Source organism: Kitasatospora sp. NEAU-CNBT7 (assembly GCF_057220535.1).
The window spans coordinates 57341-170816 of record NZ_JBXQQB010000009.1 but is presented as its reverse complement, the minus strand read 5'-3'; the positions used below and the strand labels follow the sequence as shown (position 1 = coordinate 170816).

Below are 113476 nucleotides of genomic sequence, written 5' to 3'. Positions count from 1 at the left end.
GCATGTTGTGCAGCCGGTCGGCCAGCTTGATCACCAGGACCCGCGGGTCCTTGGCCATCGCGACGACCATCTTGCGCACCGTCTCGGCCTGCGCGGCCTCGCCGAACTTGACCCGGTCCAGCTTGGTCACGCCGTCGACCAGCAGCGCGACCGAGTCGCCGAAGTCGCGGCGCAGGGTCTCCAGGCCGTAGTCGGTGTCCTCGACGGTGTCGTGCAGCAGCCCGGCCATCAGCGTCGGGGCGTCCATGCCCAGCTCGGCCAGGATGGTGGCGACGGCGAGCGGATGGGTGATGTACGGGTCGCCGCTCTTGCGCTTCTGGCCGCGGTGCCACTTCTCGGCCACCGCGTAGGCGTTCTCGATGTCCTTGAGCAGCGCCGGGTCGGCCTTCGGGTCCTGCGCCCGGATGGTGCGGAACAGCGGCTCCAGCACCGGGTTGACCGTGGAGCTGCGCTGGCCGCCGAGCCGGGCCAGGCGGGCGCGCATGCCGCCGGAGGACGGCCGGGGCGCGGCGGGCGGCCCGGGGCGGACCGGGGCCGTACCGGAGGGCGCGGTCCTGGTCTGGTCAGCCGTGGGCACAACCTCGTCGGGCAAGGACACTCCTCGGGGGCGCGGGGCCTGCCCCTTCGCACAACTGGGCAGGGGTGAACCTTCATGGTACCGAGAGTGCAGGCCGGGCGTTCCGCCGCCCGGCCGGGAACGCCCGAGGGGGCGTACGGCCGTGGCCGTACGCCCCCTCGGGGGATGACTAGACGGTGACCAGGGTCTCCAGCGGAGCACCGCCCAGGTGCGGCTCCAGCCGCTCCCGGCCGGGCAGGAAGCCCAGCTCCATCAGGACCACCACGCCCACCAGCTCGGCGCCGGCCTCCCGGACCAGGTCCACCGAGGCGCCGATGGTGCCGCCGGTGGCCAGCACGTCGTCCACCACCAGGACCTTCTCGCCCGGGGTGAAGGCGTCGCACTGCACCTCCAGGGTGGCGGTGCCGTACTCCAGCTCGTACGAGCGGGCGAAGACCTCGCCGGGCAGCTTGCCCTTCTTGCGGATCGGCACGAAGCCGAGGCCCGCCGCGAAGGCCGCCGGGGCCGCCAGCACGAACCCCCGCGCCTCCAGCCCGACCACCTTGGTGGCGCCGAGCTCCCGGGCCCGGTCGGCCAGCGCCCGGGTGAGGGCCGCGAAGGCCTCGGCGTCGGCCAGCAGCGGCGCGATGTCCTTGAACAGCACGCCGGGCTTCGGGTAGTCCGGTACGTCCCTGATCCGGCTGTTGAGCAGCTCGGCCAGGACGGGGTCAGCGGAGGTCACGGGGGTCCTTACGGAGTACGGGCTCAGTGCTTGCCGGAGGGGCGGCCCTTGCCGCGGGCGCGGCCGACCGGCTGGTTGCGCTGACCAACCATACCCGCCGGCTGGCCGGACTCGTCCTCGCCGTGCTCACCCTGCTCGGCGGCCTGCTCGGCCGCCTTGGCGTCCGAGGCCCGGCGGGCGGCGACCCGCTTGGCCAGGTCCTTCATCTCCGGCGTCATCTCCTTGAGCTGCGCGAGCAGCGGGGTGGCGACGCAGATGGAGGAGTACGCACCGGCCGCGAGGCCGATGAACAGGGCCAGCGAGATGTCGTTCAGGGTGCCGGCGCCCAGCAGGCCGCCGCCGATGAACAGCAGCGCGGCGACCGGGAGCAGCGCGACCACGGTGGTGTTGATGGAGCGCACCAGGGTCTGGTTGAGGCCCAGGTTGGCGGCCTCGCTGTAGGTGCGCTTGTTCTGCTTGGTGATCCCCCGGGTGTTCTCCTTCACCGTGTCGAAGACGACGACGGTGTCGTAGAGCGAGTAGCCGAGGATGGTCAGGAAGCCGATCACGGTGCCCGGGGTGACCTCGAAGCCCACCAGCGCGTACACGCCGATGGTGATCAGGAGGTCGTGGATCAGGGCGACCAGGGCGGCCGCCGCCATCCGCCACTCGAACGCGACGGCCAGGTAGATGGTGACCAGCACCATGAAGATCACCAGGCCGAGCAGCGCCTTCTGGGAGATCTCGTGGCCCCAGCTGGGGCCGATCACCTGGGCGTCGACCTCGTTGGCCGGCACCGACAGCTCCTTGGAGAGCTGCTCGGTGAAGGTCGAGGCGTCCACGTCGGAGGCGGAGCTGACCTGGATCCGGACGTCACCCTTGTCGGTCGACTGCACCAGGGCGGTCGAGTCGTGGGTGATCTTGTTGGCGACGTCCTGGGCCTGCGAGACCGACAGGCCGGGCTTGTGCACGGTGTAGACCGAGCCGCCCTTGAACTCGATGCCCAGGTGCAGGCCCATGGCCAGACCGACGGCCGCGACCAGGACGATCACGCCGGAGATCGAGTACCAGAGCTTGCGGCGGCCGACGAAGTCGAAGCTGATCTCGCCCTGGTAGAGGCGGTGGCCGATGTTGCCGAAGCGCGACATGGCGTCAGGCCTCCTTGGGGGCGCTGGGGGCGGAACCGCGGCGGCGGCTGCTCCGGATCGGCGGGCGCGCGCCCAGCCGCTTCGGGTCCAGGCCGGACCACTTGTGGCCGCTGGAGAAGAACTTGGTGCGCGCCAGCAGGGTGATCAGCGGCTTGGTGAACAGGAAGATCACCACGACGTCCAGCAGCGTGGTCAGGCCCAGCGTGAAGGCGAAGCCCTGGACCTTGCCGACCGACACCAGGTACAGCACCGCGGCACAGAGGAACGAGACGAAGTCCGAGACCAGGATGGTGCGCCGGGCCCGGGGCCAGGCGCGCTGAACGGCCGGGCGCAGCGGGGCGCCGTCGCGGACCTCGTCGCGGATGCGCTCGAAGTACACGATGAAGGAGTCCGCCGTGATGCCGATCGCGACGATGGCGCCGCAGACCGCCGGGAGGTTCAGCGCGAAGCCGATGGTGGCGCCGAGCAGCGACATGATCGCGTAGGTCAGGGAGGCCGAGACCACCAGACCGGCGATCGACACCAGGCCGAGGCCGCGGTAGTAGACCAGCGAGTAGATGACCACCAGGATCATGCCGATCAGACCGGCGAGCAGGCCGGCCTTCAGCTGCTCTCCGCCGAGCTGCGGGGAGACGGTGGTGACGTCGCTCTTGGTGAAGTCGAGCGGCAGGGCGCCGAAGCTCAGCACGTTGGCGAGGCCCTTGGCCTCCTCCTGGCCGAAGTTGCCGGAGATGACCGCGTTGCCGCCGGTGATCGACTGCTGGACGTAGGGGTGGGAGACCACCTTGCCGTCCAGGACGATGGCGAACTCGTTGGCGGGCTGCTGCTGGGTGGCGAGCTGGCCGGTGACCGCGGCGAAGGACTTCGAGCCGGCGTCGGTGAAGGACAGCTGGACCTGCCAGCCGGCCGCCTGCTGGGTGTCGAAGCCGGCCTGGGCCTTGGCCACGTCACCGCCGTTGAGGGCGACCGGGCCGAGGATGAACTTGTTCCAGACCTTCTGGCCCTTGACCGCGGTGTCCTCCTGCTGGAAGGAGCAGGCGAGCGCGGGCTTGGTCGGGTCGGTCTGCAGGTCCTTGCGCTGGGCCGGGTCCGAGCAGTCCAGCGCGGCGAACTGCTGCTGCAGCGCGGCGATGGCCGGGTCGGTGGCCGGGGCCGGGGTGGCGGCCGGGTCGGCGGGGGTTCCCGGCGAGGCAGCGGCGCTCGGGGTGGCGGCGGTGCTCGCGCCGGCCGAGGCCGTCGGGTCGGCCTGCAGGGCGCCGCTGACCGCGCGGCCGGCCTTGCTGGCGCTGGCCGAGGCACTCGCGCTCGGGGAGGCCTGGGTGGCCGCCGAGCCGGTGGCGGAGCTGCTCGGGGAGGCACCGGGCGAGGCGCCGCCGGTGGCCGAGGCGCTCGGGGAGGCCGACGGGTCCACGGCGGGCTGGCCGCTCGGGGCATAGGTGAGGACGGGGCGGAAGTAGAGCTTCGCGGTGTCGCCGACCTGCTTGATCGCGGTCTGCTGGTCACCACCGTCGGGGATGTTGACGATGATGTTGTTGTTGCCCTGGGTCTGCACCTCCGCCTCGGAGACGCCCAAGCCGTTGACGCGCTGCTGAATGATCCCGACCGCGATGTCCATGTTGGACTTGTTGATCGCGGCGGGGTCCTTCGACGTAGCGGTCAGCGTGATGCTGGTGCCACCGGCGAGGTCGATTCCGAGACGCGGGGTCTTGTGACCCGTCCCGAACATGAGGGCGACCAGTCCGACGGTCGCCACCAGGATGAGGGCCAGCGCCCGTCCGGGGTAACCGTCGCGCGGACGCGACTTTGGTGTTGCCACCTTGCTCGTTTCTCCCTGTCCTTGCCGTCGCGCGGACCGGTCCGGTCCGGCTCGTGGCGGACGGGATCGGCGGCGGACGGCCCTGAGGTCCTGTTGGCCAGCGGCGGGTGCCGCTCGGCCGGGCAAGGCCCGACCGTACTACTTGCTCTCGGGAGCCCCACCGTCGGCGCTGCTGTTGCCCGACTTGTCCTTGTCAAGGCTGAGCGGCGCGTCCTCGGCGTCGTGCGCGTCGGCGTCCTCGACCGGCTCGCCGAGCTCGTCCGCGTCGTCCTCGGCCGGGCGGCCGTTGATGATCGCGTCGTACTCCAGCGGGTCCAGCACGGCGGCGACGGCGCCCTTGGTGAAGTGGGTGACCACACCCGGCGCGATCTCCAGCTCGACGGTCTCCTCGTTGACCGACTTCACCAGCGCGTAGAGGCCGCCGATGGTGCGCACGCCCGCGCCCGGCTCCAGGGCCTGCTGCATCGTCTGCATCTGGGACTGGCGCTTCTTCTGCGAACGGAACAGCAGGAAGATCGCCAGGAGCGGGAGGAGGAGGATGATGAAGTTCACAGCCAGGGTCCTTTACAGGCCGCCCGCCCGGGCGGCCAGGGTATGCGTCGGCCCATCGGGTGAGAGGGGCGGTCCGGCGGAGTCTAGGCGACCCTTATCGATCGGACAACGCCAAGCATCGCATCCTGCCGCCGAAAGTGGCGACCCTCTGCCTGCACAGTTTCTGTGCGCTTCGCTCACGACCCCGTCGCCGGGCCCGCTCAGACCTGACCCTTTCCGTGCCACAGGCCGGGCTGGACCGCGCCCGCCCCGCCGGGCTGCTGGAGCGGCGGGGTCATCCCCAGGTGGTGCCAGGCCGCGGCGGTGGCGACCCGGCCGCGGGGGGTGCGGGCCAGCAGGCCCTCGCGGACCAGGAACGGCTCGGCGACCTCCTCGACCGTCTCCGACTCCTCACCGACCGCGACCGCGAGGGTGGACAGGCCGACCGGGCCGCCGCCGAACAGCCGCAGCAGGGCGTCCAGCACCGCCCGGTCCAGCCGGTCGAGGCCGCGGGCGTCGACCTCGTACACCTCCAGGGCCTGGGCGGCGATCTCCCTGGTGACCACGCCGTCATGCCTGACCTGCGCGAAGTCCCGGACCCGGCGCAGCAGCCGGTTGGCGATCCGGGGGGTGCCGCGGGAGCGCCCGGCGATCTCGGCGGCGCCGGCCGGGTCGATCTCCACGTCGAGCAGGGTGGCCGAGCGGTGCACCACCCGCTGGAGCTCGGCGCGCGCGTAGAACTCCATGTGGCCGGTGAAGCCGAAGCGGTCGCGCAGCGGGGGCGGCAGCAGGCCGGCCCGGGTGGTGGCGCCGACCAGGGTGAACGGCGGCAGCTCCAGGGGGATGGCGGTGGCGCCGGGGCCCTTCCCGATGATCACGTCGACCCGGAAGTCCTCCATCGCCAGGTAGAGCATCTCCTCGGCGGGCCGGGACATCCGGTGGATCTCGTCCAGGAAGAGCACCTCGCCCTCGGTCAGCGAGGAGAGGATCGCGGCCAGGTCGCCGGCGTGCTGGATGGCCGGGCCCGAGGTGATCCGGATCGGCGCGTTGAGCTCGGCCGCGATGATCATCGACAGGGTGGTCTTGCCGAGCCCGGGCGGGCCGGAGAGCAGCACGTGGTCCGGGGCGCTGCCACGCCGCCGGGCGGCCTGGAGCACCAGCGAGAGCTGCTCGCGGACCCGCTCCTGGCCGATGAACTCGTCCAGCAGCTTCGGCCGCAGCGCCGCCTCGACCGCCTGGTCCTCGCCGTCGGCGGCCGCCTGCACCAGCCGGTCGGCGGCCGGGCGGTCGGCGGGCTCGGGATCGTACGGGCTCATCGGGACGGGCTCCAAAGTCGACAAAGTAACAGGTCGTCAGATCGGTACGGCGTCAGCGGGCGCGGTTCAGGCCGCGCAGGGCGGCCTTGAGCAGCACCCCGATGTCGGGAACGCCCTGCGCCTCGGCCTCCGGGGTGACGGCGGCGACCGCGTCGTCCGCCTCGCGCGGGGCGTAGCCGAGCCCGACCAGGGCGGCGTGCAACTGCTCGTGCCAGGGGGCGGGCCCGGTGGCGACCGGCTTCTGGGCGGGCACCGTACCGTGCGGGGCGCCCAGCTTGTCCTTGTACTCCAGCAGCAGCTTGGCCGCCTTGGCCTTGCCGATGCCGGGCACCGCGATCAGCGCCTTCTCGTCCCCGCCGGCCACCGCGACGCGCAGCGCCTCGGGGCTGTGCACGCCGAGCATGGCCTGGGCGAGCCGGGGACCGACACCGGGCGCGGCCTGCAGCACCTCGAAGGTGGCCCGCTCGTCGTCGTCGGCGAAGCCGTACAGGGTGAGCGAGTCCTCCCTGACGACCAGTGAGGTGGCGAGCCGGACGTGCTCGCCGAGCCGCAGCCGGGCCAGCGTGGCCGGGGTGCACTGGACGGCCATCCCGACGCCGCCGACCTCGACGACGGCGGCGGTGGCGGCGACGGCCGCCACCGGACCCTGGACGAAGGCGATCATCGGCGGCGCTCCTGGTGGACGGCGGGGGCCCGGCGGGCTCGGGGGGAGGGGGCGGCCGCGGACGCCCTGGCGATGGCGGCGGTGAGCCGGTTGGTGGTGCCGCCGCGCCAGATGTGACAGATGGCCAGCGCCAGCGCGTCGGCGGCGTCGGCCGGCTTCGGCGGGGCGTCCAGCCGCAGCAGCCGGGTGACCATGGCCGTGACCTGCGCCTTGTCGGCCCGGCCGGAGCCGGTGACGGCGGCCTTGACCTCGCTCGGGGTGTGCAGGGTGACCGGGATGCCGCGCCGGGTGGCGCAGAGCATCGCCACCGCGCTGGCCTGCGCGGTGCCCATCACGGTACGGACGTTGTGCTGGGCGAAGACCCGCTCGACGGCGACCAGGTCCGGCCGGTGCTCGTCGAGCCACTGCTCGATGCCCTGCTCGACCAGCAGCAGCCGCGGGCCGATCTCGGCCTCGGCGGGGGTGCGGACCACCCCGACCCCGACCATGGTGAGCGGCCGCCCGGGCGCACCGTCGACCACGCCGACGCCGCACCTGGTCAGCCCGGGGTCCACCCCTAGTACGCGCAATGCCGTGCCGCCTTTCCGTGACCCGTGCAGGCTACCGCCCGCCACCGACAGCCGGGGAGGACGACACCGGCCCGGCGGTCCTGGCGGACCACCGGGCCGGGGAGGTGCTGTTCGGTCACTCGGCGTCGAGCTCGGCACCGACCTCGTCGCTGATGTCGAAGTTGGCGAAGACGTTCTGGACGTCGTCGCTGTCCTCGAGGGCGTCGATCAGCTTGAAGATCTTGCGGGCGCCGTCGGCGTCCAGCTCGACCTGCATGCTGGGGACGAAGTTGGCGTCGGCCGAGTCGTAGTCGATCCCGGCGTCCACCAGCGCGGTGCGGACCGCGACCATGTCGGTGGCCTCGGAGATCACCTCGAAGGTCTCGCCGAGGTCGTTGACCTCCTCGGCGCCCGCGTCCAGGACGACCTCGAAGACCTTGTCCTCGTCGACGCCGTCCGACTTCGGGACGATCACCACGCCCTTGCGGTTGAACAGGTACGACACCGAGCCCGGGTCGGCCATCGAGCCGCCGTTGCGGGTCATCGCCACGCGCACGTCGGAGGCGGCGCGGTTGCGGTTGTCGGTGAGGCACTCGATCAGCACCGCGACGCCGTTGGGGCCGTAGCCCTCGTACATGATCGTCGAGTAGTCGGCCCCGCCGGCCTCGGCACCCGAACCGCGCTTGACGGCGCGGTTGATGTTGTCGATCGGGACGGAGCTCTTCTTCGCCTTCTGGATGGCGTCGTACAGCGTCGGGTTACCCGCCGGGTCGCCGCCGCCGGTGCGCGCCGCCACCTCGATGTTCTTGATCATCTTGGCGAAGAGCTTGCCGCGCTTGGCGTCGATCACGGCCTTCTTGTGCTTGGTGGTAGCCCACTTAGAGTGGCCGGACATCGCCAGCTCCTTTACGTCGCCAGATGGAAATGAACAGAGGAGATCTTACCGGTGTCGTCACCGACACCTCGCACACGGTCAGTGCGCGTTCTCGACCATCGCCACGAAGTACGCGTGCACCCGGTGATCGCCGGTCAGTTCGGGGTGGAACGAGGTGGCCAGCAGGTTGCCCTGGCGGACCGCGACGATCCGGCTGTCCGGGCCGTCCGCGGCGGGTACCTCGGCCAGCACCTGGACGCCCTCGCCGACCGACTCCACCCAGGGGGCCCGGATGAACACGCCGTTGACCGGCTCGTCGCCCAGCCCCTGGAACGGGATCGCGCTCTCGAAGGACTCGTTCTGCCGGCCGAAGGCGTTGCGGCGCACCGTCATGTCGATGCCGCCGACCGTCTCCTGGTCGTCCCGGCCGTCCAGGATCTTGTCCGCCAGCATGATCATGCCGGCGCAGGTGCCGTAGACCGGCATCCCGGCCGCCACCCGCTCGCGCAGCGGGTCCATCACGCCGAACAGCAGCGCCAGCTTGGACATGGTGGTGGACTCGCCGCCGGGGATCACCAGCGCGTCGACCTCGGCCAGCTCCTCGGCCCGGCGCACCGGCCGGGCCAGCGCGTCCGCGGCGGCGAGCGCGATCAGGTGCTCGCGGACGTCTCCCTGGAGGGCCAGGACGCCGATGACTGGGTTGTTGGTGGACACGGTTGCTACCCCTTGGGAAATCGGTGCGGATGCGTGGCGCGGCCCGCCGCGCGGTGGAGCCGCGGCGGGCCGGCGGGCGAGGAGGGAGGCTTACCAGCCGCGGTTGGCGTAGCGCTCGGTCTCCGGCAGGGTGTCGCAGTTGATGCCGACCATGGCCTCGCCCAGGTTGCGGGAGGCGTCCGCGATGATCTTCGGGTCGTCGTAGAAGGTGGTGGCCTTCACGATGGCGGCGGCGCGCTTGGCCGGGTCGCCCGACTTGAAGATGCCGGAGCCGACGAAGACGCCCTCGGCGCCGAGCTGGCGCATCAGCGCGGCGTCGGCCGGGGTGGCCACACCGCCGGCGGAGAACAGCACGACCGGCAGCTTGCCGAGCTCGGCGACCTCCTTGACCAGCTCGTAGGGGGCGCGCAGCTCCTTGGCGGCGGCGTACAGCTCGTTGTTGTCGAAGCCGCGCAGCTTGGCGATCTCGTTCTTGATCTGGCGCAGGTGGCGGACGGCCTCGACCACGTTGCCGGTGCCGGCCTCGCCCTTGGAGCGGATCATGGCCGCGCCCTCGGCGATGCGGCGCAGGGCCTCGCCCAGGTTGGTGGCGCCGCAGACGAAGGGGGTGGTGAAGGCCCACTTGTCGGAGTGGTTGACCTCGTCGGCCGGGGTCAGCACCTCGGACTCGTCGATGTAGTCGACACCGAGCGACTGCAGGACCTGGGCCTCGACGAAGTGGCCGATCCGGGACTTGGCCATGACCGGGATGGAGACGGCCGCGATGATCTCCTCGATCATGTTGGGGTCCGACATCCGGGCGACGCCGCCGTCCTTGCGGATGTCCGCGGGGACGCGCTCCAGGGCCATGACGGCCACCGCACCGGCGTCCTCGGCGATCTTCGCCTGCTCGGCGTTGACCACATCCATGATCACACCGCCCTTGAGCTGCTCGGCCATGCCGCGCTTGACGCGGGCGGTGCCGATCTGCGGCTGGTCTGCGGTGATGGGGGTGGTGGACACGTGAGACCTCACTCGAAGATGAACCAGTGCTATCGCCCTATCGTAGGCCCGAACGGCCTCTGATCCACGCGCCATCCGGTCCACTGGGACCTTCGGCATACGACAAAGAGGCTGGATCCGGACCAAAGCTCCGTACGAGAAGCTGTGCCGTTCCCCGGGCCCGGTGAGCCCCGGGTCGGGCCCGGCCTAGGCCGGGGCGCCTTCCGGGGTCAGCGCCGCCGGAGGCTCGTCGTCCATCTCGAACGCGAGCGGGAACGGCGCCCGGCCGGCCAGCCGGAAGTACCGAACCAGACGGTGCTCGCGTACCGCTCGGGCCGCCCGCACCGCGTCGTTGTGGAACCGCCGCGCCATCGGCACCCGGCGCACCGCCGCCGTCAGCTCCTTCAGCGCCTCGGCCCCGCCGGGCGCCGCCAGCAGCGCCCGCACCTGCTCGGGCTCGGCCAGCACCGCGCGCAGCGCGAGGCTCAGCTCGCTCTCGGCCACCTCGCGGTGCTCGTCCTCGCTCTGCCGGGCCGCGTGCGAGGCCTCGTACAGCAGGATCGAGGCGGCCGGGTCCAGCAGCGAGGAGGTGGCCAGCTCCAGCGCCACCGAGGCCCGCCGGACCAGCTGGGCGTCGAGCGAGGCCCGCGCCGCGTCGATCCGCGCGTGCAGCCGGTCGAGCCGGCCCGCCGTCCAGCTGAGGTAGACGGCGAACAGCACGACCGCGGCGGCGGCCCAGATCCAGGTAGTCACAGGCCGTTACGCTACCCCGCCGCCGAAACCGACTTCCGGTAGGTCCGCCGGTCCATCTCCACCACATCGACCGCCAGGTGCAGTTCGACCCCCTCGGCGGCCACCGCGGACCGCTCCAGCAGCCCCAGCAGCGCCTCCGCCAGCGCGGTCCGCTGCTCGACGGTGCGGCCGTCCAGGATCCGGATCTCCAGCAGCACCACCTCGCGGGCGGCGGCGCCGTCGCCGACGTAGCTCTCCTCGACCCGCCGGAACCGCGTCTTGCACTCCGCCACCGCCGCGCCGATCACCTCGGCGACCAGCGGGTGCAGTTCGGCGGCGAACGCCCGCCGGTCGAGCTTCACGTCCACGGAGTGGTCGACGGTGATCTGCGGCATGGGGCCCTCCCCTGGGCTCGGTGTCGGTACCGCGCCATCCTCCCCCACCGGCGCCGCCCGCGGGTCCGCCGGGCCGGACCCGGCTCAGTCCCGGGCCAGCCCGAACCGCTCGCGCCAGCCGGAGCGCTCGTCCTCGGCGACCGGCGGCATGCCGTCCGTCACCGTCTCGTAGACGGACAGGATGTCCGCGCCGACCGTCTCCCAGTCGAACCGCCGCACGTGCCGCGAGGCCGCCTCCCGCAGCTCGGCCAGCCGCTGCGGGTTGCCCAGCAGCTTCACCGCGGCGCCCGCCAGCGCCTCGGCGTCCTCCACCGGGAACAGCTCGCCGGCCGCGCCGCCGTCCAGCACCTGCCGGAACGCGTCCAGGTCGCTGGCCAGCACCGGCGCACCCGCCGACATCGCCTCGACCAGGATGATCCCGAAGCTCTCGCCACCGGTGTTGGGCGCCACGTACAGGTCCACGCTGCGCAGCAGCCGGGCCTTCTCGGCGTCGCTGACCATGCCGAGGAACTCCACCTGGGCCCGCACCTCGGGCGCCAGCCCGGCCACGGCCTCCTCCTCGTCGCCCTTGCCGGCCACCAGCAGCCGCACCCCCGGGCGCTCCGCGAGGATCCGCGGCAGCGCGGCCAGCAGGGTGGGCAGGCCCTTGCGCGGCTCGTTGATCCGGCCGATGAAGCCGATCGTGCCGGCCCCGCCGTCGGGGGCCGCGCCCTGCCAGCGCGGATCCGGCTCGGCGTCCGCGAAGAACCGCACGTCGACGCCGTTGGGGATGACCACCGCGTCGCCGCCCAGGTGCTCGACCAGGGTGCGCCGGGCGTACTCGCTGACCGCGATCCGGGCGCTCATCTTCTCCAGGCCCGGCTGCAGGATCGGCGAGGCCGCGATCATCGCCCGGGAGCGCGGGTTGGAGGTGTGGAAGGTGCCGACCATCGGCCCGGAGGCCGACCAGGCGGCCAGCATCGACAGGCTCGGCGAGTTCGGCTCGTGCACGTGCAGGATGTCGAACCGCCCGTCGTGCAGCCACCGCCGCACCCGCGCCGCCGACAGGATGCCGAAGCTCAGCCGCGCCACCGACCCGTTGTAGGGCACCGCGACCGCGCGGCCCGCCGAGACCACGTACGGCGGCAGCGCCTCGTCGTCCTCGGCCGGGGCCAGCACCGACACCTGGTGGCCCAGCCCGATCAGGTGCTCGGCCAGGTCGCGGATGTGGAACTGCACCCCGCCGGGGACGTCCCAGTCGTACGGGCAGACGATGCCGATCTTCACTGGCTCCCCCTCGGGGCCCGCGGACCGGTGAGGTCCGCCAGCCACAGCTTCTGCAGCATGTGCCAGTCCACCGAGTGCTCCCGGATGCCCTCGGCCCACACGTCGGCCAGCTCCTGGACCATCGCGGCCGTCCGCGAGCGCCGGTCGCCCCCGGCCGGCACCGCGATCTCCGGGTGGATCTCGGCCCGCAGCACCGGGCCGTCGTACCAGAGCGTCACCGGGAACAGCGCCGCGCCGGTCTGCTGGGCCAGCGCCGCCGGGCCGGCCGGCATCCGGGTCGCCTCGCCGAAGAAGTCCACCTGGATCCCGGCCTCGGACAGGTCCCGGTCGCCGACCAGGCAGACCAGGCCGCCGGCCCGCAGCCGCCGGGCCAGGGTGCCGATCACCGAGACCCCGCCGCCGGTGAGCGCCAGCACCTCCATGCCCAGGCCCTCGCGGTAGGCCACGAACCGGTCGAACAGCGACTCCGGCTTCAGCCGCTCGGCGACCGTGGTGAACGGGTAGCCGCCGGCCGAGGCGATCCACGCCCCGGCCAGGTCCCAGTTGGCCATGTGCGGCAGCGCCAGTATCGCGCCGCGCCCGGCCGACATCGCCTCGTTCAGCGGCTCGATGTTCTTCACCGTTATGGCGTCGGCGATCCGGGCCAGGCTCCAGGCCGGCAGCCGGAACGACTCCATCCAGTACCGCAGGTAGGACCGCATGCCCGCGCGCGACAGCTCGCGCAGCCGGGCCCGGTCCGCCTCCGGGTGCACCCGGGCGAGGTTGGCCTCCAGCTGCCGCACGCCCTTGCCCTGCTTGCGCCAGGCGGCGTCCGCGATCCGGTTGAACAGGCCGCGGGCCACCGGCTCCGGCAGCCGCTTCACGGCCGCCCAGCCCAGCGCGTAGGCCGAGTCGGCCAACCGCTCCTTCACTCCGCCCCCTCGGCCGCGGCCGCCACCGCGGCGGCCCGGTCCAGCTCGATCGACTCCCGGCGGACCGTCAGGATCCGCTGCAGCATGGTCACCAGGCTGCCCGCCGCCACCACCCACAGCGCGAACGGCAGCAGCCACTCCACGTACGGCAGCCCGAAGGTGTGCAGCCCCGCGACCCCGGCCGCGACCAGCGTGATCACCAGCCGCTCGGCCCGCTCGACCAGACCGGAGACGTCCACCGGGAAGCCCAGGCTCTCGCCGCGCGCCTTGGTGTACGACACCACCTGGCCGCTGGCCAGGCAGAAGATCGCGACCACGCAGAGCAGGTTGTTGTCGCCCTTCCCGGCGTACCACATGGCCAGGCCGCCGAAGATCGCCGCGTCCGCGACCCGGTCCAGCGTGGAGTCCAGGAACGCCCCCCACTTGCTGGACCTGCCCGCCTGGCGGGCCATGTTGCCGTCGACCAGGTCGGAGAAGATGAACAGGGTGATCGTGATGGTGCCCCAGAAGAACTCGCCCCGGGGGAAGAACACCAGCGCCCCGGCGACCGAGCCGGCGGTACCGATCAGCGTCACCGCGTCCGGGCTCACACCCCAGCGGAGCAGCAGGGCGGCGAACGGCGTCAGGACACGTGTGAAGAAGGCACGCGCGTATTTGTTGAGCATGGCCTTCCGGACCGCTCCGATTCTCGGGATCACGCTCCGGACCCTTGGCGGCACCGGGCGGCCGAGCGGATCGTCCCACCCGGCTGGACAATGGTATCCACGCTGCTCGCGCGCTCCGTCGCCCCACGCCCGCGAGCGGGTTCCCGGGCCAACTGGCCACCACCGAGGGCAGTTCGGCACCAACGGGACGTGATCACCCCGTCCCCGACAGTAGCGGACCAGCGGGGCGTACGGAGGTGAGAAGAGCATGCCGGACCGGACAGTCACCCACAGCCCCGCCCCCACCGTCGAGCGCCCCGACCAGCTGCGCAACGTCGTTCTGGTCGGCGCCAGCGGGGCCGGCAAGACCACGCTGGCGGAGTCCCTCGCGCTCACCGCCGGCGCCCTCACCAGGGCCGGGACCGTCCCCGACGGGACCACCGTCGGCGACCACGAGGAGATCGAGCACCAGCAGCAGCGCTCCGTCCAGCTCTCGCTGATCCCGCTCGCCTGGCGCGACACCAAGATCAACCTGCTGGACGCGCCCGGCTACGCCGACTTCGCGGGCGAGCTGCAGGCCGGCCTGCGCGCCGCCGAGGCCGCCCTGTTCGTGATCTCCGCCACCGAACCCGTCGGACCTGCCGTGCTCGCGCTGTGGCGCCAGTGCGCCGACGCGGGCCTGCCGCGGGCCGTCGTGCTCACCCACCTCAACGCGGCCCGGGTCCGCCTCGACGAGACCCTCACCGCCCTGCGGGCCGACCTCGCCGACGGCCGCACCGACACCCTGCTGCCGCTGCACCACTACACCCTCACCGACGGGCACCTGACCGGCTCGGTCGAACTGCTCACCGGCACCCGCCGCGGCGACCCGGGCGACAGCGGCGACCTGACCGCCGAGCGCAGCCTGCTGGCCGAGGCCATCGCCGGCGAGGACGACACCCTGCTCGAGCGCTACCTGGCCGGCGAGGAGCTCGACACCGAGGCGCTGACCGCGGCGCTGCGCCGCGAACTGCGCCAGGACACCCTGCACCCCGTGCTCGCCACCGCGCCGCCCGCCGAACCCGGCGGGCCCGCCCCCGGCGCCGAGGAGCTGCTCGACCTGATCGCCGCCGCCTTCCCGTCCCCGCTGGAACGGGCCGACGACCTCCCCGCCTGCGACGCCGACGCCCCGCTCGCCGCCCAGGTGATCCACACCGGCGAGGACCCGTACGTGGGCCGGCTCAGCCTCACCCGGGTGTTCTCCGGGACCCTGCGGCCCGACACCGCGGTCGGGCTGCCGGGCCGCCCCGACGAGCGGATCACCGGCCTGAGCTGCCCGTTCGGCCGCCAGCAGCGCCCGATCGGACAGGGCACGGCCGGCGACATCGTCTGCGTCGCCAAGCTCGCCGGCGCCCGCACCGGCGACACCCTGACCACCGGGTCCGACGTGCTGCCGCCCTGGCCGCTGCCGGAGTCCCTGCTGCCGGTCGCGGTCGAGGCGCACAGCAAGGCCGACGAGGACCGGCTCTCCCAGAGCCTCGCCAAGCTCGCCGCCCAGGACCCGGCGCTGCTGGTCGAGCAGAACCCCGACACCCACCAACTGGTGCTCTGGTGCACCGGCGAGGCCCACCAGGCGGTCGCCCTGGACCGGCTGCGCTCGCGCTACGGCGTGCACGTGGACGCGGTCCCGTACCGGGTGGCGCTGCGGGAGACCTTCGGCAGCCGGGCCGAGGGCCACGGCCGGCACGTCAAGCAGTCCGGCGGGCACGGCCAGTACGCGATCTGCGACCTGACCGTGGAGCCGCTGCCGGGCGGCGGCTTCGAGTTCGTCGACCACGTGGTCGGCGGTTCGGTGCCGCGCAACTTCATCCCGTCCGTGGAGAAGGGGGTCCGGGCGCAGCTCGCCCACGGCGTGCTGGCCGGCTATCCGGTGACCGACATCCGGGTCACCCTGACCGACGGCAAGGCGCACTCGGTGGACTCCTCCGACGCGGCGTTCCAGACCGCGGCCGCGCTCGCCCTCAAGGAGGCCGCCGGCCAGGCCAAGGTGCAGCTGCTGGAGCCCGTCGACGAGGTCCAGGTGATGCTGCCCGACGAGTACCAGGGCGCGGTGCTGAGCGACCTGTCCGCCCGGCGCGGGCACGTGCTGGGCACCGAGCCCTGCGGCCCCGGTCTCAGCCTGGTCCGGGCCGAGGTGCCGGAGATCGAGCTGACCCACTACCCGGTGGACCTGCGCTCGCTCTCGCACGGCACCGGCAGCTTCTCCCGCAGCTACCTGCGGCACGCGCCGATGCCGGCGGCGGTCGCGGCCCGCTACGAGAAGGCCTCCTGACCGCCGCGTCCGGCGAGGAGGCCTCCCGGACCCGGACGGGTGCCGGCCGGGTCAGCGCCGCGGCAGCGCGCAGGCCGCGGTGCCGCCCGGGAAGCGGTGGCGGTGGCGGGCCGTGAAGCGGTAGACCGCCGCCGCCACCGGCCGTACCGGCGCCAGCGCGAGGAACCCGCCCAGGTACGCCCAGGCGCCGCCGGAGCGCAGCAGCAGCCGGGCGGCCGCCTGTGCGCCCCCGTACACCTCGCCGGTCGGCGTCACCCACAGCACCTCCTGCCCGGCCCGCTGCTCGGTGACCAGTCCGCGCCCGCCGGCCTGCCGGTCCAGCGCCGCCAGGTCGGCGAACTGGTACGGCACGGCGCTCCAGCCGCCCGAGGCGAGGGTCGCCCGCAGGTAGCGCTCCGCGAAGTTGACGCAGGTGGTGCAGAAACCGCAGTCGCCGTCGAAGACGAGTACCGGATCCCGCCGCATGTCCTCAGCCATGCCCCGATCCTGCCTCATCCGCGCGCCCCCGGAAGACAACCGGTCGGCGGAGGATCGAAGCGCGCCGTGAACGGGCACCATCAGGGACGGGACCGGTGGTGGCCGAGATGTGACAGCGGTTCAGACGATCATCCACGCGACGGGGCGGCGGCACGGTAACCTGCCGCTGACAAGGGGAGGAGGGCCTGCCACAGTGAGCCAGCTCGACATGACCCCGGGTGCGCAGATACCCCGGACGGACGTCGGCAACCAGACCGCGGTCACCCAGGCGCTCTCCTCGGCGGCCTACCGCGACGGCGACTACAAGGTGCTCGGCGACCTCGCCGGGGTCAAGGTCAAGGAGGGCAAGTTCGCCCTCTTCCGGCCGAGCGCCGGCGAGGCCTTCAGCCGTGCCCTGCTCGACCGCACCCTGCCGCCCAAGCGCAATCCGCTGGTGCCCTCCTTCGGCACCGACGTCCGGATGGTGGTCGAGCACTGCCTGGCCGCCCAGGACCTGCGGGACGCCCGGGACCGTCAGCTCAGCACCGTCACCGTGCTCTGCGGCGGGGTCTTCCTGCCCGGCACCCTGATCTGGCTGGCCGCCTACCAGGTGCGCGCGTACTTCGCCAAGGCCGGTTCGGCCCGCGACGGCTTCTTCGGCACCCTGGCCCTGCTGGCCGCCGCCGCGCTGGCGGTGCTGTTCGCCGTCCGGCCGCCGGTCGGCGGGATCTGGGGGCTGTACTTCCGGGTGATGATGCTGGGCCCGGTGGCCGGCTGGTTCCTGGCCAAGCGGATCGCGCTGCGCTCCACGGTCGAACTCCGGTCGCGCTGGAGCGGTCTGGTCGAGGGCAGTGCGGTCGCCGCCACCGTGCCCAAGGCGGTCCCCCGGGACCACCTCGACAAGAAGGCCACCGAACTCAAGGGCTCGCTCGACCGTCTGACGGCCGAGCAGGAGACCAACGTCCACCACTACGCCGGCACCAAGGGCATCCTGGGGGTCGGCGCCCGCTGGGCGAACTGGGACCTGTCCGAGGACCTGCGGCCCGCCGACGGCCACGAGGACTTCCGCACCTTCCACATCTACGACCTGGCCCGCAAGATCGCCGACCGGCTCGGCTCGCTGGCCACCAGCGAGATCCCGAACGGCGCGATGCCCCGGCCCGCCGTCCACCAGTGGGTGGTCCAGGACATCCCGGAGGGCGCGGACGAGATCGGCCGGCCCGGCGGCAGCGAGATGGACGGCTTCCGGATGCGCGACTTCGCCGTCGGCGAGGTGGCCAACCGGCAGACCTACGGCACCGACCTGCGGCACCGGGTCGCGGTGCAGTTCGTGCTGCACAAGGGCCAGCTGGTGGCGACCCTGCTGGTGGACATCTCGGTGCTGCACAACAACCTGCGGGTCAGCGTGGCCGGCCACGCGCTCGGGCCGATCGCCGGCTACTTCACGGGCAAACCCAAGCCCAAGGAGAAGAACGTCGCCAAGCCGGTCCGGTTCTGGGAGGAGCAGACCGTCCAGCTCTCCCTGGTGGACAACGACGAGGTGGTCCGGCAGGCGGTGCGGGCGCCGTTCATGCGCATCCCGACCCTGCTCACCTGGCTGGGCGGCTCGGTCGGGCTGCCGGAGCCGTTCAGCCTGCGCGCCTCCTGGGCGGACAAGACCTGGCCGAGCCGGTTCAAGTCCGACGACGTGATCCAGGGGGCGACCCCGGTGGTCAACGTCATCCTGGCCGCGACGATGGACTTCCTGGACGAGCACGACGTCTCCACCGACCGCTTCACCAACCGCTCGAACATCATGAAGTCCGAGATGCAGGGCGCCCGTCCGTACCACGCGGACCGCTACGACGCGGGCTGAGCCGGCACCGTACGACGCCGCAGGGCCGGCCCCGATCCCCGGGGCCGGCCCTGTGCCGTACCGCGTCGCGCCGGCCCGCGTCTCAGTCCTGCGGCCAGAGCTCGGCCAGCATCTTGCGGGTGTCGGCGAGCAGTTGCGGCAGCACCTTGGTGTGGCCGACCACCGGCATGAAGTTGGTGTCCCCGCCCCAGCGCGGCACCACGTGCTGGTGCAGGTGGGCGGCGATCCCGGCACCGGCCGCGGCGCCCTGGTTCATCCCGATGTTGAAGCCGTGCGCGCCGGCGGCGGCCCGCAGCGCGGTCATCGCGCGCTTGGTGTAGTCGGCCAGCTCGGCGGTCTCCGCCGGGTCGAGGTCGGTGTAGTCGGCGACGTGCCGGTAGGGGACCACCATCAGGTGGCCGCCGTTGTACGGGTACAGGTTGAGCACCGCGAAGACCGAGCCGCCGCGCGCGATGATCAACCCGTCCTCGTCGCTGAGGGCGGGGATCGAGCAGAACGGGCAGCCGTCGCCGGGGGCCGGCCCGGTGGGCTTGTTCTCACCCTGGATGTACGCCATCCGGTGGGGGGTCCACAGGCGCTGGAAGCCGTCCGGCTCCCCCACGCCCTGCTGCAGTTCCGGCTCGCTCGTCATGCTGATCAGCATAGGCGCCGGAGCCCGCCGGGAAACCAGTGCGGGGCAGACTCGTTCGAGCCTGCCCCGCACCGTGCCACCGCCGCCGGATCACACCTGGATGCGGCGCTCCACGGCGTCGACGATCTCGGCGACCGCGTCGGCCACCGGGACGCCGTTCTTCTGCTCGCCGCTGCGGTAGCGGAAGGAGACCGCACCCGCCTCGACGTCGTCGTTGCCCGCGATCAGCATGAAGGGGACCTTCTGCTTCTGCGCGTTGCGGATCTTCTTCTGCATCCGGTCGTCCGAGGCGTCCACCTCGACCCGGATGCCGTGCTTCTTCAGCTCGGCCGCGACCTCGCGCAGGTACGGGATGTGCTCGTCGGTGATCGGGATGCCGACCACGGTGACCGGGGCCAGCCACGGCGGCATGGCGCCGGCGTAGTGCTCCAGCAGCACCGCGAAGAAGCGCTCGATCGAGCCGAACAGCGCCCGGTGGATCATGACCGGCCGCTGCCGGTTGCCGTCCGAGCCCTGGAACTCCAGCTCGAAGCGCTGCGGCAGCTGGAAGTCGACCTGGATGGTCGACATCTGCCAGGTCCGGCCGATCGCGTCCTTGGCCTGCACCGAGATCTTCGGGCCGTAGAACGCCGCACCGGCCGGGTCGAGGACGAGCTCCAGGCCCTGCTTCTCGGCGGCCGCCCGCAGGGTCTCGGTGGCCTCCTCCCAGTCCTCGTCCGACCCGATGAACTTCTCCGGGTCCTTGGTCGAGAGCTCCAGGTAGAAGTCGTTCAGGCCGTAGTCGCGCAGCAGGTTCAGCACGAAGGTGAGCAGCGAGTCCAGCTCGTCCGCCATCTGCTCACGGGTGCAGTAGATGTGCGCGTCGTCCTGGGTGAAGCCGCGGGCCCGGGTCAGGCCGTGCACCACGCCCGACTTCTCGTACCGGTACACGGTGCCGAACTCGAAGAGCCGCAGGGGCAGTTCGCGGTACGACCGGCCGCGCGAGCGGTAGATCAGGTTGTGCATCGGGCAGTTCATCGGCTTGAGGTAGTAGTCCGTCTCGCCGTCGAGCTTCATGGGCGGGTACATGCCGTCGGCGTACCAGTCCAGGTGGCCGGAGAGCTCGAACAGGGTGCCCTTGGTGGCGTGCGGCGAGTAGACGAACTCGTAGCCGGACTCCTCGTGGCGCTTGCGCGAGTAGTCCTCCATCACCCGGCGCATCACACCGCCCTTGGGGTGGAAGACCGCGAGGCCGGAGCCGATCTCCTCCGGGATGGAGAACAGGTCGAGCTCGCTGCCGAGCTTGCGGTGGTCGCGCTTGGCGGCCTCCTCCAGGAACTCCAGGTGCGCCTTCAGCTCGTCCTTGGTCGGCCAGGCGGTCCCGTACAGGCGCTGGAGCTGCGGGTTCTTCTCGCTGCCGCGCCAGTACGCGGCGGCCGAGCGCATCAGCTTGAAGGCCGGGATGTTGCGGGTGGAGGGCAGGTGCGGGCCGCGGCACAGGTCGCCCCAGCACACGTCGCCGGTCTTGGCGTCCAGGTTGTCGTAGATGGTCAGCTCGCCGGCGCCGACCTCGACCGAGGCGCCGTCCTCCACCGAGGCGCTGCCCTTGAGGCCGATCAGCTCGAGCTTGAACGGCTCGGCGGCCAGCTCCTCGCGGGCGGCCTCGTCGGTGACCACCCGGCGGGAGAACTTCTGCCCGCGCTTGATGATCTCCTGCATCTTCTTCTCGATGGCCTTGAGGTCATCGGGGTGGAACGGCTTCTCGACGTCGAAGTCGTAGTAGAAGCCGTCCTTGATCGGCGGGCCGATGCCGAGCTTGGCCTCCGGGAAGAGCTCCTGCACGGCCTGCGCCATCACGTGCGCGGTCGAGTGCCGCAGGATGTCCAGGCCGTCCTTGCTGCCGATCGCGACCGGCTCGACCTCGTCACCGTCCTGCACCTGGTACGCGAGGTCCTTCAGCGCGCCCGCCACCCGCGCCGCGATGATCGAGCGGTCGTCGGCGAAGAGATCGGCGGCGGTAGTGCCCGTGGTCACCACGCGCTCTTCCCGATCGGGTTCGCGGTTGATGATGATCCGGACGTCGGTCACCGGTCTCTCCTGACATCTGTGTGCCGCAGCACTCTGCTGCGCAACCCGATGGTAACGGGACGGGGCCGTCCACCGTGCACCGATACCACCCCGGCGCACCAGTGACCACGCCCTCACGGTCCGTGACACCGCCCCGGTGGGCGGACGGTCCGCACCGGGGATTGAGCGGTCGTCAACTGCGGTATCACCACTGCGTAACGCCGCTGGGCGCGGCGCGCCGCTGGTCCTCGGCGGAGCGCCGCGCCCCGCCCGGTGGCACCGTGAGGGGCAGTCATGCAGCAGTCTCGGCACTGGTACGAAGGTCCGCTCGCCTCATTCGACACCGAGACCACCGGCGTGGACGTCGAGTCCGACCGGATCGTCTCCGCCGCCCTGGTCCTGCAACACGCCCCCGGCCTGCCCGCCCGCACCACCAGCTGGCTCGCCGACCCCGGGGTGCCGATCCCGGACGGCGCCCGCGCCGTGCACGGCATCAGCGACGAGCAGGTCCGCGCCCACGGCCGCCCGGCCCGCGCGGTGGTCGGCGAGATCGCCCGCGCACTGGCCGAACAGGCCCTGGCCGGCGTCCCGGTGGTGGTGATGAACGCCCCGTACGACCTCACCCTGCTCGACCGCGAGCTGCGCCGGCACGCCGGCACCTCACTGGCCGCCGGCCTGGCCGGCACCGAACTCCTGGTGCTGGACCCGTGGGTGCTGGACAAGCACGTGGACCGCTACCGCAAGGGCCGGCGCACCCTGACCGACCTGTGCGCGCACTACGACATCAGCCTGGTCGGCGCCCACGACGCCGCCGCGGACGCCACCGCGGCGCTCAACCTGGTGCGGGCCCTCGGCTCCCGCTTCCCGGACCGGCTCGGCACGCTGACCCCGCCCGAGCTCCACCTGCGCCAGGCCGTCTGGCACGCGGCCCAGGCCCGCGGCCTGCAGCGGTGGTTCGAGCGGTCGGGCAGCGAGGAGCGGGTGGACTTCGCCTGGCCGCTGCGGCCGGCCCGGTGCGGCTGCGGCCTCGCCCTGACCGCCGACCACCGGTGCGAGCTGGCGGCCTGAGCGCCCGGGCGCCCGAAGGTCCCCGAACAGCAGTCAGGCCCCGACCAACTGGTGGTCGGGGCCTGACGGTTGTGCTCGGTGGGCGATACTGGGATCGAACCAGTGACCCCTTCGGTGTGAACGAAGTGCTCTCCCGCTGAGCTAATCGCCCGGGCAACGAGAAGAAGACTAGCACTACTTGGCCCCGGGTCCGCAATCCGCTTCCACCGGCCCGGGCCGACGCCCCCACAGATCCCGCTGCGCACCCCACTGGTGAATAGGCATCAGGAGTTACGGCCGCCGATATAAAAAGCAAGGGCCCCGGCCAATGAATGGCCGGGGCCCTACGCCTTACTCTGCATTCCGGTGGGCGATACTGGGATCGAACCAGTGACCCCTTCGGTGTGAACGAAGTGCTCTCCCGCTGAGCTAATCGCCCGGGTGCAGGGAAAACATTACCCCATCTGCGGGGGTGCTCCGAACACTCCCCGGCCGGGCCCCGGCTACCAGGGCAGCGCCACCCCGTAACGCCACAGGTACCAGCCGGCGCCCGCGGCGAGCACCGCCACCACCAGCGCGGTGATCACCAGGTTGCGGCGGCGGACCTTCGGGTCCATCGCCCGGTGGGCCGCCTCGGCCACCTTCTGCCTGGTCCAGCGCAGCACCCGGCGGGCCCACTCGAACTCGGTCGCCCAGATCCCCATGCCCAGGAAGATGACCACCCAGCCGGGGCCGGGCAGCGGCAGCATCGCCACACCCAGCACGACCACCGCCAGCCCCGCCACGAAGACGATCACCCGCCAGCTCTGGTGCAAGGCGGGCGAGCGCCGGACGAACCGCGGCGCCCGGGAGCCGGTCCCCCGGTCCCCCGCCTCGCCGCCACCGCCGACGGGGCCGTCGTCGCCTGCCGTCACAGCCTGTTCCTTGTCACTTCGTACAGCCATGCCGCGAAAAGTACCCGAGTTCCGGGCGGGACGGGGGCGAGCGGGGTGGCCGCGGCGATTCCGCAATGCGCCGGAAGGGGTACGACTCGCACCTGAATCGGGACAGACGGGTTTACAGCGGGCTTAGAGGTGGGATGGTCCGTTCGCCGACGTGCGATTCCCCGAGCGCACACTGAGCGAAAGGCCCTGGCGCTTATGAACACCACGGTCAGCTGCGAGCTGCACCTGCGCCTCATCGTGTCCAGCGAGTCCTCACTGCCCGTCCCCGCGGGCCTGCGCTACGACACCGCCGACCCCTATGCCGTGCACGCGACGTTCCACACCGGTGCCGACGAGACCGTTGAGTGGGTGTTCGCCCGTGACCTCCTCGCGGAGGGGCTGCACCGACCCACCGGCACCGGCGACGTGCGGGTGTGGCCCTCGCGCAGCCATGGACAGGGGGTGGTCTGCATCGCCCTGAGCTCTCCGGAAGGAGAAGCACTGCTGGAAGCCCCGGCACGTGCGCTCGAGTCGTTCCTCAAGCGCACCGACGCCGCCGTGCCGCCCGGCACCGAACACCGTCACTTCGACCTCGACCGGGAGCTGTCCCACATCCTCGCCGAGAGCTGATCCGACCGGGGTGCCCGCCGCCGGCGAGCGGCGGGGCGAACCTCACACTGCGTCCGTCCAACTCGGGGGCACGGACGCGCACCGGGCCGCCCTGCGGCGGCACCGGGGGCGGCCCAGAGCGAGGAGCACCATCCGCGGCCACGGCGGGCGACAGCCCACCGCGACCGCGGCGAGGAACGCGTCCGGCGGCGCGGCCTCCACCCCTGACCGGGTGTGGCGGCCGCGCCGTCGGCGTCGGTGCGGCCCGGTGCCCGGCCGGCGGGCTGGCGTGTACCCGCCCGTTCACCGCCGGGTGACGGTGGCTCCCGGTAGAGTCACAGGTGATGACGGACGCGGGAGGCACCGGCCCCCGCCGCGTGAGGAGCCCCCACGTGCTGATCACCCATGACACCGAGTGCGCGCTGAGCATTCTGGTCGAACTGCTCAACACCGCGCCCGAGGCGTGCGGCGCCGAGCAGCTGCCGGACCTGGCGGCGCTGGCGGCGTTCGTGGTGCGCCAGGAGATCAGCGAGGTCGACGCCCTCACCGCCGCCGACCTGGCCGCCGTCCAGCAGCTCCGCGGCCGGCTGCGCGAGGTGTTCTCGGCGGGCTCCACCGACCGGGCCGCCGAACTGGTCAACGCCGTGGTGGCGGCGGCCGGCACCACGCCCCGGCTGACCAACCACGACCACCACGGCTGGCACATCCACTACTTCGCCCCGCACGCCGCCCTCGGGGACCACCTGGCGGCGGAGCTCGGGATGGCGCTGGCCTTCATCGTGATGGCCGGCGAGCGCGAGCGGCTGCGCCGCTGCGAGGCGCCGGACTGCGCCCGGGTCTTCGTGGACCTCTCCCGCAACCGCTCCCGCCGCTACTGCGACAGCCGGACCTGCGGCAACCGGCTGCACGTCGCCGCCTACCGGGCCCGGCAGCGCTCCGCCGAGACGGTCGCCACCGGCTGAGGCCGCGCCCGGCCCGGTCGGCACCGCCACCGGGTCCCGGCCCGGTGGGGGCCGCCCCGGCCGGGTGGGAGACTGGGGCCATGACCGAAGCCCCCCTCCCCCGCCTCGAGCTCTGGTGCGAGCTCCAGTGCCCGGACTGCCGCACCGCCCTGGACGACGTGCGGGCGCTGCGCGCGCAGTACGGCGATGCCCTCACCGTCGAGCTGCGGCACTTCCCGCTGGAGAAGCACAAGCACGCCTACCAGGCCGCCGAGGCCGCCCAGGAGGCCTTCGACCAGGGCCGCGGCTGGGAGTACGTGGAGGCCGTGCTCGGCCGGATCGCGGAGCTGGAGCGGGGCGGGGCGAAGTTCCTGGTGGCGGTGGCCGAGGAGATCGGGCTGGACGCCGACGAGGTCGACCTGGCGCTGATCGACGGCCGGCACATGCTGCTGGTCGACGCCGACCAGGCCGAGGGCAAGGCGATCGGGGTGAGCGGCACGCCCACCTATGTGATCGCCGGCCGGCGGCTGGACGGCGGCAAGAGCCAGGACGGGCTGCGCTCGCAGATCGTCGAGCTGATCGAGCAGCACCGGGCGGCCGGTCAGTAGAGCGGCTTGCCGAGGACCCGCAGGGTGACCCGGTAGCCGAGCGAGGTGTAGAGCGCGGCGGCGCTCTCGTTGCTGCTGAACACGTTCAGGCCGAGGTGGTGGACGCCGGCCGCCAGGCATTCGCGTTCGGCGACCAGCATCAGGGCGCGGCCGTGGCCGCGCCGCCGGTGCGCCTCGTCGACCTGGACGACCATTACCCAGGCGAGCGGCCCGCCGTCGGGCGCAGTGCCCTGTGCCAGGGCCACCCAGAGACTGCCCACGGTGCTGCCCCCGGCGTCCCGCAGCTGCCGCAGCGCCACGCCTTCGGTGGCCTCCCGGCGGGGCAGCACCTGGAGGTGGTCGGCGTCCGACTTGGCCCGGGCCTGGGCCGGGGTCAGCCCGGAGGCGGTCAGGTCGGCGAGGTAGCCGGCCCGGGCGCCGGCCAGCCACTCCTCGTACTCCGAGGGGCCGATCCGATGGACCGTCAGGCCCGGTGGGAGCTCCGGCGGGGTGGTGAGCCGCTTGGCCATGTTGCGCATCCGCTCGGTGTAGCCGAGCGCGCGGGCCAGGCCGAGGGCGGACCGCGCCTCGGCCGGCACCGCCACGTCGACCCGGCTGCACCCCCAGCCGCGCAGCACCTCCTCGGCGGCCAGCGCCCCGATGGTGGCCCGGCCGCGCCGGCGGCCCTCGACCACCTCCAGTTCGGAGATCTCACCCCACCACTGCTCGCCGCGGGGCAGGGCCGTGGTGCGCAGGCCGCCGACCGGGCGGCCGTTGACCCGGATCTGCCAGCGCCGGCTGCGGCCGCCGCCGGGCCAGGGGTGCTCGTCGCCCTCGGGGCGCAGGGTGGTGGTCATGGGGGCTCCCTTCCCGGTGGGGGCCCGGTTCTACCACCGGCCGGGCACCGCGCGCGGGCTCAGGGGTCGAGGTCGTCCGCGCTGCGCTCGGCGAACTGGGCCATCGCCTTGAGGGTGGCCGGGCCGGGGGCGGGCAGTTCGTGCCCGTCGATCCGGGCGACCGCCTGGACGTCGCGAAGGGTGGAGGTCAGGAAGACCTCCTCGGCGTCGAAGAGCGCCTCGAACGGCAGGTCCCGTTCCTCGGCGCCGGTCCAGTCCACGGTGAGCTGCCGGGTGATGCCCGCCAGGCAGCCGGAGGCCAGGGTCGGGGTGAGCAGCTGCCCGTCGACGACCAGGAAGACGTTGGAGCCGGTGCCCTCGCAGAGCAGCCCGGCGGTGTTGGCGAACAGCGCCTCGGAGGCCCCGGCCCGGTGGGCGGCGGCGAGGGCGACCACGTTCTCGGCGTACGAGGTGGTCTTCAGGCCGGCGACCGCGCTGTGCTCGTTGCGGCGCCAGGGGACGGTGACCACGGCGGTGGTGTCCGGCCGGCGCTTGGCGGTGTCGAGGGCGACCACCAGGCTCGGCGGCTGGTCGCCGCGCTCGGAGCCGAGCGGGCAGGTGCCGCCGGTGTAGGTGATCCGGAGCCGGCCGAGCGGCATCGGGTTGGCCGCGAGGACCTCGGCGCAGGCCTCGCGCAGCACGGCGTGGTCCGGGTCCGGCAGGCCGAGGCCGCGGGCGGAGCGGGCGAGCCGGTCGAGGTGGCGGGTGAGCGCGAAAGCCCGGCCGTCGGCGGCCTTCACGGTCTCGAACACGCCGTCTCCGACGGTGAGGCCGTGGTCGAGCACGGAGAGCGCCGCGGTGTCGCTCTCCGCCAGGGATCCGTTGACCCAGATCTTCATCGGGCGCTGCTCCTCGGGGTGTGCCGGGGTGGGTGCCGGGTGGCGGCAGGGGGGCTCAGTAGACGTGGGTGCCCGACGCTATCGCGACCAGCCGGGAGGCCTTGAGCTCGGTCTCGTCCCACTCGCGCTCGGGGTCGGACCCCCAGGTGATGCCGGCGCCGGTGCCGAACCGCAGCACGGGCCGGCCGCCGGTCCGGTCGATCCAGAAGGTCCTGATGCCGACGGCCAGTTCGGCCTCGCCCCGGTCGGCGTCGACCCAGCCGACGGCGCCGCAGTACGGTCCGCGCGGCGCGGTCTCGAGGGCCTCGATGATCCGCAGCGCGCTGGACTTGGGGGCGCCGGTGACCGAGCCGGGCGGGAAGGTGCCGGCCAGCAGGCCGGGCCAGCCGGCGTCGGCGCGCAGGGTGCCCTGGACGGTGGAGACCAGGTGGACCAGGCCCGGGTGCTTCTCCACCACGCACAGGTCCGGCACGGTGACGCTGCCGGTCTCGCAGACCCGGCCCAGGTCGTTGCGGACCAGGTCGACGATCATGACGTTCTCGGCGTGGTCCTTCTCCAGCAGGTCGTGCTCGGTCCGGCCGGTGCCCTTGATCGGGCCGGAGGAGACGGTGTCGCCGGCCCGGCGCAGGAAGAGCTCCGGCGAGGCGGTGGCGATCTCCACCCCGTGCGAGGGCAGCCGGATCGTTCCTGCGTACGGCGCCGGGTTCCCGTGGGCGAGCAGACCGGTGAGGGCGTCGATGTCGGTGCGCTCCGGGTCGGGCAGCGGCGCGGACAGCACCCGGCAGAGGTTGGCCTGGTAGACCTCGCCGGCCGCGATGTGCTCGCGGATCCGGCGGACGCCCGCGGTGTAGGCGGTCCGGTCCAGGGAGCTGTGCCAGGCGTCCGGGGCCGGGCCGAGCCAGCGGTCGGTGCGCGGCGGTGCCAGGTCCGGGTGGAGTTCGTCGAAGCGGGCGCAGACCAGCCGGCCCTCGAAGTCGTACGCGACGGCCCAGAAGCCGGCCGAGTCCAGCGCGGCCGGGTCGGAGGTCACCTCGCGCAGCCCGGTCGCGAGGAGTCCGCCGAAGCGGGCCATCGGCTGGTCGGGACTGAGCTGGGCGGTGCGGCCGGACACGGTTCTCCTGCGCGGATTCGGTACTGCTGCCCGGGTGCGGGCGCGCGGGCCGGGGTGCGGCCCCGGTGCCTGAAGTGTAGGTCGGCGTCCCGCGGGACGCCGTGCCCCGGACGGCCGATCCGGCTGACGAACCGCCACCTCGGGGCCACCCCCGCGCCACGCTGCGGGAACGGATTTTTAGCTGGCCCGGGAATCCGCTAGAGTTCAACACGTCGCCGGGACGCGGAGCCGAGAAAGATCGGGGAAGCGGCCGGGAGACAGGCGGACGTGGCTCAGTTGGTAGAGCATCACCTTGCCAAGGTGAGGGTCGCGAGTTCGAATCTCGTCGTCCGCTCGATGGGGAACAGGGTAAGATCGTTCTTCAGAAGTTGCCTGGTGGAGTGGCCGAGAGGCGAGGCAACGGCCTGCAAAGCCGTGTACACGGGTTCAAATCCCGTCTCCACCTCCAAGAGGTGCCCCTGGTTCGCCGGGGGTCCTTGCCCGCGCGATTAGCTCAGCGGGAGAGCACTACCTTGACACGGTAGGGGTCACTGGTTCAATCCCAGTATCGCGCACTCGGATCGACAAGATCCGGAACAGTACGACCGCGACTGTGACAGCGGACGAGCGCGATTAGCTCAGCGGGAGAGCACTACCTTGACACGGTAGGGGTCACTGGTTCAATCCCAGTATCGCGCACTCGGGTCCACGGGATCCGGAACAGTACGACCGCGACTGTGACAGCGGACGAGCGCGATTAGCTCAGCGGGAGAGCACTACCTTGACACGGTAGGGGTCACTGGTTCAATCCCAGTATCGCGCACCGCAGAACGAGAGCCGCAGCCCACCGGGCTGCGGCTCTCGGCGTTTCCCGGCCCGCCGGCGGCGGGCACGCGTGTCGCCGGGTACGGCGCTGCCCTCACCGACAGCCCGTACCCGGCGTCCACTCTCCGGGGTCACCTGCCGCGACCCGTCCCGCGCCGCGCGCCCGTCCACGCGCTCCGCGCGGGCCCGGTCGCGCGGTGCGCGTACCCCGGCCCGGCGCCGACCTCCCCCGAGGTCAGCGCCCGATCAGATCGGCGACCGCCCTGGTCTGCGTCGCCAGTTGCTCCCACCCGCCGAAGAGGACCAGCAGCAGGACCGCGCAGGGCACCGCGATGGCCAGCGCCACCGCCGGGTGCCGGGTGTCGGCCTCCGTGTGCGAGGCGGTCGGCCGGGTGCGTCGGCCTGCTCCGTTGAGCTGCATGGCCATGGTCGGTGCTCCTGCCGTCCTGCGTGCTGCGGTCTGCCCGCACGGTCGGTCCGGGCGGGGTGGGAAGGGGGCGCGGGGGCGGAATCTCGGGGGACGAGGGGTCCGCCCGCCGCTGATGACAACGGTAGGCCGCGGGGGGTGGGCGGGACGTCATGCCGTCGTACCGTCCGCGGGCCTCCGCGAGGATGACCCGCCACCCCGGCGGCTACTACCGGAGGCGGAGACCGCGGGGAGCCGATCCCCGAGGGAACCCTGAGAGCGTCCCCGAGAGGGCGGCTGCGGGGGCGCGGGCGCCGGGAGCAGCCGCGGGTCCGGCGGGAGGCGGTCGGACCCGAACGATCCAGGTCCGACAATCCGACCGGCCCCTCGGGTGTTGCGTATCAGCACACCGCAGCGGGCAGTCCGTAAGCTGTGGGCCGACAGGATCTGACGATCCCCCATCCGACCGGGGATCACCCCACAGGCTGACGGGAACGAGCATGGCGATGATGCGGCTGCGGCGTGAGGACCCCCGCATCGTCGGCCCCTACCGGCTGCACCGACGGCTCGGGGCCGGCGGGATGGGCGTGGTCTACCTCGGATCGGACCGCAAGGGGCAGCGGGTCGCGCTCAAGCTGATCCGCGCCGAGCTGGCCGAGGACGCCGAGTTCCGCACCCGCTTCGCCCGCGAGATCGCCGCCGCCTCCCGGATCCGGGGCGGGTGCACGGCCCGGGTGGTCGGCTCGGACATCGAGACCGAACGGCCCTGGCTGGCCACCGCGTACGTACCGGGGCCCTCGCTGTACAAGCGGGTCGGCGACGAGGGGCCGCTGCCCTGGCCGGAGGTGGCCCGGATCGGCGCCTCGCTGGCGGACGGGCTGGTCAAGGTGCACGAGGCGGGGGTGGTCCACCGCGACCTGAAGCCGTCCAACATCCTGCTGTCCCCCAAGGGCCCGCGGATCATCGACTTCGGGATCGCCTGGTCGCGCGGGGCCAGCACGCTCACCCACGTCGGCACGGCGGTCGGCTCACCGGGCTTCCTGGCGCCCGAGCAGGTCCGCGGCGCCGCCGTCACCCCGGCCACCGACGTGTTCGCGTTCGGGGCCACCCTGGCGTTCGCGCTGACCGGTGACACCCCGTTCGGTTCGGGGGCGTCCTCCGAGGTGATGCTCTACCGGGTGGTGCACGAGGAGCCCGAACTGTCGGCCGTGCCCCCGCCGCTGGCACCGCTGGTCCGGGCCTGCCTGGCCAAGGAGCCGGCCGAACGGCCGCCCGCCGCGGCCCTCCACGAGCGCCTGACCGAACTGGCCGCGCGCGGCGCCGCAGCGGGCGCGGTGCGCGGGCGGGCCGCCGCCGTGCCGCCGCCGGCCGCGCCGCGGGCGGCCGTGGCACAGCCCGCCGCCCCGGTGCGGCCGGCCGGCGGCGAGCGGCTGGTCCGCCGGCGGCCGGGACAGCCGGCCACCGCGCCGATGCCCCGGCCCGACCACCACGAGCAGCCGAGGGAGCGGGCGGCCACCCCGCCACCCGGCCGTCCGCCGGGCCAGCGCGACCGCCAGCACACCCCGCCGCCGGTCCGGCCGGGCGGCTCCCGCCGGCGGCTGCTGCGCCAGCGGGTGATCGTCTTCGTCACGGTCACGGTCGGCGTCGCGCTGGCCATCGCCGCGGCGCAGGGCTGCGAGAACCGCAGCGACCAGGGGCTCGCCCCGCAGCGGCCCGGCGCCGTGGCGTCGCCGCCGGCGGAGCAGCCCGCCCCGCTGTCCATCGACGGCGCCGGGGCGTCCGCGCCGCTCGCCACCGCGGCGCGCAGCGGGGGCGACGCGGGCATCGCGCCCGCCTCGGGCCAGGTGCCGGGCGCCGACTGGCCGAACCGGGTGTACGCCGACCCGGGCGGTGGTCCGGCGGTCCGGCTGCGGGACGGGCACAGCACCGAGGGGCCGCAGACCGCGCTGACCACGGCGCTGCCGGTGCGCTACCGGGAGGCCCCGGGGACGGTGGTGGTGCTGCGCCGCACCGAGGGGTCGGTGCCGGTGGACCTGGTGCAGTTGTTCGGCTTCACCGGCGACCAGCCCGTGCTGATCGCCTCCCGGGCCTCGGCCGCGGACCCGCAGGCGGCCGCCGCCTGGCGGATCGACAACGGGGCGCTGCTGCGCGAGGAGCGGGTGTCGCAGACCGGCGCGGTCTCCACCACCCGCTACACCGTCCGCGCCGACGGCAGCCTGGAGGAGTCCTGGCCGGGTGCCGGGATCTCCGGCGGGGGTACCGGCCGGACCGCAGGCTGAGAGCCGGCGGACGGCCCGGCCGAGGTGGGCGCGGTCGGCACGGCCGACACGGTCGGCGAGGCGTACGTGGGGACCGGCGCGCGGGCTGCGGGACGCCTGCCCGGACCAGCTGATCGCGTCCGTCTTCAGCGCGTCTGCCGACGACGAGTACTGGGCCGGCCGTGGCCGCGGCGACCCTCGGATCACCTACCTGGTGAACGGCCGCCGGTTCGACCGGCTCGGCCGGGTACGGCGCCCACCTGGCCGGCCAGCGGCAGCAGTTCGGCGGCCGGGGCGACCTGCCGCCGGTCGGCAGGTGGGGCGGGCCGGGGGCCGGAGGCGCGCCGGCGGGGCCGGGTGGCGCGTTCCCGGGGTCGCCGCGCGGGCGTTCAGCCCGTCGTGACGGCGTAGAAGGCGACGGCGGCGGCCGCGCCGACGTTGAGCGAGTCGACGCCGTGCGCCATCGGGATGCGGACGGCCCGGTCGGCGGCGGCCAGCGCGTGGCGGGTCAGGCCGTCGCCCTCCGCGCCGAGCATCAGGGCGACGCGTTCCAGCCGGTGCGGGGCCGCCTCGGCGAGGTCGACGGCGTGCTCGGCCGGGGTGAGTGCGAGCAGCTGGAAACCGGCCGTGCGGACCGTCTCCAGGGCGGCGGGCCACGGGTCGAGGCGGGCGTACGGGACCGCGAAGACCGCGCCCATCGAGGTCTTGACGGCCCGCCGGTACAGCGGGTCCGCGCAGTCCGGGGAGAGCAGCACGGCGTCCATGCCGAGTGCAGCGGCGCTGCGGAAGATCGCGCCGAGGTTGGTGTGGTCGACCAGCCCCTCCAGCACCGCCACCCGGCGGGCGCCGGACAGCAGATCGGCGGCGTCCGGGAGCGGCCTGCGTTCCATCGAGGCGAGCGCACCGCGGTGCACGTGGTAGCCGGTGACCTGTTCGGCCAGGGCCGGCTCGACCAGGTGCACGGGCGCCTCGGCGGCCTCGATCACGTCGGCCATCACACCGAGCCACTTGGCGGTCAGCAGCATCGACCGCATCCGGTAGCCGGCCTCCAGGGCCCGGCGGATGACCTTCTCGCCCTCGGCGATGAACAGGCCCTCCGCGGGTTCGCGGCGGCGGCGGAGCTCGACGTCGGTCAGGCCGGTGTAGTCGGCCAGGCGCGGGTCGGCGGGGTCGGTGACGGTGCTCGGTTCGGACACGGCCCCGATCTTGCCCGGTCCGCGACCGCTAATCCAATCGATCGCCCGGCCGGGGCCACCCGCTCCGGAACACCGCAGGCCGCCGTGCGATGATCACAGCCGCACGGCGCGACGGCTGCCGGCGGTGGAGCGACCGGAGGCCGGCTGTGTGGAATCCCTGGCGGCAGAGGCCTTCGATGAGGGCGCGGCGGCTGCTCGACGCGGTGCGCGCCGACCGGCGGGACCTCGAGGACATCGCCGACCTGACGGTCTGCCGGGAGGCCGCACTCCGGGCGGTCCGGAACGAGCGCGACAGCCTGGGGCGGATGCTCGGCGCGGTCGAGGAGCTGCTGGCCGACGATGCGGACCACGAGTTCGCGGTCACCGCGCTGGAATGTGTGCAGAACCTGGTGTCCCACGGGCTGCCGGGCGTCGTCCCGGCCCGGGACGCCGAGGCCGCGCTCGGTCCGCGCGGCGCGGCCTGCTGGCGCGCGCTGGCGGACTTCTGGACGGCGGCCGCCGCCTGGAGCGCGGACAGCGGGCGCGAACCGAAGGCGGCGGCCGAGCTGCTCACCATCGAGCATCCGCAGCTGCGGATGCTGCTCCAGACGTCCAACCGCACCCTGCCGGACGGGCGCCGGATCGGCCTGGCCGACATCCTCCACTTCGAGCAGGCAACCGGCTCGGCCGTCCCCGGACTCAGCCACCTCACCATCGCCCGGCAGACCGCCGGCCAGGGCTGACCGCCCGGCGGCCCGACCGTCGCTCCGCGGGCCACCGGCCGGGGCCGGCGGCCTTGCGGCCCGGCGGGTCAGCCGGCCAGGACGTTGACGACGTCGCCGATGACGATCACGGCCGGCGGCTTGATCTGCTCGGTCTCGACGACGGTGGCCACGGTGTCCAGGGTGGCGTCGACCCGGCGCTGGGCCGCGGTGGTGCCCTCCTGGACCACGGCGACCGGGGTGGACCCGGCGCGGCCGTACGCGATCAGCTCGGCCGCGATGGCACCGATCTTGTCGACGGCCATCAGCAGCACCAGGGTGCCGGTCATCCGCGCGACGGCGTCCCAGTTGGTGAGTGAGCGCTCGCCCGGGCCGACGTGGCCGGAGATCACGGTGAACTCGTGGGTCATGCCGCGGTGGGTGACCGGGATGCCGACCGCCGCCGGGACGCTGATCGAGCTGGAGATGCCGGGGACCACGGTGACCGGCAGCCCCGCCTCCACGCAGGCCAGCAGCTCCTCGCCGCCGCGGCCGAAGACGTACGGGTCGCCGCCCTTGAGCCGGACCACGAACCGGCCCGCCTTGGCGTGCTCGATCAGGGTCCGGTTGATCGCCTCCTGGGCCATGAAACGCCCGTACGGGATCTTCGAGGCGTCGATCACCTCGACGTGCTCGGGCAGCTCCGCCAGCAGTTCGCGCGGGGCGAGGCGGTCCGCGACCACCACGTCCGCGTCGGCCAGCAGCCGGCGGCCGCGGACCGTGATCAGGTCGGGGTCGCCGGGCCCGCCGCCGACCAGGGCAACGCCCGGGGTCCGCTCGCGGTACTGGCGGGCCGCCAGCGAGCCGTCCCGCAGCCCCTCGACGACGGCGTCGCGCAGGCCCGCCGAGTGCCGCGGGTCGCCGGTGAGCACCGCGACGGTGGCGCCGCCGTCCCGGCCGCTGGCCGGGGTCCAGGCGGTGGCGGCCGCGGCGTCGTCGCTGCGGGCGCAGAACACCCGCCGGCGCTCGGCCTCGGCGGAGACCGCGGTGTTGACGGCCGCGTCGTCGGTGGCGACCAGCACGTACCAGGCGCCGTCCAGGTCGCCGTCGGCGTAGCCGCGGCGGTGCCAGGTGAGTTCACCCGCGTCCGCCATCGCGTGCACGGCCGGGGTGGTGGCCGGCGATATCAGCTGGATGTCCGCGCCCGCGGCGATCAGCGCCGGCAGTCGGCGCTGCGCGACCTGGCCGCCGCCGACCACCACGACACGGCGGTCGGTGAGCAGCAGGCCCACCGGGTACGGGGTCAGGCCCTCGGTGCTGGGGTGCGGCTTGGGCGCGGTCATCGGCGGTGCTCCTGGGTGGGAAGGGTGGAACTGCTTACGACGGTGTCCCCGTACCGGCGCGCCCTCGGGCCGGTACGGGGACTGCGGAGGCGTCAGGCCTTCTCGGTGACCCCGGCGGAGTCGAAGGTGGCTACATCGTGCATCGCCCGGGCCGCACTCTGCACCAGCGGGAGGGCCAGCAGTGCGCCGGTGCCCTCGCCGAGGCGCAGGTCGAGGTCGATCAGCGGACGCAGGCCGAGCTTGGCGAGCGCCGCCTGGTGGCCGGGCTCGGCGGAGCGGTGGCCCGCGATGCAGGCGGCCAGCACCTCGGGCGCGATGGCCTTGGCGGCGAGCGCGGCGGAACCCGCGATCACGCCGTCGAGGATCACCGGCGTCCGCAGCGAGGCGGCGCCCAGCAGGAAGCCCGCGATGGCGGCGTGCTCCAGGCCGCCGACCGCGGCGAGCACCGCGATCGGGTCCGCCGGGTCCGGCCGGTGCAGCTCCAGGGCGCGGCGGATCACGTCGACCTTGCGGGCGTGGGTCTCGTCGTCGATGCCCGTGCCCCGGCCGGTGACCTCGGCCGGGTCGGCGCCGGTGAAGACCGAGATCAGCGCCGAGGAGGCGGTGGTGTTGGCGATGCCCATGTCACCGGTGATCAGCACCTTGTTCCCGGCCGCGACCAGGTCCCGGGCGGTCTCGATGCCGACCTCGAGGGCCTTCAGCGCCTCCTCCCGGGTCATCGCCGGGCCCTGGGTCATGTCGTCGGTGCCGGGCTTGACCTTGCGCGGCAGCAGGCCGGTGGTACGGCCCTGCTGGACCGGCTCCGGCAGGTCCGCCTTGACGCCCACGTCGACCACGCAGACCTCGGCGCCGACCTGCGCGGCGAAGGCGTTGACCACCGCTCCCCCGGCCAGGAAGTTGGCCACCATCTGCCCGGTGACCTCCTGCGGCCACGGCGTGACGCCCTGGGCGTGCACCCCGTGGTCACCGGCGAAGATCGCCACGCAGGCGGGCTCCGGGATCGGCGGCGGGCACTTGCGGGACAGCCCGCAGAGCTGGGCGGCGATGATCTCCAGCATGCCGAGCGACCCGGCGGGCTTGGTCATCCGCTTCTGTCGGTCCCAGGCCTCGCCGAGGCTCTTGGCGTCCAGCGGCCGGATGCCGCGCAGGGTGTCCGAGAGCAGGTCGTGCGGCTCCTCGCCGGGCAGCGCCCGATTGCCGTACTGCTCCTCGTGGACGACCCAGGACAGCGGGCGCTTCTTGGCCCAGCCCTGCTGCTGCAGCTCGGGCTCGTCCGGGAACGCGTCCACGTAGCCGACGCAGAGGTACGCCACCACGTCCAGGTGCTCGGGCAGGCCGAGCTCGCGGACCATCTCCTCCTCGTCGAAGAAGCTCACCCAGCCGACGCCCAGGCCCTCGGCGCGGGCGGCCAGCCAGAGGTTCTCGACGGCCAGCGCGGCCGAGTACGGCGCCATCTGCGGCTGGGTGTGCCGGCCGAGGGTGTGCCGGCCGCCGCGGGTGCGGTCGGCGGTGACCACGATGTTGACCGGGGTCTCGAGGATGGCCTCGATCTTGATTTCCTTGAACTGCTTCGCCCGGCCCTTGGGCAGCGAGTCCGCGAACGCGACCCGCTGGCGCTCCGCGAGGGCGTGCATCTTCTGCCGGGTCTTCGCGGAACGGATCACCACGAAGTCCCAGGGCTGCGAGTAGCCGACGCTCGGCGCGGTGTGGGCCGCCTCCAGCACCCGGATCAGCACCTCGTGCGGGATCGGGTCGGGGCGGAAGCCGTTGCGGACGTCCCGGCGCTCGCGGATCACCTGGTGGACGGCCTCGCGGCCGGCCTCGTCGAAGCCGGGTGCGGCGGGCGGGCGCTCGACCGCGGCGGCTTCGGCGGCCGGTTCCCCGGCGGTGCCGGGCTCTGCGGTACCCGCCTCTGCGGCGCCGGGCTCCACCGGGGCGGGCTCCACCGGGGCGGGCTCCGACGGCGCCTCGGCGGTGGCGTCCGCGGAGTGCTGCTCGGTCCCGGCGCCTTCGGGGGTCGCGGTCGGCCCGGCGACGGGCGGCTCCTGGGCGGACTCCTGGACCGGCTCGGCCGGGGCGGCGGGCGGCTCGGTCTCCGTGGCGGCCTCGCCTTCCGGCGCGGCTTCCGGTGCGGGCGCCGGCTCCGCGGGGACGACGGCGTCGGCCTCGGCCGGTGCCTCCTGCGGGACCTCGGGTGCGGCCTCGGGTGCGGCCTCGGCGACGACGGCGGGTGCGGGCTCCTCCGCAGGCGCGGGCGCGGGCTCCACGGGCGGCGCGACCGGCTCGGTGAGCAGGTCGCCGGTGCCCGCGACCGGCGCGGCGGGCGCCGCGGCCTCGACCACCGGCAGGCCGTGCGGCGCGGGGGCGGCCAGGAACGCGGAGATCCTGCGGTGCTGGGCGGCCGGCTGGGCCGGGATGGCCGCGGTGGCCTGGACGGTCCCGGTGAGCGCGCCGGACCGGTCCTGCTGCTCGGCGAAGACCGGCTCGACGAAGACGGGAGCGGCCGCCGGGCCCGGTGCCGCGACGGCGAGGGGCTCCTGGGCCGCGGGCTGCTCCGCGACGGTCTGCTCGTCGCCCGGCGCGGCAGCGGGCACCGCCACCACGGGCTCGGCGGGTTCAGCGGGCCCGACGGGTTCGGCCGGTGCGGCGTCCGCCGCGGCTTCGGTCGGCACGGGAGCGACGGCGACGGGCTCGGCCGGGACCTCGGCCACGGGCGGCTCGAGCGGGACGGCGGCGGGCTCGACCACGACGGCCTCGGGGAACCCGGCGGCCGGGGCCTCGACGACGACCGGGGCCTCGACGGCAGCCGTCTCGACGGCGGCCGGGGTCTCGACGGCAGCCGGGGCCTCGACCACGGGGAGCTCGGCCACCGGCGGCTCGGCCACCGGCGCCGACTCGATGGGCAGCTCGGCGGGCGTGGCGTCGACCGGGAGCGGGGCGGCCTCGGCGGCCACCGGCTGCGGGACGGGCGCGACCGGCGCGACGACCGGTACGACCGTCGGGGCCGGCTCGGCCGGGGCGACGGCGACGGGCTCGGCGGCCGGCGGCGCCACGACCGGGGTGCCGTGCGCCGGGGTGCCGCCCAGCGGGCGGACCTGGTAGCCCTGCTGGTCGGCGCCGGACGGGCCGCGGTCGGCCAGCGAGCGCACCGGCACGTGCCCGGTCATCAGCGACGGGTCCGGGATCGGCGGCCCGGCGTGCAGCGGGCGGCGGACGGGCGGCGCGGGCTGAGCGGACGTCAGCGGGTGCTGGGCCTCGGCGGCGGGCGGCTGCGGGGCGGCGGGCTCCGGCAGCGGGAGCGCGACCGGCTCCGGGGCGACCGGGGAGCCGGGGGCGGCGGGCACCACGTCCGGGGCGGCCGGGGCGAACACCTCGGCGACCGGCAGCGGGGGGTTGAGCGGCGGCCAGGACGGCTCGACCGGGACACCGGCCGGCGGCGGCTCGGCGATGGTGCGCAGCGGCATGGTCTCGTTGAGCCCGGGCGGGACGGCGGCGTCCGGGGCCTGGCCGACGGCGGGCCCGGGAACGGCGGGGTGCTCGAGCACCGCGACGGTCTCCACGGCGCCCATCAGCGGCTCGCCCCAGGAGCCCTGCGGGCCGGGCATCAGCAACTCGTCCTCGTCCTCGTCCAGCTGGTCGAGGAAGGTGTAGGCGGGCCGGTGCTCGCCGGCCCAGGCCTGGACGGGTGGCTGCGCGCCGGGCATGGCGGTGCCGTCCGGCGTGCCGAGCGGGTCGGCACCGCCGTGCGGCTGCTCCGGTACTCCCGCACTCGGGACGTGGCCGCCATCGGTCATGTCAAAGCTCCTTCCAGGCCGCTTCCGCGACCTTGGCGGCGCGGCCACGACCGCAGCGCCCAACTCCGCTGGGAGGAGACCGCGGACGGCCTGCCCCTCCACCTACTGGCGGCCGCCGCGCACACGGCGGCCGTCGGCTCCGGCGCGCTGCACCCACCCCGGCGGCGCAGCGGCCCTCCCGGGCTGGCGCACCGTCAGGAACAACGACGGCCCGGGGCAACCGGCACGACCGCGCCGGAACCCTAGGGCATTCTTCCGGCCCGGCCCGCATCGCGTCGAATGCGCGCGAAATGTGTCGATGCAGGTTGCATCGCGTCAAATCGGTGCCAACCGGTCAGGATCGGACACGATCCACCGACGCGCGAAGCCCGGGGCCACCCTACCGGCCGGGGCCGACGGTCTCCCGAATCGGTGTCCGGATGCGACGTGGATCACCGTCCGGGGCGGGCCGGCCGCCCGGTGGGGGCGGTTCCGGCCTGCGGCGGGGCCGCGTCGGCCCGGGCCGGGGGCACCGTGCGGTCCGTGCGGTGCCGCCGGGCCGGGTCCGGACGGCTGAGGCCGGCTCAGCCCGCCCGGCCCCAGAGGATCAAGGTGTGGTCGGCCGGGCCGAAAGAGGGGCGGTCGCGGTCGGCGCGCGCCGGAGTGAGCGGCGCGGACTGCAGCAGTGCGCCGTCCACGCGGTAGCCCGCCGTCTCGGCGATCTGCCGGAAGTCGGCCGCCTCGGCCAGGTTCCGGGCGATCAGGACCAGGCGTCCGGGGCGGCGGGCGGCGACCGCCCGGACCAGTTCCGCGCCGCCGGACTCGATCACCACCGCGTCCGGCTCGGGCAGTCCGCCGAGCGCCTCGGGCCCCTCTCCCTGGACCACCTCGACCTCGACGGCGTGCCGGCGCGCGGCCGCGGCCGTCCGCGCCCGGGCGGCGGCCTGCGCCTGGACCGCAACCACCGCCGCGCCGAGCCGCGCGGTGTCGACGGCCAGTTCGCCGCCGGCTCCGCCGACCGTCCACACCAGGTCCCCGGGGACCGGCCCGATCCTGGCCAGCGCCAGCGCGCGGACATGCGCGGGCAGCGCGTGCTCCTCGGCCGGTGCGCCGTCGTCCGCCCCCGCACCCGCGTACGCCGGTGCGGGCAGCGCCCAGCCGTGCTCCGGCGCGGGGAAGCCCAGCGGGCGGCCGGCGAGCCAGCCGGCCGCCTCGGTGACGGTGCCGCTCAGGTGGCCGCCGATCACCAGCACCACGCTGGGGTCGCGCCAGTCGTGGTCCGGTACCCGCTCGGAGGTCAGGACGGTGACGTCCTCGTCCGGGGTGCCCAGTGCCTCGCAGACCACGAAGGTGCGGTGCACGCCGCGGAGCATCAGGGCCAGTTCGGCGGGGCCGGCGTCGGCGGTGGTGAGCACGGCGACCTTGGGGTGGGCCCGGCAGATGTTGGCGGCGCGGCGCAGCCGGCCGCCGTGCACCGACACCACCTGGGCGTCCTCCCAGGCCATCCCGGCCCGGGCGAAGGCGGTGGCGACCGAGGAGACGGCGGGCAGCACCTCGAGTTCGAGGCCGTACTCGGGCCGCCGCAGGGTCCGGACGACGCCGAAGAAGCCCGGGTCGCCCTCGGCGACGACCACGGCGGTGCCGCGGTGCTCGGCCAGCCGGTGCGCGGCGGCGGCGATGCTGCCGAGGGCGATGCGCTCGGCGCCGGCCGGCACCGGCAGTGCGTTCAGCTGGTAGGGCGCCCCCGCCACCAGGGTCGCCCCGGCGAGCGCGGAGGCCGCCGCCTCGGTGAGTGGGGTGCCGTCCCACCCGATGACCGTGATCCGGTCAGCCATCTGCGGCTGTTCTCCCTCGCCTGGTCCGCCCCGTCGCAGGGCCCGGCCGACGGTCCGCGGCGGATCGACTCGACGCCCGGAACCGTGCGGACACACACCCTCGGGCGGCCGGCCTCGGCACGCCCCAGGAGAGGCTACCGGGTGCACCGCCCGGTGTGCCCGGCGACGCCCGACCCGGTGGCCGTGCGGTCAGTCGCGGAGCAGGTGGCCCCGGTCGGCCCAGTCGGGCTCGGGGCTGTCGAGGTCTTCCGGGAGCAGGCTCCACACGATGAGGTCGCTGCGGGTCCCGGCGGCCGGCGCGGTGCGGCCGCGCTCCCCCGGGGTCCAGTCGTCCCGGACTATCCAGGCGCTGCGCAGCACGCCCTCGCTGATGCAGCCGGTCTTCTGCGCGACCTGCTGGCCGGCCGTGTTCCCGGCGGCCGTGCGCAGCTCCAGGCGGTGGAAGCCGCGGTCCTCGAACAGCCACTGGGCGACCCCGAGCACGGCCTCCGGGGCGTAGCCCTCGCCGCGCGCCCAGGGGGCGGTCACCCCGGTGATCTCGGTGGAGCGCAGCCGCCAGTCGGTGCCGCGGAGTTCGACCCGGCCGACCACCCGCTGGGTGAGGTGCTCGACGACGGTGAAGCAGATGCCCCGGCCGTCCGCGCGGCGGGCGGGGGCGTGGGTGCGGATCCACTCCAGGGCGTGGGTCTCGGTGAAGGGCTGGGGAACGGCCGTCCAGGCGTACACCTGCTCGTCGGCCATCATCGCGACCAGGCTGGGGGCGTCGGCGTCCGCGGGCGGGCGCAGCAGCAGCCGGTCGGTGCTGATGGCTGTCTCGGGGAAGCTCGCTGCCATTGCCGTCTCTCCTCGCCGGGTCGTGGACACACGGTACGCCGCGCCCCTCCTCGGGCGTGCCAGGGTACCCGCTGCCCGTCGACGGACCGTCAGGTGTGCCGCCGTTGTGGCGACGGCACGTCAGATTCGCCCCCGACGGGACCGTCTCCCCTGCATACTGCACGACCGGGCCCCCGCCGTGGTGAGGCGGGGGCCCGGTCACGGGCGTCCGGGACGCGGGGGCGGGGGTGCCGGTCAGAACGCCGGGACGACCGAGCCCTGGAAGGTGTCGGCGATGTACTTCTTCACCTCGGCGGAGTGCAGCAGCTCGGCCAGCTTCTTGACCCGCGGGTCGGCTTCGTTGCCCTTCTTGACGGCGAGGATGTTGGCGTAGGGGTTGCCCTCGGCCTTCTCCAGCAGGATCGCGTCGGTGGCGGGCTTGAGGCCGGAGTCGAGGGCGTAGTTGCCGTTGATGACCGCGGCGTCCAGGTCGTCGAGGGAGCGCGGCAGCTGGGCCGCCTCCAGCTCCTTGAACTTGAGGTTCTTCGGGTTGCTCGCGATGTCCTGGACGGTGGCGGCGGTGCCGGCGCCGCCCTTGAGGGTGATGACGTTGTTGTCGGCGAGCAGCTTGAGCGCCCGGCCCTCGTTGGTGGCGTCGTTGGGGACGCCGACCTGGGCGCCGTCCTTGAGGTCGCCGATGGCCTTGGCCTTCTTGGAGTAGACGCCGAGCGGCTCGAGGTGGACCGGCTCGACCGAGACGATGCTCGTGCCGTTCTTCTGGTTGAAGTCCTCGAGGTAGGGCACGTGCTGGAAGTAGTTGGCGTCCGCGGAGCCGTCCTGAACGGCCGTGTTGGGGGTGACGTAGTCGCTGACCACCTTGATGTTCAGCTTGAGGCCCGCCTTCTCGGCCAGGTTGTCCTTCACGTACTGGAGGATCTGGGCGTGCGGGGTGGGGCTGGCGACCACGGTCAGCGCCTTGTTCGGGTCGGCGGAGGCGCCGGCCGGCGAGGAGCCGGAGCTGCTGCAGGCGGCGAGCGACAGGGCGAGGCCGGCGGTGGCGAGGACGGTGGTGGTCTTCAGGACGTTACGCACGAAAAGTGCCTTTCTGCGGGGTTGCGGTCGGCCGCCCGGACCGTGGACGACGGGACGGGTGCGGCCGGGTTCTCGCCGGGCCCGGGGTGGGGCCGCGGCGGGGTCAGGGGGCGACGGGCTCGTCGACGGAGGGGGTGCCGCGGCGGCCGAACAGGGAGCCGAGCGGGCTGCGGTGGGTGCCGCGGTGGGAGAGCCGGCGGGCGGTCCGGTCGCCGATCAGCTGGAGCGCGGTCACGATGACCACCAGCTCGGCGATGATCACCCACATGAAGGTGGTCTGGAAGCGCAGGTAGCCGTAGCGGTAGGCGAGGTCGCCGAGGCCGCCGCCGCCGACCACGCCCGCCATCGCGGAGAAGCCGATCAGGGCGATCACCGTGGTGACGGCCGAGGCGACCAGCGCGGGCAGCGCCTCCGGCAGGAGCACCTTGCGGACGGTCGTCCAGGTCGAGCCGCCCATCGACTGGACGGCCTCGACCAGGCCGGGGTCGACCTCGCGGACGGAGGTCTCGACCAGCCGGGCGAAGAACGGGATGGCGCCCACCGTGAGCGGCACCGTCGCCGCCTGCCACCCGATGCTGGTGCCGGCGATCAGCTTGGTGAAGCTCGCCAGCGCCACGATCAGGATGATGAACGGCAGCGAGCGGCCGATGTTGACCACGGCGCCGACCACCCGGTTCAGCGGGCGGTTCTCCAACTGGCCGCCGCGGTCCGTGAGCACCAGGAGCAGGCCCACCGGCAGACCGAGGATCACGGTGGCGGCCGAGGCGACGCCGACCATCTGGAGGGTCTCCCAGGTGGCGGGCCACATCAGGTCCTGCATCTGGTCCCAGGTCAGGGTGTTGCTCATGCCGCTGCTCCGTTCGTCGCCACCACGTCCACCTGGAGGCCCTGCTCGCGCAGGAAGCCGATCGGCACCACGTTGTCCTGGTGCCCGCCGGGCAGTTCGACCCGCATCCGGCCGACCATCCGGCCCGCGATGGTCTCGACCGCGGCGCCGAGGATGTTGATGTCGATCTGGTAGGTGCGGGCCAGCTGGGAGATGAACGGCTGGGCCGGGGTGTCGCCCTGGAAGGTGACCTCCACGACGGTGTGGCCGGGGTGGCCGGAGCCGAAGTCGCCGAGCGGGAAGAGGTCCCGGGCGAGCTGGGAGCCCTCGGTGGCGAGCAGGTCGGTCAGGGCGCCGGACTCGACCACCCGGCCGCCGCGCATCAGGGCGGCGGAGTCGCAGACGGACTTGATGACGTCCATCTCGTGGGTGATCAGCAGCACGGTGAGGCCGAGTTGCCGGTTGAGGTCGCGCAGCAGCCCGAGGATCGAGCGGGTGGTCTCCGGGTCGAGCGCCGAGGTGGCCTCGTCGGAGAGCAGCACCTTGGGGTCGCCGGCCAGCGCACGGGCGATGCCGACCCGCTGCTTCTGGCCGCCGGAGAGCTGGCCCGGGTAGTTGCGGGCCTTGTCGGCGAGGCCGACCAGGTCCAGCAGTTCGGCCGCGCGGCGGCGGCGCTGGGTGCGGTCCTGGCCGATGATCTCCAGCGGCAGTTCGACGTTCTCCTGCACGGTGCGCGAGGAGAGCAGGTTGAAGTGCTGGAACACCATGCCGATCCGGCGGCGGGCCTCGCGGAGTTCACGGCCGGGCCGGTGCTCGCTGCCGGACAGCGCGGTGAGGTCGAGGCCGTCCACGGTGACGGTGCCGGAGCTGGGCCGCTCCAGCATGTTGACGCAGCGGATGAGGGTGGACTTGCCGGCGCCGCTGGTGCCGACGACTCCGTAGACCTCTCCCTCGCGGACGTGCAGGTCGACGCCGTCGAGGGCGGTGACCTCGCGGCCGCCGGAGCGGTAGACCTTCCTGAGGTCCTTGGTGGTGATCACAGCTGCTTCCGTTGTTCGTGGGCGGACGGCTTTTCGGCCGGCACGCCGGAGGCGGTCAGCGGCATGCCGGGCACGCCGGTGCAGGTGAAGAGGGGGGTTCGGTACGCGCCCCACGGCGGCGACGGCCACCGGGAGGGCGGCGACGCACGGGAACACGGCCCTGGCGGGTCATCAGTGACCGGCGGGCGGACACGCCGGTGACGGCGTGCGGGGAGTTACTCGCTTCGGGGCGCGAGCGCAGGGACGGTGGCCCTCAGCGGCGACACATTCGACGGCACATGCATCGCTCACCTGCCGGCACGGTGCCGGTGGGGGTGCATTTCGTCGTCGCAGTCATACGAGCAAGTAAATCAGACATATGGGCACAGTCCCAATGAACAGGACCCGCTGTCCGGAATGCGGACACGAGCCTTGTGCCGCAAGGCCGACGGCGCCCGACTCCGGTGGAGTGGGGCGCCGTCGGCGGGCCGGGAACGGCCGGGGATCAGGCTGCGAGCGAGGTCGCGACCGGCTTCTCCATGGTCACGATGCTCAGCCGGCGGGAGACCTCCCGCACGGCGGTCTGGCGGTACCCCTGGCGGGCGTACAGGCGCAGGTTGGCCAGGCTGCGGTGACCGGAGAACAGCTCGAACCCGCGCACCGCGTGCTCGGCGCTCAGCCGGAGCTCGACCGCGTCCAGCAGCCGGCGGCCCAGCCCGTGCCGCTGGATCCGCGGGTGCACCACCAGCCGGCCGATGTGGCCGACACCCTGCTCGTCGACCCAGCCGCGTACCGTGCCGACCACCTCCTCGCCGAGGCGCGCCACCAGCACGTGCCGCTCGGCGATCTCCTCCCGCAGGCTGTCCAGGCTCTGGGTCAGCGGATCGATCGTCCAGTCCGAGTACAGCTCGGCCTCGCTCTGGTACCCGAGGTACTGCAGCTTGAGGATCTGCTCCGCGTCCTGCTCGGTCGCCGCCGAGATGCTCACACTCATGCCCATGTACGGGGCCTCCCCATGGATCGTGCCCGGCGCGACGAGTGAGGGTCTCGCACCGGCCGCCTACCGAGGTGTGCCCGGACGGGGATCGGCCCGGTCCGGGGGAAAGCGCTGCTCCGGTCCCTCCGGACGACATCACCGCCCGCCTGGCCCGGATCAGCGCTCACGCTCAGTATCCGGAACGGCGGACGACCGTCAAGAGCGACGTTCGCCACCGCTCTACCCAGCGGTCGACCGCCCTCAACCTTCCGGACGCCCGACGTGTCGAGCATCACTCGACCTTCACCGGAGCCGCACAGCGCCCGGGTCCGTGTGGGGGTCCGGGTCCCAGTCCGCACTCCGGGCCGCGAGCAGCGCCCGCAGGCAGCCCAGGCACCGGGAGCGGGTCGGGCCGAGCGAGCCGCGCGGCACGCCGAGGCGCTCGGACAGCTGCCGGTACGACAGCTCCGGCGACTGGGCCAGCGCCGCCAGCAGGGCGGGGCAGCGGCCGGGAAGCGCGGCCAGGGCCCGCCGGACGGCCCGGTGGAGCTCGGTCCTGGCGAGCTGCTCCGCCGGTCCGAGGTGACGCTGGGTCACCACGGGCACCGGCGTCTCCACCACCCGCTCACGCGCGGCCAGCACCGCCCGTACCGCCAGCCCCCGCAGCCACGCCCCCGGGCGGGCCGGCAGCCCGCGCGTCCGCGCCCGCTCCACGACCCCCAGCCAGACCGACTGCTCCAGGTCCTCGGCGTCCACCCGGCACCCGCGCGCCAGCACGGCGACGAACGGCACCACCTCGGGTCGGAGTTCAGCAACGGGGATCACACCCCTATGACCGCACCACTCCCCCGCACCGACACGGCCCCCACCGGGGGACCACCCGTTCGGGTGCACTGCAGGAGGCGCTGGGGGGCAACCCTGGCCGAAGGCCGGGGGCGGAACGCGCGGGGGCGGAAACGTGCCTGGCGGTACCCCGGCAACGGCGAGCAACAACCACCCGCCGTCGCCGACCGACCCCAAGCACGCTTCCGCCGCCGCGCAGTTCCTCGCGCCCCTGAAAAACCCCACCCGCCGGACACACCTCAAGGGGGCGCTGGGGGGGCAACCCTGGCCGAAGGCCGAGGGTGCCCCCAGCGCTCCTGAAGTCACCCGCCCCGGAGGGTTGGGGTCAGGCGGTGGTCCAGTCCTGCTGGTGGGCCAGGTCTGCCTTGATCTCGGCGAGTTGGGTGGCCACCGCGCTCGGGGCGGTGCCGCCGCGGCCGTTGCGGGAGGCGATGGCGCCGTGGACGCTGAGGACGGAGCGGACCTCGGGGGTGAGGTGCCCGGAGATCTCGGCGAACTGCTGGTCCGTCAGGTCGGCCAGCTCGATGCCCTGGGCCTCGCAGACCTTGACGCAGGCGCCGGCGACCTCGTGCGCGACCCGGAACGGGACGCCCTGCTTGACCAGCCACTCGGCGATGTCGGTGGCCAGCGAGAACCCGGCCGGGGCCAGCTCCTCGAGCCGGTCGCGGTGGACCGTGAGGGTGGCCATCATGCCGGTGAAGGCCGGCAGCAGGACCTCCAGGGTGTCGCAGGAGTCGAAGACCGGCTCCTTGTCCTCCTGGAGGTCGCGGTTGTACGCGAGCGGCAGCGCCTTGAGGGTGGCCAGCAGGCCGGTGAGGTTGCCGATCAGGCGGCCGGACTTGCCCCGGGCGAGCTCGGCGATGTCGGGGTTCTTCTTCTGCGGCATGATCGACGAGCCGGTGGAGAAGGCGTCGTGCAGCGTGATGAAGCCGAACTCCTTGGTGTTCCAGATGATCACCTCTTCCGCGATCCGGGAGAGGTTGATCCCGATCATCGCGGTGACGAAGGCGAACTCGGCCACGAAGTCCCGGGAGGCGGTGCCGTCGATCGAGTTGCCGACCGAGCCGCGCTCGAAGCCCAGCTCCGCGGCGACCGCCTCCGGGTCGAGGCCGAGCGAGGAGCCGGCCAGCGCCCCGGAGCCGTACGGGGAGACGGCGGTGCGGGTGTCCCACTGGCGCAGCCGCTCGGCGTCCCGGCCGAGGGCCTGCACGTGCGCGAGGACGTGGTGGGCGAAGAGCACGGGCTGGGCGTGCTGGAGGTGGGTGCGGCCCGGCATCGCGGTTTCGGGGTGGGCCTCGGCGAGACCGACCAGGGCGTGCTGGAGGTCGAGCAGCAGCCCACCGATGATCTTCGCGTGGTCGCGCAGGTACATCCGGAACAGGGTGGCGATCTGGTCGTTGCGCGAGCGTCCGGCCCGGAGCTTTCCGCCGAGGTCGGGGCCGAGCCGCTCCAGCAGGCCGCGTTCCAGCGCGGTGTGCACGTCCTCGTCGGCGACGGTGCCGGTGAAGGTGCCCGCCTCGACGTCGGCGAGCAGCCGGTCGAGGCCGGCGAGCATGCCGCTCAGCTCCTCGTCGCCGAGCAGGCCGGCCTTGTGCAGCACCTTGGCGTGCGCCTTGGAACCGGCGATGTCGTACGGGGCGAGGCGCCAGTCGAAGTGCACCGAGGCGGAGAGCCTGGCCAGGGCCTCGGAGGGGCCGTCGGCGAATCGCGCGCCCCAGAGGCGGACGTCGGCGGGCTGGTCGGCGGGCATCGCTCGGGCTCCTTCAGCTGTGCGGCGGTAGGGGTGGTCCCGGCTGCCGGGGGTGACAGCCGGGACCGGGGAGGGGTGGCTCAGGCCAGGTCGCGCCGGGCCGCGATCTTCGAGGAGAGGCCGAAGATCTCGATGAAGCCCTTGGACATCGACTGGTCGAAGGTGTCGCCGGTGTCGTAGGTGGCGAGGTTGAAGTCGTACAGCGACTGGTCGGACTTGCGGCCGTTGACCACGGCCCGGCCGCCGTGCAGGACCAGCCGGATGTCGCCGGAGACGGACTGGTTGGCCTCGTTCACGAAGCCGTCCAGGGCCCGCTTGAGCGGGGAGAACCACAGGCCGTCGTAGACCAGCTCGGCCCAGCGCTGCTCGACCTGCCGCTTGTAGCGGGCCAGCTCGCGCTCGACGGTGACGTTCTCCAGGGCCTGGTGGGCGGTGATCAGGGTGATCGCGCCGGGGGCCTCGTAGATCTCACGGGACTTGATGCCGACGAGGCGGTCCTCGACCATGTCGAGCCGGCCGATGCCCTGGGCGCCGGCGCGCTTGTTGAGCTCCTCGATGGCCTGGAGCACGGTGACCTTGCGGCCGTCGATGGCGACCGGGACGCCGGCCTCGAAGGTGATGACCACCTCGTCGGCCTCGCGCGGGGTGGCCGGGTTCTGGGTGTACTCGTAGACGTCCTCGATCGGGGCGTTCCAGATGTCCTCCAGGAAGCCGGTCTCCACGGCCCGCCCGAAGACGTTCTGGTCGATCGAGTACGGCGACTTCTTGGTGGTGGCGATCGGCAGGCCCTTGGCCTCGGCGAAGGCGATGGCCTTGTCCCGGGTCATCGCGTAGTCGCGGACCGGGGCGATGCACTTCAGGCCGGGGGCCAGCGAGTTGATGCCGACCTCGAAGCGGACCTGGTCGTTGCCCTTGCCGGTGCAGCCGTGGGCGACCGTGGTGGCGCCGTGCTTCTGGGCGGCGGCGACCAGGTGCTTGACGATGGTCGGCCGGGACAGCGCGGAGACCAGCGGGTACTGGCCCTGGTAGAGGGCGTTGGCCTTGAGCGCCGGCAGGCAGTACTCGTCGGCGAACTCCTCGCGGGCGTCCGCGACCTCGGCCTCGACCGCGCCGCAGTCCAGCGCGCGCTGGCGGATCTTCTCCAGGTCCTCGCCGCCCTGGCCGACGTCGACGGCGACGGCGATGACCTCGGCGCCGGTCTCCTCGGCGATCCAGCCGATGCAGACGGACGTGTCCAGACCGCCCGAGTAGGCGAGTACGACGCGCTCGGTCACGGCTTTCTCCTTCACAAAGGGGTGCGTACAGGGCAGGGGATCGTGCTGTGCGGTTCCCATGCGGCGTTAGGCATAAGTATGCATCACTGCGTATGAAACGCCAAACCCCGTTTCCGGGGCCGCACGGTACGGGCGGGGATTCCTCCGGGAACCGGCCGTCGGCCGGCCCCGGAGCGGTCTACTGGACCTTGGCCTGGGCCAGCTGCATCAGGTGGTCGGCCAGCGCCTGGCCGCCGGCCGGGTCGCGGCTGATCAGCAGCACGGTGTCGTCGCCGGCGATGGTGCCGATCACCTCGTACACCTCCGCCGCGTCGATCGCCGAGGCGAGGAACTGCGCGGCCCCCGGCGGGGTGCGCAGCACCACCAGGTTGCCGGAGGCGGTGGCGGAGACCATGAGCTCGCCCGCCAGCCGGGCCATCCGGCCCTCGCTGGCGGACTCGCCCATCGGCGCGCGCGGCGTACGGTCGCCGCCCTCGGCCGGGACGGCGTAGATGAGCGCGCCGTCCCGGTTGCGGATCTTGACCGCGCCCAGCTCGTCCAGGTCCCGGGAGAGGGTGGCCTGGGTGACCACCAGTCCGTCGTCGGCCAGCAGTTTGGCGAGCTGGCTCTGCGAGCGGACCGGCTGACGTGTCAGCAGGTCCACGATCCGCCGGTGGCGCGCGGTGCGGGTCTGCGGGACCTGCGGCGTCGGCCCGGCGGCGGACTGGTCGAAGTTGGGTGCGGTCATACGATGATTCTCCTGGACTGGGCTCAGCTGTTCGCGTCGGGGGCGGACTCCCGCACCGACCGGAGGATCTCCGGCAGGGCGGCCAGGAAGCTGTCCGCCTCCTGCTCGGTGAGCACCAGCGGCGGCACCAGCCGGACGGCGTCCGGCACCGCCGCGTTCACCAGGAACCCGGCCTGCTGCGCGGCGGCCTGGACCCGGGCCGAGACCGGCGCGGTCAGCACGATGCCGAGCAGCAGCCCGCTGCCGCGCACATGGGCCACCAGCGGGTCGCCGATCGCCTCCACGCCCTGCCGGATCCGCTCGCCGACCTTGGCGACGTGCTCCAGCAGGCCCTGGGACTCGATGGTGTCCAGCACCGCCAGGCCCGCCGCCGCGACCACCGGGTTTCCGCCGAAGGTGGTGCCGTGGTGGCCCGGGTGGAGCAGTTCGGCGGCCGGGCCGAAGGCGATGGCGGCGCCGATCGGCAGGCCGCCGCCGAGCCCCTTGGCCAGGGTGACGATGTCCGGGTCGGCGCCCTCGACGGCCTGGTGGGCGAACCAGTGGCCGGTCCGGCCGATGCCGGTCTGGATCTCGTCCAGGACCAGCAGGGTGCCGGTGGCCCGGGTGATCTCGCGGGCGGCCCGCAGGTAGCCGTCGGGCAGCGGGACCGCGCCGTTCTCGCCCTGGATCGGCTCCAGGAAGACGGCGGCGGTGTCGGTGGTGACGGCCGCCCGCAGCGCCTCGACGTCGCCGAACGGCACATGGGTGACATCGCCGGGCAGCGGGCGGAACGGGTCCTGCTTGGCGGGCTGCGCGGTGAGCGCCAGCGCGCCCATGGTGCGGCCGTGGAAGGCGCCCTGCACCGAGACCAGGTGGGTCCGGCCGGTCAGCCGGCTGATCTTGAAGGCGGCCTCGTTGGCCTCCGCGCCGGAGTTGCAGAAGAACACCCGGCCGTCGCGGCCGGACAGCTGGAGCAGCCGCTCGGCGAGCCGGACGGTCGGCTCCGCGATGAACAGGTTGGACACGTGCCCGAGGGTGGAGATCTGGCCGGTGACCGCCTCGACCACGGCCGGGTGGGCGGTGCCGAGCGCGTTGACCGCGATCCCGCCGACCAGGTCCAGGTACTCCTTGCCGTCGGCGTCCCAGAACCGCGAGCCGGCGCCGCGGACCAGCGGGATCCGCGGGGTGCCGTAGTTGTCCATCAGCGCGTGCTGCCACCGCTCGGTGATGCCGCTGTTGCCGCCGGTCATGCCAGTCCCCCCAGTACGGGCGCCTCGTCGTCGGGGACGACCATGGTGCCGATGCCTTCGTCGGTGAAGATCTCCAGGAGCAGGCTGTGCTGCACCCGTCCGTCCAGGACGCGGGCGGTGCCGACGCCGGAGCGCACGGCCCGCAGGCAGCCCTCCATCTTGGGGAGCATGCCGGTCGCCAGGGTCGGCAGCATCTCCTCCAGCTCGGTGCCGGTGAGCCTGCTGATCACGTCGTCGGAGCCCGGCCAGTCCCGGTAGAGGCCCTCGACGTCGGTCAGGATGACCAGCATCTCGGCGCCGAGCGCGACCGCCAGCGCGGCGGCCGCGGTGTCGGCGTTGATGTTGTAGACGTGGCCGTCGGCGCCGCGCGCGATCGAGGAGATGACCGGGATCCGGCCGTCGCCGATCAGCGCCTTCACCGCGCCCGCCTCGATGTTGACGATGTCGCCGACCAGGCCGATGTCGACCTGCTCGCCCGCCACCACCGCGTACCGCTTGACCGCGGTCATGGTGTGCGCGTCCTCGCCGGTCATGCCGACCGCGAACGGGCCGTGCTCGTTGAGCAGCCCGACCAGCTCGCGCTGGACCTGGCCCGCCAGCACCATCCGCACCACGTCCATGGTCTCCGGGGTGGTGACCCGCAGCCCGGCGGTGAAGGACGACTCCAGGCCGAGCTTCTCCAACTGGGCGTTGATCTGCGGGCCGCCGCCGTGGACCACGACCGGGTGCAGTCCGGCGTAGCGCAGGAAGACCACGTCCTGGGCGAAGGCCGCCTTGAGTTCGTCGTCGACCATGGCGTTGCCGCCGAACTTGATCACGATGGTCTTGCCGTGGAAGCGCTCCAGCCAGGGCAGCGCCTCGATCAACGTGCGCGCCTTGGGCAACGCGGTGTTGTTGCGGGCCTGTTCGCCCTTGGGTGCGATCTGCACGATGTCCCCCGGATCAGGTCGAGTAGGCGCTGTTCTCATGGACGTAGTCTGCGGTCAGGTCGTTGGTCCAGACAGTGACCGCGAATTGACCGGCCTTCAGATCGGCGGTGATGACCACCTCGCGGTCCTTCATCGAGACCAGCGAGCGGTCCTCTCCGACGCTGCCGTCGCGGCAGACCCAGACGCCGTTGATGGCGACGTCCAGCCGGTCCGGGTCGAAGGCGGCCCGGGTGGTGCCGATCGCGGCCAGCACCCGGCCCCAGTTGGGGTCCTCGCCGTGGATGGCGCACTTGAGCAGGTTGTTTCGGGCCACCGTGCGGGCGACCTCGACGGCCTCCTCCTCGGTGGCCGCGTTGACGACGTCGATCCGGATGTCCTTGCTCGCGCCCTCGGCGTCGCCGATCAGCATCCGGGCCAGCTCGCCGCAGACGCTCTGCACGGCCTCGGTGAACTCGTCCCGGTCCGGGACCACTTCACTGGCGCCGGAGGCGAGCAGCAGTACGGTGTCGTTGGTCGACATGCAGCCGTCGGAGTCGATCCGGTCGAAGGTGGTGCGGGTGGCGGCGCGCAGCACCGCGTCCAGCTCGGGCGCCTCGACGGCGGCGTCCGTGGTGATCACCACCAGCATGGTGGCGAGGCCCGGCGCGAGCATGCCCGCGCCCTTGGCCATGCCGCCGACGGTCCAGCCGGCCGGGCTGGCGACCTGGGCGGTCTTGTGGACGGTGTCGGTGGTCTTGATGGCGATGGCGGCGGCCTCGCCGCCGTCGGCGGAGAGTGCGGCGACGGCCTGCTCGACGCCGGGCAGCAGCAGGTCCATCGGCAGCCGCTCGCCGATCAGGCCGGTGGAGCAGACCGCGACCTCGCCGGCGCCGGTGGCGAGCTGCTCGGCCACCTTCTCGGCGGTGGCGTGGGTGTCCTGGAAGCCCAGCGGGCCGGTGCAGGCGTTGGCGCCACCGGAGTTGAGGACGACGGCGGTGAGCCGGCCGGCCTTCAGCACCTGCTCGGACCAGAGCACCGGTGCGGCCTTGACCCGGTTGGAGGTGAAGACGCCGGCGGCGGCGAAGGCGGGACCGTCGTTGACCACCAGGGCCAGGTCGGGCGTGCCGGAGGCCTTGATGCCGGCGGTCACGCCGGCGGCCCGGAAGCCCTTCGCGGCGGTGACGCCCGCGCTCTGATGGTCGGTCACGGTGCGACTCCGTTCAGCGGAAGGCCCAGCTCCTCGGGGAGCCCGAGGGCGATGTTCATGCTCTGCACCGCGCCGCCTGCGGTGCCCTTGACCAGGTTGTCGATGGCGCTGATCGCGATCACCCGGCCGGCGTGCTCGTCCAGGGCGACCTGGACCAGCGCGGCGTTGGAACCGTAGACCGAGCTGGTCTGCGGCCACTGCCCCTCGGGCAGCAGGTGGACGAACGGCTCACCGGCGAAGGCCTCGGCGTACGCGGCGCGCAGCGAGGCGGCGGTGGTACCGGGCTTCGCCTTCGCACTGCAGGTGGCCAGGATGCCGCGCGGCATCGGGGCGAGGGTGGGGGTGAAGGAGACGGTGATCTCCTCACCCGCCACCGGGCCGAGGTTCTGCGCCATCTCGGGGGTGTGCCGGTGGCCGCCGCCGACGCCGTACGGGCTCATCGAGCCCATCACCTCGCTGCCGAGCAGGTGCGCCTTGACCGCCTTGCCGGCGCCGGAGGTGCCGGAGGCGGCCACCACGACGGCCTCGGGCTCGACCAGCCGCGCCGCGTAGGCGGGGAACAGTGCGAGGGAGACGGCGGTCGGGTAGCAGCCGGGGACGGCGATCCGCTTGGCGCCCTTGAGCGCGGCGCGGTGGCCGGGCAGCTCCGGCAGGCCGTACGGCCAGGTGCCGGCGTGCGGCGAGCCGTAGAACTTCTCCCAGGTGGCGGCGGACTTCAGCCGGAAGTCGGCGCCGCAGTCGACCACCAGCACGTCCTCGCCGAGCGCCTCGGCGACGGCGGCGGACTGGCCGTGCGGCAGCCCGAGGAAGACGATGTCGTGGCCGGCCAGCACCTCGGTGGTGGTGGGCTCCAGGACGCGGTCGGCCAGCGGGAGCAGGTGCGGCTGGAGCGTGCCGAAGCGCGCCCCCGCGTTGGAGCCTCCGGTCAGCGCACCGATCTCGATCTCGGGGTGGCCGAGCAGCAGGCGCAGCACCTCGCCCCCCGCGTACCCGCTGGCGCCGGCGACGGCGACTCGCAAAGCCATGGCTTTCCTCTCTCGAACTTGGCATGAATATACGCAGCTCGGAACATTCATGCAAGAAGCCCCTTGTAAGGGTACCCTAACTTGAGAATGGGGGTGCCCGGTAACCGGCGGGTCCGGTGCGGCTCAGCCTCGGGTGCGCAGGTGGCCCGTCTGCTGCGCGGCCGCGTCCGCACGGTGAACGCGGCCCGGCCACCGGGCACCGACCACCGGAACCGCACCGGGCGCGTCGGGCTACCGCGCCGCCAGCCGGTCCGCCAGACCGAGCAGCTCGGGCAGCCGCAGCACCCGCCCGCCGCCACCCGGCAACGGCACGTGCAGCGCCTCGGTCCAGCGGGCGGGCACGGCCGCCAGGCCGTACACCGCCCCGGCCAGACCGCCGGTCACGGCGGCGACGGTGTCGGTGTCCCCGCCGAGGTCGACCGCCGCGCGCAGCGCGTCCTCGAAGGTGGCGGTGGTGCGCAGCGCCCACACGGCCGAACCCAGACAAGGCCAGACCGCGCCGTTGAACTCGGTCGCCCGGTCGGGGTGCCAGTCGGGGGCGAGCACGGCGGCGTACCGCTCCCGGTGGTCGGGGTGGACGTCGGCCAGCACGGACGGCAGTGCGGCGAGCGGGTCCCCGCCCGCCAGCGCGGTGCGGACCAGCTCGTGGAAGACCGCGGTGCCCTCCCAGGCGGCCCGGTCGCCGTGGGTGAGGGCGGCGATCGAACGGGCGGCGTCCATGGTCCGCGCCCGGCCGGCCGGGGCGAAGTACACGGCGGAGGTGGTGGCGCGCATCAGCGAACCGTTGCCGGCCGCCCGCGCGGTGGTCTGGAAGTGCACGGCGGCGGCGAGGTCCCAGGGCAGGTCGCCGGTGAGCACCTGCTCGGTCTGGATGCCGATGTCCTTGGGGTCGGCGGCGGCCCACCGCCGCAGCCGGGCGAAGACGTCCGGGAGGTCGAGCCCGTCGCACTCGAGCAGCGACTCGCCCAGGTGCACGGCCTGCTGGGTGTCGTCGGTGGCCTCGCCCGGGTCCCAGCCACCGCCGCCGCACATCTCACTGCCCACCGCCCCGCCCGGGTCCGGGAAGCGGGCCGAGAACATGCCCGGCGGACCGAACTCGAAGGGCGCGCCGAGCGCGTCACCGACCGCCGAACCGATCACCGCGCCGGCCGCCCGGCCGGCCCTCCCCCGTGGCACCCGGTCAGCTCCTGACTGCTCGCAGGACGACGAACTTCGGGTTGCTGGCCACCAGTTCGCAGTTGCCGAAGAGCCGGCGCAGTTTGACGTGGTAGCCGAGGTGGCGGTTGCCGACCACCAGCAGTTCGCCGCCGGGGCGCAGCGCGTCGCGGGCGCCGGTGAACATCCGGCGGGCGGTGGCGTCGGTGGTGGCCTGGTGGCTGTGGAACGGCGGGTTGTTGAGCACCAGGTCCACCGATCCGGCCGGGACGCCCGACAGGCCGTCACCGACCTGGAAGGCGGCCTGCGTGCCCGCCGGGGCGTTGGCCCGGAAGGTGGCCTCGGCGGAGGCCACCGCCTGGTACGACTCGTCGGTGAAGAGCAGGTCGGCCGCCGGGTTGGCCAGCGCGACCGCCGTCCCCACCACGCCGTTGCCGCAGCCGAGGTCCACCACCCGCTCGGGTCCGGTGTGCCGCGGCAGGTGCTGGAGGAAGAAGCGGGTGCCGATGTCGAGGCGCTCGGCGCAGAAGGTGCCGGCGTGGTTGGTGACCGTCCGTCCGGACAGCGGGCCGATCCCGTCGGGCAGCGGGTAGCTGTGCGGCCACGGGTTGGCGGCCGGGGCGACGGCCGGGTCGGGGGTGCAGAAGATCAGCCGGGCCTTGCGGGCCGCCAGCGAGGTCCGGGTGGGGCCGAGGATGCGCTCGAAGAGGGTGAGCGTGGAGGTGTGGATCTCGGTGACCATGCCGGTGCCGACCACCACGGTGCCCGGGTGGACGGCGGGTGCCAGCCGGTGCAGCTGGTCCTCCAGCAGTGCGAGGCTCTTGGGGACCCGCACCAGCAGCACGTCGATCCGCTCCGGCACCGGGTCCCGGGTGGTGAGCAGCCGGACGGCGTCCGGTGCGGCCCCGGCCCGCCGCAGGTTGGCGAGGGTGGCCCGGCGGCCGAGGTAGGAGTCGCCGATCTGGACCGGCCGGTGCGCGGCGAGCGCGGTGGCCAGCGCGCCCCAGCGGTCGCCCAGCACGGCGACGGTGCCCGACAGGTCGGTGGCGGGGGCGTCGTCGATGCCGTCGAGGTGCCGCAGCAGGTACTCGTCGGCGGCGTCCCAGGCGCGGAGCGGGTCGCGCGGGTCCTCGGGGAAGCGGGTCAGGTCGAGCTCGCCCCAGGGCGTCGTGAAACGGTTCATCGTGCCTCCAGGCTAGCCGAGCCCGCCGGCGCCCCCGGTCGCAGCGGCGCGGGCCCCCGCGCGGTGGGGCGGCCCGGTCCGCCGGGCGTACTCCCGGTGGTCCCCGCGGTGGCGGGCCCGGACGGGACGTCAGCCCCGGGCCGGGGCTGGGCCTCCCGGCCGGGGGTCGCGTTCGCTAGTTTGTTCGCCGACACCCCGACACCCCGCCGCCCCGGCGCCCGGCCCGCTCCGGCGCCCGAGGCTCGACGCAGACCGACGGAGACCCCAGCCCGCATGAACGCCACGCACGCCGCCGACGATCCGCAGAGCCCCGAGGTCCGGCCCGACCCGGTCTGCTTCCGGCACCCGCAGCGGGAGTCGCACATCCGCTGCACCCGCTGCGAGCGCCACATCTGCCCGGACTGCATGCGCGACGCCGCGGTCGGCTACCAGTGCCCGGAATGCGTGAAGGCCGGGAACCAGGACATGCGGCCGGTGCGGACCCAGTTCGGCGGCCGGGTCAGCAGCGTCCCCTTCGTCACGTACGCGCTGATCGCGCTGAACGTGCTGGCGTACCTGGCCGAGCTGGCCAGGAGCACGGTGATCGACGACTTCTGCATGCGCGGGCTGGCGGTGGTCGGTCCGGACGGCGGCTACTACCGGTTCAGCGGGTACGTGCTGCCGCCGGACTTCCACCCGGTCGGGGTGGCGCACGGCGAGTGGTACCGGCTGATCACCTCGGCGTTCCTGCACCAGCAGCCGACCGAGGGGCGGTTCGGGATCGCGCACATCCTGATGAACATGTTCTCGCTGTGGGTGGTGGGCCGGGTGGTCGAGGAGCGGCTCGGCGCGCTGCGCTACCTCGCGGTGTACCTGCTCTCCGCGCTCGGCGGCTCGGCGCTGGTCTACCTGCTGGACCCGACCGGCGCGGCCATCGGCGCCTCCGGGGCGATCTTCGGCCTGACCGCCGCGTACTTCGTGCTCAGCCGCCGCCTGCACCACGACCCGCTGGGCGGGAACCGGCAACTGATCAGCATGGTGATCTGGCTGGTCGTCTCGGCCGGCATCACCTCCTGGCAGGGCCACCTGGGCGGGCTGCTGACCGGCCTGGCGACCGGCGCGGTGATCGCCTTCGCGCCCGCCAAGCAGCGCGGCGCGGTGCAGGCCACCGGTCTGGTGGCGGTGCTGCTGGTGCTGGTGATGCTGGTGGTGCTGAAGAGCGTCGACCTCACCGACGCCAACCCCTGGCTCGCGGGATGACCTCCGCCGGGGTGGCCCCCGCACGGCCGGGCGCCGCCCCGGCGCTGACGGTCACCGCGTACCCGTACGAGTTGGATCTCGCCGGCAGCGGCGACGCTCTGGCGGCGCTCGCCGGCCTGGTGGCCGCCGGGGTCGGGCGGCTGCCCTGTGCCGGGCTGGACGCCGTCGAGGTCCGGAGCTCGTCCCGGCCCGGGGTCTCACTGGCCCTCGACGGACTGCACCGGATCCTGGTGATCACCGGGGACCGGGCGGGCCTGGCCTGGCTCGCCGAGAACCTCGCGGACATCGCGGCGATGACGGACGGCGGCCACTGGCACCTCGATCCCTACGAGGGGCACCGGTTCCTGCGGGCCGGCTCGCTGCCCGCGGTGGTCAACAGCCCGTACGGGCCGATGCCCGCCCGGTCCGCCTGCCACCCGCCGGACGGTCCGCCGGAGCGGTAGCCGGCGGTGGTCCGCCGGTCGGGTAGCGTCGGGCCATGGACCTGGACACCCGGCCGACCCTCACCGGCGCCGCCGTCACGCTGCGGCCCGCCACCGCCGACGACGTCCCGGCGCTCGCCGCCATCCGGGCCACGCCCGAGGTGTACGCCCGCTGGCGCGGCCGGGAGGACCTGGCCGCCGAGGTCGCCGAGGAGCTCGCCGACGAGTCCACCCCCACCCTGGCCGTCGAGTACCGCGGCCGGGTGGTCGGCGCCGTCCAGTGGCACGCCGAGGAGGAGCCCGACTACCGGCACGCGGGCATCGACATCTACCTCGACCCCGCGGTGCACGGCCGCGGCCTCGGCACCGACACCGTCCGCACCCTCGCCCGCTATCTGACCGGCGAGCTGGGCCACCACCGGCTGGTGATCGACCCGGCCGCCGACAACGCCGCCGCCATCGCCTGCTACCGCAAGGCGGGCTTCCGGCCGGTCGGCGTGATGCGCCGCTACGAGCGCGGCCCGGACGGCAGCTGGCACGACGGCCTGCTGATGGACCTGCTGGCCGACGAACTGGACTGACCCGGCGCGGCCGCGCGCGGACGGGTTCCCCGCAGCCGTCACACTCCCTCCTCCCGATGCGTCATGAAGGTGAGCGGCCACCGCGGCCGGTCCGGGCGCGACGTGACGAAGGGAGCAGCAGCCGTGCAGGCACGCATCCCGAACGCCGTCCCGGTCGTCCCCGGGGCGATTCCGGCCGTCCCGGCCGTCCCGGAGCGCGAGGTCGACGGCCACGGTGTCCGCGCCGACGCGGCCACCCGCCGGGTGGCGGGCTCCGGCCGGTGGACCGGCCGGACCCGGGCCGCCCACCCACGTTCCCACGGGAAGGCACCTCCGATGAGACTCACGATCTTCGCGGCCTCCGGCGGCATCGGCCGGCTGCTGCTCCACCAGGCCACCGACGCCGGACACGACGTCACCGCCGTCGTCCGGGATCCCGGCCGGCTGCCCGCCACCCCGGCCCGGGTGCTGACCGCCGACCTCGCCGCCCCGGACCCCGCCGCGCTGCGGGCCGCCGTCGAAGGCGCCGACGCGGTGCTCTCCGCCCTCGGCCCGGTGTCGAAGGCCGAGGCCGGGGTCGCCTGGCGGGGCACCGACGCGATCGTCACCGCGATGCGCGGCACCGGCGCCCGCCGGCTGGTCGCGGTGAGCGCGGCCCCGGTCGGCACCGTGCCCTCCCCCGGGCGCCCCCACCCGCCGCGGCACGACCCCGGCGACGGTCTCGTCCTGCGCACCCTGGCCTACCCGCTGCTCAAGGCGGTCCTGCGGGCGCACTACGCGGACCTGGCACGGATGGAGGATGTGCTGCGCGACAGCGGCCTGGACTGGACCGCCGTCCGCCCGGTCTACCTCAGCGACAGGCCGGTGACCGGCACCTACCGGACGGCACACGACCGGAACCTGCGCCACGGCACCAGCATCTCCCGGGCCGACGTCGCCCACTGCATGCTCGCCGTCCTGGCCCGGCCCGCCACGGTCGGACGGACCGTCTCGGTGGCCTATTAGAAGCACCGCCGGGGCCGGGAGGCTGTCTGTCGCTCGGCCGGGCTGCGCCGTACGGTGATGGCCGGAGCGAGGGGGCGAGGGTGGAGACACCGCAGCGGATCATTCGGCGCAACTGGGTCTTCTGGCAGCTGCTGATCGGCCTGGTCGGCGTGAGCGGTCTGCTGCTCGTCTACACGATCGTCCAGCAGAACCTCGCGGCGTCGGACCCCGGTGGCGCGCCGGTCCAGCTCCTCGACGTCCAGAGCGCGACCGCGGCGGTGCTGGCGACCGGTGGCGGGCTGATCGCGCGGGCGCAGTACGCCACCGCGATCCGCCCGATGATCGGGTTCGACGGACGGGTGGTCCAGCTGGGACCGAGCGCCGACGAGCTGGTCTGGGGCTGCCAGATCCGCAACGGCGCGCAGGACGCGGCGACCGTCTGGGAGATGAGGTACTCGGTACGGTTCATCGGGCAGGATCCGCCCGCTGCCGAGTCCTGGCTCGAATTCGCCGCGCTGACGGAGGAGTTGACGCGCGCCGGGCTGCGCCCGGACGTCGACTACATGATCAAGCTGTGGACGCGCGGGGCACCCCTGGCCGGACAGGAACGGGCCATGCTCGGCTGGTTCGGCCCGCACGCGATGAGCGTGATCGACGCCCTCTGCGTCCGCGTCCGGGTGGTCGACCGCGTCGGCGACCTGCACGAACGCTCGAACAACCTGTTCACCTCGGCGCGGCGCACTCCCCGGCGGGCCATCGCGGACTGGTGACCGGACCGGGCAAGGCCTGAGGCCCCGGGACAGCGACGCCGCGCGGGCCTTCACGGCCGCCCGGTGCCGCCGGCGCTGTCGACCGCCTCGGCCAGCAGCTCGACCGCCCTGGCCAGCCGGCGCTCGGGCAGCACCCCGAAGCCGAGGGCGAGGGCCGGCGGGCCCGGGCTCAGCCGCATCGGACCGACCGGCTCGACCCGGAGGTCGCGTTCGAGCGCGGCGGCCACCACGGCCTCCTCCGCGGTACCGGGCGGCAGTTCGAGGTACAGGTGGAGCCCGGCCGCGACACCGCGCACCTCGGTCGCGGGCAGCGCCGACCGCAGCGCGCCCACCAGCACGTCCCGGCGCCGCCGGTAGACCGCGCGGACGGTGCGCAGGTGCCGGTCGTAGCCGCCGCCGGACAGCAGCTCGGCGAAGGCGAGCTGCTCGATCACGCCGGTGCCCAGGTCGGCGTAGCGCTTGGCATGGTGGAACTCGGCGGCCAGCGGCCCGGGCAGCACGGCCCAGCCGAGCCGCAGCGCGGGCGCGAGCGACTTGCTGAGCGATCCGAGGTGCACCACCGAGTCCGGCGCCAGGCCCTGCAGGCAGCCGACCGGTTCGCGGTCGTAGCGGAACTCGGCGTCATAGTCGTCCTCCACCACCAGCGCACCGGACTCCCGTGCCCAGGCGATGAGTTCGGCCCGGCGGGCGGGCGCCAGCACCACCCCGGTGGGGTACTGGTGCGCGGGCGTGACCAGCACCACGGTGGCGCCGGTGGCGGCCAGCGCCCCGACGTCCAGGCCGTCCCGGTCGACCGGGACGCCGACCGGCTCCACGCCGTGGGCCCGCAGCAGCGCCAGGGTGCCGGGCGAGCACGGGTCCTCGACCGCGTACCGCTGCGGACCGCGGGCCGCCAGCACCCGCACCAGCAGGGACAGCCCCTGGGCCACCCCGGCGACCACGGTCACCTCGCCCGGCCCGGCCGCCGCCGCCCGCACCCGGGCCAGGTGGCCGGCGAGTTCGGCCCGCAGCTCGGGCAGCCCGGCCGGGTCGCCGTAGCCGAGCCGGCCGTGCTGGACGGCCGTGAGCGCCCGGCGGGTGGCGGCCAGCCAGGCGGCCCGCGGGAAGGCCGCCAGGTCGGGCGTACCCGGCTTGAGGTCGTACCCGGGCGGCCGGTCGGAACGGGCCGGCGGCTCGGGGGCGGGCGGCCGGGCGACCCCGGGCGCCACCCGGGTACCCGAGCCGCGTACGCCCACCAGGTAGCCCTCGGCGACCAGTTGGGCGTAGGACTCGACCACCACTCCACGGGACAGCCCGAGTTGGACGGCCAGCGCGCGGGTGGACGGCAGCCGGGCACCGGCCGCCAGCCGTCCGCCCTGGACGGCGCCGCGCAGCGCCCGGGTCAGCTGACCGGTCAGGTCGCCGAGCGCGTGGTCGAGCGGGACGAACAGCTCGCTCACAGTGGTCCTCCCCACGGGGCCTCGAGTGGACCTGTCCGGCGGACCACTTCCGCTCCTAGCGTGACAGACATGCCGCCCACCGAGCCCGCCACCGCCCCCGTACCCGCCACCGCCCCTGTACCCGCCGCTGACCGATCACCCGCCGTCGACCGAGCAGCCGCCGTTGACCGAGCACCCGCCGGCGTCCCCGCGCCCGCCGCCGTCCCGGTCCCCGCCCGGCGGCGGGCGCTCTCCCGGGCCGCCTCCGGCGGGCTGTACGCGGCCGCCGCGATGACCGTCCTGGGGTGCTCCACCGGCGCCACCGCCGCCCTGACCGACTACCCCCTGTACGGCGGGCAGGCCGCCCGCTACCTGCTGGCCGCCGCCCTGCTGCTGCCGCTGGTCCGGCGCGGCGGCCCGCTGCGGCCGCGCCCGAGCCGCAGCGAACTGCTGCGGCTGGTCCTGCTCGCCGCCACCGGCCTGTTCGCGTTCAACGTGCTGCTGATCCAGGCGCTGCGCCGGACCGACCCGGCGGCGGTCGGCTCGGTGGTGGGCTGCACCCCGCTGCTGCTCGCGGTGCTGGCGCCGGTGCTGGCCCGCCGCCGGCCGCAGCTCCGGCTGCTGGCGGCCGCGGGGGTGGTGGTGGCCGGGGCCGCGGTCACCCAGGGCTTCGGGCCCGGGGACCTGCTGGGCTTCGGGTGCGCGCTGGGCACGCTGGCCTGCGAGGCGGCGTTCTCGCTGCTCGCCGTCGACCTGCTCCCCCGGCTGGGCCCGGTCCGGGTCTCCGCGTACACCACGGCGCTCGCGGTGCCGATGTTCGCGCTGGCCGGGCTGGTCCTGGACGGCGGGCCGCTGCTGCGGGTTCCGACCGCCGGCGAGGCGGCGGCGCTGCTGTACCTGGCGGTCATGCTGACCGTGGTGGCCTTCCTGCTCTGGTACACCGCGCTCGGCCGGCTGGGACCGGAGCGGGCCGGACTGTTCGCGGGCCTGATCCCGGTCACGGCGGCCCTCTCCGGCGCCGCGCTGGGCACCGGCGGCCTGCACCCCGGCGAGCTGGCCGGGACCGTACTGGTGGGCGTCGGCGTCGGCGCGGGTATCACCGCCGGCCGGCCCCGGCGGCCGGCCGCCACCGGCGGCTGACCCGAGGTCCGGAGTGGGGAACTCCCCACCAGGGACAGGCCCGTTGGCCCGATGGGATCGCGCCCGGCGCCCGGCAAGACTGCTCCGCATGGGAATCATCCACCGCACCGCGGCCGTTGCCGCCGCCGCCGTCGCCGTCCTCGCCAGCACCGTCCCGGTCGCCGCCGCCGCACCCGCCCCTCCCGCACCTCTGGCCTGGGGCGCCTGCGACGGTGCGACCGCCCCCGAACAGCGCTGCGCCACGCTCGCCGTACCGCTCGACCACAGCCGCCCCGACGGGCCGCGGATCACCCTCGCGGTGTCCAGGATCGCCGCCGCCCGGCCCGAACTGCGGCGCGGCAGCCTGCTGTTGATCCCGGGCGGCCCAGGCGGAACCGGCCTGAACACACCGTCCGCCGTGCTCGGCCGGCTGCCGCAGGAGGTCCGCGACCGCTACGACCTGATCGGTTTCGACCCGCGCGGGGTCGGGCACAGCACCCCCGTCGACTGCGGGCTGACGCACGAGGACCTGTCGATGGTCCGGCTGCGCCCGTGGCCCGCCGCCGACGGTTCGACCGCCGCCAACACCGCGACCGCCCGCCGGGTCGCCGAGACCTGCCTGGCCAACGGCGGCCCGGTGCTGCGCTCGCTGTCCACCGCCAACGAGGCCCGCGACCTCGACCTGCTCCGCCGGGCGCTCGGCGAGCGGCGGATCTCCGCCTGGGGCACCTCGTACGGCACCTACGTGGGGGCGGTGTACGCCACGATGTTCCCCGCGCACACCGACCGGATCGTGCTGGACAGCAACGACGACCCGGACCCGGCGAAGGTCGGCCGGGGCTGGCTGGCCGCGTTCGGGCCGGGCGCGGAGGACCGCTTCCCCGACTTCGCGGCCTGGGCGGCCGCGCCCGGCAACCCGGACCGGCTCGCCGACACCGCCGAGCAGGTCCGGCCGCTGTTCCTGGACCTGGCCGCCCGGCTGGACCGCGCACCGCTGGCCTGGCCGGGCGCCAACCCCCCGGTGCTGGAAGGCAACGCGCTGCGCGAGACGATGCTGCAGAGCCTGTACGACGACGAGAAGTTCCCCGTGCTGGCCCGGCTGGTGCTGGCCGCGCAGGGCACGCGTCCGCTGCCCGCCGTGCAGGCGCCGCCGGACGCCGCACTGCAGAACACCGTCGCCGTCTCGGTCGGCACCCTGTGCAACGACGTGGCCTGGCCCCCGGCGGCCGCCGGCTACCCGCAGGCGGTGGCGCGGGAGCGGGCGGCCCGCCCGCTGACGGCCGGGATGCCGGTCAACGTGATGCCGTGCGCGTTCTGGCCTGCCCCGGCGGAGCCGCCGGTGAGGGTGACACCGCGGGGGCCGTCGAACGTGCTGCTGGTGCAGAACCTGCGCGACCCCGCCACCCCGTACCACGGTGCGCTGAAGCTGCGGCAGGCCCTGGGCGACCGGGCCCGGATGGTGGCCGTGGACTCCGGCGGGCACGACGCCTACCTGGCCAACGGCAACGCCTGCGGCGACGCGCTGGTGACCCGGTTCCTGGTCACCGGCCACCGGCCGGCCGCGGACGCGTTCTGCCCCGCCGAGCGGTAGCCCGCGCGCACCGCGCCGGCGAGGCCCGGGAGCGGGGCGGGAGGGGCTCAGCCGACGGGCGAGAAGGCGTTCTGGTGGGCGAGGCGCCGGTCGGCGTCCGCGCCGAGGTCGGCGAGCAGGTCGTCCAGCGCCAGGAAGGCCTCCCAGGTCTCCTGCCCGCACGCCGCGGCCAGCCGGGCGGTCACCAGGTCCTCCAGGTCGGCCCGGCGGCTGCCCCGCCAGACCTGGTCGGCCAGGCTGACCAGCAGTTCCTCCAGGGTGATCCCCGGCAGGGTCCAGGACGCGTGGGTCCGGGCGAAGCGGGCGTCCGCCGGGTCGACGCCGAGTTCGAGCAGCAGCAGGTGTCCGGCCTCCTCGTGCCGGTGGCCGGGGCCGGTGAGCTCCTCGGGGTGTCGCACCTTGCCGAGGTCGTGGGTGGCGGCGCCGAACAGCACGGCCGGCCCGTCGACGGCGGCGCCGGGCCAGCGCACGGCGATGCCGTCGAGCAGCCGGGCGGCCACGTCGTGGACCAGTTCCAGGTGGGCGCGCAGCCGGGGCGGCGCACCGGCCCGGAGCAGCAAACCGTCGGCCCGGTCGGGTATCGGACGGAGCGTCAGCAGGATGTCGGTCATACCGGCTAGGGTGCCACGGCATGATCACCGATGACACCGTGGACGCCTATCTGCGCCGGCTCGGCGTCCCCCGCCCGCCCCGCCCGACCGCGGACGCCCTGCGCCGACTGCACCGGGCGCACGTCGAGCGGGTGCCGTACGAGAACCTGGAGATCCAGCTCGGCCGACCGACGACGGTCGACCCCGGGGACTCCATAGCGCGGATCCTGGCCGGTGGCGGCGGGTACTGCTTCCATCTGAACGGCGCCTTCGCGACGCTGCTGACGGCCCTCGGGTACCAGGTCCGGTGGCACCTGGGCGGGGTGCACACTCGGACCGACGAGCAGCCGCCCGGTGCCACCGGCAACCACCTGGCGCTGACGGTGCGCTGCGAGGGCGAGGAGCTGCTGGCGGACGTCGGGCTCGGTGACGGCCTGCACGAGCCGCTGCCGCTGCGCGCGGGCACCTACCGGCAGGGGCCGCTGGAGTACCGGCTGGAGCCGTCCGCGGTGGTGCCGGGCGGCTGGCGGCTGCACAACGACCCGGGCGGTTCCTTCCTCGGGATGGACTTCTCCCCCGACGCGGCCGGGCCGGCCGACTTCGTGGAGCAGCACCGGTGGCTGTCGACCTCGCCGGACTCCCCGTTCGTCCGGGCGCTGTGCGCGCAGCTGCGCGACGCCGACGGGTACCGGCTGCTGCGCGGGCTGGTGCTGGTCCGGCTCGGCGCGGAGGGCCGCCAGGTGCGTGAACTCACCTCGGCCGACGAGTGGTTCGCCACCCTGGAGGAGGTCTTCGGCCTGTCGGCGGCCGGGCTGGCCCCCGCGCAGCGGTCGGCGCTGTGGTCCAAGGTGCTGGCCACCCACCGGGCCTGGCAGGCGGCCGGATCCGCCGCTCCCACCGCTCCTGCTGCTCCCGCCGCCCACGAGCCCGAGCACGCGTCCGGGCCCGCCGACGCGTAGGGCCGCCGTCACAGCGTGGTGACGAGTCCGCCGTCGATGACGAAGTCGCTGCCGGTGACATTGCCGGCGCGGTCGCCGGCCAGCAGCAGGACCAGGTCGGCGACCTCCTCGGGGCGGCTGAAGCGGCCGGTCGCGCTCTGGCCGGCGACCTGGTCGGCGACGTCCTCGGGCCGGGTGCCGGCGGCCCCGGCGACGGTCGCCGCCACCCCGTCGTCGCCGAGCCACAGCGCGGTCGAGACCGGCCCGGGGCTGACGGTGTTGACCCGCACGCCGAGCGGGCCGACCTCCTTGGACAGCGCCTTGCAGAAGTTGGTCAGCGCCGCCTTGGCCGCGCAGTAGTCGATGATCGACGGATCGGGCAGGAAGGCGTTGACCGAGCTGACCGTGACGACCGACGCGGCGCCGCGCTCGATCAGGTGCGGCAGCGCGGCCCGGGTGGTGCGGACGGCGGCGAGGAAGTTGACGGTCAGCCCCCAGGTCCAGTCCTCGTCGGTGACGGAGCGGAAGCCGCCCAGGCGCGGGCGCACCGCGCCGACGTTGTTGACCAGAATGTCCAGGCCGCCGAAGCGTCCGACCGCCTCCCGGACCAGCGAGGCGGGGCCGTCGGCGGTGGTGAGGTCGACGGCGACCGGGTGGACCAGGCCGCCGTGCGGGTGGCCGGTCATCTCGTCGGTGACGGTCCTGGCGGCCGCGGCCACCCGGACGCCCTCGGCCGCCAGCGCCCTGGTCACCGCGAGGCCGATGCCCTTGCTGGCGCCGGTCACGACGGCGGTCTTCCCGGAGAGCTGAAGGTCCATCGAGGTCTCCTCCTGGACGTGCGCGGGGCCGCGGGCGTCGGCCCGGGCCCGGCCGGATCGGCTCCGGCTGTCTCCACTCGGCCACAGCCCGGCGGCGTCCGCGACCCGGCCGGACCCGAATCGCACAGTCGTGCGTCACTGTCTAGGCTGTCGACCGATGACTGTCGACCGACGCCTCCTCCTGCGCGCCGCCGCCCTGGCCGGCCTGACGGCCGGGTCCGGCGCACTCGCCGCCTGCTCCGCCGGTCCGGACACCCGGCCGGGCGCCGCGCCGCTCTCGCTCGCCGCCCGTCCCCGGCCGTCCGACCGGGCCACCGCCGGCGCGGTGGACACCGGCACCCCCGCCGCCGAGTCGCCGGCGGCCTCCGACACCGCGCAGCCCGGCGCGGCCGTGCCGCCCGTGCCCGCCCTGCCGCCGCTGGCGGCCGGCACCCCGGAGGAGGTGGTCAGCGGGCCGCGCAACCGTCCGCAGATCGCGCTCACCTTCCACGGGCAGGGCGACCCGGCCATCGCCGAGAGCGTCCTGCGGACGGCCGAGCAGCACGGCGCCCGGGTCACCGTGCTGGTCGTCGGCAGCTGGCTGGACGAGCAGCCGCAGATCGCCCGGCGGATCCTGGACGGCGGCCACGAACTGGGCAACCACACCCAGAACCACCGCAACATCGCCGCCCTGACGCCGGACCAGGTACGGCAGGAGATAGCCGAGTGCGCCGACCGGCTGCAGCGGCTGACCGGCTCGATCGGCCGCTGGTTCCGGCCGTCGGCCGCGCAGTACGCCAGCCGGACGGTCCGCGAGCAGGCCCGGCTGGTCGGCTACGAGCACTGCCTGTCCTTCGACATCGACCCCCGCGACTACACCGACCCGGGCAGCGACACGGTGCAGAAGCGGGTGGTGAACGCCGTCGGCAACGGTTCGGTGGTCGCCCTGCACCTGGGCCACCGGGGTACCGCCGACGCGATGCCCGGGATCCTGGCGGGGCTGGCCGGGCGCGGCCTGGCCGCGGTGACCGCCAGCGAGCTGTGCGCCTGAGCGGTTGAACGCCGGGGCGGGCGGCCCGGGCCCGCTCAGCCGAGCGGGTCCCCCTCGCCGTAGGGGCGCAGCCGCAACGTCCTGGCGTCGGCCGCCCTGATCTCCGCGGCCCGGGCGACCAGCTGCTCCAGGTTGTCCCGGCCCGCGTGGATGAACCGGCCGTGCAGCGCGTCGAAGCGGCCCCGCGCGGCGTCCACCGTGACGGCGACCATGTAGGGGATCGAGCCCCACTCCTTCATGCCCGCGAACATCGGCATCCCGGCCGTCATGTCGGTCGCCACCGCGCCCGGGCTGATGTCCAGCACCACCACGCCGTGCGCGGCCAGCGAGTCGGCGATGTTGTCGGACAGCTGGAGCAGGGCGCCCTTGGAGGTCGCGTACGCCGTGTAGCGGCCGTCCGGGCGCAGCGCGAAGCCCGAGTTGAGGTTGACCACCCGGCCGCGGCCGCGTCCCACCATCCCGGGCAGCACGCTGCGCAGCAGGTTGTACGGGCCGCGCAGGTTGGTCTCCACCACCTGCCACCACTCGGCGGGGTCGGTCTCCCAGAGCGGCACCTCCTGGCGGTCGACCGTCCCGGCGTTGTTGACCAGCAGGTCCAGCGGGCCGAGGTCGCGCTCGACCGCCCGGACCGCCTCCCGGACGGCCCCGGGCCGGGTCACGTCGGCGGTGACGGCGACCCCGCGGGCGCCGTGCCGGGCGCACACCTTGAGGGTGTCGATCAGTGATCCGTGGGTCCGGCCGACCAGCCCGACGGACATCCCCTCGGCGGCCAGGCCGACCGCGATCTCCCGCCCGATGCCCCGGCCCGCCCCGGTGACCAGCGCGACCTGGCCCGTCAGTGATCCCGTCGCCATCCTCTGCCTCCTCGGTCGACCGCATTGTCACCCCCGCGCGCCCGCCCGCCGCCGGAGCACACGGGTGACCCTGCGCACGTCAGCCGATCGGCGCAGCCCGCGGGGGCACGGCCGGGCGGGGCCGCCGGCACCGGACGGGAGCGCCCGGAGGTGAACCGTCGTTAAGGGGGGTAGTACCGTCGTCCGGGCGGGGTACCGGGCCACGAGATCCGGCGCACCGCCCGCAGAGCACCCGGCCGGGCACCCCCGGCACCACGTGAAGGGCAACTGAGTGAGTGACATCGCGCGCGTCGGAGTGATCGGCTGCGGCCTGATGGGGTCGGGCATCGCGGAGGTCTTCGCCCGCTCCGGCCTCGACGTCCTGGTCTCCGAGGCCAGCGGCGAGGCCCTGGAGTTCGGCCGCACCCGGCTGACCAACTCGCTGCAGACCGCGGTCAAGCGCGGCAAGCTGACGGAGGAGCAGCGGGACGAGGCGCTCGCCCGGCTCTCCTTCACCACCGACCTGGCGGACTTCGCCGACCGCGACCTGGTGGTCGAGGCGGTCGCGGAGCGCGAGGACATCAAGGTCCAGATCTTCCAGACGCTGGACCACGTCGTGGAGCGCCGTGACGCGATCCTGGCCTCCAACACCTCCTCGATCCCGATCGTGAAGCTGGCCGCCGCCACCTCCCGCCCGGAGCAGGTGATCGGCCTGCACTTCTTCAACCCGGCGCCGGTGCAGAAGCTGGTCGAGGTCATCCCGACGCTGACCACCTCCGCCGAGACCACCGCCCGGATCGAGGCCTTCGCCGTCGACGTGCTCGGCAAGGAGCCGATCCGCGCCCGCGACCGGGCCGGGTTCGTGGTCAACGCCCTGCTGGTGCCGTACCTGCTGTCGGCGGTCCGGATGTTCGAGACCGGGGTGGCCACCGCGGCCGACATCGACAAGGGCATGGAGGCCGGCTGCGCCCACCCGATGGGCCCGCTGCGGCTGTGCGACCTGATCGGCCTGGACACCATCGTCTCGATCGCCGAGTCGATGTACGAGGAGTACAAGGAGCCGCTGTACGCCGCTCCGCCGCTGCTCTCCCGGATGGTCGACGCCGGTCTGCTGGGCCGCAAGTCCGGCCGCGGCTTCTACGACTACACCGCCTCGGCCTGACCGGCCGCGCCCGCCGCCCCCGTCCTCCCCGCGGAGGGCGGGGGCGGCGCCGTGTCCCCGGGTCGACCGGGCCGGTGGGCGGTGGGAGGCTCGTAGGTGGGCCTGGATCACCGGCTGGAGGTGGCGGCGATGGCGATCGTGCTGGTCACGGGCGGGACAGGGCATCTGGGGCGGGAGCTGGTGGAGCGGCTGCGCCCGGCGTACCGGGTGCGGGTGCTCGCCAGGTCGCCGGGGACCGGGGGCGAGGTCGACTGGGTGCGCGGGGACCTGGCCACCGGGGCGGGGGTGGCGCAGGCGGTCGCCGGGGTGTCCGCCGTGGTGCACGCGGCGACCTGCTCGCCGGCCGCGCGGCGGGGCTACCCGCGCCCGGCGGACCTGTGGCGCAGTCCGCCCGAGGTGGACGTGGACGGCACCCGGCTGCTGCTGGAGGCGGCGGCCCGTTCGGGGGTGGACCACTTCGCGTACATCTCGATCGTGGGGGTGGACCGGCCGCGCGGGCCGTACCTGCGGTTGAAGCTCACCGCGGAGGAGCTGGTGCGGGAGTCGGGGGTGCCGTTCTCGATCCTGCGGGCGACGCAGTTCCACTGGCTGTTCGACCGGATGCTGGGGAAGGCGGCCCGGCTGCCGGTGCTGCCGTTGCCGGCCCGGGTGCCGGTGCAGCCGGTGGACGCGGCGGACTTCGCCGGGTACGTGGCCGAGTGCGTGGCCGCCGGGCCGGGCGGGCGGTGCGAGGACTTCGCCGGGCCCGAGGTGCTGACCCTGGGGACGCTGGTGGACCAGTGGCAGTGGGCGCGCGGGCGGCCCCGGAAGGTGATCGGCCTGTACGCGCCGGCGCCGCTGATGCGGGCGGCGTACACGATGACCGCGCCGTACGGGCGGCGCGGGACGACGACCTGGGCCGACTGGCTGGGCGGGCGCGGCGGCCGGTGACGCCCGAGCGGCCGGACATGGTGACGGGACCCGGGAGCGGTATCCGGCTCCCGGGCCCCTGAGGTGCCACCCACTTGCTCGCGCCGGCACGTTTAAGAGCTGCGGATCATTTTGACAGTGTCGTGTTCTGCCTTTGAACTACCGTGCCACGAGAGGCACAGGCGGGACTTGAACCCGCATCCGACCCTTTGGTCCGCACTCGGTCGATCCGGCGCGCGGCGGCGAATACTGAGACTGGAGCGAGAGTCTGAGTTTCAGGGGGCTGCCTCTACCCTTTGGGCCACCCCGGCACGTGGTGCCGGGGGGAGGACTCGAACCTCCACCGTTACCCCGTCGTCAGCTTCAACATCAGTGTCAGCTTGCGCTGTTGCCAGCGCACCCCTTCGCTCGCACGAGGGGCGATCAGAAGGCTACCCGAACAGGTAGCCGAAGACGGCGTCGCCGGTCCGCCGGTCGGTGACCTCGGCGCCGTTGGCCTCCTCGCGGGCGAACTGCACGGCCTGCTGCAGCTTCTCGACCCGCTCGACCAGCTCGTTGACCCGCCGGGCCGGGAGCGCGCCGGAGAACTTGACGGTGGTCCAGTACCCGACCGGGATGTCCTCGTAGTACACCTCGACCTGGGCCGGGTGCTTCTCGGTCGCCTCGGCCTTGACGTGGTTGCGCGGCACCTTCTTGGTGCGGATGGTGCGGACCGCGTCGGTCTTCCAGGCGTCGGTGGACGGGTCGGGGCTCCAGGCCTCCGAGGCGTCCAGCACCGGCAGCTTGCGGACGAAGGTGTAGAGGTCGGTGAGCTGCTTCTCGAGGAAGAGCAGGTAGGTCACCGGCACGTCCTTGAGCAGCGGCCGGCCGTCCACCACCACGTCGGCGCGGGCCTCCTGGTTGGCCCAGTCCTTGGTGGCGGTCACGTCGAACAGCCGGGTGAGCGAGGTGGCGGTGGCGCGCAGGATGTCCTCGGCCTTGACCTGGACCCGGGTCGACTCGGGCGGCAGCTGCTCGCCCTCCTCGTCCTTGGGCTGGTAGGTGCGGGAGATGCCGGCCAGCAGGGCCGGCTTCTGCAGGCCGTGATGGGCCTGGGTGAGCTCCTGGAAGGACTTGGACTTGACGCCCTTTTCGACCGCGATGATCTGGTTGAGTTTCGCCACGTCGCAGAAGCTACCAGCACCCTGACGTACTGTCGTGCGAATAAGCGGAGCCGGTCCCGGGTCAGCTGTTGATGCTGTACGGGTCGCCGTAGACCTTCCACTTCAGCGGCGGGTTGAGGTCGAAGTTCTTGGCGTTGAGGAAGACCAGCTGCTCGGTGTCGACCCGGCTGGTGTCCGCGTGCGCCTCCTCCTTCTTCATGACCACCTTGCGGGCGTCCAGGAACGCCTTGAGGTAGGCGGTCTCGTCGCCGCCCTGGGCGGGGGTCTTGGCCTTCTTCATCGCGGCCTTGCGGATGCCGCCGAAGCTGTCGGAGTCGGTGCCGGGCCCGTGCATCACGATGGCGTCGTAGTAGATGAACTGGCCGAGCGCGCGCAGCCCGTCGGACTTGGCCTGGCTCACGGCCGGGTTGAAGTAGACCCGGTCGCGCTCGTCGTTCTGCGCCTTCTGGAAGACGGTGTCCTTGGCGGCGGTCGCCCAGTCCTTCTCGAAGGCGGAGCCGAGACCGGAGTGCGACTCGCTGCCGTTGACCTTCCGCAGGGCCGGCAGGTACTTGGCGAGGATGTTGCCCGGCTTGAGGTCGGTGTAGTGCTCGACCAGGTCGAGCATGTCGCCGGTGCCGGAGCAGAAGCCGATGATGCCGGCGGTGTAGCCGCGGCCGTCGCCGATGTCCTCGATGTACTTGTACTGGGCCTTCCAGTCGAGCGACGAGTTCTCGGCGCTGGACACCAGCTGCATGGCGATGTCCTTCTTGTGCGCGTCGTCCAGGCCCACGGCCGCCACCGAGACCACCGAGGTCTCGGCATGTCCGACGCCGGCGGTGGCGACGGTCAGGGGGATGGCGGCGAGGACGATCGCCAGGGCGGTACGGGCGGTGCGGTGCTGCAGTGCCATGTGACGCTCCGTCTGCCGACTGCGGGCATGGGGGTACCCGCAGTTCACGTTAGGAAACTTTCCTAACTGATTGAAGCGCCTCCGCTCCCCGGGCCGCAACCCCCGCGCACCACCGACCAGTTGGCCGAAATCCCGGCACCCGGCGGCCCGCCACGCCCGCACCCCCTCCCACCTGCGCCGACAATGTCCGCGTCAAGACCGGCGGGACGGCGGAAAAAACAAAAAAAGACAAGGACCTCCCCCTCCCCGGGATGGTGCCCTCTGGGCCCGGGGCCGTTCGCCGCTGCCTGCCGCGCTCAGACCCCGCGCAGCACCGCGCCGGTCCGCTCGCCGGCCACCGCCACCGCGTTCGCGCGCGCGGCCGAGGCCTCGTCCGCGGTCAGCGTGCGGTCGTCGGCCCGGAAGCGCAGCGAGTACGCGAGCGACTTCTTGCCCTCGCCCGCCTGCTCGCCGGTGAACACGTCGAACAGCCGGATCGCCTCCAGCAGGGCGCCCGCGCCGTCCCGCAGCGCCGCCTCGACCTCGGCCGCCGGGACGGCCGCGTCGACGATCAGCGCGACGTCCTGGGTGGCCACCGGGTACGAGGACACCGCCGGGCCGCTGACCCGCTGCCCGCCCTCGGCGAACAGCAGGTCCACGTCGATCTCCATCGCCGCGGTGCGCTCCGGCAGGTGCAGCGCCTTGGTCACCCGCGGGTGCAGCTCACCGGCGTGGCCCACCACCCGGTCGCCGACCAGCAGTTCGGCGCACCGGCCCGGGTGCCACGGGGCCCGCTGGGCCTGGCGGACGGTCAGCTCGACGTTGGCCGCGCGGGCCACCGTACGGGCCGCCTCGACCGCGTCCGCCCAGCCCGCCTGCGCGCCCTTGCCCCACCAGCCGGACGGCAGCCGCTCACCGGCCAGCGCGACGGCGATCCGCCGCGGCTGGTCGGGCAGGGCCGCGTCCAGCTCGGCCAGCTCGGCATCGCTCGGACGGCGGTCGACGGGCAGCCGCGGGGCCACCTTGAGCTCCGCCTTGGGCAGGAACACCGTGCCGGTCTCGAAGACCGCCAGGTCGGTGTTGCCGCGCCCCAGGTTGCGCCGCACCGCGCCGAGCAGCCCCGGCAGCAGCGTGGTGCGCAGGCCCGGCTCCTCGTCGTTGAGCGGGTTCACCAGCTTGACCGTGCGGCGGCGGTCGTCGTCCGGCTCGAGCCCGAGGGCGTCCAGCGCGGCCTCGCCGACGAACGGGTAGTTGTTCACCTCGACGAACCCGGCCCCGGCCAGCGCCACCCCGGCCCGGCGGTGGAACCGCTGCGCCTCGGTCAGACCGCGGCCCGGCGGGACGGTGGGCATCCGGGCGGGGACGTTGTCGTACCCCTCCAGCCGGATGACCTCCTCCGCGAGGTCGTACGGGTCGGTCAGGTCGGGCCGCCAGGTCGGCGGGGTGACCTCCAGGATGTCGGCGCCCACCACGGTGCAGCCGATCTCCTGCAGCCGCCGGGTGACGGTCTCGCGGCCGTACCCGGTGCCCGCGACCCGGTCCGGCAGGTCCGCGTCGATGGCGATGGTACGCAGCGGGTGCGGGGCGGCGATGTCGGTGACCCCCGCCTCGGCGGTGCCGCCGGCGATCAGCACCAGCAGGTCCACCGCGCGCTGGGCGGCGGCGCGGGCGGCCTCCGGGTCGACGCCGCGCTCGAAGCGCTTGGACGCCTCGGAGGGCAGCTTGTGGCGCTTGGCGGAGCGGGCGATCGCGACCGGCTCGAAGTGCACGGCCTCGATGATCACGTCGGTGGAGCCGGTGACCTGGCCGGTCTCCGGGTCCACCACCGGCTCGAGGATCTCGGTGGTGGCGCCGCCCATGACCCCGGCCAGGCCGATCGGCCCGGAGTTGTCGCAGATCAGCAGGTCCTCGGTGGACAGCTTGCGCTTCACGCCGTCCAGGGTGGTGAGGGTCTCCCCCGCGGCCGCCCGGCGGACCTGGATCGGGCCGTCGACCCGGTTGCGGTCGTAGGCGTGCAGCGGCTGGCCGACCTCCAGCATCACGTAGTTGGTGATGTCGACGGTCAGCGAGATCGGGCGGATGCCCGACTTCTGCAGCCGGCGCTGCAGCCAGATCGGCGACTGCGCCGAGGGGTCGACGCCGGTCACGGTGCGGGCCACGAAGCGGTCGCAGCCGGCCGGGTCGGCGACCTTCACCAGGTAGCCGTAGGAGTTGGCCGGGGGCACGTCCAGCAGCGCCGGGTCGGCCAGCGGCAGCCCGTACGCGGCGGCGGCCTCGCGGGCCACCCCGCGCATCGAGAGGCAGTAGCCGCGGTCCGGGGTGACCGCGATGTCCAGCACCTCGTCGACCAGCTGCAGCAGCTCGATCGCGTCGGTGCCGGGCTCGTGGTGCGGCTCCAGCACGATGATGCCGTTGTGGTCGTCGCCCATGCCGAGCTCGCGGGCGGAGCAGATCATGCCGGCCGAGGTGTGGCCGTAGGTCTGCCGCGCGGCGATCGGGAACGGGCCGGGCAGCACCGCGCCCGGCAGCACCACGACCACCTTGTCGCCGACGGCGAAGTTGGTCGCGCCGCAGACGATCTCCTGCGGCTCGCCGGTGCCGTTGGCGGCGCCCACGTTGACGAAGCAGTGCCGGATCGGCTTCTTGAAGCCGGACAGCTCCTCGATGGAGAGCACCTCGCCGACCACCAGCGGGCCCTTGAGGTCGGCGCCGAGCTGCTCGACGGTCTCGACCTCCAGACCGGCCCGGACCAGGCGGGCCGCGACGTCACGGCCGGTCTCACCCGCCGGAAGGTCGACGTACTCGCGCAGCCAGGAAAGCGGGACGCGCATCAGATCTCCATCCCGAACGGGAGGGTGAAGCGGACGTCACCCTCGACCATGTCGCGCATGTCGGCGACGTTGTGGCGGTTCATCAGGATTCGCTCCAGGCCCAGGCCGAAGGCGAACCCGCTGTAGCGGCTCGGGTCGACGCCGCAGGCGACCAGCACCCGCGGGTTGACCACGCCGCAGCCGCCGAGCTCGATCCAGCCCTCGGAGGAGCAGGTGCGGCAGGGGCGGTCCGGGTTGCCGACGCTCTCGCCCCGGCAGACGAAGCACTGCAGGTCGATCTCGGCGCTCGGCTCGGTGAACGGGAAGTACGAGGGCCGCCAGCGCAGCTGCAGGCCGTCGCCGATCAGCTTGGACACCAGCAGCTCGATGGTGCCCTTGAGGTCGGCGAAGGTGATGCCCTCGTCCACCGCGAGGCCCTCGACCTGCCGGAAGACCGGGGTGTGGGTGGCGTCCAGCTCGTCGGTCCGGTAGACCCGGCCGGGGCAGACCACGTAAACGGGGGGCTCGCGGTCGAGCATGGTGCGGGCCTGGACCGGGGAGGTCTGGGTGCGCAGCACCACGCCGGAGTCCGGGGTGCCGTCCGGGGCCTGGACGAAGAAGGTGTCCTGCATCGAGCGGGCCGGGTGGTCCTGGTCCAGGTTGAGGGCGTCGAAGTTGAGCCACTCCGCCTCGACCTCGGGGCCCTCGGCGACCTCGTAGCCCATGGCCACGAAGGTGTCCTCGATCCGCTCGGCCAGGGTGGTCAGCGGGTGCCGGGCGCCGCGCGGGGCGCGGTCGTACGGCAGCGTGACGTCGACCGCCTCCTCGACCAGCACGCGGGCGTCCCGCTCCGCCTCCAGCTCGGCCTGACGCTTCGCCAGCGCCTGGTTGACGGCGCCGCGGGCCTGGCCGATCAGCTTGCCCGCCGCGGCCTTCGCGTGCGGCGGCAGCGCGCCGATCTCGCGGTTGGCCAGCGACAGCGGGGAGCGGTCGCCGGTGTGGGCGACCTTGGCGGCCTTCAGCTCGTCGAGGCTGCCGGCCGCGGCGAACGCCGCGACGGCCTCGTCCCGGGCCTGCTCCACCACCTCGGGCTTGAGTGCCTCGACCTCTACCGGGTCGTACGACTTATTGGGTGCCGACATCTCTATCTTTCCCGTGCTCCTGCTGGTGAAGGGTTCTGGTGGAACAGCTCGCCCCTGCGTCACGCCCGGCGTGGCCTGGTCGCGGGCAGCCGGTCCCGGTGACGGGAGGAGGGGTGTCCGCGGCTCGGCCGCGCGGGGCGTACCACAACGCCAAAGGTCGAGTGTAGTCGTAGCGCGCGCAGGGCCGGCCGCAGGTCCGCGGGGCCCCCGCACGGCGGAGCCCGCCGGGCCGGTCGCTCCAGGGGCTCTCAGAGCATGAAGTCCGGCACTCCGGCGGGCAGGATAAATCGGAACTGGGCGCCGCCGCCGGGGGCGCGGCTGATCCGGATGGTGCCGCCGTGGGCCTCGACGATGCCCTTGACGATGTAGAGGCCGAGTCCGGTGCCGCCGCGCTTGGAGCCGCGCCAGAAGCGGGTGAAGACGCGCGGCATCGACTCCTCGGGGATGCCGCTGCCTTCGTCGCTCACGGTGACCGCTGTTCCTTCCAGGACCCGGGGCGGGGTGCCCGGAGGCTCCCAGCCGGCCGCCTCGACCACTTCCTTGGCGGGCGCCACCTCGATGGTGACAGTGCCCTCGCCGTGCCGCACCGCATTTTCCAGCAGGTTGGCCAGCACCTGGTCGACCTTGTCCGGGTCGGCCCACAGCGGCCCGGCCGGCTCGCCGACCCGGATGTCGAACCGCTCCGCCGGGATCCCGGCGGCGATCTTGCCGGCCACGTGCCGGCGGACCGCGGCCGGCAGGTCGACCACCTGCTTGCGGACCTCCAGGCGCCCGGCGTCGATCCGGGAGATGTCCAGCAGCTCGGCGATCAGCCGGGTGACCCGGTCGGCGTCGGCGTCCACGGTCTCCAGCATCACCCGCTTCTGCCCGTCGTTGAACCGCTCCCACTTGGCCAGCAGCGTCGCGGTGAAGCCCTTGACGCTGGTCAGCGGGGAGCGCAGCTCGTGCGCGACGGTGGCGATCAGTTCGGCGTGGCTGCGCTCGGTCCGCCGGCGCGCCTCGGTGCCGCGCAGCGACACCACCACCTGCCGCACCGGCCCGCAGGGGCGGTCCCGGACGTACCGGGCGCAGGCCAGCACCTCGCGGCCGCCGGGCAGCAGCAGGTTGCGCTCCGGCTGGCCGGTACGGACCGCGAGACCGCCGTACGGGTCGGTCAGCTGCCACCAGCGCCGGCCGTCGAGGTCCTCCAGCGGCAGCGCCTGCTCCAGCGGGGCGCCGAGCGACGCGGCCTGCGAGCGGCCGGTGATCCGGGCGGCGGCGGCGTTGAAGACGGTCACCAGGCCGCGGGCGTCGGCGACCACCAGCCCGTCCGGCAGATCGTCCGGGTCGAGCCGTGCACCGCTGCCCACCATGGGTGTCCCTCCCGCTTACCCAGCGTGTTGCCGCCCCGAGCAGACCCTAGCGCCCCTACCCCCGTACGCGACAGCCTCCGGGCGAGCGCTGTGCCCGGGCCGAGGCGTAGAGGCAGACGGCGGCGGCCGTGGCGAGGTTGAGGCTCTCGGCGTGTCCGTGGATGGGGACGCGCACCACCTCGTCGGCCAGTGCGCGGGTCTCCTCCGGCAGGCCCCAGGCCTCGTTGCCGAAGACCCAGGCGCCGGGCGCGCCCAGGGTGCCCTCGTCGAGTTCCTGGTCCAGGTCCCGCTCCCCCGCACCGTCCGCGGCCAGCACCCGTACGCCGGCCTCGCGCAGCCGGGCGACGGCCTCCTCGATCGGCACGCCGGTGGCGAACGGCAGGTGGAACAGGCTGCCGACGGACGCCCGGACGGCCTTCGGGTTGTACAGGTCGACCGAGGCGTCGGTGAGGATCACGGCGTCCGCGCCGGCCGCGTCGGCGGTGCGCAGCACGGTGCCGGCGTTGCCGGGGTCACGGACGTGCGCGAGCACCGCGACCAGCTGCGGGCGGGCGGCCAGCACCTGCTCGAAGGGGGTGTCGATGAAGCGGCAGAGTGCGACGATGCCCTGCGGGGTCACGGTGTCGCAGATCTCGGCGATCACCTCGTCGGTCGCGGTGAGCACCGGCAGTCCGGCGGCCAGTGCGGCCTCGACGATCTCCGCGTGGCGCTCGGCGGCGTCCACGGTGAGGTAGATCTCCACCACGGCGTGCTCGGCCGAGCCCGGCAGCCGCCCGAACGCCACCGCCTCCCGGACGGCCTGCGGGCCCTCGGCCAGGAAGCGGCGCTCCTTGCTGCGCTGGTTGCGCTTGGCGAGCCGGCGGGCGGCGGCCACCCGCGGGGAGCGCAGGGAGGTGAGCAGGGGGGTGTCGGTGCTCTGCATGCTCTCGTTCTCTGGGTAGGGCCGGTGGCTCCGGGAGGCCGGGGGCCGCGCCAACGAATCGGACCCGCAGGCCCTGGGGCCTGCGGGTCCGGACAGCTCAGCTGTGATCCGCTCGGGATCAGGCAGCGGCGACCTTCGGCGCGTTCACGTCGGCCGGCAGCGCCTTCTGGGCGACCTCGACGAGGACGGCGAACGCACCGGCGTCGTGCACGGCCAGCTCGGCCAGCATCTTGCGGTCGATCTCGACGCCGGCGGCCTTCAGGCCCTGCACGAAGCGGTTGTAGGTGATGCCGTTGGCACGGGCCGCAGCGTTGATGCGCTGGATCCAGAGCTGGCGGAAGTCGCCCTTGCGCTTCTTGCGGTCGTTGAAGTTGTAGACGAGCGAGTGGGTGACCTGCTCCTTGGCCTTGCGGTACAGGCGCGACCGCTGGCCGCGGTAACCGCTGGCCCGCTCGAGGATGACCCGGCGCTTCTTGTGGGCGTTCACTGCCCGCTTGACGCGTGCCACTTGATTACTCCTAGGTTTGGACCGCGGACTGCTTCACGCGGTCCGTCATTCGATTGGGTCGGGAAGGATCAGCCGGTCCCGCGGCGCTGCCGCGGGCGAGCGATCACTTGCCCAGAAGCTTCTTGATCTTCTTGGCGTCGGCCGGGGCCAGCTCGACGGTGCCGGCCAGCTTGCGGGTCAGCGTCGAGGGCTTGTGCTCCAGCAGGTGGCGACGGCCGGCACGCTCGCGCAGCACCTTCCCGGAGCCGCTGATCTTGAAGCGCTTGCTGGCGCCGCTGTGCGTCTTTTGCTTCGGCATGTCGCCGTCTCTCCTCATCGTCCGCCCTCGGCCCGCACACTGCTGTGCGGGCCCCGGGCACAGGCCCCTCCCCACCCAGGTGTCGGGTCAGGAGGGCGGTTCTCGGTCACCGGGGCGGATGCCCCGGTGCCTGGTGGCCGGTCGCTCGGACGAGCCGTGAGCCCTGGGGCTCAGGCGTCCTGCGCGGTCTCGGCCGGCTGCTCGACCTCGGCGGCCTCGTCGCCCTCGACGGCCTCGGCCTGGTCGAGGGCCTCATCGGCCTCGACGTCCTCGGTGTCGTCGGCGGCCGAACCGGGGGTCCGGCCCTGGCGCTCGGCCTTGCGGGCGTCCGCAATCGCACGGGCCTCGGCCATCGCCTCGGTCTTCTTCTTGTGCGGGCCGAGAACCATGATCATGTTTCGGCCGTCCTGCTTCGCCGAGGACTCGACGAAGCCCAGGTCCTGGACGTCGTCCGCGAGCCGCTGCAGCAGTCGGAAGCCCAGCTCGGGGCGGGACTGCTCACGACCGCGGAACATGATCGTGATCTTGACCTTGTCGCCCTGCTTGAGGAACCGGACGACGTGACCCTTCTTGGTGTCGTAGTCGTGCGGGTCGATCTTCGGCCGGAGCTTCATCTCCTTGATGACCGTGTGCGCCTGGTTCTTGCGCGCCTCACGGGCCTTCATGGCCGACTCGTACTTGAACTTGCCGTAGTCCATGAGCTTGCAGACCGGCGGCCGCGCGGTGGCGGCAACCTCGACCAGGTCGAGGTCGTACTCCTGGGCAAGCTCCAGCGCCTTGGCGAGCGGGACGATGCCGACCTGCTCGCCGCTGGGACCGACGAGTCGCACCTCGGGGACGCGGATCCGGTCGTTGATGCGGGGCTCGGTGCTGATGGGGCCTCCTCGGTTGCACCTTTTTTCGATGCGGCCGTCGGACGGCGGTCGCACGTAGTGGCTTCGACCACTGGGCGGGGCTTCATTCATGCTGCGCTGCGAACAGCACCGCAAGCACGAAAAAAGCCCCGCACGGTTGCACGCGGGGCTCCACACAATCCTGGGCGCCGGATGAGGGCGCCGCTGGCGACCTGCGACCCTGACGGGCGCCTGTCGCGGACCGTACCCGTCGACCGTGAGGACGAAGCGGGTGGGAGACTGGCTCGGCGGCCCTGACGGACCTCCGGGGTGGAGCCTCCACTTGCTGGCCACGAACCCATGCGGGAACCTGGCCGGTCAGTCTCGAAGCATACAGCCTTTCCCCGGCCACCGGTATTCCGGCCCCGCCGGGCCCCACCGCCCACCTGCGGCGGCGCACCGGCTGGGTACGCTCGCTGTGTACCCAACCCGGCACGACGGAGTGAGCCCACCTTGACCAGCCAGCCGCACGAGCACGACGACGACCAGGCGATCGGCTTCGACGACCTGACCCGCGACATCGCGGAGGTGCCGGCCGTCGAGGTGATCACCACCGTGGCGGTCCACCTGATGAGCGCCGCGGCCGTGAAGTGCGGACTCGCCGAGGGCGGCGAGAAGGACAAGGACCTGGACGAGGCCCGCAAGCTGATCACCGCGCTGGCCGGTCTGGTCACCGCCGGCGCGCCGGAGATCAGCAACTTCCACGCCGCCCCGCTGCGGGACGGCCTGCGCTCGCTCCAGCTGGCCTTCCGCGAGGCCTCGCTGGTCCCGGACGCCCCCGGCGCCGGCCCCGGCGAGAAGTTCACCGGGCCCGTCTACTCCTGAGCGCCCCCGCTCCCGTACGCCGATGCCCCCGGAGCCGGACTCCGGGGGCATCGGCGTGTCCGGCGCCGGTGGACGGCCGACCGGGCCCGCGGGCGCCGGGTCAGCGGCGGTACAGCGCGTCGGCGGGCAGAGCGGTGGTGACCGGCACCAGCGCCAGCTGCAGACCGCGGTCCAGCCTGACCCGGAGCACCGGGTCACCGGTGAGCGCCCGGGCCAGCCGCTCGACCGTCCCCCGGACCTCCGCGTCGGCCGCCCCCTCCGCCAGGGTCACCGCCACCGTGCCGTCCACCCCCTCACCGGGCAGCAGATGGCCGGCCACGACGGCCGGCTCGGCCGCGAGCACGCCGCGCACCGCCTCGCGCACCTGCGGATCGGCGACCGGCGGCAGGTAGTGCCGGTTCTCCGCGACCGCGCGCAGCCGGGCGCCGGTCAGCTGGAACGGGACCGGCCCGGCCGGGTCGAGCAGCAGGGTGTCGGCCCGCTCGGAGTACGCCACCATGGCGGCCTGCGGGGCGGCCACCGGGGCCGGCCGGGCGTCGGCGCGCCAGCGGGCCATGCTCGCCAGCGAGGTGAAGGCCGGCAGCGCCCGGCGGCCGTCCGCCGCCTCGACCACCGGCACGGCCATGTCGCTGGTCTTCTCGTGCCGCAGGCCGTCGGGGCCGGTCTCCACCTCGCCGAGCAGGGCCACGATCGGCACCATCAGCCGGCTCGCGGTCAGGGCGTCCAGCAGCTCGTCCTCCGCCGCGCGGTCCTCGGCCCAGGCCGCCAGGGCCGCGGCCAGGCGGGGGTCGGCGGTGCCGTCGTCGTCCGCGAACCCGGGGTTCGGAATGTTCTTGCGCTCCACCCCGTGAGGGTATGCCACCCGGCCGCGATATCCCGGACGGGACCCTACCCAGCGGTAGCGCCGTGTGGCAGTCTGCGGCCATGGCCAACCTCCGCCCCGCCCCGGGTACCGCCGCCGACCGGGCCCGCTACGACCGGGCCACCGCGCACCTCGACGCGCCGCTGGCCGTCGTCGACCTGGACGCGTTCGACGCCAACGCCGCCGACCTGGTCCGCCGGGCCGCCGGCAAGCCGATCCGGGTGGCCAGCAAGTCGGTGCGCTGCCGGGCCCTGCTGGAACGGGTGCTGGAGACGGACGGGTTCGCCGGGATCATGAGCTTCACCCTGGCCGAATCGCTCTGGCTGGCCCGCTCCGGCTTCGACGACGTCCTGCTGGCCTACCCGTCCGCCGACCGCTCCGGCTACGCCGAGCTGACCGCCGACCCCAAACTGGCCGCCGCCGTCACCGTCCTGATCGACGACCCGGCCCAGCTGGACCTGGTGGACCGGGCCCGCGAGGGCACCGAGACCGTCCGGGTCTGCCTGGAGCTGGACACCTCGCTCCACCTGCTCGGCGGCCGGGTCCGGGTCGGCGCCCGGCGGGCGCCGCTGCGGACCCCCGCGGAGCTCGGCGCGTTCGCCGAACTGGTGCACAACCGGCCGGGGTTCAGGGTGGTCGGCCTGATGGCGTACGAGGGCCACATCGCCGGCGTCGGCGACCGGGTGGCCGGCCGGCCGCTGCGCTCGCGGGCCATACAGCTGATGCAGGCGAAGGCCCGCACCGAACTGGCCGTCCGGCGGGCCGCGGTGGTGCGGCGGCTGCGCGAGGTCGCGGACCTGGAGTTCGTGAACGGCGGCGGCACCGGCAGCGTGGAGAGCACGGTGGCGGAGCGGGCGGTGACCGAGGTGGCCGCCGGGTCCGGCCTGTACGTGCCCCGGCTGTTCGACAACTACCGCTCGTTCCAGGGCCGTCCGGCCGCCCTGTTCGCCCAGCCGGTGGTCCGGCGGCCGGGGGTCGGGGTGGTCACCGTGCTCGGCGGCGGGTACCCCGCGTCCGGCGCCGCCGGGCCGGACCGCTCACCGGTGCCGTACCTGCCCGCCGGACTGCGCTACGACCCGCAGGAGGGCGCGGGCGAGGTGCAGACCCCGCTGCTCGGCCCGGCCGCCGACGACCTGCTGATCGGCGACCGGGTCTGGTTCCGGCACGCCAAGGCCGGCGAACTGTGCGAGCGCTTCGCCGAGTTGCACCTGATCGAGGGCGACCGGGTGGTCGACACCGTGCCCACCTACCGGGGAGAGGGGAAAACGTACCTCTGACCATCACCGGTCCGGTCTAGGCTGACGGTCAGTCGGACGGTGACACCGAGAGGGGGCCGCCATGGAGGCGGAGATCGTCGCACTGGCCACGTCAGGGGCGAGCACGCTGGTCGGATTGATGGTGACCGAGCTGTGGACCGAGGCGCGCGGCCGGTTCGCGTCGCTGTTCGGGCGGCGCAGCGAGGCAGTCGGCGAGGAGCTGGAGGAGGTCCGCCGCGAGCTGCTGTGCGCCGATGACCAGGTGGCCGCGGCCCTCGGCGCCGAGGCGGAGTGGGAGGCCCGGCTGCGCCGCGCCCTCGCGGCCGACCCGGAGGCCGCCGCCCAGCTGCGGGCGCTGCTCGACGAGCTCCGCCCGCACCAGGAGCCGGGACCGCGCTCGGTGCAGATCGTCAACAACACCGTCACCGGCGGCATCCACGGCACCACGATCCAGTCCGGCTCCATCCACGGTCTCGGTACCGGCCACTGACCCCACGCGTCGCGGGCGCGCGACGGTCCCCGGCGCCGGGCGCCGGGGACCGTCGGCAGGGCGGGCCCGCTCAGGTGCGGGTGCCGCCCGGGGCGCCGCCGGGGGCGGGGCCGTCGTACGCGGCGATCCCGGAGACGATGGTGTCCATCACCTTCACGTCGGGCGCCTTGGGATCGATGTCGAAGCCCAGGTGGACGGTGGTCAGCTGCTTGCCGTCCGCGGTCGGGAAGACCACCGTCTCGACGTAGCCGTCGTTGCCCTGTGCCGCGTCGACCTTCCAGCGGACCAGGTAGCCGCTCTTCCCGGCGACCGTGACCGCCTCCGACTTCAGCTCCTCGTGGGACTTGACGTCGTTGTACGACTCCTTGGCCGCCGCCGCGATGTCCGCGAGCGCCGCCTGCTTGGCGTCGGTGCCGTCGATCTTGCCGGTGACCGCCCCGCCGAGCGAGCAGTCGCTCTTGCCGTCGGCGCAGGTGTACGAGCCTATGGTGAGCGCGGCGTAGCCCTTGTCGGTGGTGCCGCCGTCCCAGCCGTCGGGGACCGGCAGGCTGATCCGGTTGACCACGTCGACGGCCGGTCCGCCGCCGCCCGGGCCGCCGTTGCCGCCGCGTCCGCCCTGGCCGTTGCCCTGGCCGTTCTGGCCGCCCTGGCCGTTGCCGCCCTTGCCACCGAAGCCGCCTCCGGGGCCGCCGCCCGGGCCGCGCATGCTGTCCGAACCCGGGCGCTGGCCCGGCCGGTCCGCCGCGCTGCTGTGGCCGGAGCGGCCGTCCATCACCAGGTAGGTCACCCCGGAACCCACCGCCAGGCCGATCAGCGCGGCCACCGAGGCGGCCAGCAGGACCGCCTTGCCGGGGCCGGTCCTGGGCTTGCGCGGGGCCGCGTCGGCCGGCGGCAGCTCGGGAAAGCGGACCGTCGGGTCGGCACCCAGCACCTGCCCTTCGAGCACCCGCCCGTCGTCGCTCCCGACCGCGTCGGCGACCGCGCCGGGCCGGGTCTCGGCGGTCCATCCATGGCCGTCCCACCAGCGCTCGGGCCGCGGGTCGCCGGTGGGGTCCTTCGGGTCCGGGTACCACCCGGCGGGAATCTGCTCGCTCACCCCAGAGAATCTAAGGGCCCGCGGATAAGCACGGAATCAGCGGGAGCTGAGATTGGCGCTCCCCCGATGAGATTCGGATGAGAAAGACACACCGCTCACCCGGATCGCCCCAGCGGCCGCGTCCCGCCCCGCGAGGCGGCAGAATTCCCGGCATGACCCACGGCATCGCCCAACGGCCCGTCATCGGCATCAGCACCTACCGCACCACGGCCGCCTGGGGCCGCTTCGACCGCCGGCTCGCGGTCATGCTGCCCGAACGCTACCCGGCCCTGGTCCGGGACTCCGGCGGCGTCGCCGTCCTGCTCCCCCCGGACGCCCCCGAACACGCGCCCGCCGTCCTGGCCCGGCTGGACGGCCTGGTGATCGCGGGCGGCGAGGACGTCGACCCGCGGCTCTACGACGAGCCCGCCCACCCCAGGACCGAGGCCATCGCGCCCGAGCGGGACGTCTGGGAGGCGGCGCTGCTGCGCGCCGCACTGGCCGCCGGCGTCCCGGTGCTGGGGATCTGCCGGGGGATGCAGCTGCTGAACGTGGTCCGGGGCGGCTCGCTGATCCAGCACCTGCCCGACGTGGTCCACCACGAGGGCCACGCGGGCGGCGAGGGCAGCTACGGGCGGCACGCCGTCCGGGCGCTCGCGGGCACCGGGCTGGGCGGGGTGCTCGGGACGGAGAGCCTGGTCGTGCCGACCTCGCACCACCAGGCGGTGGACCGGCTCGGCGAAGGGCTGACGGTCTGCGCCCGGGCCGAGGACGGCACCGTCGAGGCGGTGGAGGACACCGCCGGCGGCGCCTTCGTGCTCGGCGTGCAGTGGCACCCCGAGCAGGGCGAGGACCTGCGGGTGATGCAGGCGCTGGTGGGCGCCGCCGCGGCCGCCCGTACCCCCGAGCTGCAGCCGGTCGGCTGACCGCCGGGAGCGCACCCGTCCGCCGCGCGGACCGCCGCCCGGACGGGCCGCCGCTCGGCCGCTCGGCGGCCCCGCGGTAGCCCGTCCGACGGGAACGACAACGGTCACCAGTGCAGGCTTTGGATCTTCCTCCGATCTGGGGTTCACTTCGTGGACGGGCAGTTGCGCCCGGCGACCGGAGCGTGCGGGAGAGGATCTCGATGGGCGGCCACGACCACCAGGGACACGACCACCAGGCGCACGACCCGGGCGGCCCGGAGCACAGCGGGCAGGACCACAGCGGGCACGACCACGGCGGGCACGGCGGGCACGGCGGGCACTCGCACGCGGTGGCCGCCGACGCCGACCGCCGCTGGCTGCTCAGCGCCCTCGCGCTGATCGTGGTGTTCATGGCCGGCGAGGTGGTGGTCGGCTTCGCCGCCCAGTCGCTGGCCCTGATCTCCGACGCCGCCCACATGCTCACCGACGCGGCCTCCATCGTGCTGGCCCTGGTCGCCATGCGGCTCGCCGCCCGGCCCGCCCGCGGCGGCTACACCTACGGGCTCAAGCGGGCCGAGATCCTCTCCGCCCAGGCCAACGGCGTCACGCTGCTGGTGCTGTCCGCCTGGCTCGGCTACGAGGCGGTCCAGCGCCTGATCCACCCGCCCGCGGTGGAGGGCGCGCTGGTGCTGGTCACCGCGCTGGTCGGGATCGTCGTCAACATCGCCGCGACCTGGTGCATGTCCAAGGCCAACCGCAGCTCGCTCAACGTCGAGGGCGCCTTCCAGCACGTGCTGACCGACCTGTACGCCTTCATCGCCACCGCGGTGGCCGGCGCCATCGTGCTCACCACCGGCTTCGAGCAGGCCGACGCCATCGCCTCGCTGATCGTGGTGGCCCTGATGCTCCGGGCCGGCGTCGGCCTGGTCCGGGACTCCGGCCGGATCTTCCTGGAGGCCGCGCCCGCGGGAATCGACCCCGACGTGGTCGCCGACCGGATGGTCGCCTCCCCCATGGTCGAGGAGATCCACGACCTGCACATCTGGGAGATCACCTCCGGACAGCCCGCCCTGTCCGCGCACATCCTGGTCACCCCGGGCGGCGACTGCCACGCCGTCCGCCGCACGCTGCAGCGGCGGCTGCGCGAGGAGTACCGGATCAGCCACAGCACCCTCCAGGTCGACCACGTCGGCGAGGACGACGCCCAAGGGCTGCTGCAGATCACCGGCCCCGGCACCGAGCCGTGGGAACACTGCGCCGACGCCCACGGCCCCGTCCACCGCGCCGGACCGCACGAGCACTGACCGACGCGTGGTCCGCACGGGCACCGACCGGCGCGTGGTCCGCCGGACCGACGGAACGTCAGCGTGGTGCGGCATGATCTGAGGGTGACCGCACCCCGCCTGATGCTGCTCGACACCGCCAGCCTCTACTTCCGCGCCTACTTCGGCGTGCCGGAGTCCATGAAGTCACCCGACGGGCAGCCGGTGAACGCCGTCCGCGGCCTGCTCGACTTCATCGCCCGCCTGGTCCAGGACCACCGGCCCGACCAGCTGGTCGCCTGCATGGACGCCGACTGGCGCCCGCAGTGGCGGGTCGACCTGATCCCCTCGTACAAGACCCACCGGCTCGCCGCCGAGCCCGCCGAGGACGGCGAGGAGGAGATCCCGGACACCCTCTCCCCCCAGGTCCCGGTCATCGAGCAGGTCCTGGACGCGCTCGGCATCGCCCGGGTCGGCTCGCCCGGCTACGAGGCGGACGACGTGATCGGCACGCTCACCGCGCGGGCCGCCGGGCCGGTCCAGATCGTCACCGGCGACCGGGACCTGTTCCAGCTGGTCGACGACGCGCGGCGGGTCACCGTGCTCTACCCCGTGAAGGGGGTCGGGCAGTTGCAGGTCACCGACGACCGGCTGCTGCGGGAGAAGTACGGCGTCGACGGCGCCTCCTACGCCGACCTGGCGGCCCTGCGCGGCGACGCCAGCGACGGGCTGCCGGGGGTCAAGGGCATCGGCGAGAAGACCGCCGCCCAACTGCTGCACATGTACGGCGACCTGGCCGGGATCCGGGCGGCCGCTCTCGACCCGGACTCCAAGCTGACCCCGGCCCGGCGCAAGAACCTCCTGGACGGATCGGGCTACCTCGACGTCGCCCCCACCGTGGTCCGGGTCGCCACCGACTGCCGGCTCCCCGCCTTCGACCCGGCCCTCCCGGTCGAACCGCTCGACCCGATGACCCTCGAGGACCTCTCCACCCGCTGGAACCTGGGGAGTTCGCTGGAACGCGTGCTCGCCGCACTGGCCCTGCCGCCCACCGAGGCATAGATCAGGCGCGCCCCGGCAAAAAAACAGGGGCGCTGGATCAGCCAGAAGACAGGGGCGCGAGGAACTGCGCGAAAGCGGAAGAGTTCAGCTGGTCGCCTCCCGCAGCGCGCAGTTCCGCCCCCAGCGCCCCTGGAGGGTTGCCCCTTTGCGCGCTGGATCAGCCAAAAGACAGGGGCGCGAGGAACTGCGCGAGCGCGGAAGAGTCCAACATGTGCCCTCCCGACTGCGCGCAGTTCCGCCCCCAGCCTTCGGCCGGGAGGTGCCCCCAGCGCCCCTGATGGGTTGCCCCTGAATGGTTGCCCCTGCGGGTCAGCCGACCGAGGAGTAGGCGATGATGCCGCGGCGGAGGGCGTCGACCGCCTTGCGGGCGGTGGTCCGCAGGGCGGTGTCGTCGCCGGCCGCGTCCTGGATCTGGCCCAGGACGTCGATCAGTTGCTTGGTCCAGCGGACGAAGTCGCCGGCCGGCATGTCGGCGTCGCGCAGGACGGAGTCCAGGTTGTGGCCGAGCGCCCAGCGGTAGGCGGCCCAGGCGAAGCCGAGGTCGGGTTCGCGCTGGCCGACGCCCTCGGCGGTGGAGATCCGGTGCTGCTCCTCCAGGGCGTCGAGGTGGCCCCAGATCCGGACCATCTGGCCGAGCGCCTCCTTGGCGCCGCCCTCGGGGACCCGGGGGGCGGTGGCGTCGTCGGACTGCCGGGCCTCGTAGACCAGGGCGGAGGCGCAGGCGGCGAGTTCGGCGGCGGCGAGGCCCGACCAGACGCCTTCGCGGATGCACTCGGAGGCGAGCAGGTCGAGTTCGCCGTAGAGCCGGCCGAGCCGCTTGCCGTCGTCGGTGACGGTGTCCGCGCTGAGGTAGCCGAGGTCGGTGAGCAGGCCGCAGACCCGGTCGAAGGTGCGGGCGATGGTGTGGGTGCGCGAGCGCATCCGGCGTTCCAGCAGTTCGGTGTCGCGGTGCAGGCGGTGGTAGCGCTCGGCCCAGCGGGCGTGGTCCTCGCGTTCGTCGCAGCCGTGGCAGGGGTGCTGCCGCAGTTCGCCGCGCAGCCGCGCGATGACCTCGTCGTCGGCGGCGGCGGCGCGGCCCTTGCGGTAGCGCTCGGGCTCCAGGTGGCCGGCCTTGGTCCGCAGGGCGGAGGCGAGGTCGCGGCGGGACTGCGGGCTGCGCGGGTTGAAGGACTTGGGGATCTTGACCCGCTCGAGCGACTGCACCGGGTGCGGGAAGTCGATCATCGCGAGCCGCTTGACCTGCCGTTCGGCGGTGAGCACCACCGGGCGGGGCCCGTCCTGGTAGTCCGGGTGCCGGCTGGTCCGCGGTGAGCGGCTGACCGGCGGCAGGCCGGGGTCGAGGACCAGGGCGAGGCCGGCGAACTTGCCGGTCGGCACGTGGATCACGTCGCCCGGCTTGAGCTGCTCGATGGACTGGATCGCGGCGGCCCGGCGCTGGCTGCTGCCCTCGCGGGCGAGTTCGTTCTCCCGCTCGCGCAGGGCGTGCCGCAGCGCCATGTACTCGTCGAAGTCGCCGAGGTGGCAGGTCATCGACTCGCGGTAGCCGTCCAGGCCCTCTTCGTTGCGCTGGACCTGGCGGGCGATGCCGACCACCGAGCGGTCGGCCTGGAACTGCGCGAAGGAGGTCTCGAGCAGTTCCCGGGAGCGGTGCCGGCCGAACTGGCCGACCAGGTTGACGGCCATGTTGTAGGACGGCCGGAACGAGGAGCGCAGCGGGTAGGTGCGGGTGCCGGCCAGCCCGGCCAGCGCCTCCGGGTCGAGGCCGCGCTGCCAGAGCACCACGGCGTGGCCCTCGACGTCGATGCCGCGGCGGCCGGCCCGGCCGGTGAGCTGGGTGTACTCGCCGGGGGTGACGTCGGCGTGGGTCTCGCCGTTCCACTTGACCAGCTTCTCCATCACCACCGAGCGGGCGGGCATGTTGATGCCGAGGGCGAGGGTCTCGGTGGCGAAGACCGCCTTGACCAGGCCCTTGACGAAGAGCTCCTCGACCACCTCCTTGAACCTCGGCAGCATGCCGGCGTGGTGGGCGGCGATGCCGCGCTCCAGGCCGTCCAGCCACTCGAAGTAGCCGAGCACGTGCAGGTCCTCGTCGGGGATGTCGGCGCAGCGCTGCTCGACGATCTCCCGGACCACGGCCCGGTCGGCCTCCCGGTTGAGCCGCAGGCCCGAGGTGAGGCACTGCTGGACGGCGGCCTCGCAGCCGGCCCGGCTGAAGATGAAGGTGATGGCGGGGAGCAGGCCCTCGGCGTCGAGGCGTTCGATCACGTCGACCCGGCCGGGGGTCCAGATCCGGGTGGGGCGGCCGGTGGGCATGGAGCGGCCGCGGCCCTTGGCGAACCGGTCGCGGCCGCCGCGGTCCTGCTCGGAGCGGGCGAGCCGGACGAGCTCGGGGTTGACCGCCTTGGCCGGGTTGCGCGGGGCGTCCTTGGGACGGCCGTCGCGGTCGGGGCTGGCGAACAGGTCGTACATCCGGTTGCCGGCCATCACGTGCTGCCAGAGCGGGACCGGGCGGTGCTCGGAGACGATCACCTTGGTGCCGCCGCGCACGGTGTCGAGCCAGTCGCCGAACTCCTCGGCGTTGGAGACGGTGGCGGAGAGCGAGACCAGGGTGACGGACTCCGGGAGGTGGATGATCACCTCTTCCCAGACCGCGCCGCGGAAGCGGTCGGCGAGGTAGTGGACCTCGTCCATCACCACGTAGCCGAGGCCGTCGAGGGCGCGCGAGCCCGCGTAGAGCATGTTGCGCAGCACCTCGGTGGTCATCACCACCACGGGGGCGTCGCCGTTGACCGAGTTGTCGCCGGTGAGCAGGCCGACCTTGTCGGCGCCGTAGCGCTTGACCAGGTCGCCGAACTTCTGGTTCGACAGGGCCTTGATGGGGGTGGTGTAGAAGCACTTGCGGCCGCCGGCCAGCGCCAGGTGGACGGCGAACTCGCCCACGATGGTCTTGCCGGAACCGGTGGGGGCCGCCACCAGGACGCCCTGGCCGGCCTCGACGGCCTCGCAGGCCTCCAGCTGGAAGGGGTCGAGCGGGAAGTCGTAGAGCTCCTGGAAGCCGTGGAGGGCGGTGGCCTGCACCTCGGCCCGGCGCCGGGCGGCCCGGTAGGCCTCGGCGGGGCTGAGCTGCTCCTGGTCACCGAGCTGGTCGCTGCGGCCCGGCATGGCGCTGTTCATCGGCGTCACCTTTTCTTCCCGCGGGCGGACGGCCCCGAGGGGCGGGACGGGCACGCAGACGGCGACGCCTGCGGCTGCGGGGCCGGGGCTCGGGAGGCCGCCGGGGCGCAGCTGATGTGGTGGGTGGTGTGGTGATCGAGCATCTCAGCCTGAGATTACCCGCCGGGACTGACATCGATAGCACCGTTTTTCCACGCTCCGGGAGCATGGCGGGCCTTGCTGCGTTATTAGCGGTTTGTCGACACGAAATCGGCCAGCCGTTCGGCAACGTGGCGCATTCGAGCCTGTGCAGCGAGTCACAGGGCTGGTCCACTGTCCCGGTACGAGGTTCCAGGCACAGGACTCACGCACCGCCTACTCCCCGACCACTCCCAGAGAGGCAAGCCGCATGCTGGCCAACCGCCACCGGCTCCCGCACCGCCTGATCACGGCCCTCCTCGCCCTCGCCACCGCCGCCGTGCTCGGCCTGACCGGCGCCGCCACGGCCACCGCCGCCGAGCTGAACGGCACGACGGACAACGGCGAGTTCTCGCTGTACAGCGGACCTGACACCACGGCCATGGTGCTCGACCTCTACACCTCGAAGGACAACTTCGGCTACCTCAGCTGGCCGGTGTACGGCGGGAACCCGAACGACCGCAACGAGTCCTACTGGAACAACGACAGCTACACCTGGCACGTCTACACCGACGCCAACCGGGGCGGCCGGCACGGCTGGGTGAGCCCGGGCGTGATGTCCAACGCCTCCAGCACCTTCCGGCGCCAGGTCTCGTCCGCCTACTACACGGGCTGACCCGCGCACCGCCGACCCCGTACCGCCGTTGCCGCCCGGCCCGCGCCGGGCGGCACCTCCCGTCCCGCCGCCGTTGCCGAACCCGACGTCCCCCCTGGAGAGAATGTGCCGAGCCGGCCGCAGACCACCCGGACCTCCCTGCCCGTGGTGCTCGCCACCGCCGCCGTGCTGCTGACGGCCTGTGGCAGCGGGCCGGCGGCGGAGCCGGCGGTGGCCGCCGTTCCGACGCCCGCGGACGCGAACGCGCTGCGGCTGCCGCTCCAGGACTACATCCCCGACGCCGGGCAGCTGCACCGGCTGGACAGCGCCCAGCGGATCCTCACCGACCAGTGCATGAGCCGGTACGGCTTCCGGTTCCGGGTGCCCGACCTTCCGGAGGCGCCGCCCGCCGAGGCCGAGAACGCCCGCCGCTACGGGCTGTACGACGAGGCGGCCGCGGCCGCCTCCGGCTACAGCACGCACGAGGAGGACCGGCCGCAGAAGCCGCCGATGCCCTCGATGGACCCGGCCGAGACGCTGGTACTGGGCGGCTCCGGCCGGGTCGACGCCAAGACCATGCCGCGCAGCCAGGAGGAGGCGGAGCGCTCGGGTGCCGGTGACGGCGAGGTCAACGGGGTCAAGGTGCCGATCGGCGGCTGCCGGCGGGAGGCGTACCTGCGGCTGTGGGCGCCGACCGCGGCCTCCGTCGACCCGATGAAGGTGCAGGACATGGACGCCGAGGGGTACGACCGCTCCCGGCAGGACAGCCGGGTGGTCAAGGCCACCGAGCAGTGGACCGCCTGCATGGCCGAACACGGCTACCACGCCCGCAACCCGGTCAGCCCGCAGGCCGAACTGGGTCTGGACCAGGGGGCGTTCGCCTCACCGGCCGGGCTGGCCGCGGCCGTCGCGGATGTCGGGTGCAAGCGCCGGACCAACCTGGTGGGGATCTGGTTCGCCGTCGAGTCCGCGTACCAGCGCTCCCTGATGGACGGCCACGAGGAGCTGCTGCGCGCCGCCAGGAGCCAGCAGGAGGACTCGCTGCGGCTGGCCGCGCAGCTGGTGGCGCAGGGCTGAGATCGGTGCCGGATCATTCAGATCCCGAGTTGCAAAAGTCTGCATACCGTCACCGGTGACCACCGGACGGTCAGGATGCGACCGCAGCAGGCCAGTTCCGATCATCCGGCCGGGGCCCGCGGTGCGCTTCCTACAGTCGGAGCATTCACCTCGCCACCGCGGCGCGGGAATGACCTGCAGGAGGCTGCGATGGCGACTCTGGAGACCGCGCTGAAGGACGCCATGACCATCGAGGGCGCGATCGGCGTCGCGCTGGTCGACTACGGCAGCGGCATGGCGATGGGCACGCTCGGCGACAACTCCGAGCTCGACCTCAACGTCGCCGCCGCCGGCAACACCGACGTGGTCCGCGCCAAGATGCGCACCATGGAGATGCTCAACCTGCACGACAACGAGATCGAGGACATGCTGATCAGCCTGAGCAGCCAGTACCACCTGATCCGGCCGCTCACCACGCAGACCGGCCGCGGGCTCTTCCTCTACCTGGCGCTCAGCCGCTCGCGCGCCAACCTCGCGATGGCCCGGCACCAGCTGAAGCGCATCGAGGCCCAGCTGGAGGTCTGACCCCGCGGGTGGGACCAGTGACCGGCCGGAGCAGCGACGCGCGGAGGGGGGAGCGGGGTGCCTCTGCCGCTGCACCAGGCCAAGGCCGAGCTGTTCCGGATACTCGGCCACCCGGTCCGGATCCGGGTGCTCGAACTGCTGCAGACCGGCCCCACGCCCGTCCGCGACCTGCTCGCCGAGCTGGACGTCGAACCCTCCAGCCTCTCCCAGCAACTCGCCCAGCTCCGCCGCGCCCGCCTGGTGACGGCCACCCGCGAGGGCTCGACGGTGATCTACGCACTGGCCGGCGCCGACGTCGCCGACCTGCTCCGGGCCGCCCGCCGGATCCTCACCGAACTCCTCACCGACCAGGGCGCGCTGCTGGCCGAACTCCGGGCGGCCGACCGCCCCGCCCAAGGCCGCCCGGCCGGGACACCGAACCCGGCCCCCGCACCCGCACCCGCCGCCGCTCACCCCGCCGGCGCCACCTCGGCCGCCCGACCGTCGCCGGGCCGCGACCGGACACCGGGCGGCCGCACCCCGCCCGGGCCGGGTCCGGCCGTGCCTAGCGGGCGATCAGTTCCTTCAGTCCCGTGGCCAGCTCCAGGTACTCCTGGGGCCGGTTGTACAGCTGGGCACTGATCCGCAGCACCCCGCCGCCCGGCCACGGACGTACCGCGACCCTGGTGTGCAGCCGGCGGGCGACCACGACCATCAGCGCCTTCGCGGCGTGCTCGCTCTCGGCGGTGCCGGGCGGCAGCCGCAGTGCGCGCATGGCCAGGCCCGGCATGGCGGCGAGCGGGCGCAGCCCGGCGTGGTCCGCGAGCAGCCGGGCGCCGTGCTCGGCGAGTGCCTCGTTGTGGGCGCGGACGCGGTCCGCGCCGAGCTGTTCCAGCAGGGCGAAGCCGGTCGGGGCGGCCAGCCAGGGCGTGTAGTCGCAGGTGCCGCGCCACTCGACCCGGCCGGGGAAGCCGCGGTCGTGCTCCCAGGAGACGGTCAGCGGCCTGATCCGGCGGCGCCAGGCGCCGCCGACCGCGAGGACGGCGGTGGCCCGCGGGGCGAAGGCCCATTTGTGCAGGTTGCCGATCCAGAAGTCGGCTCCGCCGGCCCCGGCGCCGAGCTGGACCGGGAGCATGCCGGGGGCGTGGGCGGCGTCCACCACGGTGATCACACCGCGGGCGGCGAGTTCGGCCAGCAGCGGGCGGGCGGCGATCTCCCGGGCGGTCGGCGAGGTGACCAGGTCCAGGACCGCGACCCGGGTGCGCTCCCCCACCGCGGCGAGCACCTGCGCCTGCACGGCCTCGGCGTCGGGGGTGTACAGCGACAGGCGTACGGTGCGGACCCGGGCGCCGCACTCGGCGGCCCGGCGGCGGACGGCATCGTTGACGACCCCGTAGCCGTGGTCGGTCACCAGGATCTCGTCGCCCTCCGCCAGCGGGAGCGAGTCCAGGACCACCGCGACGCCTTCGGTGACGTTGGTGAGCAGCGCGATCCGGTCGGGCTCGGCGCCGAGCGAGGCGGCGATCCGGGCGCGGGCGCGGGCGATCCGGTCCGGGAGGTCGGCGAAGAAGGCGTCCGGGTCCTGTTCCTGCTCGGCCCGCAGCCGGGCCTGGGCGCGTTGGACCGGCATCGGCACGGCCCCGTACGAGCCGTGGTTGAGGTGGGCGACCGAGGGGTCGAGGGTGAACAGGGCCTGGGTGCCGGGCAGGGGCCCGGGGGGCGGGGTCGGTGCCGGGGATGTCACCGGGGGAAGGGTCATCGAGGCTCCATCAGAGGCTCTATTGATGTGTGACATTTCACACTGCATAGTTCTAGCCGAGCGGCCCGCCCCGGGGCAAGCATCGGTGCCCGTGACCCACACCGATCCCTTCCTCGCCCTCAGCGCCCGCACCGGCCGCTTCACCCATGGTTCCCCGCGCGCGGCCGTCTTCTCCTCCGACGGCACCCGGCTGCTGTTCCTGCGCTCCACCGGACCGCAGGACCCGGTCGACCGGCTGTGGCTGCTCGACCTGACGACCCGCCGCGAACAGCTGGTCGCCGACCCGGTGGCGCTGCTCCCGCAGCGCACCGGGGACCTGGCCGACCTCCCCGTCCTGGAACGGCGGCTGCGCGAGCGGCTGCGGCTGTGGGCGCCCGGCATCGGCTCCTTCGCCGCCACCGCCGACCTGTCGACGGCCGTCTTCACCCTGGACGGCCGGCTGTTCAGCACCTCGACCGCGGACCGTGCCACGGTCGAACTCCCCACCGTGGGACCGGCCTTCGACCCGCGCCCGGACGCCACCGGCCGGCGCGTCGCCTACGTCACCGGCGGCGCCCTGCACCTCACCCCGGCGCCCGCCCTGCACCCGGGCGGCCCGCTCAGCCCGGCGGACGGCGCCGTCTGGGGCGTCGCGGAGTTCGCCGCCGCCGAGGAGCTCGGCCGTACCCGCGGCCACTGGTGGCGCCCGGACGGCGGCGCCGTGCTGGCCGCCCGGGTGGACGAATCCGCCCTGCCCGCACGCCACTTCGCCGATCCGGCGCACCCCGACCGGGCGCCGGAGTCGTTCGCCTACCCGCAGGCGGGCGGCCCCAACGCGGACGTCCAGCTCTGGGTGCTCACCCTGGACGGGCACCGGGTCCGGCTGCGCTGGGACGCCGACACCTACCCGTACGTCACCGCGGCCGGCTGGGAGGGCGACGGCGAGATCCTGCTCACCGTCGCCGACCGGCTGCAGCAGCGGGTGCTGCTGCTCGGCGCGGACCCGGTGACCGGCGTGACCACGGAACTCTCCCGCACCACCGACGCGTTCTGGGTGGACGACCTGCCCGGGACCCCGGCCCGGCTGGACGGCGGCCGGCTGCTGACCGCCGCCGACACCCCGGACGGCACCGCCCGCTCGCTCGCACTGGACGGCAAGCCGCTCGGCCCCGGACACCTCCAGATCCGCCGGGTGGTCGGCCGGCTGGACGGCCGGCTGCTGGTCGAGGCGGGCGAGGACCAGCCGGCCGACCAGCACGTCTACCTGATCGACCCGGACGGCGGCGCCGCCGAACGGCTCACCGACGGGCCCGGGGTGCACTCCGCGACGGCGGGCGGCGAGAGCCTGCTGCTGACCTCCGCCACCGCGGACGGCATCCACCGCCGGATCCGGTTCCGCGGTGCGGAGATCCCGCTGGCCGACCACGCCGAGCCGCTGCCGTACCGGGTCGTCCCGCAGCTCGCCCGGGTCACCGAACTCGGCCTGCCCACCGCGGTGGTGTACCCCCGCGCCCACGTCGCCGGGCAGCGGCTGCCGGTCCTGCTGGACGTCTACGGCGGCCCGGGCGCCCAGGCGGTGGCCAGCGAACCGCGCCGCTGGCAGCAGCGGCAGTGGTGGGCCGACCAGGGCTTCGCGGTGGTCACCACCGACAACCGCGGCACGCCGTTCGTGTCACCGGAGTTCACCCGGGCGATCTTCCGGCGGTTCTCCGCGGTCGCGATCGAGGACCAGGTCGCGGCGCTGGCGGCGCTCGGCGGGCGCCACCCGGACCTCGACCTCGGGCGGGTCGGGGTGCGCGGCTGGTCGTACGGCGGCTACTTCGCGGCGCTGGCCGTGCTGCGCCGCCCCGACATCTTCCACGCCGCCAGCGCCGGGGCCCCGCCGACCGACTTCCGGCTGTACGACACCGCCTACACCGAGCGCTACCTGGGGCTGCCGCAGGACAACCCGGATGGCTATCTCGCCGACTGCCTGCTCGAGGACGCCCCGGCGCTGTCCCGGCCACTGCTGCTGATCCACGGACTGGCGGACGACAACGTGCACCCGTCGCACAGCCTGCTGCTGTCCGAGGCGCTGGTACGGGCCGGACGCCCGCACAGCCTGCTCACCCTGCCGGGCGTCAGCCATCTGACGGCGGGCGGGGTGGCGGAGCAACTCGCGGCCCTGGAGCTGGACTTCCTGCGCACCGCGCTGGCCTGACCGCGGAACGTCGCCGCTCGCACACCCGGGGTGACGGCCGGTCACAGCCCTTCCATGTGACCGATGACATGTGAAATATTACGCCCGCTCACCCGACCACCCCCGTCCGGAAAGGACCGGTCAGTTGCGCAGAATCCCCGCGGCCCTCGCTGCCGCCCTCAGCACCGGCGCGATAGCCGCGACCATGCTGGCGACCCCCGCCTACGCCCACCCCGCCGCACCCGTCACCACGGCCGGCCGGCCCGCCGCCGCGGGCGCCCCGGCCGCCGACGGCCAGGAGGGCCCGCAGCAGGACCTGTCACCGCAGGAGCGCAAGCGCCAGGCGCTCCGCGGTCTCGCCCTCGAGCAGGTCAACAGCGGCGCCGTGGCCCGGAGTTCGGCGGGCACCACGCCCGCCCAGGTGAAGATCGGCAACGACTACGTCCAGCTCGCGCAGCAGCGCAAGGACAAGGTCTTCGTGATCCTCGCCCAGTTCGGCAACGAGGTCGACAACTCCACGCTCTACAACGGCCAGCCGCGCTACGGCGGCACCCCCGGCCCGCAGCACAACGCCATCCCGCAGCCGGGCAAGGACGACACCCACACCTTCTGGAAGAGCGACTTCGGTCGCGACTTCTACCAGCAGATGTTCTTCGACGACTCCCCCGGCGCCAACTCGGTCCGCAACTACTACCGCACCCAGTCCTCGGGCCGGTACGACATCGAGGGCACGGTCAGCGACTGGGTCACCGTCCCGTACAACGAGGCCCGCTACGGCAGCAACAAGGGCCCGCAGGGCAGCGGGGCCTGGACCCAGGCGCAGGAGTTCATCAGGGACGCCACCAAGGCCTGGTACGACGGCGAGATCGCCAAGGGCCGCACCCCCGCCGACGTCAAGGCCGAGCTGGCCCAGTACGACGTGCAGGACCGCTACGACCACGACAAGGACGGCGACTTCAACGAGCCGGACGGCTACCTCGACAACGTGATCGTGGTGCACGCCGGTGTGGACGAGACCTGGGGCGGCGGCGCCCAGGGCGCCGACGCGCTGTGGGCGCACCGCAGTTGGGACCTGCCCGACCCGACCGGGCAGACCGGCCCCGAGGGCAACCGGATCGGCGGCGCGCCGGTCGGCGACACCGGCCTGTACGTCTACGACTACGTGCAGGCGGGCGAGAACAGCGGCGTCGGCCTGTTCTCCCACGAGTACGGCCACAACCTGGGCCTGCCGGACCTCTACCCGACCAACGGCGGCGACAACGCCGTCAACTTCTGGTCGCTGATGTCCTCCGCCTCGTACCTGGGCAAGGGCAAGAACACCACCGGCGAGTTCCCCGGCGACCTCGACGCCTGGAGCAAGCTGCAGCTCGGCTGGCTCAACTACGACGAGGCGCAGGCCGCCACCCGCTCCAGCCACGCGCTGGGCGTCAGCGGCTACAACACCGACCAGGCCCAGGCCGTGCTGGTGCACCTGCCGCCGTCGCAGACCACCACCAGCCTGGCGGTCCCGGCCGAGGGCGCGGCCCAGTGGTGGAGCGACACCGGCGACAACATGGACGCCTCGCTGAGCCGCACGGTCGACCTGCGCGACCGCAGCGCCTCCGCGGCCCTGGACGCCTCCGCCTGGTACGACGTCGAGCAGGACTACGACTTCCTGTCGGTGGACGCCTCCACCGACGGCGGCAAGACCTGGACCTCGCTGCACGGCACCGTCGACGGCGCGCCGATCGGCAACACCACCGCGCTGACCCCGGGCCTGACCGGCACCTCCAACGCCTGGACCAAGCTGCACATCCCGCTGGACGCCTACCTCGGCCGGCAGGTCCAGGTCCGCTTCCACGTCACCTCGGACGGCAACACCCACGGCCGCGGCGCCCTGATCGACGCGGTCACCGTCACCGCCGACGGCGTCCGGGTGGTCGAGGACGGCGCCGAGAGCGGCGGCCAGGGCTGGACGCTGACCGGCTTCTCGGTCATCAAGGGCAAGGACGCGGTCAAGGACCACCCGCGCGCCTACCTGGTGGAGAACCGCCGCTACGTCGGCTACGGCGCCTACCTGAAGACCGGCCCGTACAACTTCGGGTACTCCGGGATCTGGGGCAAGGCCAACATCATCGACACCTACCCGTACCAGGAGGGCGTCCTGGTCTGGCTGTGGGACACCGCCTACGAGGACAACAACACCAAGGACCACCTCGGCGGCGGCCTGATCCTGCCGGTCGACGCGCACCCGGAGGTCAACTACTTCAACGGCGGCACCGCGGTCAACGGCCGGATGCAGAGCTACGACGCGCCCTTCTCGCTGAAGCCGACCACCGCGTTCCAGCTGCACAACGTCAGCGCGGTGACCAAGTTCCCGGCCAAGCCCGCCGTACCGGCCTTCAACGACCGCACCGGTGACTACTACAACCCGGCCGCCCCGCAGCTGGGCGTCAAGGTGCCGAACACCAATACCAGGATCGAGGTCGTCCGCGAGACCCAGGGCGGCAAGCTGACCACCGTCAAGGTCGGCCCGGCCGCCTGATCCCGGGCCGGTCGGACGCACACCCCGAGGAGGGGTGCCGGGAGACCCCCGGCACCCCTCCTCGGCGTGCCGGCGGCCGGCGCCGAAGAGGCGTGCCGGCGGCCGGCCGCTCAGAACCCGCGGCCGCCCGCGCCGCCGCGCAGCAGGGCGACCGCCTCGACGGTCTCGGCCACCGCCAGGCGGTGCGCCTGCTCGACCGGGGTGCCGCCGTCCAGCCGCTGCCAGTTGAGCCTCGCCAGCTCCTGCCGTACGCCGATGAACTGCACCGCCACCAGCCGCGGCGCCAGCGCGCCCGCACCGGGCAGCGCCTCGGCGAGCGCGGCCGCCAGCGCGTCGATGTCGTGCCCGATGTAGTCCAGCAGGTGCGAGGACAGGCTGGGGGTGTCGTAGACCAGCCGCATGAAGGCGAGCACCTCGGGCTCCTCGCACAGGCCGGTGACCGGGTCGTGGGCGGCCAGCCGCTCCAGCTGGTGGCGTTCCAGCGCCGCCAGCGGGGTGAGCGGGGCCGGCCGCTCGCGCACCACCCGGGCGGCCTCGCCGAGGTGGTCGGCCATCCGGTGCAGGACCAGCTCCTCCTTGGTGGCGAAGTAGCGGAACAGCGTCGGCTTGGAGACTTCCGCGGCGGCGGCGATCTCCGCCACCGACACCTTGTCGAAGCCGTTCCTCAGGAACAGTCCGATCGCCGTGTCGGCGATCGCCTGCCGGGTGCGCTGCTTCTTGAGGGCCCGCAGTCCCTCCGGCTCATCGGTCATGGGGCAAGCATAACTCGGATACTTTTGTTACTCGGTTGCATTTCTTCCCCGGTTGCGGTTCGCTGGAGCCATGGAGGAACGCGGCGCGACCGACGAGAGGCAGACTCCGATGAAGACCGTGGTGATCGCGGGAGCCGGACCGACCGGGCTGACCCTGGCCTGCAGCCTGGCCCGGCAGGGCGTCCGGGTCCGGGTGCTCGAACAGGCGGCGGCCTTCGCCACCGGCTCCCGCGGCAAGACCCTCAACGCACGCAGCCAGGAGGTCCTGGCCGACCTCGGCATCCTCGACCGGCTGACCGCCGGGGGCCGGACCCACCTGCCGTTCCGCAAGTACTTCGCCGGCGAGTTCATCGCCGACACCGACCCCTACGCGGACGCCCGGCCGACGCCCGGCACGCCCTACCCGACGGGCCTGTTCCTGCCGCAGTGGAAGGTCGAGGGCGCACTCCGCGAACTGCTCGCGGACCTCGGCGGACAGGTCGAACTCGACAGCCGGGTCGACCGGTTCGAGCAGGGCCCGGACGGGGTGCGGGTCATGCTCGCCGACGGCCGCACCGTCACCGCCGACCACCTGGTGGGCTGCGACGGCGGCCGCAGCACGGTGCGCAAGCAGCTCGGCATCCCGCTGCAGGGCACCAGCGACCCGGAGTTCGCACTGGTGGTCGGCGACGTGGAGGTGGCCGGCCTGGAGCCCGACGCCTGGCACCAGTGGTTCGGCCCCGAGGGCGCGCTGATGCTCTGCCCGTTCCCGGGCGAGTCCGTCTGGCAGCTGCAGGCCACGCCCGAGACCGACGCCGACGGCACCGTGCTGCCGCCCTCGCTGGAGAGCTTCCGGCGGCTGGTCGAGCAGCGCACCGGCCGCCGCGACATCCGACTGTCCCGGGCGACCTGGCTGACCACCTGGCGGGTCAACGTCCGGATGGTGGACCGCTACCGGGTCGGCCGGGTGCTGCTCGCCGGGGACAGCGCCCACGTCCACCCGATCGCGGGCGGCCTGGGCATGAACACCGGCATCCAGGACGCCTGGAACCTGGGCTGGAAGCTCGGCCACGTCCTGACCGGCCTGGCCGGCCCCGGCCTGCTGGACACCTACCAGGAGGAGCGGCTGCCGGTCGCGGCCTGGACGCTGGGCGTCAGCAGCGCGGGCATGGCCGCCGTGGCCGAGGGCGTACGGACCCCCGGCGTCGGGGTGGAGGCCGGCCGGCTCACCGACACCAGCGGTCTGGCCATCGGGTACCGCGACAGCTCGCTCGCCGAGGACCTGCTGGGCGGCCCGCTGCGGGCCGGCGACCGGGCGCCCGACGCGCCGTACACCGCGCCGGACGGCACCCCGGCGCGGCTCTTCGAGACCTTCGCCGGAAGCCACTTCACCCTGCTCGGCTTCGGCCCGGGCAGCCGCCCGGCCCTTACCGGGCTCGCCCCGCACGTCCGTCCGCTCGCGCTGGCGGCCGGTCCCGGGAGCGCCGCCGACCCGGACGGCCACGTCCGCCGGGCGTACGGGATCGAGGGCGACGCACTGGTGCTGGTGCGGCCGGACAACCATGTCGCCCTCACCGTCCCGGCCGGCCCCGGCGCACAGGACACCGTGCGGGCGTACCTCGCGGCGCTGCAGTGCCGCGGCACGGGCCCGGCGGGAGCCTAGCAGGATCCCAACTGCCGCCCGCACACGCAAGGTTGGCCGTCGGCACCGGCCGCCGGACGGCGGTCCTCCGCACAGAAACGGCCGGTGACCCTAACAGATTCGGGCATATGCCCGACGAATATGACGGAATCCGGCCCGCGCTCGAACGTTGGGGGTTAGCGTTGCGCTCCGAACAGGTTACCGCCAGTGAGCGCGGTGCCGGGCGCGCACCCCCCATGGGTGCGCAGGAGGGGTGCGTGTCGGTGCCGGGGATCGATGACTGCCTTACCGAGGCCATGGGTGTGCCGGGCGCGCTCGGCGTCAGCCTGGTCGACTGGACCAGCGGGCTCGCGCTGGGCACCGCCGGGGAGGGCCCGGGCGGCGACCACGAGGTCGGCGCCGCCGACGCGACCGAACTGGCCAGAGCGGTGACCCAGAGCGCCTCCTTCGCCGACCCGGCCTCCGGCACCGCCCCGGCCGAGGACGTCATCCTCAGCTCGGCCGGCACCTACCACCTGGTGCGCTTCCTCGACACCGACTTCGACAGCAACCTCATCCTGTACCTGCGGCTCGACCGCGACCGCGCCAACCTGGCGATGTCCAGACTCAGACTGGCCGCCATCGCCGAACAGCTGGTGCTCGACTGATGCCCGCGACGCTGGCCGCCCAGCGCCTGCCCCGGCGGCGCCGCTCCGGCTGCTCCCCCGCCACGGTCTTCGAGACCGCCCTGACCGACCTCGCGGCCCAGCGCGCCGACGGCACCATGGCCGGCGCCGCCGGAACCCTCCACCTGGTGGACGGCTACGTGGTGCACGCCGAGAGCCCGGCCGCCGCGAGCGTCGAGGCGCTGCTCACCGGCTGCGGCCGGCTCTCCGCCGCCGAGTGGGCCGGCCACCTCGCCACCGGCCGCCCGATGGCCGAACAGCTGGTCCGCTCGGGCCGGGTGAGCCGCAGCGAACTCCAGCTCTGCCAGCTGACCGCCGTCCTGGACGCCGCCTTCTTCGCGCTCGCCCAGGACGGCGGCGAGATCCGCTTCTCGCCCGCCGCCCGGCCCGAGTTCACGCTGGCCCGGCCGATGTCCGTCCGGGAGCTGCGCGCCGCCGTGGGCCGCCGGCGCGCCCTGCTGGACCGGGTGTGGCCGTGCCCGCAGCTGGACGCCGCCGCCGTGCGCCGCCGCCCCGGCGCCGTACCCAAGGCCTGCTCCAGCCGCCGCCGGGCCGTGCTGGACGCCGCCGACGGCCACCGGACCCCGGCCGACATCGCCCTGCTGCTGGGCCGTTCGGCCTTCGGCACGGTGCTGGACATCCGGCACCTGGCGGCCGGCGGGCTGATCGAGTCCACCGCGCCACCGGTCCCGCCGATCCCGCCACCGCGGCCGCCGCTGCGCCCGGCGGTGCCGGCCGGCCCCCCGCAGGTGCTGCTCCCCACCCGGCCGCGGCACGCCGCACCACCGGCCGTACCGCTCGCGGCGGCCGCACCGGTCCCGGTGACCGTCGCCGCACCCGTCGCAGTACCCGTCGCCGCACCGGTGGCCGCCCGGCCGGCGGTCGCCACCTCTCTGCCCTACGACCCGTCAGATCCGCATGTCGCCCTGCTGCTCAGGATCCGAGCCGGCCTGGAGGCCCGACTGTGAGTGTTCCACCCGTCCGTTCCGTCCGCCCGACCGAGTCATGAAGCGCACCTTGCGACAGTTCACCGGCCGCCGGCCTCCCGTCCTGATCGACCCCGAGGTGCTGGCCGAGCCCGAAGTGCTCACCGAGCTGCGCGGGCTCCGCGCCAGGGTCCCGCACCTGACCGGCTCCCTGGTGGCGACCATCGACGGTCTGGTGGTCGCCCACGACACCACCGACCTGGAGCCCTCCGGGGTCGCCGCGCTGACCGCGGCCGCGCTCGGGATCGGCGCCCGGCTCGCCGAGGCGACCGGTCAGGGCGGCTTCCGCGAACTGCTGACCAGGGGCGACTCCGGCTACACCGCGACGTACGCGGCCGGCGCCTTCGTGGTGCTGACCCTGCTCGCCGGGCCGGACGCCAACATCGGCCGGCTGCACCTGGAGGCCCGCCGGGCGGGCGGCCGGATCGCGGCGATCACCGATGCCGCCCTGGAGCGCCACGAGCGCGACTGACCCGGCCCTGACCACTGCTGCACCAGCCACACCACCGGAAGAAACCCAAGGAAAGAGGACACCATGGCAAGCACCGACGCCGCTCTCAAGGACATCATGAACTCGATCGACGGCACTATCGGTGTCGCACTGGTCGACTACAACAGCGGTATGGCGCTCGGCACCATCGGCGGCTCGCCCGATCTGGACCTGAACGTCGCCGCGGCGGGCAATACGGACGTGGTGCGGGCGAAGGTCCGGGCGATCGAGATGCTCAATCTCAAGGAGGCCATCGAGGACATCCTGATCTCGCTGAGCAGCCAGTACCACCTGATCAGGCCACTGACCAGCCGCTCCGGCAAGGGCCTGTTCCTGTACCTGGCACTGGACAAGGGCCGGGCCAACCTGGCGATGGCCCGCCACCAGCTGAAGCGGATCGAGGCCGAGCTGGAGGTCTGACGACGGGTGGGCCCTGTCCGGCCGCGCCGCCGGACAGGGCCCACCGGGCGGGTCGGTCCCGGCCCGGGACCCCCGCTACCGGTCGCGGCGGACCGTCAACAGACCACCGGTCGGCACCCGGACCACCAGTTCCGGCCCGTCCGGCGTCCGCGCCTCCTCGCTCAGTACGGTGCCCGTGCAGTCCCTGACCTGCAGCGTCAGCGGCCCCGGCGGGCCGTCGAGGACCAGCCGCACCTGCGGGTCCTGGTCGGCGTTGGCCAGCAGCAGGGTGTGCCACTCCCCCGTCACGACGGCGGGCAGCGGTGCGTACCGGCCGAACGCCAGGGCGCCGTCGTGCCGCGCCTCGATCAGCGGGTAGCCGAGCTCGGGCCGGTGCGGGCGCAGGTCGCCGCGCTGCAGCAGTCCGGTGTGCTCCCGCACGACGGACAGCCAGAACCGCACCACGGCCAGCTGCTCCGGCCGCTGGGCGGCGAGGTCGACCGAGACCTGCGGGGTGGCGAAGAGCACCGACTGGAACAGCACGGCGATCTGCTCGGGGCTCTCGTCCGGGTGCCAGGTGAGCGGGTCGGCGTGGACGGCGAGCGGGCCCGCCGTGAGCCGCAGGTCGGCGGTGCGGGTGCGGTTCTCGGTGGCGTTGTGCGGGCAGTCGGTGGCCCGGACCATGGTGGCGAACGGCCACAGGCCGGGGCCGGTGTAGTCCTGCCGGTGCTCGACCAGGACCTCGGGCCGGGTGGCGCGCAGCCGGGTGTCCAGGTCGGTGAGCAGGCGGTGCACGCCTTCGGCGACGGTGTCGCAGTCGGCCTCGGGTGAGCCGGTGACGGCCTCGGCCCGGGCGAAGGTGTCGATGAAGTCGATCTTCAGGCCGTCCACCCCGTGCTGCTCCACGGCGGCGGCCAGCCGTTCCACCTGGTGCGCGCGGACGGTGGCGCTGCGCGGATCGAGCACATGGGTCTGCAGTGTTGCCAGGTGGGCCAGTGCGTGGGCGGCGAGCGTACCGGCGGCGGCGCTGCGTTCGCCGGCGAACGGCAGCGCGTGCCAGAGCAGGTAGTTGAGCCCGAGGGCGCGGACCCGGCGGACGTGGCCGGCGAAGTCGGGGAAGCCGGCCGGGGCGGGCCGCCAGTCGCCGGTGGTGGCGTACGAGCGGCTGTCCTCGTCGGTCTGCCAGCCGTCGTCGACGATCAGCGAGCGGAAGCCGAGCGGTGCGGCGAGCGCGGCCAGCCGCTCGACGTCGGCCGCGGTCATCGCCAGGTGCAGGGTGTACCAGGTGCAGAAGACCGGTTCGAAGGCGGCGTCGGGGACCGGGGCGGTGGGCAGTTCGGCGGCCCACCAGGCAGCCGCGGCGCGGACGGTGTCGGCGAAGTGGCGGCCGCTCAGGTCGAGCAGCAGCCGCAGCCCGATGCCCTGGTGCTCGGTCCAGAAGCTGAACTCGCCGGTCTCCTCGACCGCGCCCTCGCCGATCGTGACCGGCAGCACCGGCTCGCCGACGGCGAAGGTGCACAGCGCCCGGTCGCCGGCTCCGACCAGGCTGCCGACGGGGGCGCCCTTGGGCAGGGAGGCCTCGCGCGGCCGGTTCCAGGACGGCGGCAGCCAGCGGTGGCCGGTGTCGGGGGTCCAGTAGGCGCTCGCCCCGGTGCACGGCAGCCGCCACTCCACCCGCAGCCGGGTCGGCAGCGGGTCGTCGGGGCCGGTGGCGGTGGCCTCGATCAGTACCATGCCCGGGCCGAGGCCGGTGGTGCGCACGGTCACGCCGGTGGCGCCGACGGCGGTGGCCCTGACCTTCAGGCCCGGTACGGCGAGTCCGGTGTCCACCGGCCGGCTGGTCTCGGTGCGGTCGGAGGGCGGCGCGCTGCCGTCCCAGCTGAGCGTCTCGGTCACGGGTGCTGGCTGCCTTCCGGGCGGATGGGCGGTGGGCCCGTACGGGCCGGGCGCGGAAGCGGTCAGGACGTCCGGCCCGTACGGGAGTTGCGGGGAGCGGGGTGGGACCCGGCCGGGCGCGGCCCGCTGTTACGGTTCCCCGCCGCGCCCGACCGGGGGTCGGGTCACCTGCGGAGCGGGCCCTCGCAGGTGTAGTCGGCGGTGCCGGCCCTGCCGCCGGTCCACACGTCGACCTTGCCGAAGGAGCAGTTCATGTCGTCGAGGTTGTTCGCGACGCCCTTGGTGCGCTGCAGGATGAAGTAGTCGACGGTGGAGGACATGTCCTTGAACACCGCGTCGGGGTCGGTGGAGTCGGAGAGGTTGGCGGTGATCCGGCCGGTGCAGACGAACCGCATCGGCTTGTTGTCCCAGTCACCGTTGTCCTTGCAGGACGGGGTGTTGGAGGTGGCCCCGGCGATGGCGGACTGCACCTCGGCCGGGTAGGCGTACTTCAGGTACCCGTTGGGGGTGAAGGAGGTGCTGGGGACGTACAGCGTGGGCAGCGCGGCGATCTGTGCGTCCAGGAAGGCGCTGTACTGGGCCTGCAGCGCGGCGTCGGAGCCGACCCGGGTGCGCCAGGCGTCGAAGCCGGCCGGGTTGTCGGCCCGCAGGTAGCCGTACATCTCGCGCAGCTGCGAGGGGTGCCGGAGCCACAGGAACTCGAAGAAGGTGCCGGCGTAGTTGTAGAAGTGGAACGCCGGGGTGTCGGTGTAGCGGGCGTGGATCAGCTCGTTGATGCTCATCCGCGGGATGCCGGCGGCCTCGTCCTGGGCGAGCTTGGCCACCAGCGACCGGCGGACCAGGATGCCCTGGTCGCGGGTGGAGCCGTCGAAGAACTCGGCGGTGCCCTCGTCCATCGCGGTGGTGAGGTCGTTGTCGTACCAGCGCGGCTCGCCGAAGGTGCCGGGGGTGGCCCAGCGGCCGTTCAGGTAGTGGGTGTACTCGTGCCGGAACAGCTCCTCCAGGGTGAGGGTGGAGTCCTGCGGCACCCGGCGCTGGTAGGTGTAGAAGGTGGCGCCGTTCTCGATGTAGATGCCGCCGTTGCTGGTGGTCATCCCGGTCAGCAGCGGGTGGTAGACCTCGTAGTCGGCGCGCGAGGCGTAGAGGTGGATGTGCAGGGTGGAGTTGACGTCGCCGGCGAGCGGCGCGTCGGTGCCGAGCACCCGGAAGAGCTGGGTCTTCACCTGCTTGCTGGCGTAGTACATCTGGTCGACGGTGGCCCGGTCGAGGGCGGTGTGCACCTCGAGCGCGCCGTTGTCGTACCGGTAGGTGTACGGGAAGAGCCTGGCCTCGATCTGGTCGGTGCAGACGCCGAACTGCGCGCAGACGCCGTAGAAGTTGGCCCAGCCGACCACCTTGACCCAGGGGGCGGAGTACTCGCCGAAGACCGCCTTGGTGGTGTCCAGCAGCGGGCCGAGGTCCGCGGTGAGTGCGGTGCGCAGCGCGGGGATCTGCCCGGTGCGGCCGTACTCGGCCATCGCGTCGCGGGCCACCCACTCGTTGGCGGTGCCCTTGAGGTGGGCGGCGGAGGCGAAGGAGCGCAGGCTCGCGCGGTAGTCGGCGTCGGCGGCGACCGCGGCCGTGAAGGCCGGGTCCTGGTTGTAGATGCCGAGGTAGTTGACGTTCAGGGCGGCGAGCGCGGCGTTGCCCCACTGGGCGCTGCCGGCCACCCGGGTGCCGGGGCCGAACGCGGCGAGGACCTTCTTGACCAGGGCGAGGTTGTTCTGGCGCAGGCCGGTGCTGCCGGCGGTGATGGTCAGTTCGCGCAGGTTGACGGCGGCTGTGTCGGTGGTCTCGAAGGCGCGCGGGTTCGCCGTGTAGGCGTTGACCGCCCGCTGGATCGCGGCCAGGGTGGCGGCGTCGGTGACGTCGATCTGGTCGTGGTTGAAGTCGAAGTAGACCGTGGCGTGCAGGAAGGTCCACAGCTCGGCCAGGTGGGCGGAGCCGGTCCCGTCGTAGGCCGGGGCGAGCTGGGTGATCCGGTCGGCCACGGCCCGGACGTGGGCGTCGTCCATGGTGGTGGCGTAGCGGTTGTCCCAGGTCCACAGGAAGGTGGACAGGCAGCCGTCGGCGGTGACGGCCGGGTCGGTGAGGAAGGCCACCAGCTGGGCGGGGTTCAGGCCGGTCATGCCGTCGACGGTGCAGGGCACCCCGGCGGCGGTGGTGGCCGGGGCGGCGGCCGGCGCCGCGGCGGGGGCGGCCGCGGGGGCGGGGGCGCCGACCCGGTCGGGCAGCCGGCCGGGGAGCAGCGAGTCGCCGAGCGAGCCGCCGCCGGGGGCCGGGGCGGCGCCGCCCGCGGTGGCCGTCGCGGCGGCGAGGTGGTCGACCTCGTCGTAGGCGCTCGGGGTGGAGGCGGGGGCCGGCGCGGCGGCGGTGGCGGCGGGTGCGGCGGGCGCCGGGCCGAGGGCCTGGGCGGTCTGGATCGCGGGCAGCGTGAGGGAGGCCGCCAGCGCGGCCGCGAGCAGGACTCTGCGCGCGGTGCTGGGAGTTGACACCTGTGCTCCAGTGCATGTGGGGGGGGAGGTGCTGGGTTCGGTACGGCCGTCGGGCGCACCCGGGGCCGTACCGCCGCAGGCCGGATGTGGGGTCCGGGCGGGGCGGTACGGCGGCGGGCGGGTCCGGCGGGTGGGGCGGTCAGGCCTCGGGGAAGTGGCAGGCCGCCTGGCGGGTGGTGCCGGGTGCGGTGATCTGCAGCAGTGGCGCCTCGGTGCGGCAGACCGGCTGTGCCTTGGCGCAGCGGGGGTGGAAGGTGCAGCCGGCGGGCGGGTCGGCGGGGCTGGGCGGGTCGCCGAGCAGCACGATCCGCTCCCGGCGGCGTTCGGCGAGCGGGTCGGGCAGCGGGACGGCGGACAGCAGCGCCTTGGTGTAGGGGTGTGCGGGGTTGCCGTACACCTCCTGCTTGTCGCCGATCTCGACGATCCGGCCGAGGTACATCACGGCGACCCGGTGGCTGATGTGCTTGACCACGGCGAGGTCGTGGGCGATGAAGAGGTAGGCGACGCCGAGTTCGCGCTGCAGGCGTTCCATCAGGCCGACGATCTGGGCCTGGATGGAGACGTCGAGGGCGGAGACCGGTTCGTCGGCGACGACCAGTTCGGGGCGGGTGGCGAGGGCGCGGGCGATGCCGATGCGCTGGGCCTGGCCGCCGGAGAACTGGTGGGGGTAGCGCTCCAGGTGTTCCGGGGCGAGGCCGACCAGCCGGATCAGGTCGCGGACCTCGGCGGCGGTGCGGGCGGGGTCGGTGCCCTGGGCACGCAGCGGGGCGGAGATGATCTGCTGGACGGTCTGCCGGGGGTTGAGCGAGGCGAACGGGTCCTGGAAGATCATCTGCAACTTGCTGCGCAGCGGGCGCAGTTGACGCTGGCCGGTGCGGGTGATGTCCTGGCCGCGGAAGGCGATCCGGCCGGCGGTGGGGTCGAGCAGCCGGACCAGCATCCGGCCGGTGGTGGACTTGCCGCAGCCGGATTCGCCGACCAGGCCGAGCGTCTCGCCGGGCCGGACGTCGAAGGTGACCCGGTCGACGGCGCGCACCCCCGCGCGGCGGCGCAGGGCGCCGCCCCCGACGGGGAAGGTCATGCCCAGGTCCTGCACGGTGAGCAGGGGTTCGGTGGGCAGGGTTTCGGTGGGCAGGGGCTCGGTGAGCAGGGGCTCCGTCATGCGGTCACCTCCTCGGGGTCGGTGCGGCCCTCGGCGAGGGTGTCCAGCAGGCAGGCGGTGCGGTGGTGTTCGGCGACCAGGCGCAGCGGGGGGCGTTCGGCGGTGCAGGCGGCGCGGCCGGCCGCGGGGGCGGCGGCGTAGACCGGGCAGCGGGGGTGGAAGGCGCAGCCGGGCGGCGGGGCGAGCAGCGAGGGCGGGCTGCCGGGGATGGCGGACAGCGCGGCGGTGCCGTCGTCGTCGAGGCGTGGCAGGGAGTCCAGCAGGCCGCGGGTGTAGGGGTGCCGCGGGGCGCCGAACAGCGTTTCGGCGGGGGCCTGTTCGGCGGCCGATCCGCCGTACATGACCAGGACCTCGTCGGCCACCCGGGCGATCACGCCGAGGTCGTGCGTGATCATGATGATGCCGAGGCCGCGTTCCTGCTGGAGCCTCATCAGCAGTTCGAGCACCTGGGCCTGGACGGTGACGTCGAGGGCGGTGGTGGGTTCGTCGGCGATGATCAGGTCGGGTTCGCAGGAGAGCGCCAGGGCGATCATCGCCCGCTGCCGCATGCCGCCGGAGAACTGGTGCGGGTACTCGCCCGCCCGGCGGGCCGGTTCGGGGATGCCGACGTCGCCGAGCACCTCGACGGCGCGGGCCCACGCGGCCTTGCGGCCGGCGCCGAAGTGCTCCTGGTAGGCCTCGGCGATCTGGTCGCCGATGGTGAAGTAGGGGTGCAGCGAGGTGAGGGCGTCCTGGAAGACCATCGCCATCCGGCGTCCGCGCAGGCGGCGTACGGTCTCCGGGTCGGCGCCGATCAGTTCGGTGCCGTCGAAGCGGACCGAGCCGGTGACGTCGGCGCCGCGGTGCAGGCCCATGACGGCCAGTGAGGTGACGGACTTGCCGGATCCGGACTCGCCGACGATGCCGAGCGTGCGGCCGGCCTCGACGGTGAAGTCCACGCCCCGGACGGCCTGCACGTCGCCCTCGGCGGTGCGGAACCCGACGGTGAGGTCCTTGACTTCGAGCAGGGTCACGACAGCCTCGCCCTCGGGTCGATCCAGGCGTAGACCACGTCCACGACCAGGTTGGAGGTGACGATGAAGAAGGAGGCGAGCAGGGTGATCCCCATGACCACCGGCTGGTCGGCCTTGCCGAGGGAGTCGGCGAAGAGCTTGCCGACGCCGGGGAGGCCGAACAGCGACTCGGTGATCAGCGCGCCGGCCAGCAGGCCGCCGAGGTCCATGCCGAGCATGGTGGCGACCGGGGTGAGCGCGGGGCGCAGGCCGTGTTTGGCCACCACCCGGCGCTCGCGCAGGCCCTTGGCCCGGGCGGTGCGCACGTACGGTTCGGCCATCGTCTCGATGACGGAGTTGCGGGTCATCCGGGCGTACATGGCGGCGGACATCAGGGCCAGGGTGATCCACGGCAGGACCAGGTTCTCGATCCACTGGCCGGGGTGCTCGCCGAAGGCGATGTAGCGCGGGTACGGGATCAGGTCGAGCTTGGCGACCACCAGGTAGAGCAGCACCATCGCGGTGAAGTAGACCGGCAGGGCGGCGACGCCGATGGTGCCGACCATCAGGGTGCGGTCGATCCAGGTGCCGCGGCGCAGGGCCGAGAGCACTCCGGCGGCCAGGCCGAGGACCAGCCACAGGAAGGCGGCGCCGACGGCCAGCGAGACGCTGGCGGGGAGCCGGTCCATCATCAGGTCCCAGACCGGCTGGGCGCTCTGGTAGGAGTAGCCGAAGCAGGGGAAGGAGCAGTGCACGGCGTAGGTGCCGCTGCCCAGGGTCTGGCCGGCGAAGATGCCGGCCAGGTAGCGGCCGAACTGGACGATCAGCGGGTCGTCGAGGCCCATCTGCTGGCGGACCAGCAGGATCCGTTCGGCCGAGCAGTCCTTGCCGCAGAACTGGGCGGCCGGGTCGGTCGGCAGCAGGTAGAAGACGGCGAAGGTGATGGCGCAGATCACCACGAGGGTGAAGGCGATGCCGATCAGGCGCCGGACCAGGAATCCGATCATGCCCGGCCGCCCTTCGGGTCGAGGGCGTCGCGCAGGGCGTCGCCGAGCAGGGTGAAGGCCAGCACCACCAGGAACAGGCAGCTGCTGGGCAGGATGAAGAACATCGGGTCGACCTTGTAGTAGGGCACCGCGTCCGAGATCATCTGCCCCCAGGAGGGCGTCGGCGGGCGGACCCCGACCCCGAGGTAGGTGAGCGCGGCCTCGGCGCCGATCAGCCCGGGGATCGCCAGGGTGACGTACACGATGATGGTGCCGGTGAGGTTGGGCAGGATCTCGGTGAACAGGATCCGGGCGCTGGAGGTGCCACAAGCGCGGGCCGCCTCGACGTACTCGCGGTGTTTGAGCGAGAGGGTCTGGCCGCGGATCAGGCGGGCGATGTAGGGCCAGCCGAAGACGCTCATCACCAGGATCAGCAGCAGGATCCGGTTGGCGTCGCGGGCCACCGAGAGCAGCGCGATCATGAAGATCAGGCTGGGGAAGGACATCATGACGTCC

At 73.8% G+C, this 113476-nt stretch carries 101 protein-coding genes, 7 tRNA genes and 2 pseudogenes (2 of these 110 cut by a window edge); 41 read left to right on the top strand and 69 right to left on the bottom strand.

What is annotated here, in order from left to right; genetic code table 11:
• From AC2TEW_RS15105 to pgsA, 16 genes are all read right to left on the bottom strand, one after another.
• Positions 1–592, bottom strand: partial view of a RelA/SpoT family protein gene (locus AC2TEW_RS15105; RefSeq protein ID WP_484623836.1) — the beginning only. The gene continues 1805 nt to the left of window position 1, outside the view; 592 of the gene's 2397 nt are visible here — the first part of the coding sequence; the start codon lies at positions 590–592; the stop codon falls past the left edge of the window.
• A 154-nt stretch (positions 593–746) separates the two neighbouring features.
• Complete coding sequence (locus tag AC2TEW_RS15100; protein WP_033823026.1) at positions 747–1298, bottom strand: adenine phosphoribosyltransferase; 552 nt, start codon at positions 1296–1298, stop codon at positions 747–749.
• 23 nt (positions 1299–1321) lie between these two features.
• Complete coding sequence (gene secF, locus AC2TEW_RS15095; protein ID WP_484623835.1) at positions 1322–2425, bottom strand: protein translocase subunit SecF; 1104 nt, start codon at positions 2423–2425, stop codon at positions 1322–1324.
• Positions 2426–2429: 4 nt separating this feature from the next.
• A complete protein-coding gene (secD, locus tag AC2TEW_RS15090; protein WP_484623834.1) occupies positions 2430–4241 on the bottom strand; it encodes a protein translocase subunit SecD in 1812 nt (603 codons plus the stop codon).
• 138 nt (positions 4242–4379) lie between these two features.
• Entirely contained in the window at positions 4380–4793 is a 414-nt protein-coding gene (gene yajC / locus AC2TEW_RS15085; RefSeq protein WP_484623833.1) for a preprotein translocase subunit YajC, read from the bottom strand.
• A 200-nt stretch (positions 4794–4993) separates the two neighbouring features.
• The gene (ruvB, locus tag AC2TEW_RS15080) at positions 4994–6088 is read right to left on the bottom strand and encodes a Holliday junction branch migration DNA helicase RuvB (protein ID WP_484623832.1); all 1095 of its coding nucleotides are present in this window, start codon (positions 6086–6088) and stop codon (positions 4994–4996) included.
• Positions 6089–6140: 52 nt separating this feature from the next.
• The gene (gene ruvA / locus AC2TEW_RS15075; RefSeq protein WP_484623831.1) at positions 6141–6752 is read right to left on the bottom strand and encodes a Holliday junction branch migration protein RuvA; all 612 of its coding nucleotides are present in this window, start codon (positions 6750–6752) and stop codon (positions 6141–6143) included.
• Positions 6749–7321 (bottom strand): crossover junction endodeoxyribonuclease RuvC, encoded by a 573-nt coding sequence (gene ruvC, locus AC2TEW_RS15070; protein ID WP_484623830.1) that lies wholly within the window; start codon positions 7319–7321, stop codon positions 6749–6751. Before ruvC ends, ruvA begins: the two co-directional genes overlap by 4 nt.
• A 115-nt stretch (positions 7322–7436) precedes the next feature.
• Positions 7437–8195, bottom strand: coding sequence for a YebC/PmpR family DNA-binding transcriptional regulator (locus AC2TEW_RS15065; protein WP_033823031.1), 759 nt, complete (start codon positions 8193–8195; stop codon positions 7437–7439).
• A 78-nt stretch (positions 8196–8273) separates the two neighbouring features.
• On the bottom strand, positions 8274–8888 hold the full coding sequence (gene pdxT / locus AC2TEW_RS15060; RefSeq protein WP_033823032.1) for a pyridoxal 5'-phosphate synthase glutaminase subunit PdxT: 615 nt from the start codon (positions 8886–8888) through the stop codon (positions 8274–8276).
• Positions 8889–8978: 90 nt separating this feature from the next.
• Positions 8979–9890, bottom strand: coding sequence for a pyridoxal 5'-phosphate synthase lyase subunit PdxS (gene pdxS, locus AC2TEW_RS15055; protein WP_033823033.1), 912 nt, complete (start codon positions 9888–9890; stop codon positions 8979–8981).
• 186 nt (positions 9891–10076) lie between these two features.
• A complete protein-coding gene (locus AC2TEW_RS15050; protein WP_033823034.1) occupies positions 10077–10622 on the bottom strand; it encodes a membrane protein in 546 nt (181 codons plus the stop codon).
• An 11-nt stretch (positions 10623–10633) separates the two neighbouring features.
• Positions 10634–10996 carry a hypothetical protein gene (locus AC2TEW_RS15045; protein ID WP_484623829.1) on the bottom strand — a complete coding sequence of 121 codons (363 nt, stop codon included), beginning with the start codon at positions 10994–10996 and terminating at the stop codon, positions 10634–10636.
• 84 nt (positions 10997–11080) lie between these two features.
• The gene (locus AC2TEW_RS15040; protein WP_033823036.1) at positions 11081–12262 is read right to left on the bottom strand and encodes a glycosyltransferase family 4 protein; all 1182 of its coding nucleotides are present in this window, start codon (positions 12260–12262) and stop codon (positions 11081–11083) included.
• Positions 12259–13173 carry a phosphatidylinositol mannoside acyltransferase gene (locus tag AC2TEW_RS15035; protein WP_484623828.1) on the bottom strand — a complete coding sequence of 305 codons (915 nt, stop codon included), beginning with the start codon at positions 13171–13173 and terminating at the stop codon, positions 12259–12261. The genes AC2TEW_RS15040 and AC2TEW_RS15035 overlap by 4 nt, the downstream gene beginning before the upstream one ends.
• Positions 13170–13838, bottom strand: a complete 669-nt coding sequence (pgsA, locus tag AC2TEW_RS15030) for a phosphatidylinositol phosphate synthase (RefSeq protein WP_033823038.1) — start codon at positions 13836–13838, stop codon at positions 13170–13172. Before pgsA ends, AC2TEW_RS15035 begins: the two co-directional genes overlap by 4 nt.
• 247 nt (positions 13839–14085) lie before the next feature.
• Between pgsA and AC2TEW_RS15025 the strand changes: the two genes are divergently transcribed.
• Positions 14086–16128: an elongation factor G gene (locus AC2TEW_RS15025; RefSeq protein ID WP_484623827.1), complete on the top strand. Its 2043-nt coding sequence runs from the start codon at positions 14086–14088 to the stop codon at positions 16126–16128.
• Between the two features lie 51 nt (positions 16129–16179).
• On the opposite strand, the gene AC2TEW_RS15020 is transcribed toward AC2TEW_RS15025, so the two are convergent.
• Entirely contained in the window at positions 16180–16593 is a 414-nt protein-coding gene (locus AC2TEW_RS15020) for a thiol-disulfide oxidoreductase DCC family protein (protein WP_484623894.1), read from the bottom strand.
• Between the two features lie 205 nt (positions 16594–16798).
• Between AC2TEW_RS15020 and AC2TEW_RS15015 the strand changes: the two genes are divergently transcribed.
• Positions 16799–18439 carry an AbeC-like domain-containing protein gene (locus tag AC2TEW_RS15015; RefSeq protein WP_484623826.1) on the top strand — a complete coding sequence of 547 codons (1641 nt, stop codon included), beginning with the start codon at positions 16799–16801 and terminating at the stop codon, positions 18437–18439.
• 82 nt (positions 18440–18521) lie between these two features.
• On the opposite strand, the gene AC2TEW_RS15010 is transcribed toward AC2TEW_RS15015, so the two are convergent.
• Positions 18522–19082, bottom strand: a complete 561-nt coding sequence (locus AC2TEW_RS15010) for an HIT family protein (protein WP_484623825.1) — start codon at positions 19080–19082, stop codon at positions 18522–18524.
• 78 nt (positions 19083–19160) lie between these two features.
• Positions 19161–21137 carry a threonine--tRNA ligase gene (gene thrS, locus AC2TEW_RS15005; RefSeq protein ID WP_484623824.1) on the bottom strand — a complete coding sequence of 659 codons (1977 nt, stop codon included), beginning with the start codon at positions 21135–21137 and terminating at the stop codon, positions 19161–19163.
• A gap of 273 nt (positions 21138–21410) precedes the next feature.
• Between thrS and AC2TEW_RS15000 the strand changes: the two genes are divergently transcribed.
• Positions 21411–22184: a 3'-5' exonuclease gene (locus AC2TEW_RS15000; RefSeq protein ID WP_484623823.1), complete on the top strand. Its 774-nt coding sequence runs from the start codon at positions 21411–21413 to the stop codon at positions 22182–22184.
• 79 nt (positions 22185–22263) lie between these two features.
• On the opposite strand, the gene AC2TEW_RS14995 is transcribed toward AC2TEW_RS15000, so the two are convergent.
• The 3 genes from AC2TEW_RS14995 to AC2TEW_RS14985 all read right to left on the bottom strand — a co-directional run bounded on the left by AC2TEW_RS14995 (position 22264) and on the right by AC2TEW_RS14985 (position 23107).
• Positions 22264–22335, bottom strand: a tRNA-Val gene (locus AC2TEW_RS14995).
• 195 nt (positions 22336–22530) lie between these two features.
• A tRNA-Val gene (locus tag AC2TEW_RS14990) sits at positions 22531–22602 on the bottom strand.
• A gap of 64 nt (positions 22603–22666) precedes the next feature.
• Positions 22667–23107 carry a TIGR02611 family protein gene (locus AC2TEW_RS14985; RefSeq protein ID WP_484623822.1) on the bottom strand — a complete coding sequence of 147 codons (441 nt, stop codon included), beginning with the start codon at positions 23105–23107 and terminating at the stop codon, positions 22667–22669.
• 195 nt (positions 23108–23302) lie between these two features.
• On the opposite strand from AC2TEW_RS14985, the gene AC2TEW_RS14980 reads away from it, so the two are divergent.
• The 3 genes from AC2TEW_RS14980 to AC2TEW_RS14970 all read left to right on the top strand — a co-directional run bounded on the left by AC2TEW_RS14980 (position 23303) and on the right by AC2TEW_RS14970 (position 25244).
• Positions 23303–23716 carry an SsgA family sporulation/cell division regulator gene (locus AC2TEW_RS14980; RefSeq protein WP_030056266.1) on the top strand — a complete coding sequence of 138 codons (414 nt, stop codon included), beginning with the start codon at positions 23303–23305 and terminating at the stop codon, positions 23714–23716.
• Positions 23717–24087: 371 nt separating this feature from the next.
• Positions 24088–24657, top strand: a complete 570-nt coding sequence (locus AC2TEW_RS14975) for a CGNR zinc finger domain-containing protein (RefSeq protein WP_484623821.1) — start codon at positions 24088–24090, stop codon at positions 24655–24657.
• A gap of 80 nt (positions 24658–24737) precedes the next feature.
• Positions 24738–25244, top strand: coding sequence for a DsbA family protein (locus AC2TEW_RS14970; RefSeq protein ID WP_484623820.1), 507 nt, complete (start codon positions 24738–24740; stop codon positions 25242–25244).
• Here AC2TEW_RS14970 and AC2TEW_RS14965 read toward each other — a convergent pair.
• The 3 genes from AC2TEW_RS14965 to AC2TEW_RS14955 are packed head-to-tail and all read right to left on the bottom strand — an operon-like array spanning position 25238 to position 28030.
• Positions 25238–26080 carry a GNAT family N-acetyltransferase gene (locus AC2TEW_RS14965; RefSeq protein ID WP_484623819.1) on the bottom strand — a complete coding sequence of 281 codons (843 nt, stop codon included), beginning with the start codon at positions 26078–26080 and terminating at the stop codon, positions 25238–25240. The two genes, AC2TEW_RS14970 and AC2TEW_RS14965, sit on opposite strands and share 7 nt — an antisense overlap.
• Positions 26081–26139: 59 nt before the next feature.
• Positions 26140–26958, bottom strand: coding sequence for an aminotransferase class IV (locus tag AC2TEW_RS14960; RefSeq protein ID WP_484623818.1), 819 nt, complete (start codon positions 26956–26958; stop codon positions 26140–26142).
• Between the two features lie 55 nt (positions 26959–27013).
• Complete coding sequence (locus AC2TEW_RS14955; RefSeq protein ID WP_484623893.1) at positions 27014–28030, bottom strand: chorismate-binding protein; 1017 nt, start codon at positions 28028–28030, stop codon at positions 27014–27016.
• 300 nt (positions 28031–28330) lie between these two features.
• On the opposite strand from AC2TEW_RS14955, the gene AC2TEW_RS14950 reads away from it, so the two are divergent.
• The 5 genes from AC2TEW_RS14950 (at position 28331) to AC2TEW_RS14930 (ending at position 28871) form a co-directional block, all read left to right on the top strand.
• Positions 28331–28403 (top strand) — tRNA-Gly (locus AC2TEW_RS14950).
• Between the two features lie 40 nt (positions 28404–28443).
• A tRNA-Cys gene (locus AC2TEW_RS14945) sits at positions 28444–28517 on the top strand.
• Between the two features lie 34 nt (positions 28518–28551).
• Positions 28552–28623 (top strand) — tRNA-Val (locus AC2TEW_RS14940).
• Positions 28624–28675: 52 nt separating this feature from the next.
• Positions 28676–28747, top strand: a tRNA-Val gene (locus AC2TEW_RS14935).
• A gap of 52 nt (positions 28748–28799) precedes the next feature.
• Positions 28800–28871, top strand: a tRNA-Val gene (locus AC2TEW_RS14930).
• Positions 28872–29108: 237 nt separating this feature from the next.
• Here AC2TEW_RS14930 and AC2TEW_RS14925 read toward each other — a convergent pair.
• Entirely contained in the window at positions 29109–29300 is a 192-nt protein-coding gene (locus tag AC2TEW_RS14925) for a hypothetical protein (RefSeq protein ID WP_484623817.1), read from the bottom strand.
• Between the two features lie 479 nt (positions 29301–29779).
• On the opposite strand from AC2TEW_RS14925, the pseudogene AC2TEW_RS14920 reads away from it, so the two are divergent.
• A pseudogene (locus AC2TEW_RS14920) lies at positions 29780–30979 on the top strand (serine/threonine-protein kinase); the annotation flags it as partial.
• Between the two features lie 947 nt (positions 30980–31926).
• Here AC2TEW_RS14920 and AC2TEW_RS14915 read toward each other — a convergent pair.
• Positions 31927–32733: a TrmH family RNA methyltransferase gene (locus AC2TEW_RS14915; RefSeq protein ID WP_484623816.1), complete on the bottom strand. Its 807-nt coding sequence runs from the start codon at positions 32731–32733 to the stop codon at positions 31927–31929.
• Positions 32734–32909: 176 nt separating this feature from the next.
• Here AC2TEW_RS14915 and AC2TEW_RS14910 point away from each other — a divergent pair, with 176 nt between their 5' ends.
• On the top strand, positions 32910–33455 hold the full coding sequence (locus AC2TEW_RS14910) for a hypothetical protein (RefSeq protein WP_484623815.1): 546 nt from the start codon (positions 32910–32912) through the stop codon (positions 33453–33455).
• 68 nt (positions 33456–33523) lie between these two features.
• Here the strand turns inward: AC2TEW_RS14910 and cobA are convergent, their stop codons facing one another.
• From cobA to AC2TEW_RS14820, 18 genes are all read right to left on the bottom strand, one after another.
• On the bottom strand, positions 33524–34756 hold the full coding sequence (gene cobA / locus AC2TEW_RS14905; RefSeq protein ID WP_484623814.1) for a uroporphyrinogen-III C-methyltransferase: 1233 nt from the start codon (positions 34754–34756) through the stop codon (positions 33524–33526).
• A gap of 92 nt (positions 34757–34848) precedes the next feature.
• Positions 34849–38550 (bottom strand): nicotinate-nucleotide--dimethylbenzimidazole phosphoribosyltransferase, encoded by a 3702-nt coding sequence (cobT, locus tag AC2TEW_RS14900; RefSeq protein ID WP_484623813.1) that lies wholly within the window; start codon positions 38548–38550, stop codon positions 34849–34851.
• Between the two features lie 563 nt (positions 38551–39113).
• The gene (cbiE, locus tag AC2TEW_RS14895) at positions 39114–40364 is read right to left on the bottom strand and encodes a precorrin-6y C5,15-methyltransferase (decarboxylating) subunit CbiE (protein ID WP_484623812.1); all 1251 of its coding nucleotides are present in this window, start codon (positions 40362–40364) and stop codon (positions 39114–39116) included.
• A gap of 189 nt (positions 40365–40553) precedes the next feature.
• A complete protein-coding gene (locus AC2TEW_RS14890; protein ID WP_484623811.1) occupies positions 40554–41198 on the bottom strand; it encodes a GNAT family N-acetyltransferase in 645 nt (214 codons plus the stop codon).
• A 234-nt stretch (positions 41199–41432) separates the two neighbouring features.
• The gene (locus AC2TEW_RS14885) at positions 41433–42269 is read right to left on the bottom strand and encodes a MetQ/NlpA family ABC transporter substrate-binding protein (protein WP_484623810.1); all 837 of its coding nucleotides are present in this window, start codon (positions 42267–42269) and stop codon (positions 41433–41435) included.
• Between the two features lie 103 nt (positions 42270–42372).
• On the bottom strand, positions 42373–43104 hold the full coding sequence (locus tag AC2TEW_RS14880; RefSeq protein ID WP_484623892.1) for a methionine ABC transporter permease: 732 nt from the start codon (positions 43102–43104) through the stop codon (positions 42373–42375).
• A gap of 8 nt (positions 43105–43112) precedes the next feature.
• Positions 43113–44135, bottom strand: coding sequence for a methionine ABC transporter ATP-binding protein (locus AC2TEW_RS14875; protein ID WP_484623809.1), 1023 nt, complete (start codon positions 44133–44135; stop codon positions 43113–43115).
• Positions 44136–44619: 484 nt separating this feature from the next.
• On the bottom strand, positions 44620–45114 hold the full coding sequence (locus AC2TEW_RS14870; RefSeq protein ID WP_484623808.1) for a GNAT family N-acetyltransferase: 495 nt from the start codon (positions 45112–45114) through the stop codon (positions 44620–44622).
• Between the two features lie 279 nt (positions 45115–45393).
• Complete coding sequence (locus AC2TEW_RS14865; RefSeq protein WP_484623807.1) at positions 45394–45915, bottom strand: RNA polymerase sigma factor; 522 nt, start codon at positions 45913–45915, stop codon at positions 45394–45396.
• A gap of 343 nt (positions 45916–46258) precedes the next feature.
• Positions 46259–47683, bottom strand: coding sequence for an argininosuccinate lyase (argH, locus tag AC2TEW_RS14860; protein WP_484623806.1), 1425 nt, complete (start codon positions 47681–47683; stop codon positions 46259–46261).
• Between the two features lie 80 nt (positions 47684–47763).
• Positions 47764–48957 carry an argininosuccinate synthase gene (locus tag AC2TEW_RS14855; RefSeq protein ID WP_033825931.1) on the bottom strand — a complete coding sequence of 398 codons (1194 nt, stop codon included), beginning with the start codon at positions 48955–48957 and terminating at the stop codon, positions 47764–47766.
• Positions 48958–49135: 178 nt separating this feature from the next.
• Positions 49136–49684: an arginine repressor gene (locus tag AC2TEW_RS14850; RefSeq protein WP_484623805.1), complete on the bottom strand. Its 549-nt coding sequence runs from the start codon at positions 49682–49684 to the stop codon at positions 49136–49138.
• Positions 49685–49707: 23 nt separating this feature from the next.
• Positions 49708–50913, bottom strand: coding sequence for an acetylornithine transaminase (locus AC2TEW_RS14845; protein WP_484623804.1), 1206 nt, complete (start codon positions 50911–50913; stop codon positions 49708–49710).
• Positions 50910–51842: an acetylglutamate kinase gene (argB, locus tag AC2TEW_RS14840; protein WP_484623803.1), complete on the bottom strand. Its 933-nt coding sequence runs from the start codon at positions 51840–51842 to the stop codon at positions 50910–50912. Before argB ends, AC2TEW_RS14845 begins: the two co-directional genes overlap by 4 nt.
• 13 nt (positions 51843–51855) lie before the next feature.
• Complete coding sequence (gene argJ, locus AC2TEW_RS14835) at positions 51856–53028, bottom strand: bifunctional glutamate N-acetyltransferase/amino-acid acetyltransferase ArgJ (protein ID WP_484623802.1); 1173 nt, start codon at positions 53026–53028, stop codon at positions 51856–51858.
• Positions 53025–54053, bottom strand: a complete 1029-nt coding sequence (argC, locus tag AC2TEW_RS14830) for an N-acetyl-gamma-glutamyl-phosphate reductase (RefSeq protein ID WP_484623801.1) — start codon at positions 54051–54053, stop codon at positions 53025–53027. Before argC ends, argJ begins: the two co-directional genes overlap by 4 nt.
• Positions 54054–54284: 231 nt before the next feature.
• Complete coding sequence (locus tag AC2TEW_RS14825; protein WP_484623800.1) at positions 54285–55229, bottom strand: ADP-ribosylglycohydrolase family protein; 945 nt, start codon at positions 55227–55229, stop codon at positions 54285–54287.
• Between the two features lie 4 nt (positions 55230–55233).
• A complete protein-coding gene (locus AC2TEW_RS14820) occupies positions 55234–56391 on the bottom strand; it encodes a methyltransferase (protein WP_484623799.1) in 1158 nt (385 codons plus the stop codon).
• Positions 56392–56664: 273 nt separating this feature from the next.
• Here AC2TEW_RS14820 and AC2TEW_RS14815 point away from each other — a divergent pair, with 273 nt between their 5' ends.
• The 5 genes from AC2TEW_RS14815 to AC2TEW_RS14795 all read left to right on the top strand — a co-directional run bounded on the left by AC2TEW_RS14815 (position 56665) and on the right by AC2TEW_RS14795 (position 60366).
• Complete coding sequence (locus AC2TEW_RS14815; protein ID WP_484623798.1) at positions 56665–57630, top strand: rhomboid family intramembrane serine protease; 966 nt, start codon at positions 56665–56667, stop codon at positions 57628–57630.
• Complete coding sequence (locus AC2TEW_RS14810; protein ID WP_484623797.1) at positions 57627–58073, top strand: Imm32 family immunity protein; 447 nt, start codon at positions 57627–57629, stop codon at positions 58071–58073. The genes AC2TEW_RS14815 and AC2TEW_RS14810 overlap by 4 nt, the downstream gene beginning before the upstream one ends.
• Positions 58074–58108: 35 nt before the next feature.
• Positions 58109–58633, top strand: coding sequence for a GNAT family N-acetyltransferase (locus AC2TEW_RS14805; RefSeq protein WP_484623796.1), 525 nt, complete (start codon positions 58109–58111; stop codon positions 58631–58633).
• Between the two features lie 123 nt (positions 58634–58756).
• Positions 58757–59617 carry an NAD(P)-dependent oxidoreductase gene (locus tag AC2TEW_RS14800; protein WP_484623795.1) on the top strand — a complete coding sequence of 287 codons (861 nt, stop codon included), beginning with the start codon at positions 58757–58759 and terminating at the stop codon, positions 59615–59617.
• 80 nt (positions 59618–59697) lie between these two features.
• Positions 59698–60366, top strand: a complete 669-nt coding sequence (locus tag AC2TEW_RS14795) for a hypothetical protein (RefSeq protein WP_484623794.1) — start codon at positions 59698–59700, stop codon at positions 60364–60366.
• Positions 60367–60416: 50 nt separating this feature from the next.
• On the opposite strand, the gene pdxR is transcribed toward AC2TEW_RS14795, so the two are convergent.
• Positions 60417–61805 carry a MocR-like pyridoxine biosynthesis transcription factor PdxR gene (gene pdxR / locus AC2TEW_RS14790; protein ID WP_484623793.1) on the bottom strand — a complete coding sequence of 463 codons (1389 nt, stop codon included), beginning with the start codon at positions 61803–61805 and terminating at the stop codon, positions 60417–60419.
• A 69-nt stretch (positions 61806–61874) separates the two neighbouring features.
• Here pdxR and AC2TEW_RS14785 point away from each other — a divergent pair, with 69 nt between their 5' ends.
• Together AC2TEW_RS14785 and AC2TEW_RS14780 are read left to right on the top strand one after the other, a co-directional pair.
• Positions 61875–62924 (top strand): DMT family transporter, encoded by a 1050-nt coding sequence (locus tag AC2TEW_RS14785; protein ID WP_484623792.1) that lies wholly within the window; start codon positions 61875–61877, stop codon positions 62922–62924.
• 88 nt (positions 62925–63012) lie between these two features.
• The gene (locus AC2TEW_RS14780; protein ID WP_484623791.1) at positions 63013–64494 is read left to right on the top strand and encodes an alpha/beta hydrolase; all 1482 of its coding nucleotides are present in this window, start codon (positions 63013–63015) and stop codon (positions 64492–64494) included.
• Positions 64495–64541: 47 nt separating this feature from the next.
• On the opposite strand, the gene AC2TEW_RS14775 is transcribed toward AC2TEW_RS14780, so the two are convergent.
• Positions 64542–65105 carry an HD domain-containing protein gene (locus AC2TEW_RS14775; RefSeq protein WP_484623790.1) on the bottom strand — a complete coding sequence of 188 codons (564 nt, stop codon included), beginning with the start codon at positions 65103–65105 and terminating at the stop codon, positions 64542–64544.
• A 20-nt stretch (positions 65106–65125) separates the two neighbouring features.
• Here AC2TEW_RS14775 and AC2TEW_RS14770 point away from each other — a divergent pair, with 20 nt between their 5' ends.
• Positions 65126–66043, top strand: coding sequence for an arylamine N-acetyltransferase family protein (locus AC2TEW_RS14770; protein ID WP_484623789.1), 918 nt, complete (start codon positions 65126–65128; stop codon positions 66041–66043).
• A gap of 8 nt (positions 66044–66051) precedes the next feature.
• Here AC2TEW_RS14770 and AC2TEW_RS14765 read toward each other — a convergent pair whose 3' ends face one another.
• Positions 66052–66840 (bottom strand): oxidoreductase, encoded by a 789-nt coding sequence (locus tag AC2TEW_RS14765; RefSeq protein WP_484623788.1) that lies wholly within the window; start codon positions 66838–66840, stop codon positions 66052–66054.
• A gap of 157 nt (positions 66841–66997) precedes the next feature.
• Between AC2TEW_RS14765 and AC2TEW_RS14760 the strand changes: the two genes are divergently transcribed.
• Positions 66998–67870: a polysaccharide deacetylase family protein gene (locus AC2TEW_RS14760; protein WP_484623787.1), complete on the top strand. Its 873-nt coding sequence runs from the start codon at positions 66998–67000 to the stop codon at positions 67868–67870.
• Between the two features lie 35 nt (positions 67871–67905).
• On the opposite strand, the gene AC2TEW_RS14755 is transcribed toward AC2TEW_RS14760, so the two are convergent.
• Positions 67906–68724 (bottom strand): SDR family NAD(P)-dependent oxidoreductase, encoded by an 819-nt coding sequence (locus AC2TEW_RS14755; protein ID WP_484623786.1) that lies wholly within the window; start codon positions 68722–68724, stop codon positions 67906–67908.
• Between the two features lie 271 nt (positions 68725–68995).
• On the opposite strand from AC2TEW_RS14755, the gene AC2TEW_RS14750 reads away from it, so the two are divergent.
• A complete protein-coding gene (locus tag AC2TEW_RS14750; protein WP_033825499.1) occupies positions 68996–69865 on the top strand; it encodes a 3-hydroxybutyryl-CoA dehydrogenase in 870 nt (289 codons plus the stop codon).
• Positions 69866–69961: 96 nt separating this feature from the next.
• Positions 69962–70795: an SDR family oxidoreductase gene (locus tag AC2TEW_RS14745; RefSeq protein WP_484623785.1), complete on the top strand. Its 834-nt coding sequence runs from the start codon at positions 69962–69964 to the stop codon at positions 70793–70795.
• 410 nt (positions 70796–71205) lie between these two features.
• On the opposite strand, the gene AC2TEW_RS14740 is transcribed toward AC2TEW_RS14745, so the two are convergent.
• The 9 genes from AC2TEW_RS14740 to infC all read right to left on the bottom strand — a co-directional run bounded on the left by AC2TEW_RS14740 (position 71206) and on the right by infC (position 80745).
• A complete protein-coding gene (locus tag AC2TEW_RS14740; protein WP_484623784.1) occupies positions 71206–71937 on the bottom strand; it encodes a DUF7873 family protein in 732 nt (243 codons plus the stop codon).
• Positions 71938–71998: 61 nt separating this feature from the next.
• The gene (locus tag AC2TEW_RS14735; RefSeq protein WP_484623783.1) at positions 71999–72829 is read right to left on the bottom strand and encodes a chitosanase; all 831 of its coding nucleotides are present in this window, start codon (positions 72827–72829) and stop codon (positions 71999–72001) included.
• 296 nt (positions 72830–73125) lie between these two features.
• Positions 73126–75639: a phenylalanine--tRNA ligase subunit beta gene (pheT, locus tag AC2TEW_RS14730; RefSeq protein ID WP_484623782.1), complete on the bottom strand. Its 2514-nt coding sequence runs from the start codon at positions 75637–75639 to the stop codon at positions 73126–73128.
• Entirely contained in the window at positions 75639–76760 is a 1122-nt protein-coding gene (pheS, locus tag AC2TEW_RS14725) for a phenylalanine--tRNA ligase subunit alpha (RefSeq protein WP_484623781.1), read from the bottom strand. Before pheS ends, pheT begins: the two co-directional genes overlap by 1 nt.
• Before the next feature lie 248 nt (positions 76761–77008).
• Positions 77009–78112 carry a sensor histidine kinase gene (locus AC2TEW_RS14720; protein ID WP_484623780.1) on the bottom strand — a complete coding sequence of 368 codons (1104 nt, stop codon included), beginning with the start codon at positions 78110–78112 and terminating at the stop codon, positions 77009–77011.
• Positions 78113–78167: 55 nt separating this feature from the next.
• Positions 78168–79034, bottom strand: coding sequence for a TrmH family RNA methyltransferase (locus AC2TEW_RS14715; RefSeq protein ID WP_033825493.1), 867 nt, complete (start codon positions 79032–79034; stop codon positions 78168–78170).
• A 118-nt stretch (positions 79035–79152) separates the two neighbouring features.
• Positions 79153–79542 (bottom strand): 50S ribosomal protein L20, encoded by a 390-nt coding sequence (rplT, locus tag AC2TEW_RS14710; protein ID WP_033825492.1) that lies wholly within the window; start codon positions 79540–79542, stop codon positions 79153–79155.
• Positions 79543–79645: 103 nt separating this feature from the next.
• Positions 79646–79840, bottom strand: a complete 195-nt coding sequence (gene rpmI, locus AC2TEW_RS14705; RefSeq protein WP_030055648.1) for a 50S ribosomal protein L35 — start codon at positions 79838–79840, stop codon at positions 79646–79648.
• A 170-nt stretch (positions 79841–80010) separates the two neighbouring features.
• Complete coding sequence (infC, locus tag AC2TEW_RS14700; protein ID WP_484623891.1) at positions 80011–80745, bottom strand: translation initiation factor IF-3; 735 nt, start codon at positions 80743–80745, stop codon at positions 80011–80013.
• 441 nt (positions 80746–81186) lie between these two features.
• On the opposite strand from infC, the gene AC2TEW_RS14695 reads away from it, so the two are divergent.
• Complete coding sequence (locus AC2TEW_RS14695) at positions 81187–81558, top strand: DUF1844 domain-containing protein (protein ID WP_033825490.1); 372 nt, start codon at positions 81187–81189, stop codon at positions 81556–81558.
• A gap of 100 nt (positions 81559–81658) precedes the next feature.
• Here AC2TEW_RS14695 and AC2TEW_RS14690 read toward each other — a convergent pair whose 3' ends face one another.
• Positions 81659–82402: an SseB family protein gene (locus AC2TEW_RS14690; RefSeq protein WP_484623890.1), complete on the bottom strand. Its 744-nt coding sequence runs from the start codon at positions 82400–82402 to the stop codon at positions 81659–81661.
• Between the two features lie 80 nt (positions 82403–82482).
• Here AC2TEW_RS14690 and AC2TEW_RS14685 point away from each other — a divergent pair, with 80 nt between their 5' ends.
• Positions 82483–83697 (top strand): amino acid deaminase/aldolase, encoded by a 1215-nt coding sequence (locus AC2TEW_RS14685; protein ID WP_484623779.1) that lies wholly within the window; start codon positions 82483–82485, stop codon positions 83695–83697.
• 61 nt (positions 83698–83758) lie between these two features.
• The gene (locus AC2TEW_RS14680) at positions 83759–84166 is read left to right on the top strand and encodes a hypothetical protein (protein WP_484623778.1); all 408 of its coding nucleotides are present in this window, start codon (positions 83759–83761) and stop codon (positions 84164–84166) included.
• A gap of 70 nt (positions 84167–84236) precedes the next feature.
• Here the strand turns inward: AC2TEW_RS14680 and AC2TEW_RS14675 are convergent, their stop codons facing one another.
• A complete protein-coding gene (locus tag AC2TEW_RS14675; protein ID WP_484623777.1) occupies positions 84237–85262 on the bottom strand; it encodes a DUF2510 domain-containing protein in 1026 nt (341 codons plus the stop codon).
• Between the two features lie 152 nt (positions 85263–85414).
• Here AC2TEW_RS14675 and AC2TEW_RS14670 point away from each other — a divergent pair, with 152 nt between their 5' ends.
• The 3 genes from AC2TEW_RS14670 (at position 85415) to AC2TEW_RS14660 (ending at position 88470) form a co-directional block, all read left to right on the top strand.
• Positions 85415–86167 carry a gamma-glutamyl-gamma-aminobutyrate hydrolase family protein gene (locus tag AC2TEW_RS14670; protein ID WP_484623776.1) on the top strand — a complete coding sequence of 251 codons (753 nt, stop codon included), beginning with the start codon at positions 85415–85417 and terminating at the stop codon, positions 86165–86167.
• Positions 86168–86367: 200 nt separating this feature from the next.
• Positions 86368–87450: a cation diffusion facilitator family transporter gene (locus AC2TEW_RS14665; RefSeq protein WP_484623889.1), complete on the top strand. Its 1083-nt coding sequence runs from the start codon at positions 86368–86370 to the stop codon at positions 87448–87450.
• A 102-nt stretch (positions 87451–87552) separates the two neighbouring features.
• Positions 87553–88470: a 5'-3' exonuclease gene (locus tag AC2TEW_RS14660; RefSeq protein WP_484623888.1), complete on the top strand. Its 918-nt coding sequence runs from the start codon at positions 87553–87555 to the stop codon at positions 88468–88470.
• A 309-nt stretch (positions 88471–88779) separates the two neighbouring features.
• Here AC2TEW_RS14660 and AC2TEW_RS14655 read toward each other — a convergent pair whose 3' ends face one another.
• Positions 88780–91644 (bottom strand): DEAD/DEAH box helicase, encoded by a 2865-nt coding sequence (locus AC2TEW_RS14655; protein ID WP_484623775.1) that lies wholly within the window; start codon positions 91642–91644, stop codon positions 88780–88782.
• A 388-nt stretch (positions 91645–92032) separates the two neighbouring features.
• Between AC2TEW_RS14655 and AC2TEW_RS14650 the strand changes: the two genes are divergently transcribed.
• The 4 genes and pseudogenes from AC2TEW_RS14650 to AC2TEW_RS14635 form a co-directional block, all read left to right on the top strand.
• Positions 92033–92437 (top strand): peptidase inhibitor family I36 protein, encoded by a 405-nt coding sequence (locus AC2TEW_RS14650; protein ID WP_484623774.1) that lies wholly within the window; start codon positions 92033–92035, stop codon positions 92435–92437.
• Positions 92438–92542: 105 nt separating this feature from the next.
• Positions 92543–93493, top strand: coding sequence for a hypothetical protein (locus tag AC2TEW_RS14645; RefSeq protein WP_484623773.1), 951 nt, complete (start codon positions 92543–92545; stop codon positions 93491–93493).
• A 189-nt stretch (positions 93494–93682) separates the two neighbouring features.
• The gene (locus tag AC2TEW_RS14640) at positions 93683–94057 is read left to right on the top strand and encodes a hypothetical protein (RefSeq protein ID WP_484623772.1); all 375 of its coding nucleotides are present in this window, start codon (positions 93683–93685) and stop codon (positions 94055–94057) included.
• Between the two features lie 57 nt (positions 94058–94114).
• Positions 94115–94462, top strand: a pseudogene (locus AC2TEW_RS14635) (ArsR/SmtB family transcription factor); the annotation flags it as partial.
• 139 nt (positions 94463–94601) lie between these two features.
• On the opposite strand, the gene AC2TEW_RS14630 reads toward AC2TEW_RS14635, so the two are convergent.
• Positions 94602–95795, bottom strand: a complete 1194-nt coding sequence (locus AC2TEW_RS14630; protein WP_484623771.1) for an aminotransferase class V-fold PLP-dependent enzyme — start codon at positions 95793–95795, stop codon at positions 94602–94604.
• A gap of 91 nt (positions 95796–95886) precedes the next feature.
• On the opposite strand from AC2TEW_RS14630, the gene AC2TEW_RS14625 reads away from it, so the two are divergent.
• Positions 95887–97974: a S9 family peptidase gene (locus AC2TEW_RS14625; protein WP_484623770.1), complete on the top strand. Its 2088-nt coding sequence runs from the start codon at positions 95887–95889 to the stop codon at positions 97972–97974.
• Positions 97975–98098: 124 nt separating this feature from the next.
• A complete protein-coding gene (locus AC2TEW_RS14620) occupies positions 98099–100477 on the top strand; it encodes an immune inhibitor A domain-containing protein (RefSeq protein WP_484623769.1) in 2379 nt (792 codons plus the stop codon).
• Between the two features lie 110 nt (positions 100478–100587).
• On the opposite strand, the gene AC2TEW_RS14615 is transcribed toward AC2TEW_RS14620, so the two are convergent.
• Positions 100588–101229 (bottom strand): TetR/AcrR family transcriptional regulator, encoded by a 642-nt coding sequence (locus AC2TEW_RS14615; RefSeq protein WP_484623768.1) that lies wholly within the window; start codon positions 101227–101229, stop codon positions 100588–100590.
• 70 nt (positions 101230–101299) lie between these two features.
• On the opposite strand from AC2TEW_RS14615, the gene AC2TEW_RS14610 reads away from it, so the two are divergent.
• The 5 genes from AC2TEW_RS14610 (at position 101300) to AC2TEW_RS14590 (ending at position 105411) form a co-directional block, all read left to right on the top strand.
• On the top strand, positions 101300–102871 hold the full coding sequence (locus AC2TEW_RS14610) for an FAD-dependent monooxygenase (RefSeq protein WP_484623767.1): 1572 nt from the start codon (positions 101300–101302) through the stop codon (positions 102869–102871).
• A gap of 242 nt (positions 102872–103113) precedes the next feature.
• Positions 103114–103497, top strand: a complete 384-nt coding sequence (locus AC2TEW_RS14605; RefSeq protein WP_484623766.1) for a hypothetical protein — start codon at positions 103114–103116, stop codon at positions 103495–103497.
• A complete protein-coding gene (locus tag AC2TEW_RS14600) occupies positions 103497–104483 on the top strand; it encodes a transcriptional regulator (protein WP_484623765.1) in 987 nt (328 codons plus the stop codon). Before AC2TEW_RS14605 ends, AC2TEW_RS14600 begins: the two co-directional genes overlap by 1 nt.
• A gap of 97 nt (positions 104484–104580) precedes the next feature.
• The gene (locus AC2TEW_RS14595) at positions 104581–104973 is read left to right on the top strand and encodes a roadblock/LC7 domain-containing protein (RefSeq protein WP_033825506.1); all 393 of its coding nucleotides are present in this window, start codon (positions 104581–104583) and stop codon (positions 104971–104973) included.
• A 63-nt stretch (positions 104974–105036) separates the two neighbouring features.
• Complete coding sequence (locus tag AC2TEW_RS14590; RefSeq protein WP_484623764.1) at positions 105037–105411, top strand: roadblock/LC7 domain-containing protein; 375 nt, start codon at positions 105037–105039, stop codon at positions 105409–105411.
• A 75-nt stretch (positions 105412–105486) separates the two neighbouring features.
• On the opposite strand, the gene AC2TEW_RS14585 is transcribed toward AC2TEW_RS14590, so the two are convergent.
• From AC2TEW_RS14585 to AC2TEW_RS14560, 6 genes are all read right to left on the bottom strand, one after another.
• Positions 105487–107286, bottom strand: coding sequence for a glycoside hydrolase family 36 protein (locus AC2TEW_RS14585; RefSeq protein WP_484623763.1), 1800 nt, complete (start codon positions 107284–107286; stop codon positions 105487–105489).
• 164 nt (positions 107287–107450) lie between these two features.
• Entirely contained in the window at positions 107451–109820 is a 2370-nt protein-coding gene (locus tag AC2TEW_RS14580) for a collagenase (RefSeq protein WP_484623762.1), read from the bottom strand.
• A gap of 139 nt (positions 109821–109959) precedes the next feature.
• Positions 109960–110982 carry an ABC transporter ATP-binding protein gene (locus AC2TEW_RS14575; protein WP_484623761.1) on the bottom strand — a complete coding sequence of 341 codons (1023 nt, stop codon included), beginning with the start codon at positions 110980–110982 and terminating at the stop codon, positions 109960–109962.
• On the bottom strand, positions 110979–111995 hold the full coding sequence (locus tag AC2TEW_RS14570) for an ABC transporter ATP-binding protein (RefSeq protein ID WP_484623760.1): 1017 nt from the start codon (positions 111993–111995) through the stop codon (positions 110979–110981). Before AC2TEW_RS14570 ends, AC2TEW_RS14575 begins: the two co-directional genes overlap by 4 nt.
• Positions 111992–112981, bottom strand: a complete 990-nt coding sequence (locus AC2TEW_RS14565) for an ABC transporter permease (RefSeq protein WP_484623759.1) — start codon at positions 112979–112981, stop codon at positions 111992–111994. The genes AC2TEW_RS14570 and AC2TEW_RS14565 overlap by 4 nt, the downstream gene beginning before the upstream one ends.
• Positions 112978–113476, bottom strand: partial view of an ABC transporter permease gene (locus AC2TEW_RS14560; protein WP_484623758.1) — the 3' portion only. The gene runs 485 nt beyond the window's last position; only the last 499 of its 984 coding nucleotides appear in the window; its start codon lies off the right edge, out of view; it ends in the stop codon at positions 112978–112980. Before AC2TEW_RS14560 ends, AC2TEW_RS14565 begins: the two co-directional genes overlap by 4 nt.

Bases quoted from the DNA above. Each gene is read 5' to 3' on its own strand.
- secF (WP_484623835.1), bottom strand. From the start codon at position 2,425: ATGTCGCGCTTCGGCAACATCGGCCACCGCCTCTACCAGGGCGAGATC.
- ruvB (WP_484623832.1), bottom strand. From the start codon at position 6,088: ATGAGCCCGTACGATCCCGAGCCCGCCGACCGCCCGGCCGCCGACCGG.
- ruvA (WP_484623831.1), bottom strand. From the start codon at position 6,752: ATGATCGCCTTCGTCCAGGGTCCGGTGGCGGCCGTCGCCGCCACCGCC.
- AC2TEW_RS15065 (WP_033823031.1), bottom strand. From the start codon at position 8,195: ATGTCCGGCCACTCTAAGTGGGCTACCACCAAGCACAAGAAGGCCGTG.
- AC2TEW_RS15045 (WP_484623829.1), bottom strand. From the start codon at position 10,996: ATGCCGCAGATCACCGTCGACCACTCCGTGGACGTGAAGCTCGACCGG.
- pgsA (WP_033823038.1), bottom strand. From the start codon at position 13,838: ATGCTCAACAAATACGCGCGTGCCTTCTTCACACGTGTCCTGACGCCG.
- AC2TEW_RS15025 (WP_484623827.1), top strand. From the start codon at position 14,086: ATGCCGGACCGGACAGTCACCCACAGCCCCGCCCCCACCGTCGAGCGC.
- AC2TEW_RS15020 (WP_484623894.1), bottom strand. From the start codon at position 16,593: ATGCGGCGGGATCCGGTACTCGTCTTCGACGGCGACTGCGGTTTCTGC.
- AC2TEW_RS15010 (WP_484623825.1), bottom strand. From the start codon at position 19,082: ATGCTGATCAGCATGACGAGCGAGCCGGAACTGCAGCAGGGCGTGGGG.
- AC2TEW_RS15000 (WP_484623823.1), top strand. From the start codon at position 21,411: ATGCAGCAGTCTCGGCACTGGTACGAAGGTCCGCTCGCCTCATTCGAC.
- AC2TEW_RS14985 (WP_484623822.1), bottom strand. From the start codon at position 23,107: ATGGCTGTACGAAGTGACAAGGAACAGGCTGTGACGGCAGGCGACGAC.
- AC2TEW_RS14980 (WP_030056266.1), top strand. From the start codon at position 23,303: ATGAACACCACGGTCAGCTGCGAGCTGCACCTGCGCCTCATCGTGTCC.
- AC2TEW_RS14970 (WP_484623820.1), top strand. From the start codon at position 24,738: ATGACCGAAGCCCCCCTCCCCCGCCTCGAGCTCTGGTGCGAGCTCCAG.
- AC2TEW_RS14965 (WP_484623819.1), bottom strand. From the start codon at position 26,080: ATGACCACCACCCTGCGCCCCGAGGGCGACGAGCACCCCTGGCCCGGC.
- AC2TEW_RS14960 (WP_484623818.1), bottom strand. From the start codon at position 26,958: ATGAAGATCTGGGTCAACGGATCCCTGGCGGAGAGCGACACCGCGGCG.
- AC2TEW_RS14955 (WP_484623893.1), bottom strand. From the start codon at position 28,030: ATGGCCCGCTTCGGCGGACTCCTCGCGACCGGGCTGCGCGAGGTGACC.
- AC2TEW_RS14925 (WP_484623817.1), bottom strand. From the start codon at position 29,300: ATGGCCATGCAGCTCAACGGAGCAGGCCGACGCACCCGGCCGACCGCC.
- AC2TEW_RS14910 (WP_484623815.1), top strand. From the start codon at position 32,910: ATGAGGGCGCGGCGGCTGCTCGACGCGGTGCGCGCCGACCGGCGGGAC.
- cobA (WP_484623814.1), bottom strand. From the start codon at position 34,756: ATGACCGCGCCCAAGCCGCACCCCAGCACCGAGGGCCTGACCCCGTAC.
- cobT (WP_484623813.1), bottom strand. From the start codon at position 38,550: ATGACCGATGGCGGCCACGTCCCGAGTGCGGGAGTACCGGAGCAGCCG.
- cbiE (WP_484623812.1), bottom strand. From the start codon at position 40,364: ATGGCTGACCGGATCACGGTCATCGGGTGGGACGGCACCCCACTCACC.
- AC2TEW_RS14890 (WP_484623811.1), bottom strand. From the start codon at position 41,198: ATGGCAGCGAGCTTCCCCGAGACAGCCATCAGCACCGACCGGCTGCTG.
- AC2TEW_RS14870 (WP_484623808.1), bottom strand. From the start codon at position 45,114: ATGGGCATGAGTGTGAGCATCTCGGCGGCGACCGAGCAGGACGCGGAG.
- argH (WP_484623806.1), bottom strand. From the start codon at position 47,683: ATGCCCGCCGACCAGCCCGCCGACGTCCGCCTCTGGGGCGCGCGATTC.
- AC2TEW_RS14850 (WP_484623805.1), bottom strand. From the start codon at position 49,684: ATGACCGCACCCAACTTCGACCAGTCCGCCGCCGGGCCGACGCCGCAG.
- AC2TEW_RS14845 (WP_484623804.1), bottom strand. From the start codon at position 50,913: ATGACCGGCGGCAACAGCGGCATCACCGAGCGGTGGCAGCACGCGCTG.
- argC (WP_484623801.1), bottom strand. From the start codon at position 54,053: ATGGCTTTGCGAGTCGCCGTCGCCGGCGCCAGCGGGTACGCGGGGGGC.
- AC2TEW_RS14820 (WP_484623799.1), bottom strand. From the start codon at position 56,391: ATGAACCGTTTCACGACGCCCTGGGGCGAGCTCGACCTGACCCGCTTC.
- AC2TEW_RS14815 (WP_484623798.1), top strand. From the start codon at position 56,665: ATGAACGCCACGCACGCCGCCGACGATCCGCAGAGCCCCGAGGTCCGG.
- AC2TEW_RS14810 (WP_484623797.1), top strand. From the start codon at position 57,627: ATGACCTCCGCCGGGGTGGCCCCCGCACGGCCGGGCGCCGCCCCGGCG.
- AC2TEW_RS14805 (WP_484623796.1), top strand. From the start codon at position 58,109: ATGGACCTGGACACCCGGCCGACCCTCACCGGCGCCGCCGTCACGCTG.
- AC2TEW_RS14785 (WP_484623792.1), top strand. From the start codon at position 61,875: ATGCCGCCCACCGAGCCCGCCACCGCCCCCGTACCCGCCACCGCCCCT.
- AC2TEW_RS14780 (WP_484623791.1), top strand. From the start codon at position 63,013: ATGGGAATCATCCACCGCACCGCGGCCGTTGCCGCCGCCGCCGTCGCC.
- AC2TEW_RS14775 (WP_484623790.1), bottom strand. From the start codon at position 65,105: ATGACCGACATCCTGCTGACGCTCCGTCCGATACCCGACCGGGCCGAC.
- AC2TEW_RS14770 (WP_484623789.1), top strand. From the start codon at position 65,126: ATGATCACCGATGACACCGTGGACGCCTATCTGCGCCGGCTCGGCGTC.
- AC2TEW_RS14765 (WP_484623788.1), bottom strand. From the start codon at position 66,840: ATGGACCTTCAGCTCTCCGGGAAGACCGCCGTCGTGACCGGCGCCAGC.
- AC2TEW_RS14760 (WP_484623787.1), top strand. From the start codon at position 66,998: ATGACTGTCGACCGACGCCTCCTCCTGCGCGCCGCCGCCCTGGCCGGC.
- AC2TEW_RS14755 (WP_484623786.1), bottom strand. From the start codon at position 68,724: ATGGCGACGGGATCACTGACGGGCCAGGTCGCGCTGGTCACCGGGGCG.
- AC2TEW_RS14735 (WP_484623783.1), bottom strand. From the start codon at position 72,829: ATGGCACTGCAGCACCGCACCGCCCGTACCGCCCTGGCGATCGTCCTC.
- pheT (WP_484623782.1), bottom strand. From the start codon at position 75,639: ATGCGCGTCCCGCTTTCCTGGCTGCGCGAGTACGTCGACCTTCCGGCG.
- pheS (WP_484623781.1), bottom strand. From the start codon at position 76,760: ATGTCGGCACCCAATAAGTCGTACGACCCGGTAGAGGTCGAGGCACTC.
- AC2TEW_RS14720 (WP_484623780.1), bottom strand. From the start codon at position 78,112: ATGGTGGGCAGCGGTGCACGGCTCGACCCGGACGATCTGCCGGACGGG.
- AC2TEW_RS14715 (WP_033825493.1), bottom strand. From the start codon at position 79,034: ATGCAGAGCACCGACACCCCCCTGCTCACCTCCCTGCGCTCCCCGCGG.
- rpmI (WP_030055648.1), bottom strand. From the start codon at position 79,840: ATGCCGAAGCAAAAGACGCACAGCGGCGCCAGCAAGCGCTTCAAGATC.
- AC2TEW_RS14685 (WP_484623779.1), top strand. From the start codon at position 82,483: ATGGCCAACCTCCGCCCCGCCCCGGGTACCGCCGCCGACCGGGCCCGC.
- AC2TEW_RS14680 (WP_484623778.1), top strand. From the start codon at position 83,759: ATGGAGGCGGAGATCGTCGCACTGGCCACGTCAGGGGCGAGCACGCTG.
- AC2TEW_RS14670 (WP_484623776.1), top strand. From the start codon at position 85,415: ATGACCCACGGCATCGCCCAACGGCCCGTCATCGGCATCAGCACCTAC.
- AC2TEW_RS14665 (WP_484623889.1), top strand. From the start codon at position 86,368: ATGGGCGGCCACGACCACCAGGGACACGACCACCAGGCGCACGACCCG.
- AC2TEW_RS14660 (WP_484623888.1), top strand. From the start codon at position 87,553: ATGCTGCTCGACACCGCCAGCCTCTACTTCCGCGCCTACTTCGGCGTG.
- AC2TEW_RS14655 (WP_484623775.1), bottom strand. From the start codon at position 91,644: ATGAACAGCGCCATGCCGGGCCGCAGCGACCAGCTCGGTGACCAGGAG.
- AC2TEW_RS14650 (WP_484623774.1), top strand. From the start codon at position 92,033: ATGCTGGCCAACCGCCACCGGCTCCCGCACCGCCTGATCACGGCCCTC.
- AC2TEW_RS14640 (WP_484623772.1), top strand. From the start codon at position 93,683: ATGGCGACTCTGGAGACCGCGCTGAAGGACGCCATGACCATCGAGGGC.
- AC2TEW_RS14630 (WP_484623771.1), bottom strand. From the start codon at position 95,795: ATGACCCTTCCCCCGGTGACATCCCCGGCACCGACCCCGCCCCCCGGG.
- AC2TEW_RS14615 (WP_484623768.1), bottom strand. From the start codon at position 101,229: ATGACCGATGAGCCGGAGGGACTGCGGGCCCTCAAGAAGCAGCGCACC.
- AC2TEW_RS14610 (WP_484623767.1), top strand. From the start codon at position 101,300: ATGGAGGAACGCGGCGCGACCGACGAGAGGCAGACTCCGATGAAGACC.
- AC2TEW_RS14600 (WP_484623765.1), top strand. From the start codon at position 103,497: ATGCCCGCGACGCTGGCCGCCCAGCGCCTGCCCCGGCGGCGCCGCTCC.
- AC2TEW_RS14590 (WP_484623764.1), top strand. From the start codon at position 105,037: ATGGCAAGCACCGACGCCGCTCTCAAGGACATCATGAACTCGATCGAC.
- AC2TEW_RS14575 (WP_484623761.1), bottom strand. From the start codon at position 110,982: ATGACGGAGCCCCTGCTCACCGAGCCCCTGCCCACCGAAACCCTGCCC.
- AC2TEW_RS14565 (WP_484623759.1), bottom strand. From the start codon at position 112,981: ATGATCGGATTCCTGGTCCGGCGCCTGATCGGCATCGCCTTCACCCTC.